Genomic DNA, 112,627 nt, shown 5'->3' with positions numbered 1-112,627 from the left:
GGAGAAGGCGCTGATCGCCCGGGCCGTGGCCCGGCTGCTGCCGAAAGGCCCATTGACGCTGGGCCTCACCGGCGGCACAACCACGCACCTGCTGGCGCGCTTGCTGGCCGACCGCGTGGATCTGACCGTGGTGACGAACGCGCTGAACATCGCGGGCGAGCTCGCACTGCGTCCCCGCTTGAAGCTCATAATGACCGGCGGCGTCTCCCGCACCCAGTCCTACGAACTCGTAGGTCCGATCGCCGACCACGCCTTGCAGGGCCTCAACATGGCCGTGGCCGTCGTAGGCGTCGATGGCATCAGCGCCCGAGGCGGCCTGACCACTCACGACGAGATCGAGGCCAACACCAACGCCACCATGATCCGCCGAGCCGGCCGCGTGATCGTCGTCGCCGACGGTTCCAAAATCGGCAAAACCTGCCTGGCCGGCATCTGCCCCATCACCGACGTATCCCTGCTCGTAACCGACACAACCGCCGACCCTTCCGGCGTAGAGGAAATCCGCCGTACCGGAGTCGAGGTCCTGGTCGCCGAGTAGCCGCGACCATTTGATCGGCCCTGATGGGGTAGGCGCTGGGGATGAGTTGGTCTCGATGATCAACCGGTGCGGGCTGCCTTGGCTTCACACCCGGATGGCCCATCACGACTGCAAACAGGACCAGCCGTAAGCCGTGGGCACCGCCGGTCGTTGATCGGCGCTGTAGCGAACCCCTCGCGGTGATCGAGCGCTCTCGTCCCAACGGATCCACGCTGCTGAGCACACTCGGCGGCCCCAGCCATCCGCGCGACCTGTGGAAGAAAAGTACGTGCGCCTCGCGCCCGACATCTGACGGCTACGTCAGCCGAAGAGTGGAAGGTCATCTCGACCTCTTGGAGCTAAAGTCCCGATGATCTGGAGCCAGGAGGTGGGGCGTTGAAAGACATCTTGGTCCTCTTGGCGTGGGTGGCGACTATCGCCGTCTTCTATCGCCTGAACCAGTGGCTCGTTCGCCGCAAGAGTCTGGATCACCGGCCGTGGTTCGTGCCCAGCCTCTGGGGTCCGCTGGGAACCTTGCTCATCGTCATGGCTCGACCGCTGGGTTGGCGCAAGTTTCCGACGTAGGCATGCGACTCGCGGCAGATCAGCGTGCAATCAGAACGTGCGTACGGGCCAAGTCGTAGTCTTGGCCGGATGGCCGAGATGAGTCCGAGACAGCTCGTGAGCTTCGTGCGGAGCCTCGCCGCCCTTGGCTTGCCGGCTGATGCGCAGGCTGCTTGGATCTCCCGGCTGTCCACCGAAACCGCTCAGCTGCTTGACGAACTGGCTCTCGACTTCGACGATGGCTTCCAGCTCGTGCCTGCCTTCGTCGAACTCGGCTGGCTGAATGCCGCTGCCCTGGCGGCACTCCGGCGTCTGGACGCTCAGCTCGATGCCATGAGCGGCGACCACAATGCCGAGCTGTGGAGCGTCGATGCGTTGGCTCGCGAAGAGTGGGACCGCGTCCGGAGCTTGGCCAGAGCGGCGCTGAGCGAGCTGAACTGATCAACGGACTGCTCCGCACGAGCGCCGACCAGATAGAAGCGCTAGGTCGCTGTGGGTCACCTTGAAGCTTCACGCCAAGAGCGCGCGGACGGCGGCAAATGGGTGAACCTGATCGTCGCGCGCTCACCGTCTTCAGAATTCTGCGGCGGAACGCACGGGACCGGTGATGTGCATGGCCGACAGAGCGCGGCCTCCGGCATGATGGCATCGATGACGTCGATGGTGGAGGCCGTGGTCGCGGCGGGCTGGCTAGCGGTCCGCGACGATGGGCGAGTGCGTCTTGATCTGCTGGAGGCGGCCCACTCAGAGCCTCGCTTGCGACGGCTCTTCCCTTGGACCGGCATGGGCGAACTGCATTTCAGCCGCTGCACCGAGTGGCCCTGGGGCTGGGACATTCCGTACATCGAGCCGGTCAAGGGCGGCGCCTACCGAGTTGCCGGTCCCAGTCGCAGCGAGATCGTGGGGCCGGCGGCTACTGCCCGAGAGGCTGTCGCGATGGTTGTTGAACGCCTTCCTCCGGGCGCCGATGCCGTCTTTCTCGGGCGATGGGACGAGCTCGTCGCCCACGAAGCGCGCGACTCACGGGTAGACGAGCAGTAGCGTCATCGGGGATGCGCGACATCGGCGGCATGAGAGTTAGCCGACATGCCGGTGCGGGAAATGAATCGCGCCTTGCCTTCCATCATTCACCAGTGGGCAGACGGGCGGGATCGACTCCGTCCACGCCGGTCCAGGACCGCACGGGGTACGCCCATTCCTTCTTGTAGAACTGGCTGGGCATTCGCCTGTTTGCTTCGTCGAACATTACGAACTCTGTCGCATAGCTCGGGTGTCCGCCCGCGGGCAGGGCGCCGGCGTAACCAAGAGCTTCGAGCAGAACTGTCCGCTCCAGCTTGCTCGACTTGAGTTTGCCGATCAGGGCTGCGTTCAGCTCCGCCAACTGTGCCGACTCGGGCAGCGACCAGATCGCATCAACGATATCCTCCAGCACCGCCCGGCCCCGGTGGACATCGTGGTCATCGTCTGCCCCGTCGAACCGCTCCACCGCCGCGCCGGCCCACGGAATACTTATCGGCCGGAACCACAGAAGCCGGACGGCGTCGTCGCTTGATCGACCGGGCGGTTTGGCGTTCTGGGCCGCCAGGCGATCGGATGATCGGCTATTCCATGTGCCACGGGCGCCCGGCAACGCCTCGCCAATTGATGGCGGGTGATAGCTTCGGGACGAAGCTGGTTGCGCATGCGCCGCGGTGGGCCGCCGGTTTGTCAGCCTTTCCCCGCGTCCTGGGAGAGATACGATGACGAACAACAACTCTCCCGACGGCGCCGCAGGTCTCGGGATCTGGGCAAATCTCGGGGTCTGGGTCGCGTTCGGCGCTCTCTTCGGCGTCCTTGCCGGCGTTTTCTTTGACAACCTCCCTCTTGGTGTCTCGCTAGGTTCAGGCCTGGGTGTGGTCGTTGGCGTCCTCTTCATCGCGCGAAGGAATGCCCGCGGCTGACTCCGCACTCCGGCGCATACCGGGCGCATGCGTTTGGCGCGAGTGTCGAATGAAGAGGCGTATCAACAGGGAAAGGGGCGGGGGCGAAGCTATTGCAACGCCTGAGAATGGCCCGACCTCTCCCTGTGAGACGCACCAACCTCGTGACCTGGAACTCGGGAACTGGCTCGGCCTACCGAGCGCGCCCGTTCGCCCGGCCATGGTGGCTGAGGGCATCCGTCAGGCACTCTGCGTCGGGTGGCAGCCGCTCGGACCAGGCCCGGCGTTCAAGGTGACGCTCGACGAAGCACCGTGACGCGCTCAGCCCATCGGTGCCACGCCTGACTGCACTTGAACAGGTCACTTCGAAGTCCTGCCGTTCAGGCCGCGGCGAGCGTTCACTCGTCGAGGTCGAAGCGCACGATCACGATCTCGTCGCCCGGTTGCAGGTCCGGGTAGTAGTCGCGCAAGCCGGGGAGGATGTCGGCGGCGCTGGTGAAGCCGTCTTCGCGGGCCTCGTCGTCGGTGATGCTCTCGATGGGCTTGGCGACGGTGGAGGTGATGCGCCCGGGCAGGCTCACCTCGTCGTCGGATGCGAACACCAACAGCGCCGGTCCGACCTGGAGGGGGTCGTTGAATCGCATCGTTATCCGTTTGCTTCCGTCGCGGACGGCGGGAAGGTGCTTGGCGCGGAACCGCAGACGCTGTACTTGCTGGTTCTCCCACTGGTAGGTGTGCGGCAGCAGAGTGGCGATCGGCTCGATCCGGGTGCCCTCGCTGGTGGGGACGACGACGTGGATACCCGGGTAATAGTCGGCGAGCACCTGGCGGTCGCGGCCGCACGGGGCCAGGACGCCGCGGCCGGCGTCGCCGACCGCAACGATCAGCCGGGGTGCTCGGGCGCCGGCAGTGCGGGCCGTTGCAAGAGCCACCAGTTCGGCACAGGGGCCACCGGTGAAGTGGTACAGGTTCAGGCCGACGTGGACGCGGTCGTCCTCGTCCAGGACGGCGGCCGCGACGGTGTGGATGTTGCCGTCGCCGCCTGTGCGCAAGGCGGAGCGAGCGGCGTTCACCAGGGCGGTCTCGGCGGCGGCATAGTCAGAGGGCGTTATGAGCACGACGGGAGCCTACGTGCGCCGACGCTATCGACCTTCGACCTGGCCCAGAAGCGGCTACGGCTGGGGGAACGTCACGATGTCGAGCTCGTTGCCCTCGGGGTCGGTCAGGGAATGGCGGCTCGGGGTGGACTCGGTGATGAGCCGGCCGCCGGCGGCGATGGCTGCCTCTACGCGCGGGGTGGCCTGGTCGTGGGGGACCAGGAGCTCGATGTGGATGCGGTTTCGGTGCTGGTGGTTTTCGGTCTGCTGGAAGAACATGACCGGGTTCAGGCGGTTCGGGTCGAAGATGTCGGTCAGGAACTGCCGGGGGTCTGGCTGGTAACTGAGCACCGCCGTCCAGAAGGCGCGCACCGCGGGGACGTCGACCGCGGCCAGGCCCAGCTGGATGAAACGTGGGCGGGTCAGGTCGGCTGTCAGTTTCAGGTCTCGGGCGGCCGACTGGATGCGGGCGGCCAGGTCGACGAAATCGCTCCTGGCGTTTCCTTCTCCGTTCTCCCATTGGTCCTTGCCGCTGTCGATGGTGACGCCGTCGGGGCGTATGTCGACCATCAGGGGCAGCCCGGCGCTGTCGGCCAAACCGGCGACAACCGACGCCAATTCTGCCGCCTTTTCGGGCGAGCCGACCGAGTAGTAGGTCATCGCGGCGAAAAGCACCTGCCAATCCGCGGTGGACGGGTCCTTTGTCAGCCTGTCTCCGGGGACCAGATCGACCACGTTTCCCTCCGTGTCGGTCAGTGCTACGCCGTACGGGCCGGTGGGCTCCTGTCCGATTGCGGCCCGGGCCGCCGAAACCGCGTCGGGTGTGCGGACCACATCGATGTGGAGGCGGTCGCTCAATGGCGTGGACGGGGTCGGGCGGAACGACAGAATGGGGTCGCCGAGCACGGTCTGCCAGAACGGCATGAGGGACGAGGGGTTCGCGCTGTCGATCACGAGCCGCATGGTCTGGAGAATGGACGGGTCGGCGGTCAGGCCCAGTTCGTGAGCGGCCGCCGAGATGGAGTTCGCCAGTTCGGCGTCAGGTTGGAGAAGATGCACGCGCAGGCCGCCGGGGCGCAGGTCGACGTCGGGCTGGGCGGTGGTGATCCGGCGGACCAGGGCCGCGCCCGCGGACATCGACGGGGCGTCGAACCAGGCGCTCGCACCGGAGCCCAGGAAGCGCCAATCGCGGGTACTGTCCATCGGATCCCCCTACGTGCGACCGGACGACCAAATGGATCCTGCCAGAGTGTGGAGGAGCCCACATGGCGGGCGAATGGACAACCGAGAGGCTCCCGTACGACGGTGGGCGGCTGGTCAGCGCCTTCGTCGGAGAGCGGAACGGCTCGCACGGTGACGCCTTCTGGAAACAAGAGTTCCCCAAAATGGTCGCGTGGGTGTTCACATGCTGACGAGGGACGTGCGGGTTCCGTTCGCCGTTCAGGTGGGGCTTTCGGCCGTCGCGGGCGTGGTGTCGTTCGTGATCGCCCGGGCGGCGGGGGAGTTCGCGGTCGGGCACATCCATGCGATTCCGTTCGCGCTCGCGCTTCTGGCGGTGGTGCTGCTGGTCGCGCGGGCGGCCGGCATTCTGTTCGCGCTCCCGGTCGGCACGGCGGCGATCCTGGCGTACGACTGGTTCTTTCTTCCGCCGTTCCGCGACCTCAACGAGGCGGCTTTCACGCTGCTCGGCACGTTTCTCGGCATGGCGGTGATCATCGGCGCGGTGACCACGGTGACCAGCCGGCGCGCGGTGGAGGCGGAACGGGCCCGGGGTGACATGGCCGAGGTTCAGGAATCTCTGCGGCGCCTCGCGTTGCTCATCGCGCGGGGAGAGGCGCCCGAGCGGGTTTTCGAGGCCGCCACCCGAGAGGTCCGGCTCCATCTCGGCAGCGACACGGCGACCCTCATCCGGTACGAATTGAACGGCTCGACGACCGAATTGGCGGGCACCGGATCGCAGCGCGCGAAAGTGCCGGATCAACTGATTTCCCGCGTACGGGAAACCGCGCAAGCAAATCGCCTGGATGCCACCGCCGTCGGGGTTCCGATCGTGGTCGACGGGCGGTTGTGGGGAATGTTCGCGGCCGGGTCGCCGGCCGGGCAGCTGCCGGACGACACCGAGGCCCGGATGAGCGACTACACCGAACTGGTCGCGACCGCCGTGGCCGACGCGCAGAGCCGGGCCGAGCTGATCAGTTCGCGGGCGCGCATCGTGGCCGCCGCCGACGAGGCCCGCCGGCGGATCGAGCGCGACCTGCACGACGGCGCCCAGCAGCGGCTCGTCGCGCTGGCGCTGAGGCTGCGCACGGCCGCGCACGATCAGGGGCACGGCGACGCGGTGGCCGAGATCGGCGCCGACCTCATGACGGTCATCGACGAACTGCGGGAGCTGTCGCGCGGCATCCACCCGGCGGTGCTGTCCGACTCGGGGCTGCGGCCGGCCTTGCGGGCCCTCGCCCGGCGGTCGCCGCTGCCGGTCGAGGTGGACGTGCGCCTCGACGCCCGGTTGCCGCAGCCGGTCGAGGTGGGCGCCTATTACGTCGTGTCCGAGGTGCTGACCAACGCGGTCAAGCACGCCGGCGCGACCGTGGTCGAGGTGTCGGCGACGGTCGAGGACGGCAGTCTGCGGCTGCGCGTGCACGACGACGGCGCGGGCGGGGCGGGCTTCGAGGGCGGCACCGGGCTGCTCGGCCTGAAGGACCGCACCGAGGCGCTGGGCGGGACCTTCGACGTGAGCAGCCCGGCCGGTGGAGGCACGACGGTCACGTGCCGGATCCCGCTACAACCAGACGGTGGCGAGCCAGGCGGCGACGGCAGCCAGAACCAGTAGGCCGATGTTGAGGCCGATCACCTTGGTCTCGCCCCGTGACACGTGCACGACGGTGCCGCCGATCTGCAGAAGTACCAGGCCGACCGCCGCGGCCAGAGCGAGTGCGGGCGCGATGCCGGTCAGCGGCGGCAGGATCAGGCCGAGCGCGCCGAGCATTTCGAGCACCCCGATGAGCCGTACGAGGGGAAGTGGGGTGTTCTCGACCCAGGCCATCATCGGCAGCAGCTGCTCACGGGAGCGGACGGCCTTGACGCCACCCGAGTAGAGGTAGAACACCGCCAGCAGACCGCCGATGATCCAGTACGCGATTTCCATGCTCAGCCCCTATGGTTACTGATCGTAAGTAGCCACATCATGCGGTACCGCCGGAGGGCTTACAAAAGGCACAAGTTTGTGCCTGACGAACAGGGAGGTGCCGTGTCGGACTACGAGCACACGTGCATGATCCGGGGTGACGGCGGCCGGACGTTGCGGGCGATCCTCGATCAGATCTGCAACAAGTGGACGCTGCTGGTGGTGGCGACGCTCGACGGTGACCGGGTGCGTTTCACCGATCTGCAGCACCAGATCCCGGGCATCTCGCAGCGGATGCTCACCCTGACCCTGCGCAACCTGGAACGCGACGGGCTGGTCTCCCGGGAGGTGCACGCCGAGGTCCCGCCGCGGGTGGAGTACGAGCTGACGCCGATGGGCCGGAGCCTGATCCCGCCCGCGCTCGCGCTCGCCGGCTGGGCGATGGAGCACGTTCCGTCGATCGAGGCCAGCCGGGCCGCGTACGGGAAAAGGGGCTAAGCAGCCATCGGAAGCCGGCGCCGGGCCATGGCCGCACGCCGGGAACGTGTCCGCGTGCGCACGCGGGTCGGCATCTCGATGACGGTTACGGTGGGCACGGGCTCGGGCTTCACGACGGCGTCGAGCACGATGGCGCCGTTGCAGAGCATGCTCCAGCCCAGCTCCTCGTGGTGGACGAGCAACGCGGCGGTGTCCCAGCCCGGCTGATCGACGGGCGGGCACTCGGGGGAGTGCGTACACATGCCTACAGCCTCGTGAAAACGGGGGAGGGGCACATCGAGGCCACCACCACCGTTCGATACCGGCTAGCCGGTAGCCGCATAATCTTGGCCCATGACGGGGCTCAGTGTGGTCGTGGCCGAGGACGACGTGCTGCTTCGCGAGGGGATCGCCAGCCTGCTCGCCAGCAAGGGGCTGGAGGTGCTGGGCCGGGCCGGTGACGCCGTCGAGCTGATGCGGCTGGTCCGCGCCACCAAGCCCGGCCTGGTGGTGGTCGACGTGCGGATGCCGCCCACGCACACCACCGAGGGTCTGCAGGCGGCCCGCGAGATCCGCGCCGAGCTGCCCGGCACGGGGGTGCTGGTGCTTTCCGCGTACGCCGATGTCGACCAGGCCATGGAGCTGCTGGCCGGTGGGCGGGCGATCGGCTATCTGCTCAAGAGCCGGATCACCGACGTGGAGGAGTTCCACGCGGCGGTCGAGCGGGTCGCCGGGGGAGGGTCGGTCATCGATCCGGGGCTGGTGTCGGAGCTGGTGTCGGCCCGGCGCCGCGACGATCCCCTCGCGGTGCTGAGCGCGCGGGAGCGGGAGGTGCTGGCGCAGATGGCCGAGGGGCAGTCCAACGCCGGGATCGCGCGGCGGCTCTGGATCACCGAGGGCACGGTCGAGAAGCACGTACGGGCTGTGCTCGCGAAGTTGAAGCTGCCCGAGACCGATGATCATCACCGGCGGGTGCTCGCGGTGCTGACGTTCCTAGAGGCGCGCTGAGAACATTTCCCGTACGGCCGGACCCGACAATTCGGTCTTGGCCAGGAACCCGATCGCCGGGCTCTCGTCGACCAGATCGGCGTAGTCGTCGCCCGAGTGGGTGGAGATCATGATCACAGGGGTCGGGACGAGGCGCCGGGCCAGGTCGAAGCCGCTCTCGCCGCCCAGGTTGACGTCGACCAGCGCCAGGTCGGGCCCGGTCTCGGCGGCACGCCCGAGGGCGCCCGCGATGTCGGAGGCGGTGCCTGCGACCTCCAGGCCCTCGCGCACGAGCAGATCGCACGCGGCGGCGAGGAAGTGGTCGTTGTCGTCGACGAGCAGGCAGCGCAAGGTCACGTATTCAAGGTTTGCAAGATTTGAAAGCGCCCGCATTCCTGCTAGCAGGAACCCTGTACCAAAGACTGGGGATTACCCCCGACCGAAGGCCGTATCTCCGGTCGCGGGTCACCTGTAGTCTCCTGACGAAGCTTTTCAGGGTGAGGTAGGGGCTCGTACCGGTGTTCAGTCGAATTGCCATCGTCAACCGTGGTGAGGCCGCGATGCGGCTCATCCATGCCGTCCGCGAGCTCTCTGCGGAGACCGCGACCCCGATCGAGACGGTGGCGTTGTTCACCGACGTCGATCGCGGATCGACGTTCGTCCGCGAGGCCGACATCGCGTACGACCTGGGTCCCGCCGCCGCCCGGCCTTATCTCGACCTCAAGCTCCTCGAGCGGGCGCTGATCGACTGCGGCGCCGACGCCGCGTGGGTCGGCTGGGGCTTCGTGGCCGAAGACCCGGCGTTCGCCGAGCTGTGCGAGCGCATCGGCATCACGTTCGTGGGGCCGAGCCCCGAGGCGATGCGCAAGCTCGGCGACAAGATCGGCGCCAAGCTGATCGCCGAGGAGGTCGGCGTCCCGGTCGCGCCGTGGAGCCGGGGCCCGGTCGAGACCCTCGACGCCGCGCTGGCCGCCGCCGAACACATCGGCTACCCCCTCATGCTCAAGGCGACCGCCGGTGGTGGCGGCCGCGGCATCCGCGTCGTGCGCGACCCCGACCAGCTGGCCGACGCCTACGAGCGCACCAGCCAGGAGGCGGCCCGCGCGTTCGGCAGCGGCATCGTGTTCCTGGAGCGCCTGGTCACCGGCGCCCGTCACGTCGAGGTGCAGGTCATCGCCGACGGCGAGGGCACGGCGTGGGCGCTGGGCGTGCGTGACTGCTCGGTGCAGCGCCGCAACCAGAAGGTCATCGAGGAGTCGGCGTCGCCGGTGCTGCCGGCCGAGCGCGCCCTCGAACTGAAGGCCTCGGCCGAGCGGCTGGCCGTCGCCGTCGGTTACCGCGGCGCCGCCACCGTCGAGTTCCTCTACCACCCGGGCGACGACCTGCTGGCCTTCCTCGAGGTCAACACCCGCCTGCAGGTGGAACACCCGATCACCGAGTCGACCACCGGGTTCGACCTGGTCAAGGCCCAGCTCCACGTCGCCTCGGGCAACCGCCTGACCGGCGAGCCGCCCCGCGAGCGCGGCCACGCCGTCGAGGCCCGGCTCAACGCCGAAGACCCCGACCGCGACTTCGCTCCGTCACCGGGGCGCATCGCCCGGCTCGATCTCCCGGCCGGCCCCGGCATCCGCGTCGACACCGGCGTGAGCGAGGGCGACACCATCCCCGGTGACTTCGACTCGATGATCGCCAAGGTGATCGCGTACGGGAAGGACCGCGACGAGGCCCTGGGGCGTCTGCGCCGGGCCATGGCCGACACGACCGTGGTGATCGAGGGCGGGGCGACCAACAAGAGCTTCGTGCTCGACCTGCTCGACCAGCCCGAGGTGATCGACGGCTCGGCCGACACGGGGTGGATCGACCGCGTACGCGGTGAGGGCCGTCTCGTCTCGCACAAGCACTCCGCTGTGGCGCTGGCCGCGGCCGCCATCGAGGCATACGAGGAGGAAGAGCTCACCGAGCGGCAGCGCCTGCTGTCCACCGCGTTCGGCGGTCGCCCCCAGGTGCGCCACGAGAGCGGCGTCCCCCTCGACCTCAAGCTGCGCGGAACCACCTACCGCGTGCGGGTCGCCCGGGTCGGCGCCCGCCGGTTCCGGGTCGGCGTCGAGGCCGGCCACGAGGTCCGCACGGCCGACGTCGAGCTGGAGCGTTTCGACAAGCACACCGGCCGCATCACGGTCAACGGCGAGCGCCACAAGATCCTCACCGGCGCGCACGGCGCGATCCTGCTGGTCGAGGTCGACAGCGTCACCCACCGCATCAGCCGTGATGAGGGCGGCGTGCTGCGCTCCCCGATGCCGGCCCTGGTCATCGCCACCCCGCTCGAGCCGGGGGCCGAGGTCGAGGCGGGCGCGCCCGTGCTCGTGCTCGAGGCCATGAAGATGGAGTCGGTGCTGCGGGCGCCGTTCAAGGCGCGCGTCAAAGAGGTGCTGGTCACGGTCGGCGCCAAGGTCGACTCGGGTGCGGCGCTGCTGCGGCTCGAACCGATCGGTGACGCCGAGGCCGAGCAGGAGGCCGCCGCCGGCGACATCGAGATCGACCTGCCCGAGGCCCCGGCCGACCCGTCGGCCGGCCGCCGCGCCGCCCGCGGCCAGGAAGACCTGCGCAGCCTGCTGCTCGGCTTCGACGTCGACCCGCTCGACGAGCGCCGGGTCCTGGCCGACTACCTGGGCGCCGCCTCCGGCGAGGCCCACCGGCCCTTGGCCGGCGAGGTCGAGCTGATCGAGGTCTTCGCCGACCTGGCCGAGCTCAGCCGCAACCGCCCGGCCGGCGACGACGGCCCGGGCGACACCCACGTGCACAGCGCGCGCGAGTTCTTCCACACCTATCTGCAGAGCCTCGACGTCGAGCGGGCCGGCCTGCCCGAGTCGTTCCAGTCCCGGCTGTCCAAGGCGCTCGGGCACTACGGCGTCAAGGAACTGGAACGCACGCCCGAGCTCGAAGCCGCGGTGTTCCGCATCTTCCTGGCCCAGCAGCGCCAGCCGGCCGACGCCGCGGTGATCTCGGCCCTGCTGCGGGCCTGGCTGCAGTCGGCCCCGCCGGACGACACGTTGCGCGAACCGGCCGGCCTCGCCCTCGAGCGGCTGATCGCGGCCACCCAGATCCGCTACCCGGCCCTGGCCGACCTCGCCCGGGGCGTGGTGTTCTCGTGGTTCGGCCAGCCGCTGCTGCTGCGCAACCGGGCCCGGGTCTACTCCGGCATCCGCAAGCACCTGCGCCACCTCGACCTCGAACCCCAGTCGGCCGACCGTGACGAGCGCGTGGCCGAGATGGTCCGCAGCACCGAACCGCTGGTGCGTCTGCTCGGCCAGCGTCTCGTGCGCGACAACCTCGACAACTCGGTCATGCTCGAGGTGCTGACCCGCCGCTACTACGGCAACAAGGGGCTCACCGGGCTGCGCACGTCGGGCCTGTTCGTCGTCGCCGAGCGCGAGGGCTCCTGGATCGTCTCGACCGCCGTCCCGTTCGACCAGCTCGGCGAGGCGCTCGACGGGCTGGCCGCGCTGGCCGGTGACGCCGCGATCGACGCCGACATCTACCTCTCGTGGGAGGGCCAGCCGGCCGACCCCGACGCGATGGCGGCCGCCCTGCACGAGGTGGTCAGCGCCCACCCGCTTCCCACCCCGGTGCGCCGGCTCACCACCACGGTCGCGGGCCGTGGCGGTGCGGTCATGCACCACCACTTCACGTTCCGTCCGTCCAGCGCCGGCATGGCCGAGGAGAGGCTGATCCGCGGCCTGCACCCGTACATCGCGCAGCGCATGCAGCTGGAGCGGCTGCGCAAGTTCGACCTGACCCGCCTGCCGTCCTCCGACGAAGAGGTCTACCTGTTCCGGGCCGTCGCCCGCGAGAACCAGGGCGACGACCGGCTGGTGGCGTTCGCGCAGGTCCGTGACCTCACCGAGCTGCGCGAGCACGACGGCCGCCTGGTGTCGCTGCCGACCGCGGAAGAGACGATCGCGACCTGCCTCGACTCGATCCGCCGGGCCCAGTCGCAGCGGCCGTCCGACAAGCGGTTCAGCACCAACCGCATCGTCATCTACGTGTGGCCGCCGATCTCCGTCACCCGCGAGGAGATGGAGATGATCGCCCGGCGCATCCTGCCGACCAGCGCGGGCGCGGGCCTCGAAGAGATCCTGTTCATCGGCCGCTACCGTGACCCGGCCTCGGGCGCGCTGACCAAGGTCGCGGTGCGCATCTCCAACGACGCGACCGGCGCCCCGGTGCTGACCGTCGGGGAGCCCACCGACGAGGTGGTCGAGCCCCTCGACAACTACCGCCTCAAGGTTCTGCGTGCGGCGGCCCGCAACACCGTCTACCCGTACGAGCTGACGTCGCTGCTCGGCGAGTTCCAGGAGCACGACCTCGACGAGTCGTACGCGCTGGTGCCGGTCGACCGGCCCAAGGGCGGCAACTCGGCGGCGCTGGTCGCCGGTGTGGTCACCACCCGCACCGAGCGGCACCCCGAGGGCATCACCCGGGTCGTGCTGCTCGGCGACCCGACCAAGGCTCTGGGTGCGCTGTCCGAGGCGGAATGCCGCCGGGTGATCGCCGGTCTCGACCTGGCCGAGCGGATGAACGTGCCGCTGGAGTGGTACGCGCTGTCGGCCGGCGCGCGGATCTCGATGTCGTCGGGCACCGAGAACATGGACTGGGTGGCGGCCGCGCTCAAGCGGATCGTCGAGTTCACCCAGGCCGGCCGTGAGATCAACATCGTGGTGGCCGGGATCAACGTGGGTGCTCAGCCCTACTGGAACGCCGAGGCCACCATGCTCATGCACACCAAGGGCATCCTGGTCATGACGCCCGACTCGGCGATGGTGCTCACCGGCAAGCAGTCGCTCGACTTCTCCGGTGGCGTCTCGGCCGAGGACAACTTCGGCATCGGTGGTTACGACCGGGTGATGGGCCCGAACGGGCAGGCGCAGTATTGGGCGCCCAACCTGGCGGCGGCGCGCGACGTGCTGATGTCGCACTACGACCACACGTACGTGGTTCCGGGTGAGATCTCGCCGCGGCGGGCGGTCACGGTCGACCCGGTCGACCGCGACATCACGCCGTTCCCGCACAACGTGGCCGGCAGCGACTTCACCACGGTCGGCGAGATCTTCTCGGCCACGGCGAACCCCGACCGCAAGAAGCAGTTCGACATCCGGACCGTCATGCGGGCCCTGGCCGACCAGGACCACGCCGTGCTCGAACGCTGGGCCGGCATGGCCGACGCCGAGACCGCCGTGGTGCAAGACGTGCACCTCGGTGGCATCCCGGTGTGCCTGCTCGGCATCGAGTCCCGCTCGGTGCCGCGGCGCGGGTTCCCGCCCACCGACGGCCCCGACACGTACACCTCGGGCACGCTGTTCCCGCGGTCGTCGAAGAAGGCAGCCCGGGCGATCAACGCGGCCTCGGGCAACCGGCCGCTGGTCGTGCTGGCCAACCTGTCCGGCTTCGACGGCTCACCCGAGTCGATGCGCAAGCTCCAGCTGGAGTACGGCGCCGAGATCGGCCGGGCCATCGTCAACTTCCAGGGACCGATCGTGTTCACGGTGATCTCCCGCTACCACGGCGGTGCGTTCGTCGTGTTCTCGAAGATGCTCAACCCGAACATGACGGTGCTGGCCCTCGAAGGCTCGTTCGCGTCCGTGCTCGGCGGCGCCCCGGCCGCGGCGGTCGTCTTCACCGGCGACGTCAACCGGCGCACCGCGGCCGACCCGCGGGTCAAGGCGGCCGAGGAGCGTCTGGCCACGGCGGCGGGCGCCGACCGGGGTGCGCTCGCGGCCGAACTGGAGGAACTGCGCAACTCGGTGCGGACCGAGAAGCTGGGCGAGGTGGCCACCGAGTTCGACAAGGTGCACAGCATCCAGCGGGCCGTCGAGGTCGGCTCGGTCGACGCGGTCATCAAGGCCACCGAGATGCGGCCGCGCATCATCGAGGCCATCGACACGGCGTTGCGTCGCCAGCAGCACTGACGCCACCGCGCCGCCCTCACCCTCTGCGGGTGTGGGCGGCGCTGGCATTTCCAGGCCGCCGGACCGAGAGGGCGCCTTCCGTCTGCAGAACCGCGACCAGCACTCTGGGCCAGCATCTGCAGTGGGACGCGAACCGGTTGTAGGTTTCGTCGGGGCCACAGCGGTACCGGCCCCATCTGGGCGGTACCGCTACTTTTTCGGCGTCGGGACATGACTTAGCGTCGTCCTAAGGAGATTCTGCGTGAGCGAGCTATCGGCGCGGGCGTCAAGCGCATCGACACGTGGCCGGAAGAGTCCTAGCGATCGCGGCCGACGCTCGCGTACCATCCGGCCTTGAATATCGCACAGTGAGGATCGGCGAGTGACCGGCGAGCGTGGTGGATTCGATGAATGGACTTACGCGCGGCTCGCCGATTTCATGCAGAAAGCGCGTGATGCCGGCCGATCCGAGGAGGAGGTCACAGGTCTTGCCTCCGGAATTCTCACCGAGGCGATCGATAAGGTGGCACCTGCCATAGTCCAGCGCTTAGTTTCTTCGAAGCGTCAGATGATTGCCTCTCACAACCGAGTCAATGCCAGGTTTGAGCGCTTGCTTCGTGTGCATTGGGCGCCTGGCCTAGACTCCCTCTACTCGGTCATCGTGGCAAGTGAAGAGCATTCTGGCGAGTTCTATCGAAGACATCGATCCACTAATGCGATTTCGATTGACTTATTCGACGCTCTCGCTGGCCTGCAGGCTCGCGCCTGTCGCGTCGCTTTCGAGATCCATGCACTGTTGTCGCGTGGCTTCGCCCTCGGCGCGTTAGCGCGCTGCCGGACTCTTTACGAGCTGGCTGTCACTTCCATTGTCCTTGGCGAATTCGGGAAGCCGGATCGGTGTTCGGACTTGGCGTCAAGGTTCCTTGAGCATGAGGCCATAGCGAACTTGAAGGATGCGCGTGACTTCCAGAACCACGCCGCTAGCCTTGGAGAGCGCCCGTTCACGGTAGCGGAAATGGCGCGTGCTCAGCGTAGGTACGATCGCGTGATTGAGAAGTACGGACGCGAGTTCCGAGAGCCGTACGGATGGGCCGTCCCGCTTTTCGCGGCAAAGCCGAATCCCAAGTTCTCCGATCTGGAGCAGCTTGCCGAGTTTGCCTTCTATCGGCCGTTCTACAAGCGATCTAGCCACGAGGTGCACTCGGGCTCTAAAGGTTTCAAAATGAACATCACGGAAGGCAAGCGTGGCAAGCGTTTGGAGACAGGTCGATCACTCGAGGGCCTTGCTGAACCAGGGAATCTAACTGCCATGCTGCTTACTCAGTGCACTTCATCCTACCTCGTTGATTCGGTCAACACGGCCAGCCCGGAGTCCATGCTGGCTTTGAAATCCATCATTTTGCTCACGGATGAATCCTCTTCACGCTTAAATATGGGCACTTCTTCACTTGAGCGTGTAGAAGTGAATCGGGGCCTCCGAAATCTTAGGATTGATGCATGGGGCAGCGGGAGGAGGCGGCATATTCGTAGGGTGTACGTACATGATTAGTCGAATAGTGCCTTCTCATTTAAATTGAATGCGAGCTGGACGACCCGGCAGGGACGCTCGAGTAGGCGCTAGCGTTTCTGCGCAGCCGGCGTCGTCGGTCGCACCGACGTCACGCCACCGCGCCGCTCCACCCTTCGCGGGTGGGGGCGGCGCTGGCGTTCCGGGCCGTCGGTGTTTCGGGGCGCTGGCGTTACAGGAGTGTCGGCGTTTTCGAAGCGCTGGAATTCGGAGCGCGGGCGTTTCCAGGGGCGTCGGCGTTTCCGGCCGCGGCCGTCTTTCCGCGCTCGGGTGTCCTCGGGGTGTCGGAAGATTTGGCCGCTCAGGGTATCCGGGTCGTGGGCGATGTTGCCGAGGCTTGCAGCCTTCTGTGTCAGCCCTGGTCGCGGTTCTGCGCCGGCATCTGGAGCGGGACGCCAAACCGGTTGTAGGCGTTCATCAGGGCCACCTGGACCACCAGCGCGCCGAGCTCCTCGTCGCTCAGGGTCTCGCGGACACCGGCCCAGATCTCGTCGCTGACGCCGTGCTCGGTCAGGGTGGTGGCCGATTCGGTGTATTCGAGGGCGGCCCGTTCGGCCGGCGTGAACAACGTCGACTCACGCCACGCGGCCAGCTGGATGAGGCGGTCCAGGGTTTCGCCCAGCTCCAACGCCTCGTGGCTGTGCAGGTCGATGCAGTGCACGCAGTGGTTGATCTGTGAGGTGCGCAGCTTGACGAGCTCGCGGACGGTCGGGTCGAGCGGCGATTCACGAACGGCCTGGTCGGCGGCGTAGAGCGCGCGGGCCGCCTTGGGCGCTGCCTTCGGCAGGTCGAGGCGGGGCCGGACGGTGTGGACGTGGGTGGTGGTCATGACGGTGGCCTCCGGCTGAATTCGGATAACTTTTGTCCGAGAGTTTATTCGGACAAGTCTTGTCCGAGTCAAGTAGGCTGCGGGGGTGAAGATGTCCGGCGGGGTCGAATGGGGGCTGCACTGCTGCGTCGTGCTCAGCGGGGCGGGTGAGCCGGTTCCGGCCGCGAAGCTTGCCGAACTGCACGACGTGTCGCCGAGTTACCTGGCGAAACAGCTGCAGTTGCTGTCCCGGGCCGGTCTTGTCCGCTCGACGCTGGGTCAGTCCGGTGGTTACGTTCTGACTCGTCCCGCGTCCGAGATCACAGTGCTGGATGTGGTCGAGGCGATCGACGGTGCCGTGCCCGCGTTCCGGTGCACGGAAGTACGCCAGCGGGGTCCCCTGGCCACGCCGGTGGAGGAGTGCACCACCCCGTGCCCGATCGCCCGCGTCATGGATTCCGCCGACAACGCCTGGCGGCAGTCACTGCGCGCGGTCACCGTCGCCGACCTCGTCTCCGAGGTGGGCCGGACGACGCCGGCCGAGACGCTCTCGCTGGCGCGGGCGTTCCTGCGCAGCTGAAGCGCTCATGGTGAGTGGCTGACGACTACGACGGGTCGGTCCCACGCGAGCAGAGCCGTCCGTCGCGTCGTCGATGCCGAAGATGGTCGGCGCCCACCCGTCAGGCGAGCCGGATCACCGACCGGCGTAGGGCGGCTACAGGCGCATTACCCGCCCTCCCAGGGGGACCCCCACCTGGGCAATTGTGGCGGAAATTGCTGATCAACGTGGGCGCCGTCGGGGTTTCGCTGTGGACAACTTCGCACTGTGGATAACCCGCGGCGCGGCCTTGCCCGACGATTGCCTGCTCAGGCGGTCGTTCGGTGGCGCTGCACGGGGCGGCCAGGATCTGCTGGGCGCTGCACGGGGCGGCCAGGATCCGCTGGGCGCTGCGCGGCGGCCGGGATTTGCTGAGTGCCGAACGGGCCGCGGGCCATGGTCTGCTGGGTGCTTAACGGGCGGCGGGCCGGGGTTTGCTTGGGTGATGCGCGGGCGGTCGAGATTTGCTGGGCGCTGCGCGGGCGACGGCCGGGATTTGCTGGAACGCTGCGCGGGCGGCCGGGATTTGCTGGGGCGCTGCACCGGCGGCCGGGATTGCCACGGTGCTGAACGGATGGGCGGGGATTGCTGGGGGCGCCGGCCTGAATGGTCGGCGCCCTGGGACCGGTCAGGGTTTTCCGGGGCGCCAACCTGACGGGTCGACGCCGCCGGGGACGGGGGCCTCCGGGCCGTACGGGTGGCGGGTGAAGACGAACGTGCCCATGTCGAGGTGGGTCACGGCGCCGGACTCGTCGCGTTCGATTCGTAGGCGTTCGCCTGCGAAGTAGCCGCTCAAGCCGATCCATGTGCCGTCGCCGGCTGGGCGTAGACGGGCGCCTCGGCTGCCGCCGCCGGAAAGGGGGCCCAGTTCTACGCAGCCGTCGGCTGCTGGGCGCAGCAGGAACGGGGAGGGGCCCCAGTACCACGGGCCGGCCAGCTCGAGGACAGCCGGGTCGACGTCGGTGAGCGGCTTCCACGGGGCGGGGATGCGCGGCTCGTGGTCGGCCATGATCTCGAGCAGGTCGGCCGTCACCGTTCCGACCGGCAGGCCCGCGGTGGTGTTGGCCAGCAGCACCGCGCCGACCCCGTCGTCGTGGCTCACCCACACCGTGGCGACAAAACCGGGTACCGAGCCCGTGTGGCCGGAGAGCAGGCGTTCACCGCGGCGCAGCAGCTGCGTTCCCAGGCCGTACGAGGCATTCCAGGCCGCCGCCTCGGGAGCCGACGACGGGAAGCGCATCTCCTCGATCGACTCCCGCCGCAGCACGCGGTCGTCGCCGTCGAGCAGGAACGCGGCGAACCGCGACAGGTCGGCCGCCGTCGACCACAACTCGCCGGCCGGGCCCATCGGTCCGTACGCCTGCATCGGCTCGGGCAGCAGCACATCGGCCCATGGGTGCACGGCCCAGCCGGTGGCGTGCGGCGCCGACGGGCTCACGGCCGTACGGGTCATGCCGAGCGGTTCCAGCACCTCGCGGGTCAGCACCTGCGTCCACGGCTCGCCGCGCAGCCGCTCGACCAGGGCGCCGAGCACCGCGAAACCGGGGTTGGAGTAGTGGAAGCGCTGGCCGGGCGGGTGCACCAGCGGGTTCTCCTGCAGCACGTCGGCGATCTCGGGCCGCAGCGAGCCCGGCGAACGCTCCCACCACGGGCCGGGCGGCTCGGCGGTCAGGCCCGCGGTGTGGGCGAGCAGGGCGCCGACCGTGGCGTCGCCGATCGTCGTGCCGGCCAGATGCTCGTCGAGCGGGTCGGACAGGGCGAGCCGGCCCTCGTCGCGCAGGCGCAGCACCAGCACCGTCACGAACGTCTTGGTGATCGAGCCGATCCGGTACTGCACGTCGCCGCCCGGGGTCGCGCCGTCAACGCTGCCCCAGCCCTCCAGCCACACCGGACGGCCGTCGCGCACGATGCCGGCGACGATGGACGGTGAGCGAGCGGCCACCTGCGCGGTCGCGAGTCGGTGACGCAGGGCGCGGTCGGTCTCCGGCAACAGATCCGGTTGGGTCGATGGCATGTCGCGAACCTACAAGGCCGGAACGGCAATGTCGTCTACCCGCGCCGAGGCCTCCGGCGACCCGGCCGGCGAGCCCGCGACGGAGCCGGCCAGGGCGACGGCGATCCGGTCGAGAACCGGAGTGACCGACGGTGACAGCTGGTTGTTGACGATCGCCGAGAAGACCAGCGTACGGTGATCGGAGCCGGTCACGTAGCCCGACAGCGCGGAGGCGCCGGTGAGCGTTCCGGTCTTCGCGTGGACGACCCCGGCGGCGGGCGTGTCGCGCATCCGGTTGCGGAGCGTGCCGCCGATCATCGGGTCCGGGGCGCCGGCCACGGGCAGGGCCGAGTGCCAGAGCGGGAACCACGGTTCGGCCCGTACGGCGACCAGGAAGCGGGCGAACGCAGCGGGCGGCACGAGGTTGCGCCGGGACAGCCCCGAGCCGTCGACCTGCCGCATCGTGGTGGTGTCGACGCCGAGGCGGGCCAGGTAGGCGGCGACCGCGTTGGTGCCGGCCGGCCACGACCCGGACCCGGCGGCGTGGCGCCCAATGGCCTTGACCAGCAGTTCCGCCATGGCGTTGTTGGACCGCTTGAGCAGCGGCGCCATCAGCTCGCGCAGTGGCCGCCCCTGGTGGCGCGCGAGAGTCACGGCGTCCGGTGGCGTTTCCTGACCCGCGACGATCTTGCCCTTCAGCCGTACGCCGTGACGCCGCAAAGCCGCCCGGAACGTGTCAGCGACCAGGGCCGTGGGGTCGCGGACCGTCACCGGCTCGGTCACCGGCGGCGTGGCCCGGACGACACGGCCGGTTACGGTGAGTGTGTCGGTGCCGTGGCCGCGTGTCACCGCGATCCCGGGTGCGTCCCGTGTGGTCACGGTGTGGTTGATAACGGTCAGTTGCCGGCTCGGCGGGTTGATCGAGACGCGGGCCGGACGGCCCTCGGCGGCAGCCGGAGTCACCTTGACGTTGACCGTTCCCGACAGGTAGTTGTCGTCGGGGGAGAGGGTCAGCGCCGAGATCGGAGCCGCCGACGAGGACGTCTCGTCGTCCCACGCCCATTCGAGGCCGAGCCGCTGCGTGTCGAAGGCGGTGTCGTCGGCGACCAGGTTCCCGGTGACCTCGCGCAGGCCGGTGGCGGCGACGTCGCAGGCGAGGGAGTCGAGGTCGGGCGGGGTGAGCGCGGGGTCGCCGTCGCCGCGCAGGTAGAGGTCGCCGGTGAGGGAGGAGTTCCGCCGTACACCGGAAGCTTCGGCCTCGGTCGCGAATCGGTGGCCGGGACCGAGGATCGCCAAGGCCGCGGCCGACGTGAACAGCTTGGTGTTGGAGGCGGGCAGCAGGCGGCGGTCGCCACCGCGATCGAGCAGGGTCGCGCCCGTCCGGGCGTCGGCGACCGTGATGCCGACCTGGGAACCCGCGAGGGTGGGGTCGCGCAGAATCTCGTCGATCGCCCGCCCGATGTCGCGCGGGGAGGCGGCGGCGCGCCCGAAGGCGGGCTGGGCGACGACGAGAGCGGGCACGGCGACGACCGCCGCGAGCAGCGACAGGACGGCGACTCGGACACGGGTCATGTCTTGATCAACGAGCGGGAACCCGATCCGTGGCTCGCGGCGTCTGCGTACGCGGGCCGCCCTTTCGCCGGAATTTCGGGGGCGGCCGCAACCATGGATGCCAACGACGACGGAGGTTTCTTTTGCGAGCGCTCCCCGCCCTGATCACAGCCCTGGCACTGGCCGCCGGCACCGCGGCCTGCAGCGCTGCCGCCGAGGACACGCCGGACGGCTCGGGCGATACGCCCGCGGCGCCGAACAGCAGCAGCGGTAGCGGTAGCGGCGCCGGCGGTGTGCAGCAGATCGCGACCGGCATCGACGTGCCGTGGGGCCTGGCGTTCCGGCCCGGCGGCGACGCGCTTGTCGCCGAACGCGACTCGGGCCGCATCCTGCGCCTGGCCCCGGGCGGGCAACCCGAGCCGGTGTACGAGGTTCCGGGTGTCGCCGCCCAGGGCGAGGGTGGGCTGCTCGGCCTGGCCGTCAACGACGACTGGGTGTACGCCTACTTCACCGCCGCCGACGACAACCGCATCGTCCGGTTCCGGCTGACCGGCAACGCCGAACCCGAGGTGATCTTCGACGGGATCGCCAAGGCCGGCAACCACAACGGCGGCCGCATCGCGTTCGGCCCCGACGGCATGCTCTACGTCGGCACCGGCGACGCCGGCGACACCGGCACCTCGCAGAACGCCTCCAGCCCGAACGGCAAGATCCTGCGCCTGACCCCCGACGGCGACCCGGCACCGGGCAACCCGACGGCCGGCTCCCCGGTCTACAGCCTCGGTCACCGCAACGTGCAGGGCCTGGCCTGGGACGACCGGGACCGCCTGTTCGCCACCGAGTTCGGCCAGAACGACCTCGACGAGATCAACCTGATCGAGCCCGGCAAGAACTACGGCTGGCCCGACGTCGAGGGCGAGGGCGACACCGACGGCGGCCGCTTCACCAACCCGCTCGTGACCTGGTCGACCAGCGAGGCCTCGCCGTCGGGACTGGCGATCTCCGGCAACACCCTGTACGCGGCGGCGCTGCGCGGCGAACGCCTCTGGACCGTCCCGATCGAGGGCGACGGCCTGGGCGAGCCGCGAGCGCTGCTCGAGGGGGAGTACGGCCGCATCCGTACGGCCGAAGTCGCCCCGGACGGCTCGCTCTGGGTGACCACGTCGAACACCGACGGCCGGGGCGACGTGCGCGACGGCGACGACCGCATCCTGCGCCTCACACCCGACGAGTAGGCGACGCTTTACCCCCTCATAAAGGTGCGGGGGCCGGATCACGGCCCCCGCACCGAGAACGGTCAGGACAGTCGCGCGGCCGCCTTGCTGCCGAGCGAACGACTCACCGACTCCGACGGGTCGGGCTTGCTGAAGATCTCGGTCAGCAGGTCACCCGTGCGCACCAGCACGATCTTCGCCCGGGAGCCGCCGCCGTGGTCGAAGACGATCAGCAGCGACTCGGCCCCGGCGAAGTCGCGGCTCACGATCCGCACCGACTGCCCGGCCGGCGGCGTGCAGGAACCAACCCGATCCCGTACGCCGTCGAGGTAGGTGCCCGCCCCACCACGGGTAAAGAGGGTGGTCTGCTGCAGGACGAACTGCTCCGGCCCCTTGCGCAGGATCCGGTCCATCCCGGCGACGGCCTCGGGTTTCGGCAGGCTCGGGCAGCCCAGAGCCCCCGCGTTGAACTCGAAGGTCCAGTCACCGTCCAGCTCGCCGTTCTCCACGGCATAGCCGGAACCCACGTCCGACGGCTGCAACATCATCTCCGCAGTGACGTCGGTCGGCGGCGGTGCCTTCGAGGTGGACGACGAAGGCGGCGGTGAGGAGGGGGAGGTCGGTGAGGTCGGCACCGGAGAGGACGGGGCCGGCGGGGGAGTGGTCACCGAGGCGGCCGGTGCCGGCTGGGGCGACGGCGAGCGGTTGTCACGGGCCAGGGCAACTCCGCCCGACACGAGACCGATGGCAACAACGGCCCCCACCATTGACGTACGGACGGCAGCCCGTCGCCGGGCCCGGTCACGCACCCGCTCCACGCTGTCCCACTGGGCGTTCTCGGTCTCGGCGAACAGGCGCCGGAAGTTCTGGTCAGGCATGGTCGTACTCCTCCTCGCCGAGCAGTCCGGCCAAGGCGCGGCGGCCACGGGCCAACCGGGTCTTGACGGTGTTGACGGGCACGCCGGTCTGCGCCGCCACGTCGGCGACGGACAGGTCCATCAGGTGGTGCAGGGTGATCGCCTGACGCTCGCCCACGTTGAGCTGCTTGAGCGCCGCGACCAGGGCCACGGTGTCCGGGTGGGGCGGCGGCGCGTCGGGTTCGGCCCCATGCCGTACGTACGCCTTGACCCGGTTCTTCGCCTTTCGCCAGTGATTCGCGCAGAGCCGGTACGCCACCGTGCGCAGCCACGCCTCCGGGTCGTCGTAGGCGCTCACCGCCGACCAGCGCTGCCACGCCCGGACGTACGCCTCCTGCGCCGCGTCCTGAGCCTCGGCCCGGTCACCCGTCATCGCGTACAGGTAAGTCACGAGTCGATGTCGGGTTCCGCCGTAGAACTCCTCGAAGCCGCCGTGGTCGGCCACCTCGCCCCCTTTCGGTGTCGTTACTCAGCAACACCCGCGAGGTGGTTCCCAGGTTTCACGAAATCTCGGCGATCACTGTCCGGAGGGGAGCGTCGGTTGCGCTCGCCAGCACCAGATCCGCCTTTCCGAACCTTTCCAGCGGCACGTACGCGTTGGGGATCGCGACACACCGCAAGCCGGCCGCCTGAGCCGCGGCGACCCCGTGCGGCGTGTCCTCGAAGGCGACCGCGCGGTCCGGCGTGATCCCGAGCCGGGCCAGGGCCAGCAGATAGACCGCCGGGTCGGGTTTGTGCGCCTCGACCTCATTGCCGAAGGCCGACACGTCGACCCGGTCGAGCAACCCGGCCCGCGCCAGGTTGGGGTGCACCCAGTGCTCGGGCGAGCTGCTGGCCACGGCGATCCGCAACCCCTGCGCCCGCGCCTCGTCGAACCAGTCGCGGATGCCCGGGGCCGGCTCCAGCCGCTCGTGCAGAACGTCACGATACGCCGTACGGCGGGAATGGCTCGCCGTCCGGTCGAAGCTCTCGCCCACCGCGGCCGCGAGCAGGGCGTACCGCTGCTCGTTGACGTCACCGCCGTGGTCGGCGAAGAAGCCCTCCACCGGCATCTCCAGGCCGTGCTGCCGCCACTCCCAGCGCCACGTCTCCAACAGGGTCGTCTCGGTGTCCATGAGCAGGCCGTCGAAGTCGAAGATCAACGCGTCGAGGGGCATCGGACCAGTATCGCCACACGGACGGGATCGGTTGTTCGGGGGAGGTGAGGGTGGACGTCGGTCCGGTAGCGTTCCGCCGTCACCGATGGGGATAGGGAGACGCATGGCTACCAGGCAGGCTCGTGTGCGCGGAGCGATCATCGCGACGACCGCGGCGGCGGCACTCGGCACCGGCATGATCGTTTTCGCCGCGCAGTCGTCGGCCGAGACCACCGGATCGTCCACGAGCCCGGCCAAGGTGAAGGTGATGACCACGGCCCCGCCGCCGGTCGGCCAAGCGGTCAAGTTCGCCGTCTTCGGGCAGGACTACGGCAAGGCGATGGTCACCTGGTCGGCCCCGGAGGCTCCGGCCGGCGTCGAGTTCACCGGCTTCCGGCTCTGGGTGATCTCCGACGACCCGGCGGGCCGCCCGCCGACCGAGACGACCACACCACCGCCGCCGGGAGCGCCCGGGATCAAAGCGGCCGTCGCTTCACCGACACCCCCGCCGACGACCGAACCGCCCAAGCCCAACGTCGTCCGGAACCTTCCCGCCGACGCCCGGGTGACCGTGGTGACCGGGCTCAGCGAGCGCTTCAACTACACGTTCCACCTGGTGGCGACCAGCGCGAAGGGCGAGACCCCGGACGCCACGGCCACCCTGCGCCGCACCACGGTGAAGCTGACCGCGGTCCCGTCGACGGCCGTCTACGGCGCGCCGGTCACGCTCACGCTCCAGGTCGTGCGGGCCGGTGACGGACCCAAGGCGGGCGAGGCCGTGACGCTCGAACGCCGGGCGGCCGGCAGCCCCGACTGGGGCCATGTCGGCAATCCGCGGACCGGTGCGAACCTCAAGTGGAGCGTCGTCACGCGGCCGCCCACCACGACGGTCTACCGGACGCACTTCACCGGCTCGAAGGGCATGTGGCCGGCCGACGACGCCTCCGCCACCGTGACCCTGCGTTACCTGGTCTCGGTCAAGGCGAGCACGGCCAAGCCCAAGGCCGGCCAGAAGGTCACCATCAGCGGCGCGGTCCGCCCGGTGAAGGCCGGTCTGAAGATCAGCCTCCAGCGCTACGCGGCCGGCAAGTGGGTCACGATCTCGGGTGGCGTCACGCGGGCCGACGGCTCGTACGCGATCGCCCGCACCTTCACCAAGGGCACGTGGCCGCTGCGGGTGATCGCTGCCGGCGGGACGACGATCGCGTACGGCACGAGCGGGCAGGTCACGCTGGTCGTGAAGTAAACAGTCCAGATCGGATGATCGGCTGAAGCGCGCGCACACGTCGGTTCGATAGCGTTCCGCCGTCAACGGCACATGAACGGGGGAACTCATGGCGCTCGGAACTACACGTGTGCGTGGCGCGCTCATCGCCACGACCGCGGCGACAGCACTCGGCATCGGCATGATCGCCTTCGCGGCGCAGTCGTCGGCCGAAACCAACGGCTCGGCCGCCGGCTCGTCCGCGAGTCCCGACCGGGTCCAGGCACTGACCACCCTCCCACCCCCGGTGGCGCCGGCGGTCAAGTTCACTGTCACCGGCGACGCCCGTGGCGTAGCGCTCGTCAAGTGGGAAGCGGCCGAGACGCCGTCCGGGGTGACCTTCACCAGCTATTCGGTCTACTTCTACGACACCACGCCGAAGGGGATGCCGCCCACATCGCCGGGCGGCTCGCCTCCGCCGACGCAGCCGCCGAGGCCGGTCGCATCACAGAACCTGCCGATCACCGCTCGGTCGGCTGAGTTCACCGGGCTCAATACAGGGGCCACTTACGAGGTCCACGTGGTGGCGTACGGCCCGCAGGGCATGACCACCGACTCTCCGAAGCTCCTGCGGACGGCCTCGGCGTTCCTGACCACGACACCCGCGATCGCGGTCTACGGCGCGCCGGTCACCCTGAGCGGCGTGACACCGCGAGCGGGCGAGATCGCCACGCTCGAACGGCTCCCGGCCGGCACCTCCACCTGGATCAGGGTCGGGGCCCTGCGAACCGGCGCCGACCGCAAGTGGACCCTCGTGACCAGGCCGGCCGAGACCACGGCCTACCGCGTCTCCAACGCCGGCTCCGAAGGCACGTGGCCGACCACGATGACCCGGACCGTCACCGTGCGCTACCTGGTCTCGGTCAAGGCCAGCAACACCCGGCCCAAGCCCCACCAGACGATCACCGTCACCGGGGCCGTCCGCCCGATCAAGGCCGGCGTCAAGGTCAGCCTCCAGCGCTACTCCGCCGGAGCCTGGGTCACGATCGCCGGAAGCACCCTGAGGGCCGACGGTTCCTACTCGATCGCGAAGGCCTTCGCCAAGGGCACGTGGCCGTTGCGCGTGGTCGCGGCCGGCGGCGGCACCCTGGCCTACGGCACGAGCAGCCAGGTCACCGTCATCGCCAAGTAAGCGCCCACGCAGGAGTTAATCGAAGGCGCTCCCGATCTTGGCCCGCTACCGTGAGCGGGCCAAGATTCCGGGAGGAGTGACTGTGATGGAGAAGATCAACGAGCGTCTGCTGAACTGGGCCAGCATGCTCGAAACCGAGACCCGGGGCCAGGCCGAGAAAGCCTCCCGCCTGCCCTTCATCTTCCCGCACATCGCCCTCATGCCCGACGCGCACCTCGGCAAGGGGGCCACGGTCGGGTCGGTGATTCCGACGATGGGGGCGATCATCCCCGCCGCCGTCGGGGTGGACATCGGGTGTGGCATGGCGGCCGTGCGGACGCAGTACCACCGGGATGAGCTCAAGCCGGGGCTGGCCGAGCTGCGTACGGCAATCGAGAACGCCGTGCCGCTCAGTGCGGGGTCGTACAACACGAGCGTCACCGACACCGCCCGCAAGCGGCTCGACACGCTGGCCGCCAAGGCCGACAAGGCGGGGTTCGAGCCGGGACGGTTCGCCGGCAACTGGGAGCTGCAGCTGGGCACGCTCGGCTCGGGCAACCACTTCATCGAGGTCACCGCCGACGAGAAGGGCCAGGTCTGGCTGTTCCTGCACTCGGGCTCGCGCGGCGTCGGCAACAAGATCGCCACGCATCACATCAAGGTGGCGCAGGAGTCGGCCAAGCGCTGGTGGATCGACCTGCCGGATCCCGACCTGGCCTACCTGGCCGAGGGCACCGACGAGTTCTGGCAGTACATCCGCCAGCTGCGCTGGGCCCAGGACTTCGCGCTGGCCAACCGCGACGAGATGATGGACCGGGTCGTGGACTGCTTCGCCGAATACGTGGGCGGCGAGGTGCGGGAGCTCGAACGGGTGCAGTGTCACCACAACTACACGGAGCAGGAGACGCACTTCGGCAAGAAGGTGTGGCTCTCGCGCAAGGGCGCCATCAACGCCGAGAAGGGCCGGCCGGGCCTGATCCCGGGGTCGATGGGTGACGCCTCGTACGTGGTGGTCGGCAAGGGCAACCCGGTCGCGCTGAACTCGTCGCCGCACGGCGCGGGGCGACAGCTGTCGCGGTCGAAGGCTCGCAAGACGTTCACCCGGGAGCAGCTGCGCGAGGCGATGAAGGGCATCGAGTACCGCGACACGGACGCGTTCCTCGACGAGATCCCGGGCGCGTACAAGCCGATCGACGTGGTCATGCAGGACGCCGACGACCTGGTCGAGGTGCGCCACACGCTGCGTCAGATCGTCAACGTGAAGGGCGACTAGGAGCTGGACCACGCTGAGCCGGCAGGACAGGCCCTAAACCACTACACGGCCCCGGCCCGAGCTCTTGGCCCGGTAGAGACGCTTGTCGGCGTCCGAGGCCAGGCCGGCGAGCTGGTCGGGGCCGCCGTGGTGCACGCCGATGCTGATCGACACGGCGAGCCCGGGCGCGATCGAGGGCCAGGCGAATTCCCGTACGGCGTCGACGACCGCCTGGGCGCGGGACTCGGTCACCTCGGGCCGCACCCCGGCCAGGATCACCACGAACTCGTCACCGCCGAGCCGGGCCGCCAGATCGGCCGGGCGCACGTGCTGCGACAGGATCCCGCCGATCGCGGCCAGCACCAGGTCGCCGACGTCGTGCCCGAACCGGTCGTTGACCTGCTTGAAGTGGTCGACGTCGATCATCATGACGGCGTAGTCGGGCGCGCTCAGGTCGCCGGCCAGATAAGCCTGGTAGCCGCGCCGGTTGGCCAGGCGGGTCAGGTCGTCGGTGAGCACGTCGCGGCGCAGCTGTTCGTGCTCGATCCGGCGCCGCTCCACCTCGATCGCGTCGCGCATCGCCGTCATCCGCTCGATCCGGTCGCTCCACCGCAGCCGGGCCAGCTCGTCGCCGTAGCGCAGGGCGGCCGCGGGGGTCCCTGGCCGGTGCGCCACCAGGCTCAACGCGAGCAGCCGGGCGCTGGCCGGGGTCATCTCGGGCAGCACCAGACCGTCGGCCAGACGCGCGGCCGTGGCGGCGTCCCCGGCCCGCGCGGCCCGGATGGCCGAGGCGAGCATGGCCACGGCCTCGTCCACGTCGACGAAGAAGAAGTCCGCGAACGGCACCCCGGCCAGAGCGGCCAGCAGCAGAACATGCCCGTGGTACTGCAACCGCCACGACGGCGGCCAGTCCGGCCCGACCACCGCGTCGGCGTCCTTCAGCAACGGCACGACCCGGTCGGCGGCGCCCGCCCAGTCGCCGATCATGGCTTGGGCGCAGCTCCAGTCGAGCACCAGGTCGACCTGGTTGATCGCGATGACGATCCGCTGCCGCCGTACGGTGGCCGGCCAGCGCTGCTCGGCCTCGGCGTCGAGGGCCTTGTCGGCGAGATCGTGGTGCTCGAGCGCGACCTCCCAGAACCCCATGAGGTGGGCGACCTGCCCGACCTCGATCTGCGCGGCCACGCGGTGCACCACCGGGCCGCCGGGCGTGTCGAGCAGACCTACCGCGCGTACGAACGGGCTGGCCGCACCCTCCGAGACGTCCAGGGCGCGGCGCGCGTCGGCCCGGCGGGCGGCGCTGGCCGCGAGGGCCAGCGAGAGCAGCACGGGGTCGCCGAGGCCGACCGCGCACCGCAGCATGTCCTGCAGATGCGACGAATGATCAACCCCGGTTTCCCGTACGGCGAGAGACCGCGCGAAGTGCAGCAGGATCTCGACGTCGGCCCAGTCGTCGCGCCCGATCTGCCGGCAGGCCGCCTCGATCTGCTCGGGGCTCATCTCGCCCTGAGCCGCCTCGATCAGCGCGTACGCGTGCTCAATGGCCTGGGCATGCTCGTCGGGCGGAGACATGCGCCTCCCTCCGATCCCCGCGTCAGCCTGATCAGGCTACGCCGAGCGGCCCGACGTATCACCGCAGAACCGGAAAAACCGTTCCCGCGATCAGGGCCCCGACCAGGGTGCCCGCGACGACCTGCGCGACCGTGTGCGCCGAGAGCACCAGCCGCGACCAGCCCACGAGCAGCGCCACCGGCACGCCGATCAGGGCGACCGGCCCATGGATCGCCACCAGCACGGCCACGGTCCCGGCGGCCACCCCGCTGTGGATCGACATCTTCCAGAAGGCGGTGACCAGCGCGAAGACGACCAGACCGGTGATGCCGGCCGCGAGCAGGGCGAGCAGTTCCCGGGGAGCGCCGAGCGCGACGAGCACGGCGGTGCCGATCGCGACCGACACCATGCCGAAGATCAGCGGCCCGCGGCGGTGCTCGCGCTCGGGGATGTGCACGCTGGTGAGCCGGCCACGGCGGACACCCCTGACCACGTACGCCATGGGAATGCCGGCGGCGAACAACGCAGCCGGCGCCCCCCACCACCGCGACACGCCCGGCTGGCTGCCCGCGTGGAAGCCGACCACCAGGAGCAGCACGGCGACCAGCACCCCCGGCGCGAGCACCTCGGTGATCACCCGGGCGAAAGTGGTCACGCGCGGGGAGGCGGTCCCGTGGGCGGAGACGATTCCGGGGGCGGAGGCGGTCGCGCGGGCGGAGGGGCTGGAGCGGTCGGTCACACCTGGGCCTTCCGGTAGGACGCCGGCGGCACGCCGACCATGGCAGTGAAGTCGCGCGTGAGGTGCGCCTGGTCGCTGTAGCCGAGGTCGGCCGCGAGCGCGCCCAGGTCGACGGGCGTGCCGGCCTGGATGCGGTCGGACGCCTCGTGCAGACGCGCCCGGCGGATGACCCACTTCGGGCTTACGCCGACGTAGTCGCCGCACAGCCGCTGCAACTGCCGGACGCCGACCGAGAACTCGCGGGCCAGGTCGTCGACCCGGGTGATGCCGGTGTCTTCGGCGGCGCGGGCCACCACGGCGGCGGCGAGCTCGGCGGCGGGGGAGGGACGGTCGGGCGCGCGGTCGGTCAGAAGCGCGTCCATCACCCGTACGGCGGCCTGGTCGTCCGCCTCCAGGATCTGCTCGGCCAGACCGTCGCCGAAAACGGTCTCGACCGGAACGTAACGGCCCGTGATCGTCGAGACGGGGGCGCCGAGGAACGGGCGGAACCCGCCGGGCCGGAAACGCACGCCGAAGACCCGTCCGGTGCCCTCGAGGGTTTCGCGGAACGGGCCCGTGACGACGCCGGCGATCCGGCAGCGGCCCGGCTTGAACGTGACGTTGACCGCGGGGTAGGGGAGAACGCGCTGCTCGTACGGCTCCTGACCGCGCAGGTCCCACGACACGATCCAGTAATGCTCGACGTACGGGGTGAGGTTCGCGGCCGCCGCGGGCGCGCTGAAGCCGAACTTCCGCCGGCCCATGCCCGGGTTGAGGATGGCCGGCACGCCCCGCAGCCTAACAAGTCGCGTTTTTTCAAGAGCCGAGGTCAGGGCCGTTCCTAGGCTGCCCGCATGGAACTTCACGACATCCTGGACCGGGCCCTCACCTCCTCGGCCGAGGTCGTCCGGAGCGTCACCCCGGAGCAGGCGGATCTTCCGACGCCGTGCCGCGAGTGGGACGTCCGTACGCTCACCAATCACCTGCTGCTGGTGGTCGACGCGCTCGCTCTGGCCGGCCGCGGGGAACCCGTCCCGGACGAGCACTGGACCGGAACCGGCAGCGGCTCGTTCGACGTCGCCGCCGCGTGGAAGGATCCCGGCGCCTGGGAGCGGACGGTGCGGATGGGCGCCATGCCGATGCCGGCCGAGATGGCGGTGTCCATGCTGCTCAGCGACGTGGTCATCCACGGCTGGGACCTCGCCCGGGCCACCGGCCAGACGTTCCCGGCCGACGACGAGGCGGCCGCGGTGGCCCTGCGGTTCCTCACCACGATGGGCGACCAGGGTCGCGCGATGGGGATCTTCGACGCCGCTGTGCCGGTGGCCGCCGACGCTCCGGCGTTCGACCGGGCCCTCGCGCTGAGCGGTCGTGACCCCTCTCACTGATCATGACCGGGTCCTCGTGGCATTCTTTGGGACCTTATGAAAGTTGTGGAGCTCGAAGACGTCACGTTCCGTCGCGACGGCAAGGAGATCCTGCACGGGATCACCCTGAGTGTGGGCGAAGGTGAGCACTGGGCGTTGCTCGGGCCGAACGGGGCGGGCAAGAGCACGATCCTCGGGTTCTGCGGCGCGCTCACCCACCCCACGTCGGGCACGGTCCGCGTGCTGGGCCACCGGCTCGGGCGGGTCGACCTGCAGGAACTGCGCCGGCGGATCGGCCACGTCAACCCGCGCCATCCGTTGCGCTCGCCGTTGACCGTACGGGAAGTGGTCCTGACCGGTCTCGACGGTTCGATCGAGACACCGCCGCGCCGCAAGTTCGAACCGGACGAGGTGGACCGGGCCGACGACCTGATCGACACGTTCGGCCTGACCGGCAAGGCCGAGGACCGCTGGCCCACCCTGTCGCAGGGGGAGCGGGGCCGGGTGCTGATCGCCCGCGCGCTGATCAGCCGCCCTCGCCTGGTGCTGCTGGACGAGCCGTCCACCGGCCTCGACGTCGCCGCCCGCGAGCAGCTTCTCGAGACCATCGACCTGCTTGACCGTACGCATCCCCGCCTGTCCTCGATCGTGGTCACGCACCACCTCGAGGAGTTGCCGGCCAGCACCACCCACGCCCTGCTGCTCAAGGAGGGCCGCGTGGTGGTCGCCGGACCCGCCCGCGACGTGCTCACCACGGCGAACGTGTCGGCCGCGTTCGACCACCCGATCAGCGTGATCTTCGACGACGGACGCTGGGCCGCGCGGGCGGGTTCGCGGGCCGCGCGGTAGGTTGGCCTCCCGTGGCTGACCGCTTGCGACCCACCGACCCGCCGTTCGTCGGCCCATACAGGTTGCTGTCCCGGCTCGGCGAGGGCGGCATGGGCTCGGTCTTCCTGGCCGAGGCGCCCGGCGGCCGGCTCGTCGCTGTCAAGGTCATCCGCGCCGAATACGCGCACGAGGAACACTTCCGGGCGCGTTTCCGCAGCGAGGTGAACCGGGCCCGGCAGGTCCCGCCGTTCTGCACGGCCGAGGTGCTCGACGCCGACCCCGACCACGAGACGCCCTATCTGGTCGTCGAGTATGTGGACGGTCCGACCCTCAACGAGGTCGTGGCCGACAACGGGCCGCTGGCCGGCGGCAGCCTGCACGGCGTCGCGGTCGGTGTGGCGACGGCGCTGGCCGCGATCCACGGCGCCGGCGTGATCCACCGCGACCTCAAACCGCGCAACGTGCTGTTCGCGCTGGGGCAGCCCAAGGTGATCGACTTCGGCATCGCCCGGCCCCTCGAACCGACCAGTTTCCACACGCGCGCCGAAGAGATGGTCGGCACCCTGGCCTACATGGCGCCGGAGCGGCTCGACCCCGAGACCGACCGTCAGCTGACACCGGCGGTGGACGTGTTCGCGTGGGGCGCCGTGGTGGCGTACGCGGGAAATGGCCGCAGCCCGTTCGGAGGCGACACGCCGGCGGTGACCGCGGCCCGGATCCTGACCCAGCCGCCGCGCGTCGACAACCTGCCGCCCTATCTGGCCGAGCTGGTGATCGCGGCCATGGACAAGGACCCGGCGAACCGGCCGACCGCGGCCGAGCTGCTCGACCGTCTGCTGGTGACGGGTGCGCCGTCACCCTCCGTGCCGCCCCTGCCGCCTCAGCTGCGCCATGACGCCGAGGCCGCGCTCACTTCGTCGTCGCCGCGTCCGCCCCGTCGCCGCCGGGGCGTGCTGATCGGAGTCGCGGCCGCGACTGTCCTGGCGGCCCTGGCCGGGGTCGGTTTCCGCTCCTTCACCGGCGAACCCGCAGCGGCCCCTTCCTCGGCGGCTCCGTCGTCGGCGGCTCCGGTGGTGGCCGGGCCCAACATCTTCGACGCCTTGCGGAAAGAGGCCTTCTTTCCCGAGAACGACAACTGCAAATACCGGAACGGCTTGCGTGTACGGGCGTCGGAGTTCTCGATGTGCCGCGTCTACTCCAGCCCGGTGTTCCCAGCCCGGCAGAGTGTCACCGTGCGGGCGGAACTGGGCAATGCTGATTCCTGCGCGGCGATCTTCTTCCGGGCCGAGAACAAGGAATTGGGCGAGGACGAGTACGCCGACCACTACCGGGCCACGGTCTGCCCCGGCGAGGTCAACCTGACCAGTTCGATCGACGGGCGCCTGACCTCGATCGCCAAGGCCAAGGTGGCGACCTCGACCGGTTCCGCCCACCAGGTGCGGGTGGTCGCCGACGATCGGACGGCGGCCGTGTTCGTGGACGGGCGGGAGGCCGTACGGGGGCCTCTGACCGAGACGTCGCTGAACAACGGGCGGGTGCTGCTGGGCGCGGTGGCCGGTCCCGGCGGCGGGGCCGAGGTGACGTTCACCGACGCCCAGCTGCGCTCCGGTGACGCCACCGACGTGCCCGCCTTCATGACCGGCGACGCCCAGCTCACCGCGGGCATGCACCTGACCTACGACCTGGGCCGGATCTCCATCCTGGAGCCGGCCGAATACGTGACCGGCGCCGAGTATTGCCGGCGGTTCGCGCTGCCGAGCACCTCGGCCTCCTGCAACCGGAAGCTGGTGCCGATCGCCAGCTCGACGTTGGTCGCGTTGCCGATCGCCGACAAGCCGCGCTACCTCGACTACCGGCATGACCCGGCCAAGTGCCTCGACCCGCGGACACATGCGGGGACATGCTCGGTGCCGTTCCGCACGTATGCGACGGTCACTTCGGAGGTGTCGCCGCGCCCGTCCCTGGTAACCATCCGCGGCGGCGAGGTGGCGGTGGTGGCCCGCATCAACCTCGACTCGTGACCGCCCTTCTTCTCGCCGTCGCGGCTCCCTCGCGGCTCGTCCGCCTCCTTTTCACCTTGCTCGCGGGTCGGGGCGTGCCTCGCTAGCGGTGGCTCCGGGTGCTTTGCTCGGGATCTTCACCTCCATGTGGATCATGTAGGCGTCGAGGCCGGACATGCCCGCCTCGGTGTTCTCGAAGATCGCGCGGTCCTGGAAGCCCACTGACCGGTAGAGCGCGTGCGCCTCGCGCATGAACGTCGCGGTCTCGAGGCGGGCGGTCGTATAACCCACCGTGGCGGCGTCGGCCAGCAGCCGTTCGAGGATCGCGCGCCCGATTCCCAGGCCACGACCCTCCGGCCGTACGTACATCCTCTTGATCTCGGCCGTTTCGGCGTCCACGGGTTTCAGAACGCCGATCCCGATGATTTCCTCGTTCTCGTCGCGATCCACCTCTTTCTTGTCGCCAGTCACGTCGCTTTTGTCGTGAGCCACTACGCTTTTGCCGCGGGCCACCAGCAGGCGGCCGCGTGGTCCCAGGAGCTGCGGCAGCTCGCGCATGAACTCCTGGTGGTGAGCCGCGACGACCGCCTCCGAGTCGTCGAACACCACCCCGAACTCCTCGGTGATCCGGTCCCCGAGCCAGGCGAGGTACTCCAGCATGAGCGGCGAGACCAGCGCCTCCGCCCGCTCGGGGTTCACTCCCTCAATGTCCACCATGGACCCGAAAACTAGTTAGCGGCCGCCGCGGAGCGCTGTCGGAGTTTCCTCACCCGGGCTGTCGCGTTTACCGCTTTCCCCGGTCTCGGCGCCCCATTCGGCGGGTATGTCGTTTGCCTCGGCCACGGTGTTGCGGGAAGGCTCTCGGCCATGGAACCACCCGAGATGATCAACGCCGGCGAGCTGGTGCTCAAGCGCTGGGAGCTGGGGTGGGCGCCCGACGCGCTCGCCGCCATTCAGGAGTCCCTGCCCGAGCTGCGGCAGTTCCTGCCCTGGGCCACCGACGCCTACAACCTCGACGATTTCGTCGACTACGTCACGCGGTCGCGGGAGGGCTGGGCCGACGGCGAACAATTCAACTATGCCCTGTTCACGGCCGTGGGTGAGCTGGTCGGCTCGATCGGGCTGATGACCCGCATGGGCCCCGGCGTGCTCGAGATCGGTTACTGGATCCGTTCCCCGTACGCCGGGCGCGGCTACATGACGGCGGCGGTCAACGCGCTGACCCGGGTCGCCCTCACCCTGCCCGGCATCGAGCGGGTGGCGATCAAGTTCGACGAGGCCAACAAGGCGTCCGCGGCCGTCGCCATCAAGGCCGGGTTCACCGAGGTCGCCCGCGAGGAGCGCGAGGTGACCGCACCCGGCGAGTCCGGCACGACGATCGTGCGGGAAAGAAGGCATTGACGCACGCCACTGACTCCAAATAACTTACGGGGAACCTCCGGAAGTTACGGTCGAGCGGAGTCCACCGATCCGCTCGTCCGTGACCCCAGTTCCCGAAGGAGTCACCCGTGAACACAACAGCCCGGGCCGTGGTGGCCGTCCTCGCCACCTCGGCCACGCTGAGTTTTGTCGTCCAGCCAGCGCAGGCGCATTCGCCCTCGTCGCTGGGTTCACCGTCCCTGTCGTCCGAGTCGTCCCATTCGGGCAAGTCGCTGCGTTCGGTAGCGCCCCGATACTTGCGGATCGGCACCGCGGTCGCCGGCGGCGGCCACCATGTCGACCAGCCGTATCCCGACCCGTTCACGTACGACAAGCCGTACCGGAAGGTGCTCGCGAAGGAATTCAACTCGGCCTCGCCCGAGAACCAGATGAAGTGGGAGTTCATCCACCCTGAGCGCAACCGGTACAACTTCGGCCCGGCCGACGCGATCGTCCGCTTCGCCCGCGAGAACGGCCAGGTCGTGCGGGGTCACACGCTGCTGTGGCACAGCCAGAACCCGGCTTGGCTCAACGAGGGCACGTTCACCAAGGCCGAGTTGCGCCAGATCCTGAAGAGTCACATCTTCACCGTGGTCGGCCGCTACAAAGGCAAGATCCAGCAGTGGGACGTCGCCAACGAGATCTTCAACGAGAACGGCGAGTACCGCCAGGAGAACATCTGGATCCGCGAGCTGGGCCCCGGCATCATCGCCGACGCGTTCCGCTGGGCCCACGAGGCCGACCCGAGGGCAAAGCTGTTCCTGAACGACTACGGCGTCGAGTGGCCCGGCGTGAAGGTCGACGCTTACGAGGCTTTGGCGAAGCAGTTGCTGGCGCAGCGGGTCCCGCTGCACGGTTTTGCTTCGCAGGCCCACTTGAGCATGCGGTACGGCGCTCCCGACCAGCTGGCCGGCGTGCTGCAGCGCTTCGACAACCTGGGCCTCGAAACCGCCATCACCGAGCTGGACGTACGCATGGACTTGCCCGAGGGCGGCGTCCCCACGGCCGAGCAGCTGACCACTCAGGCGACCTACTACAAGACCGTCCTGGACGCCTGCCTGGCCGTCGACAGTTGCCACTCGTTCACGATCTGGGGCTTCACCGACAAGTACTCCTGGGTCCCGGTCTTCTTCCCCACCGAGGGCGCCGCCACCGTGATGTGGGACGACTTCACCAGAAAGCCCGCCTACTACACCCTCCGCGACACGCTGGCCCGAGCCCTCCGCTGACCCACCACTCCACCACCCCACCCGGGTCGACGGCGCAGCCTCGTCGACCCGGGACCAAGACCGCGCAGCCACGCGCCCGACCCCGTTCAGCGCGCGTGGCAGGTCTTCGTTCTGTACGCGTGGCGGGTCTCCGTTCTGTACGCGTGGCCGGTCTCCGTTCTCAATGCGCCGCCGGTACCCCGCTCTGCATGCGCAGCCGGTGCTCGTTCTGTGCGCGTCGCCGGTCTCCGTTCTGCGCGCGTGGCCGGTCCCCGTCTCAATGCGCCGCCGGTACCCCGCTCTGCACGCGCAGCCGGTGCTCGTTCTGTGCGCGTCACCGGTCTCCGTTCTGCGCGCGTGGCCGGTGTCCGTTCTCAATGCGCTGCCGGTACCCCGTTCTGCGCGCGCGGCCGGTCTCCGTTCTCAATGCGCCGCCGGTCCTCGTTCTGTGCGCGTGGCCGGTCTCCGTTCTGCGCGCGTGGCCGGTGTCCGTTCTCAATGCGCTGCCGGTCCTCGTTCTGTGCGCGTGGCCGGTCTCCGTTCTGCGCGCGTGGCCGGTCCCCGTCTCAATGCGCCGCCGGTACCCCGCTCTGCATGCGCAGCCGGTCGTCGCTCTGCGCGCGTGGCCGGTCTCCGTTCTGCGCGCGTGGCCGGTCTCCGTTCTCAACGCGCCGCGGGTCCCCGGCTTTGCACGCGCCGCCGATCGTCGTCGACCCTGCTGCATTGCCGAGCGGTCGGCGTCTCGGATCGCCGGCCGACGCCGGCATTGCTCGCCCTCCCGGGACCCCCGATACGACCCCGGGCGGGCGTACACCTCTTCTTGCTCTTTCGGCAGCGCCGTGTTCCCGTTTCCTGACAACAAGTTCGCGCTTCCCGATTGCGGCGCTCTCGCCCGCAGCGCGTGGTGGGCGCTGCGCGGCGGTCGAGGCGCGGCGGCCGGTGCGTGGCCGAGCGCCCGGACGTGGCGGCCAGACGCTCCGACGCGTGAGATCGGTTCAGGCTTTGGCGTCGAGGACCTCCCGTAGCTTGGCCGCGAAGTTGTCCGGGTCGCCCATCTGGCCGAACTCGCCACCCAGGAAACCGCCGTGGTGGCTCGGGAACTCGACCGGCTCGACGCCGATGCCCGCGGCTACGCCCTCGCCGGCCCGGTGAGCGAGCTCGCCCTTCGACTCCGCGCCCACGCCCACGACGATGCGTGTCGAGGCGGCGCGCAGCTTGGCGAAGTCGGGCTGGTAGTGCGTACAGGAAATGAGGTTCTGGCCGAGCAGGATGTCGTCGCGGGAGCCGTCGTCTTCCGAGGACATGCCGAAATCCTCGGGGCTGGGACCCGGCTGATCGATCCACCCGGCCGGGATCTCGCCCTGGACGCTGGTGCTGAGGATGAACTTCACCATGGCCGGGCCCTGACCCGACTTCTGGTAGAGGTCGTAGATGCCCTCGACGGCGGCGAGCGCGTTCTCGCGGTCGGGCAGCACGGGCAGGGCCGGCGGCTCGTGCGCGACCAGCGTGCGCACCTTCTCGGGGTGGGCGGTCACCAGGGCGAGCCCGTTGACGGCGCCACCGCTGCTCGCGAACACGTCGACCGGGCCGTCACCGACCGCGTCGATGAGGCGGCTCAGGTCGTCAGCGTGCAGCTCGGGCGTCGACTGGGCGTGGCCGCCGATGAACTTGCTGCGGGTGATGCCGCGCGGGTCGTAGGTGACCACCTTGCGGTCGGGGAAGTGGCCGGCCAGCGTGGTGAAGCCGCTGGCGTCCATCGGTGAGCCGATCAGCAGCAGGGTGGGGCCGTCGCCCGGCCGCACGTCATAGGTGATCTCAGCGCCGTCGGTCGTCAGGGTGTGCGTCTCAGCAGTCACGTCACTAGTCACGTCAGTGCCCTTCGTCTCAAGTCTTGCTGGTAGGACCGGCCGTGCCGCTCGAACTCATCGGTGCTGCCGGGAGAAATTCTCGCTGTTTCGGAGCCGAGCCGGGACCGCCTTCGGTACTGGGTTCGAGACCGACTGAAGTACTGGTCCGGCCCGGACTTCGGTGCGTTGGCGGCACCACCGGAACCGAGAAGACTGGCGACACCACTGAGACAGGCAGAAGCCCCAAAGGCAGGAAGACACCAAGACAGACGAGGCGCCAGCAGACGAAGGCGTCGAGAGGAGGGGCGCTGGGTCGGGGAGGAGCTCGGCATCGAGACGGGAGGGCACGGAGGCGGGCGCACGCAGGGGGCGGGCGCAGGGAGGCAGGCGCACGCGGGGAGGCGGGCGCAGAGAGGCGGGCGCATGCAGGGAGGCGGGCGCACTCGCGGAGGCAAGCGCACGCACGGATGCAGGCGCGCACGGAGGCGGGCGCACGCAGGGAGGCAGGCGGAGGCATCGACAGGGGGGAGGAGGTCGGCGTGACCCAGGAGCGCGGAAAAGCAGGTGAAAAGGACGAGCCGGACACGCCCTGGCATCGGCCGAAAGTCGCAGTCGAGCTGATCTGTTTCCGGCCGGGAGCCGATGCGAGAATCCCTGCGGCTCCGGGATTCTCTTACCCGGAACCGACCACGGGAGGGTCACGATGACTATCGAGGATGACAACCGGCCGGCGCGGCAGCGGGTCGCCCTGACCGGCATCAGCTCGCGGGCCTGGGAGCATCCCGCCGACCGGGGCGCACTGACGGCGCTGCGTGAACTGCGCGGCTTCGACGATGTGGTGCGCGGCCTGTTCGGCATGTGGAACGAGCGGGGGTTCCGCCTGTCGTACCTGGCCGGGGCGATCCGCGTCGACCACCGGCAGTACCCGCGTGTGCACGGTCTGTTCGCCGAGGCGGCGGACGCGCTCGACGTTGCCGAGCGGCCCGAGCTGTACGTGAGCCAGTCGCCGATCATCAGCGGCAAGGCGATCGGCATGGACCGGCCGTTCATCGTGATCAGCACGGGGGCGGTCGAGAAGCTGGACGACGAGGAACTGCGGACGCTGCTGGGCCGCGAGATCGGCCACGTGCGCAGCGGTCACGCCGTCTACCAGACGATCATGACGATTCTGACCCGCTGGGTCACGAACATCAGCTGGGTGCCGGTGGGCGTGATCGCGATGCGGGCGATCATCGCGGCGATGTACGAGTGGTGGCGCAAGGCGGAGCTGTCGGCCGACCGGGCCGGTCTGCTCGCGGCTCAGGACCCGGCGGCCTCGTTGCGCCTGTTCATGAAGATGGCCGGCGGCGGCGACCTCTCGCAGATCGACACCGCGGCGTTCCTCGAGCAGGCGGCCGAGTACGAGGGTGGCGGCGACATCCGCGACAGCATCCACAAGATCGGCATGACCGCGTTCAGCGACCAGCCGTTCCCGGTGGCGCGGGCGGCCGAGCTGCAGAAGTGGGTCGACTCCGGCGAGTACGCCCGGATCCTCGGCGGCGACTACCCGCGTCGCGACGACGACCGGGACGCCTCGGTGACCGCCGACATCAAGGAAGCGGCGGCCAGCTACCGCGACACGCTGCGCGACACGCCCGACCCGCTGGTCACGTTCGCCCGCAAGGCGGCCGGTGGCGCGGCGGACCTGGTCGGCTCGGCCGCCCGGGGCGCCCGCGACTGGGCCCGCGGCCGCGGTGACAACAACGGCAACAACGGAAGTAACAACAACTGACGCTCGCCCGGGCAGCGTGAGGCTTCCGGTGGCGACGCGGGTATCGAGGCCGCGCCGCCACCGGAAACGCACGCCCACACCGAGGTGGCGGGCGCAGCTTTCCAGGGCGCGTGCCGATGCGAGGCCGCGTGCGGGGTGCACGCGTCTGCCGAGCGGGGAACTCCTATGCGGCGTCGTGGGTGGCCATGGTCTGTTGGCGGGTCGGCTCCTCGCGCAGGATTGCGGCGTCCAGCCACTCGTCGGGGATCGCGAACGCGTCTACCAGGGTTGGCATGTGGGGGCGCAGCTGGCGTAGCAGGTCGTTGACCATTCCGGTTACCGCCTTTGAGCGGGCGGGGCTGATGCGGCCGTGTTCCAGGTACCAACCCTTGTGCGCCTCGATGGTGGTCAAGGCGTACAGGTCGCAGACCTTCGACAGCAGGGCCCTGGCCTCGTCGTCGGCTGTGCGGTCGATGGCCGCCACGAAAGCTTCGAGCACGATGCGGTCGATGTGGGCCTGGGCCGTGGCGAGCACGTGGTCCTGCACGTCGTTGAAGATGTCGAACTGGCGCGACGGCTTCAGCGACGCATTCTTGCGCAAGCGCCGCACGGCGCCGTCCAGCAGGTGCTTCTCGCGGTCTTCGAAGAGGGCCAGGTGCCAGCCGCGGTTGGTCAGCGCCACCTCCTCGTCGCGGCCGGGGACCGCGTCGATCAAGCGCTCGATCAGGCCCCGGGCGGCCGTACGCTCGAGGACCATCGACCGCACCTGATCGGCCACGAAGGTGGCTCGGCCCCAGCCGTCGAGCGAGCCGAACGCGTCGCGGTAGCCGGTTAGCAGGCCCTTCGCCACCAGTTGGAGCAGGACCGTGTTGTCGCCCTCGAACGTGGTGAACACGTCGGTGTCCGCCTTCAGGCCGGGCAAGCGGTTCTCGGCCAGATAACCCGCACCGCCGCACGCCTCGCGCGCGGCCTGGATCGCCCGGGTGGCGTGCCACGTCTGCGCCGCCTTCAGGCCGGCCGCCCGCGACTCCAGTTGGCGCTGGCGGTGTTCGTCGACCGGGCCCTCGGCCGTCTGCACCTCGTGCAGCGCGCCGACCAGTTCGTCCTGGGCGAAGTGCAGCGCGTACGCGTTCGCCAGGTTCGTGGTGAGGATGCGCTGGTGGGCCAGGTAGTCGTTGAGCGCGATCTCGCGTTCCTCGCCTGGCGCACCGAACTGGCGGCGAGATTCCCCATACCGTACGGCGATGGTGAGCGCGCTCTTGGCAGCGTTCGCGGCCGAGCCGCCGACCACCACCCGGCCCCGCACCAGGGTGCCGAGCATCGTGAAGAAGCGGCGGACGTCGTTGTCGATCGAGCTCGAATAGGTGCCGTCGGGCGCGACCTGGCCGTAACGGTCGAGCAGCATCTCGCGCGGCACCCGGACGTGGTCGAACGAGAGGCGCCCGTTGTCGACGCCGAGCAGGCCGGCCTTGTGCCCGTCGTCGCCGATCGTCACGCCGGGCAACGGGTTGCCCTCGTCGTCGCGGATCGGGACCAGCCAGGCGTGCACGCCGTAGCGCTTGCCGCCGCTGATGAGCTGGGCGAACACCACCGCCAGGCGGCCGTCGCGGGCGGCGTTGCCGATGTAGTCCTTGCGGGCCGCCTCGTGCGGGGTGTGCAGGTCGAACGTCTCGGTGGCGGGGTCGTAGGTGCAGGTGGTGCGCAGCTGCTGCACGTCGGAGCCGTGGCCGGTCTCGGTCATCGCGAAGCAGCCGAGCAGGTCGGCCGAGATGATGTCGCGCAGGTAGAGGTCGTGGTGGTGCTTCGTGCCGAGCGCGGTGACAGCCCCGCCGAACAGGCCCCACTGCACGCCGGCCTTCACCATCAGCGACAAGTCGATCTGGGCCAGCATCTCGGCCGCGACCACCGAGCCGCCGGGGTCGGACCCGCCGCCGTATTCGATCGGGAAACCGGCCGCCACGCCCGGGTCGGCCGGCAGTTCGCGCAGCAGGCGGGTGACGCGTTCGCGGGCCTCGTCGATGGTCTCGCCCTGGACCGTGACGAACTTGTCGCCGGCCAGGGCGGTGCGTGCAGCCTTGCGGACGTGTGCCCACCGGCCGTCGAGCACGTCTTGAAGTCGCGAGCTCAGCATGTCGCCTCCACCTTGTTACTGGTGAGTAGCAACCTTACCCCGCGATGGTGGCGGCCAAGCCGTGAAGCACGCCACCGTCAGGCGAACCCGTAAAGCTCCTCGACCACAGTGCGTGCCCACCGCATGCGCGGCGCCGCGAGTTCGGGGTGGTCGCCGTATTCGCCCGCGACGTCGATCGCGCAACCCAGAACGCCACTGTGCGTGCGCACGGCGTGACGGATGGCAGCCTCGGCGGTGCCGTAGGTTGGCCTGCTGCCGGTCTCCAAATGGCTCGTGAACAGCGCTTCCGCACGCGCCACGGTCAAGGTGGTGGTCATCGTGCTCTCCTCCTCGGTCGGACACTCTCCGTAGCCTCCACGCCAAGGTAAACCCGAGGTACGACATTTTCTGCTACGCGACTGCGCGTAGTTGAAGCCAACGCGAGCGCGTGGCCATAACGTGCAGCCGGGCACGAACGTGCAGCCGCGCACGAACGTGCAGCCGAGAAACGCGTGGCCGAAGGAGGCGCGATCAGGAGGCGTACGCGAGGTGCAACATCATGCCCGCGTCCGCGTGCGGCAGGTTGTGGCAATGGTTGGCCCACATCCCGGGGTTGTCGGCGACGAACGCCACCTCCCAGACCTCACCCGGCAGCACGTCGAACGAATCCAGCCACAGCGGGCTCCCGGTAGCCGCCTTCCCGTCGCGCGACAGCACCAGCACGTGATGCCCGTGCAGGTGCCACGGATGCACCACCAGCGACCGGTTCACGATGGTGAACCGCACGACCTCGCCCCGCCGCACGACCTGCACCGGGATGTCGGGATCGGCCGCCCCGTTGACCGTGTGCGCATAGCGGGGGAGTAACCCGCGCAGGTCGAGCCCACGATCGAGCACCAAAGTGAACGACCGGTCGAACCGCGACCACGGCACGGGCGAGGGCGCGCCGTACGAGAGCGGGTCCAACACCGGCCACGAGGGCGACGGTGAAGCGGAAAGCGAAGGTGAGGACGACCACACCGCACGACCGTCGACATGGAGCGCGGCCGGCGCCACCAGGGTCACGTCGTAGCGGCCTCCGGCCGGCAGGAGCAGAGCCTTATCCCGTACGGGGGAAGGGTCGTCAAGATCCCGGCCGTCGATCGCCGCCACGCGGAAAGGGCCGCCCGTCACCGCGTACCGATGGGTCGTGCTGTCGGTGTTGATGAGCCGCAGCCGCACCGGAGTGCCCGGCGCGACCGTCCCCACCGTCGGTGACGGCAGCAGAACGTTGCCCAACGTGTGTACGGGCACGGTGACGTCGACCCCCGTGATCGACGTCGGCCGCACCACGAGCACCCCGTACAGACCCTTGCGCACACCGATGTCAGAGGCGGAATGCGTGTGATACCAGTAGGTTCCGGCTTGATCGGCGCGGAACCGGTAGACGAACTCCCCGCCCGGCATCACCGCGTCCTGGGTCACCCCCGGCACCCCGTCCTGGTCGTTCGGCACGTCGTAGCCATGCCAATGCAGCGTTACGCCTCGTGAGATGTCCTTGTTGCGCAGTGTCACCTCGAGCACGTCGCCCACCGTGACGGCCAGTTCGGGCCCCGGCACCTGCCCGTTGAAGGCCCAGGCCCCGTCCCGGGCGATCGAGGCCGTCAGCGTGAACCGCTTCGTCGGCTCGCCCACGTTCGCCGCCACCAAAGGCGCGTGCTCATGTCGCGAAGACGGACCCGGACGAGTGGCGAACCCGGCCCCGGCGACCAGCGCCACGACCGCCGCCATACTCGTCAGCCGGGAAAACTGCCGGGAAAACTGCCGGGAGAAACGCCCGGAGAGATGCTCGGAGGAGCGTCCAGAGAAACGCTCGGAGGAACGCCCGAAGAAGCGCGACGCCACCGCAGTCGCCCCCAACACCCCCGCCACCGCGAGCAGCCCCGTGCCGACCGAGGCCGGATATCCATGCAGGACGGTCACGAGAAGCCCGGCCGCAGAGGCGAACCCGGCGAACAGAAAGGCGAGGGCCCGCCGAAAAATCACGGCAACAACGGCCCCGGCCACGGACAACGGCCCGGCGATGACGACCTTCTCGGCCGCGAACCACCACCCGGCCCGCGCGAGCGCCACGGTCGTCACGACTCGTCCCACCACGGCGAGCAGAGCCAGCGCCGCCAGAGCCAGCAAAAGCCACCGGCGGCGCGCGGAAAGGCGGCGCGCGGAATGGCCGCCCGCGGAAAGGCCGCCCGCGGCCAGCCACCCGGCGGCCGCCAGCACGGCGGCCACCAGGTCGAGGGCGATCAGCGTGCCGGTGGTCATGCCGCCACCGGTTGGGCCAGCTTCCGGGCCCGCGTGGCGACGGCGACCACGACGTGCACGGCGACGATCGCGTTGACCGCGTGCAACCCGCCCACGACCAGGCTGACCGTGGTGCTGGCGCCCGCCGCGTCGGTGAAGGCCCGGGACAGCATGGCCAGCAGCGCCTGCAGGACAGTCAGGCCGAGCGGCACCAGGGACAGTCCGACCAGGTTGCCGGGCGCCTTGGCCAGCAGCGCGAACAGCGTGGTCAGCAGGCACAGGATCGGGATCAGGGCCATGCCGGTGAGGCTGTGCAACGCGTACGCGCCGTCGCCGGAGGGTTTGGTGAAGGCGCCCACCGCGGCGAACACGAACTGGAGGGCGAAGACGACCAGCAACACCGTGCTGGTGATGACGAAGGCTCTGCGCATGACGGCGTCCTAGGAACGGGCCGGGTCGAGGGCCCGGGCGACGTGGTCGGTGGCGGTGATCGCGCCGAAGGCGACGAGGCGGACAAGGTCGGCATCGGCGGGATGGGACAGCCGCCACAGCCCGGTGTCGCCCTGGCTGATGGCGGCCGGCGCGAACGCGGCCAGCAGGGCGATGCGCGCGCCGACACGGTCGGTCGCGGGCAGTTCGCGCACCAGGTCGGTGGCCCATTCGGCCGGCTGCGACGGGTGCTTGCCGTCCTCCCAGCGCACGGTGGCGACGACGGTCTCCCGGGCCGCCTCGCCCAGCAGCTCCCCGCCGCCGGCCGCAGCGTCCTTCAACGCCGCGTACGCCACGTCGGCCGGGTTCCCTCCGGGTGGGGTGGACAGCCCGAGCAGGGGCAGGCTGCGTCCCGGCTCCTTGGCCTCCCGCGTGGTGCGGGCCACCAGCCGCCCGCCCACCGACCGCACGGCCGGCAACCGTTGCAGGCCACCGGGAAGCAGGTCCGGTTCGAGCAGCGCCGACACGATCCGGTTGATGAAGTGGAACGCCAGCACGGTTCCGGTCAGCGGCGGGCCGTACTGCCGGGACCACGCCGAGGCCCTCGGGGTGCGGCTGTCCGCGGCCCAGCGGGCGATCTCGGCGTGCCGTGGCCGCAGCGGCGGATCGCCCCGTGCGACGTTCTCGGCCAGCCGGTGCTCGCCGAGCCCGTGCAGGAGGGTCACGTGGGCGTCCACACAGAACCGGCAGCGATTGGCCCGCGACACCGTGGCCGCGACGAGTTCCCGCTCGACCCGGTCGGTCTCGCCGGCCAGCAGCGATTCGCGCATCAGGGACCACGTCGCCGCCATCAACCGCGGCGCGGGGGAGAGGGCCTGGAAGGTGGGCAGCGGGCCGAGGAAGTCCTCCCGCAGCTGACGGTTGACCTCGGCGGCAAGCCCGGTGGCTCGGGCGGGAGTGAAGAATCGATAGCTCATGCCGACGATGCTCGGCCCGCCGGCGGCCGAAAACGTCCCGCCGCCGCAGGCACCTGACCCGGCCCGCGTACGACGTTCGCAGTACGTGTTTTCTACCGCGCCGGCGGGATGCCCGTCGATGCGTGGCCGTCCTAGAGTGCGAACGTGCGCTCGGACCTTCCCTACATCGCCGCCGGCGTCGCCCTGGGCGGCCTGCTGCTCGGCAACGCCGCCCTGGCCCCCGACGCCGGACCGCTGCGGGCCCTCGACATCGTGCTGATCGTCGTGATGGCGGCGGCGATCGCCGTCTGCCGCCGCTACCCGGTGCCGGCCCTGGTCGTGGTGACCGCGACCATGCTGGCCTTCAATCTGCGGGTGCACGCGGGCGTGGCGGCCGCGTTCCCGGTGCTCGGCCTGGTCTATCTCACCGTCTGGCGTGGCTACCGCGTGCCCGCCGCCCTGGCCAGTCTGGTCTTCCTGGGTGGCTTCCTGGCCCGCGACGTCTCGGCCGCGCCCGCCGGCACCGAGGGGCAGCAGCTCGTCGAGCGCACATCGCTGCTGCTCGGCTGGTTCGTCGCGGCCAACATCGCCGGTCTCATCGCGCGGCAGCACCGGGCCTATCTGGAACAGGTCGAGCAGCGGGCGGCCGAAGCGGAACGCACCCGCGAGCAGGCGGCGCTGCGCCGGGCCGGGGAGGAGCGGCTGCGCATCGCCCGCGACCTGCACGACTCGCTGACCCACAGCATCTCGGTCATCAAGGTGCAGGCCGGCATCGCCGTGCACCTGGCCCGCAAGCGCGGTGAGGAGCCGCCGGCCGCGCTGCTCGCGATCCAGGAGGCCGGCGGGGCCGCGATGCGCGAGCTGCGCGAGACCCTGGAGGTGCTGCGCTCAGCCTCCGATGTGGAGGGGGTCGGGCTCGCACTGGTGGGTGAGCTCGCCGAGCGGACCCGAGCGGCCGGGATTCCCGTACGGCTGGTCGTGTCGGGCGATCCGCCACAGCTCCCGGCCGAGGTGGATCAGGCGGGCTACCGCGTGGTGCAGGAGGCGCTGACCAACGTGGCCCGCCACGCCGGTCCCGCCTCGGCCGAGGTCCACGTGGCGTACGGGAAACAGCTCTTGACCGTCTCGGTGACCGACGACGGCCCGGCGCCGGCCGATGAGCCGGTCACGCCGGGGGTCGGGTTGATCGGCATGCGCGAGCGCGTGACGGGGCTGGGCGGCACGTTGCAGGCGAGCCGGTGCGTCGAGGGAGGATTTGCCGTACGGGCGACCTTCCCGCTCGAAGGCGTGGCGTGATCCGGGTCCTCCTCGTCGACGACCAGGCGCTCATGCGGGCCGGTTTCCGGGCGCTGCTCGACGCCGAGGACGACCTGGACGTGGTGGGCGAGGCGGCCGACGGCAGCGGCGCCGTCCAGCAGTGCCGCCTGCTGCGCCCCGACGTGGTGCTGATGGACGTGCAGATGCCCGGGCTCGACGGCATCGAGGCCACCCGGCGTATCGCCGCCGAACCCGGGCTGTCCGGCGTACGGGTGCTGATCCTGACCAACTACGGCCTGGACGCGTACGTGTTCGCCGCCCTGCGCGCGGGCGCGAGCGGTTTCCTGCTCAAGGACGCCGACCCGGCCGATCTGCTGCAGGCGGTCGCGGTGGTGGCCCGGGGTGACGCGCTGCTCGCCCCGGCCGTCACGCGCACGCTGATCAGCGAGTTCGTCACCGGCCCACCACCGCCCGACCCGTCCGCCGGGCGTGACGTGCTGACCGGCCGCGAACAGGAGATCGTCGAACTGGTGGCGCGCGGGCTGACCAACGACGAGATCGCGACCCGCATGGTGATCAGCCCGCTCACCGCCAAGACCCACGTGAACCGGGCCATGACCAAGCTGCACTGCCGCGACCGGGCCCAGCTGGTGGTGTGGGCGTACGAATCAGGGCTGATCGCGCCGCGTCGTCGCTGACACCGGCCGCGACAAAGGCCGGCTCACGGCTGATCGCGCCGCGGCGCCGCTGACACCGGCCGCGACAAAGGCCGACTCACGACTGATCGCGCCGCGCCGTCGCTGACACCGGCCGCGACAGCTTGGTGATGATGCGGTCGATCTCCTCGAGCACGTACGCGGCGAGGCGGCGCTGGGCGGCGATCGCGTCCAGGTCTTTCTCCTCCAGGTCACCCAGCACCACGATGTTCTCGTCGTTGAGGGTCGCGGCGGGCGCGGTGTAGTTGAAGCTGCCCACGATCACCAGCTGCTCGTCGATCACCATCAGCTTGTGGTGCACCTTGCGGACCCCGTTGCCGGGCGTGTTCTCGTACAGCTGGGCGCCCTTGTCGCGCAACGGAACGGTCGCCGCCCAGGCCTGGCTGCCCTGGCCGCGGTCGAGCACACCCCGTACGGGAATGCCGGCCTTGAGAAGCCAGAACATGGTGTCGTCGATGCCGGACGACTGGGCGAAGGTGAACATCGCGAAGTCGACGCGGTGCTGGGCCTTCAGCATCTGCTTCATGATCTCCATCTCGGGCCCCTGGTGCGGCGCGAAGATGGGCTTGACCCGGATACCGCCGAGGCGGAACTCGCGGGGACGGGGTTCGCGGCGTTCCCGCAACTCACCGAACGTGCCGCTGCGCAGGCGCTCGAACTCCCTCACGTACAGGCTGGTGGCCGTCTGACCACGCAGGATCAGCACGTGGTTGAGGTTGTTGCCGGCGGCGTTGGTGCCGGTGTCGGTGAGCGTGAAGTTGGTCGAGCCGGTCAGCACGGCCGCGGTGGGCGCGCCCGGGTCGCGCACGATGAACTTCTGGTGGAAGATCTTCGGGTTGAGGTCGGTGACCAGGTCGATGCCGGCCCGCAGCAGCGCCGAATGGATGACCCGGTTGTGCTCGTTGTCGCCGGCCAGGCTCCACGGGTCGGCCAGCGGCGGGCTCTCGACCAGATAGTCGCCCTCGAGAATGATCTGCACGCTGACCTTGCGCGCCTTGGCCGCGAGAATGGCCTCGGCGACGGCCCGGGAATCGATTTCCTGTACGGCGATCAGCACCGTGTCCGTGGCGCCCGCGATGAACTCACGGATCACCGCGTCGAGGTCGTCGGGCCCACCGAGGACGGTCGGCCCCGCGTAGAACTCCACACTGCCCAGGTCCACACCCATGCGGTCAGTGTGGGCTCACCCCGCCCCGGGTGGTGTCAGCAAGACGACGCGCCGGCTCAGCCCTCCCAGTCGAGCTGGTGCTCGGGGACGCCGACACTTCGGCCGTAAGCGACGGCGGCGGCATAGGTCTCGCGGTCGTCCGGGGCGTAGCGGAACACCTTGCCGGCGAAGACCACCACATGGTCGTCACCGTCGGCGAAATCGGCGTACCACCCGCCCTCGGTGTCGAGGCTCTCGGCCAGAGCCGCGGCGACCGCCCCGCCGTCGCCGGACTCGAAGTCGACGATCGTCCAGAAGCGGGGCTGGCCCGGGCCGGCCGAGTCGCCCACGTCAACCCGGACCATCTTCACGATCCGCGTGGCCGGTGGGGCGAACTCAGCACCCGGGCGCAGGCCGTCGGCGATCATCCGGCCGGTGACTGTCATGAGTGTTCCCCTCCTTCGGCGGACGCTCCCGACCGCTGGGCCGATGCGCCCGGGTGGACTCGTCACTCAAGCTATTCCTGAGGTACGACACATTCGGGTGGGAGCGGTCGACGGAAGGCCATCGGCCGCCTGCACTGGCATCGCCGCCGAGATCGTGCGGCGCGGCGGATCCGATCGCCGAACTGGTTAGAGTTCGAGGCAACGGGGAGGGTCGGATGACGATCGTGACGTCCAGCGGCATCAACGCCATCGACGAGGCATACCTGGAACGCGCCGTGGCCCTGGCCTGGGACGCGCGCAAACGCGGCGACCACCCGTTCGGGGCGCTGCTCGTCGCGGCCGACGGCACGGTGGCCGAGGCGCTGAACTCGACGGTGACGCAATCCGACCCGACCGGCCACGCCGAGACCAACCTGGTGCGCGTCGCCGGCGGCTGGGGGATGGCGGTGCTGGGCGAGAGCACGCTCTACACGAGCACCGAGCCGTGCGCGATGTGCGCCGGCGCCATCTACTGGTCGGGCATCGGGCGCATGGTGTTCGCGTTCGCGTCGGACGAGCTGAGCGCCATGGTCGACGAGGAGGAGGGTGTGCCCCCGCTGCGGCTGTCCTCCCGTGAGGTCTTCGCCCGCGGCGGCCGCCCGATCGTCGTCGACGGGCCGGCCGATCTGGCCAGCGCGGCCGACGTGCACCGTGGTTTCTGGCGCTAACCGCTGGTGCACGTCCGCGCGTAAGGCTGACCCGGAAGGTATTGACGCCACTCGCCGGGCGTCAGGTCCCGGTTCAGCAGACCGCAGAGCCGGGCGCCGGCGGCCGTCTCGTCGAAGTCGACGGGCGCCAGCCGGATCGAGGCGTCGCCGCTGGCCGAGGCGAGGGTGCGCCCGTCAGGGCTGAAGGCGACGCCGTAGACCGCGTCCCGGTGCTGGAACTCGAAGTTGGTCAGCAGCGTCTGGGTCGCCACGTCCCACGTCTTGACCTCGCCACGCACCCCGCCCGAGGCCAGCCGGCGGCCGTCGGGGCTGATCGCCAGGTCTTCGACGCGGCCCAGGTGTCCCCGCAGGATGCCGGCCGGCTCCCAGGTCGTCGTGTCCCATACCCGCAGATACCGGTCGCCGCCGGTGCTGACCAGGTGCCGGCCGTCGGGCGTGAAGAGCAGGTCGACCACCGGGCTGATGTGTCCCCGGACGACCCGCAGCGGCCGGGCCGAGGCCACGTCGAACACCCGGATCAGGTTGTCGGCGCCGCCGGTGGCGAGCAGCTTGCCGTCGGGACTGAACACCGCCCGGTAGGCGCCCTGCGGGTGCCCCTCGGCCCGCCACCGCACCTCGCGGGTGGTCAGGTCCCACACCAGCGGGTTGCCGCCCGGCCCGGAGGTGGCCAGCAACTGCCCGTCGGGGCTGAACGAGCCGAACGCCCACGCCGAGTTGCCGGTCTTCAAGATGCCCCGGGCGGCGAAGGTGGTCGCGTCCCACAACCGGACCGTGCCGTCGACCGAGGCCGTGACGAGCAGGTTGCCGCGCGGGCCGAACTCGACGTCGCCCAGTCCGGCCGTGTGCCCCCGCAGCACGTGCTCGACCCGGCCGGTGGCGACGTTCCAGATCCGGGCCGTACGGTCGCGGCTCGCGCTGGCCAGCCGCCGCCCGTCGGTGCTCCAGCTGATCCCGTTGACCGAATCGGTGTGACCGGTCAGCGCCGGGGTGCGCCACAGCCGGATCATCTGGTCGTCACCGCCGCTGAGCAGGGTGTGCCCGTCGGGCGCCCAGGCCAGGCCGAGGACGATCCCGGTGTGCCCGGTACGGCGTTCGAGCTGCCACCAGTTGGCCGCGTTCCACAGCCGTACGGTGCCGTCCCGGCTCGTCGTGGCGACCTGCGAGCCGTCCGGGCTGTAGGCGACCTGATGCACGTCCCAGGTGTGCCCGGAGACCCAGACCTTCGACGTACGCCGGACGACGTCCCACACCGTGAACACGCACGCCGCGCCGTCGCCGCTGAGCAGCGTGCGCCCGTCGGGATGGAACGACAGCGACGTGATCGTGTAGTCGGTGACCCGCCCGCACATGCCATCGGCGGGGTCCCGGCTCAGCGCGGCCAACTGCCGGCCCGTGCCCGCTTCCCAGAGGCGCAGGCGGCGACCAGGACCACCCGCGGCCACCGTACGGCCGTCAGGGCTGATCGCCACCGCAGTGAGCGGCCCGCCCGCCTGCAGGGTGCGTACGGGCTTGCGGGTGGTCAGGTCCCACAGCCGTACGGTGCCGTCGTTTCCGCTGCTCGCCAGGAGCCGACCGGCCAGCGCAAGCCCCGTCACCTCGCCGCCGTGACCGGTCAACGGGGTCGCCCGGGCGCCGTCCCAGAGGTAGACCCGGCCGTCGCGCCCGGCCGTGATCGGGCCGCCCGGGCCGGAGACCACGCTGGTCGCGCCGCCGCCGGGATGCTCCAGGGTGGCGGTCGCCCGGCGGGTGCCCAGATCCCAGACCTTGACCTGCCCGCTGCCGGCCGCCGCGACCGAGGTGCCGCCGGGCAGGTAGGCCATCGAGCGGATCTCGCCCTGCCCGGTGTCGATGCGGGCCAGCAGCTGCTGGTTGGTCGCGGCCACGGCCGACGCGCGCGCTTCGAGGGTGTCGGCGCGGCGCAGCGACTCGGCCGCCAGCAGGATCGCCAGGTCGGCGTCGACCTCGCGGACGGCGTCGGACTGCAGCGCGATCTGCCGGGACAGGTTGACGGCGGACTGCGAGCGCGCGGCGCCCCGCTGGTCGAGAGCGACGACAACCCCGGTCACGGCCGAGATCAGCAGGACCGCGAGCACGGCCGCCACCGCCTTCAACCGGCGGGTGCCGCGGGTGCGCAGGGCGATGCCGGCCCGGACGAACTCCCGCTCGGCGTCGGTGGTCTCACCCGGGTGGGTGGCCTGCCACTGCCGGGCCGATTCGAGGCGCAGGCCGCGGTAGAGCAGACCGGCGTCGCGGCCGCCGCGCCGCCACTCGCCGGCGTCCTCCTCGAGATGCTGGTGGACGAGCAGGCCGTCGCGGTCCTCGTCGATCCAGGACCGCAGCCGGGGCCACGCGGTCAGCAGCGCCTCATGGGTGATCTCGACCGTGTCCCGGTGCAGCGTGAGCAGGCGGTTGGTGGCGAAGGCCTCCAGGCCGGGGCCTTCGACGTCGGCCCGCGGCAACCGGCGCCGGGTGTCCTCCACACCGGCGCCGATCTTCACCAGCCGCAGGAACATGCTGCGGGCGGCGACCCGCTCGGTGTCGTCCAGGCGCTGGTAGACCCGCTCGGCGGTGGTCGCGACGGCGTTGGCGATGCCGCCGGTGGCCCGGTAGCCGGCGACGGTCAGGGTGTGCCCGCTCCGCTGCTGCCAGCAGGCCCGCAGCGCGTGGGCCAGAAGCGGGAGCCGGCCGGCGCGGTAGACGTCGGCCGACCCGTCGCCGCCCAGATCCTTGAGCAGCAGTTCGAGCAGGCCCGGTTCCATCTCGAGCTCGACGCCGGGGGCACGCAGCGGCAGCCGGATGGCCTCGCGCAGTTCCGGTTCGCTCATCGGGCCGAGCAGCACTTGGTCGTGCTGCAGCACGTCGCGCAGCCAGGGGTGGCTCGCCCCCTGTGTGTAGAAGTCGGATCGCATGCCGAGCACGAGCAGCACACCGCGGGGGAGCGCGGCCAGGGCGTCGAGGAACTCGTGGCGTTCCTGCTCGTCCGGGCAGAGCGTGAACAGCTCCTCGAGCTGGTCGACGATGACGACGGCCCGTTCGTGCCCGGTCACCGCCGGCAGGACGCGCATCGGGTGCGCGGTCGGGGTGAGCACGATCCGGGGCCACTCCGCCGAACCCGGCTCGGGCAGCAGCCCCTGCGCGATCGCGGGGATCAGGCCGGCGTTGAGCACCGACGACTTGCCGGCGCCGGAGGGCGCCACCACGGCGATCGGGCGGCCGTCGCGCAGGCTCTCGTCGAGCCGGGCCAGCAGACCGGCGGTGACGGCGTCGCGACCGAAGAACCACTGCGCCTGCCCGGGCCCGAACGGAGCCAGCCCGGGATAGGGACAGGGCACGCCGTCGTCGTCGGGGCGGGCCGTTCGGCGGATCTCGCGCAGGCCCTCTTCGTAATGCAGATGCAGGTCGCGGGCGGCCTGATAGATCTTTGCCTGATCGTGCGCCGTCGCGGTCAGATCGACGGACCGTTCGGGGCCGGTCATCGCTCGTTGATCGTCATATCGCCGGCCGACTGATACACGCGGCCGGAACCGAAGGCCTGCGCATTCTGGGTGACCGTCCGAATCTGTTTCTGATCAATTACCCAGCGATTCTGTGCGAGTTCGTGCAGCATCTGCGCGGCGACCGCGTCACCGTCCGAAAGCGACGCCAGGCGGGCCTGCCAGCCTGCGCGAACGTGCTGCTCGACGGCCGTGTCGTGCCGGGCCCGGGCCACCAGGACCCGCTCCCGGTCACTGACCAGTTCGGCCTCGACCGTTTCGGCCTGATCGGGGCGGAAGCGTCGCCACAGCCCGGTGACGGCGGATTTTGCCTGTTGCCAGCTGTCTTCCGCCATGGCGCCGATTAACGCCGAGGCCACAGTAAGGGTGATTTCGTCCATCGCGCCGCCCGCCCTCGCGGAAAGAATATTAATGGGCGCATCAATGGTGGCGACAAGATCACGGGAATGTCAATTGGCCGTCACGTCGGCGAAATTTCCATTCCGGAACCATTCCGCTGGTCGGTCGTCCGGTGCTGGCCGAACGGATGACCGGGTGGGGCCGGGTGTGATGATCGTCGCGTCTTTCCGGCTGTTTACCGGGGCCGCGTCGTTGTGGTCCTGTACGTAGGCTGTGTGCCGCACGCCCGCGCACGCTCCCCTCGGCCGCGAAGGAAGTTCGATGACTGCAAGCACCTCCGCGGCCCCGGTGGCCGCCGGCGCGCCCGCCGCGCCGGCGAAGTCGCGGAACCGGTACATCGACACGCTCCGTGCGGTCGCGATCATCCGGGTCGTCGTCTACCACGCGTTCGGCTGGGCCTGGCTCACCTGGGTGCTGCCCGCCATGGGCGTCATGTTCGCCATTGCCGGCTCGCTGATGGCTGCCTCGCTGGCCAAGGCCGGCGTCCGTCAGGCCGTCTGGTCGCGCATCCGGCGCCTGCTGCCCGCGCTCTGGACGTTCGCCGCGGTGGCCCTGCCCATCATGTTCTGGCACGGCTGGTCGAGCGCCGACCCCGACCACCCGCTGCACAAGCTCAACCTGCTGTTCTGGATCTTCCCGCTGGAAGACCCGCCCGGCAGCTCGTGGGGCGAGCCGTTCTGGGAGGTCCTCTGGTACCTCCGGGCCTACCTGATCTTCGTGCTGGTCTCGCCGCTGCTCTACTGGGCCTACAAGAAGATCGGCTGGGCGATGGTGGCCCTGCCGCTGGTCGCCCTGGCCGCCCTGCACCTCACCGGGTTCCGCCTGCCCGACCCGATCGACGGCATCATGTGGGACTTCGTCACGTACGCGGCCTGCTGGATCGCCGGTTTCGCCCACCGCGACGGCCGTCTGCACCGGCTGCCCGTCGCGGCCTGGGCGGCGATCTGCACGGTGATCGGCGGCATCGGCCTCTACTGGCTGTTCACGCACCCGACGGCGTGGGGCTTCGACCTCAACGAGGAGCCGATCGCGCGCACCATGTGGTCGCTCGCCTTCGTGCTGATCGTGCTGCGGTTCCGCCCGACCATGGCGTTCCTCGAGAACGTCAAGTGGCTCTCGGAGTCGGTGCGGGTGATCAACGCCCGGGCCATCACGATCTACCTGTGGCACTTCCCGCTGATCACGGTGGGGGCCGCGGTGCTCGAGCACTACCAGGTGCCGTGGGCGACCTTCCAATACATCGTCTGGATGCTCGTGCTCGAGACGGTCATGGTGGTCGGTGCGGTGCTGGTGTTCGGCTGGGTCGAAGACGTGTCGGCCAAGCGGAAGGCTTCGCTGTGGCCCCGGCAGGCGCTCGCGGGCATTCCGTCGGCCGCTCCCTCGGTTGCGGCTCCGGCTTCCGTCTCCCGTACGGAATTGAGCCCCACCCTCCGTACGGATGCGCCCCCGGCGTCGTTCCCCCAGGCCGGCGCGTCCCCGACCCCGCCCCCCGCTCCGGCCCGGGGCACGGTCTACGGTTCGCCGGCCCGTGGGGATCACGGGCCGGCTGACCACCGCTAACCCTTGATGCCGTTGACCGGTGGCACGGTGAGGGTCCGCTTCTTCGCCGTGCCGCCGAGCACGATCTTGCGCAGCGACGTGTTGTTGCCGGTCGACAGCTCGCTCAGCTTGTTCGCCGGGTTCGCCTTGACCTGGATGTAGTAGGTGCCGTTGGGCAGCGACGTGACGTCGAACGACTGCCCCGGCCGGTCCTGCGTGTAGGTGTCACCGTTGCCGATGTCGAGCACCTCCCGCACCCCCACCGACGTCTGCTGCCCGCACGAGGTCTCCAGGTCGGTGTTGGCCGGCCGCCACTTCGCGAGCGGGATCGTGTAGTCGACCGCATCGGTGTTGGCCAGGCAGAACGCCTCCTTGCCGCTGCGCGCGACCTGCTTCTGGTCGGCCTTGAGCAGGTTGTACTGCGCGAAGTCGGTGAAGTGCCAGTGGTTGTGCCCGGCCCGCGGGTCCCACTGCATCGTCCCGGCCGGCACGGCGCCGACCTGGTTGCCCTGGGCGTCGAAGAAGTACTGGTACGCGTCCATCAGGCCCTGCCCGCTGCGCCGGAACCCGTCCACCAGCAGCGGCGAGTCACCCGCGTTCCAGACCGTGGCGCCGAAGTTCACGTACCACTTGTTCTTGGCCTCCTTGCTGATCGAGATGCCCCACGCGGGCAGCGACCGCAGGTCCGGCTTCGGCCCGCTCGGCGTCGCGGCCAAGGCGGCCGGGCGCTTGGCGGCGGGCCGGTACTCCTTCAGATACTCCGAGATCTGCCGCCCGTGCTCGTGGTGCCCGTCCGCGCGGCGCGCCTCGAAGCCGTCCTCACCCTTCTTCACGGTCAGGGTGAGCGCGATGGTGGCGTCCTTCGCGGCGATCTTCAGGAGCTTCTGGTACGGGGTGTTGACCGTGACCGACACGGCGTACTTCCCGATCGGCAGGTCGAACTGCCCGCCGTGCGTGGGCATGTCGCTGGTGCTCGCGCTCCAGCCGGCCTGCACGCCCCAGACCGAGCCCAGCGTGAACGGGTTGTCGTTGCCGCAGCCGACCGGGTACGGGGTCTGCGCCGGGGCGTCGGGCCGGGTGCGCACCGACTCGTAGTCGTTGGGGCAGAACGTGGTCCAGTAGCGTTTGACGACCGCGCCCTTGGCGTTCTTGACGGTCACGGTCGTGAACTGCTTGAGCCCACCCATGTCGGTGACCAGCGCGGCCGGCAGCCGGACCTTGCCGTCACCGGTGATCAGGTCGGCGACGATCGGTTCCGCGTACGACTTGCGGGTCGCCCTGACCTCCAGCGCCTCCTGGCCGGCGATGACGTTGAGCCCGAGGTTCAGGTCGACGCCGTACTTCTTCTCACTGACCTGGAAGCGCTCGGCCGTGACGCTCTTGGCGCCGGCCACGATCCGCACCCCCGCGGGCGTCGTGGCCGCATCGGCGACCTGCATACCCGCGAAGGCCAGCGTCGCCGGCATCACCCCCGCGACCGCGGCCAGACTCCACCGCTTCCACCTAACTGCCGTCATCGATCGTTCCCCCAGGTGCACACGTACGAATGGATGTCCGCCCATGGAATCCCGACGTCTGTGAGTCCGCTGTGAGCCGGATGATGAGGTGCGTCGAATCAGCGACGTACTGTCCCCTTTCCGACCGTTGCACCGCGCCGGCCCGTCGTGGCGGCGTCGGTCTGGTGCACGCGGTGGCTTCCGGTTGTTGTCCGCGGCTGACATGATCCCGGCATGACTGGCGAGGGCGTGGCGGAATACCGGTCGTCACCCCGGCGGCTGGTGGCGGTGGCGGTCGTGGTGGGTGTGACGGCCGGCCTCGCGGCGTGGCTGATCCTCGCCGTGGTGTTCTCGGCGGTGACCGGCCGTGTGATCGTCACGCCGCTGACACCCGGCATCGTCTACACCGTCTCGTACACGTTCTTCTACACCGTGTTCTCGCTGGTGCGCGCCCGTCGCCGCCCCACCACCCTGACGTTCGGCCCCGACGGCATCGAGATGGCCGCCGCCGGCTGCGACGCGGTCATGATCCCGTACGACATCGTGGCCCGGACCCGGCTGCGCGGCCGGTGGCCGCTGACGGTGTTGCAGGTGTTCGTGGCCGACGAGCACGCCCAGCTCGTGACCGCGATCGACCGGAGTGGTCGCCGCCCACCCCGCCGGAACCGGAACGGCCGCTTGCGGTTCGACCTGCCGCTCGCAGGCCTGAACGCCTCGGGGGCGACTATCCGCGCGGAACTGAACCGCACTGCTCAGGCGCGCACCTCAGACGATGTCGCAGCCGCCGGCCCGTCGTTGTCCGCTTGAGTGAGTGCTCGCTTGCCGTTCTGAGCGTTTGCGCGTCGCCGGTTTGCGCGAGTGCGCGTTGTCGGCTTGAGCGAGTGCGCGTTCGCCGCGTCAGCGGGATCTGCGCGCGCGGCGGTACAGCGCCACGACGACGATCGCCAGGATCAGGGCGAGCGCGCCGACCGCACCGGCCACGACCTTGATGTAGTCGAACGGGGGCCCGTCTTCGTCCGGGCTTTCGGCGGCTCCGGCGGCGGGCGCGGAGGTGGTCGGCGGCACCGCGCTCGATGAAGGCGCGGACGGCGTCGCGCGGGCCACGGCCGGGCGGTCCGGCAGCGCGTACCCCAGAATCACCGGTTCCTCGCTGCCGTCGCCGGACGCCTCGGAGACCGTGAGCAACGACGTCCCGTCGGCGCTGTAGGTGACCGACTCGCCCTGCGGTTCGTTCGGCAGCGGAATCTGACGGGGCGTCCCCGAGGTGAGGGCGCCGATCACATCCCCGTCCTCGACATCAAATTCAAAGGCGTCCGCGTACGTCCGGAGCACCACGTGCCGCCCGTCGGGCGAAGTGGCCGCCCCCGTGACGACGGCCCGCCCCAGGAACGAGAACGGGTTGCTGGTGGTCGTGATCGGCAGAGTCACCTCGCCGGCCTTCTTCAGCGGCGTCGTGGAGCCGCCACGCAGCGCCGCCGTAGGCGTGTAGAGCTCCGCCGTCCCACCGCTCTTGGTGATCACGATCGGCGTGCCGTCCCCGGTCACGAGCAGCGCTTCGGCGTCGTGCGCCCCGTCCGGGTACGACATCCGCAGAAGAACCGGCTTCTTGGCCCCCGGCGCCAGCTTCCACAGCGCGATGGTGCTGCGACTGCCCCCGTTGTCCCCGATGTCCGCCACCCAGAGCGTGCCGTCCGAACCGCGCGCCAGATCCTCGGTGTCCCGGGGCCGGGAGGGATACGACACGGTCCTCGTGACCCGGCAGCCCGAGTTCAGATAGAAGATCTTCCGTCGGTCCGCGAAGTCGGACCCGTCGTTGACAACCACGAACCCCGACCCGACGGCCACCATCCCCGACAGCTCATCGAGCCGCTCATCCCGCACAGCGCAGACAGTCACTCCGGCCCGCGCCCGCAAAGCCACAGCCTCCACCCACGCCTGGGCATGCGGATGCGTGGGGCCCGGGGCGGCGACGGGCGAGGTCAGGAGGGTGGCTGCGGCGAGGAGGCTGGGGACGCGCACGATGACCGATTCAACCCCCTGCGGACGGACGACCCACCCGACTATGGCAGGGATCAACCACCCGGGGACGGCCGGGGATCATCGAGGCCACCCATCGCCCGGGTCTCCCCATCGACGCCGACCCCAGGGCGGGGCTGTTTCCGGCGGCCTCGCGGATTTAACATCCTGGACATGAGCCGCCCGACCATCTACGACGTGGCGCGCGAGGCGGGGGTGGCCGCCTCGACAGTTTCGCGGGCGTACGCACGGCCGGGCCGGGTCAACGCCGACACCGCCCAGCGGATCTTCGAAGCGGCCGAGAGGCTGGGATACCGTACGGGAACTCAGGCCCGGCGGTTGGAGGCCGGCACCGTACGGAATGCCATCGCCCTGGTCGTCGCCGACGTGACCAACCCGTTCTACGGCGACATCATCAAGGGCGCCTACGAGGCCGCTCGCGAGGCCGGCTACCAGCTGATCCTGTCGCACACGAACGAGTCGCCGAAGGTCGAGCGGCAGACCATCGAGCAGGAGTTGGCCCAGGTCGACGGCGTGGTGATCGCCAGCTCCCGGATGACCGACTCGGCCCTGCGCATGGTCGCCAAACAGAAGGCGGTCGTGCTGCTCAACCGGATCATCCCCGAGGCCAACTGCGTGCTCAACGACGCCGAACGCGGCATCCGCCGAGCCGTCGAACACCTGGCGTCGCTGGGCCACGAGCGCATCACGTACGTCGCGGGCCCCGAGACCAGCTGGTCCGACGGCGTACGGTGGCGGGCTCTGCGCCGGGCCGCCGTCGAACTGGGCCTGGAAGCGCGCCGCCTGGGCCCCAACGAGCCGACCGTGCTGGCCGGCCTGAGCGCCGCGATCCGCGTGGCCGAAACCGACTCGACCGCCGTGCAGGCCTACAACGACCAGCTGGCGATCGGCATCGTCAAGGGCCTGAGCCGCCTCGGCGTCGCCGTCCCCGAACAGGTCAGCGTCGTCGGCTTCGACAACATCATCTTCGACGAGCTGGTCGAGCCCCAGCTCACCACCATCGCGTCCCCCCTCTACCGCATGGGCTTCACCGGAATGCAGAACTGCATAGCCGTGGCCCAGGGCGCCCGAACCAGCGGCCGCCCGCTGGTCCTGCCCGTACGCCTGGTCGTCCGCAAGTCCACCGCCCCCGCCCGAACCACCACAGCCATCCCGCGCCCTCGGGCAGCCACCGCCCCGCACCCCCACTGACCCACCGCGGCCACGCCCGCCCGCGTGACCGGCCTCGCAGGCGCGCGCGATCGCGGGACCGCAGCCCCGGGGCTCAGCGCAACCGGAACAGGACCTCGCCCGCCCGCGGCACCACGAGCGTCCCCGGGTCGGCGGCGAACTCGGCCACGTCGATGGTCGCCGGGTCGCGATATCCCAGGTTCACCGACCGGCACACGTCTTCGGGAATCCCCGTAGCCAGAGTCACGTCGACCCGCAGCTTCTCCACACCGCTGGCCGGGTCGAACGTGCCCGCCCCGCGCAGGTGCGTCGAATGCGCCAGCACCCCCCAGTGGATGTGCCGGAACGCGTCCCACTGCTTCACGAAGTAGTCCCGGCAGTGGTACCCGATCTCGTGGATCTGCGGGTGGCTGGTCGCGATCTCGCGGATGTGCGGCGCGTACAGAATCACCTCACCACCGTCCGCGACCACCGGCTCCACCTTGTAGAACCCCTTGGCCCCGGTCCAGATCTCGTCGTACATCTGCGGAATCAGCGACAGCACCCGCCGCACGGGCCGGTCGAGGTACGTCACGTGGGTCGCCGCGCTGATCTCGGCGGCACTGGCCCACGACGCGATCGGATCGCCGAACGAGACCGAGTGCAGGGCGCTGCTCTTGTCACTGTCCGTGCCGTCGGGCGGCAGCTCGGCCGTGACGACACAGAACGCGTACGTCTCGGCCGGGATCATCGCCGCACCGTCGTTGATCAGAGCCCGTACGGGAGTGAGCCCGGTCGTCCCGATGATCTCGGCCGACGTGATGAGCGCGCCCAGCCAGTGCGACACGTCGATGATCTGCTGGCCGGCCACGCCCGGGAAGAAGTATTTGTTGCCACCCGACATCCCCACCACCTCGTGGGGCAGCACCGGCCCGACCACGATCGCCACGTCGTGCTCGACGACCGCCCGGTTGAGCATGACCGGCACGTCACCGCTCATCCGCCCGTCCGAAAGCTCCTCGATGCGCGCGCTCGGAATGGTCCCCAGGTTCGCGAACGTCTCCGGCTTCCACCACTCGTGGTTGATCACAGTGGTGTCCGGATAGACGCCGACCCACGCCCGCAGCGCCTCCTCCGACATCGCCCCGTGCGTCCCCAGAGCGACCAGCACCGTCAGCCGCGACACCCGCCCGTGCAGAGCCTGGTGCACCGCCGAGACGAGCAGGGGCAACGGGCACGTACGGGTCGCGTCCGGCACCAGCACACAGACACTGCGCCCGTCCACATCGAGCGCGCCTGCCTGCTCCCGTACGAAGGCCGTGACCTCGTCTTCGGTCAGCACCCCGTCGGCGCCGCCGAGCCGCGTGGCCGGCCCGGTCACCACTGAGGTCATGGCACATCCTCCACATCTGTCGTGCACTCCGCCCGTGACAAGAGCGACGGTACGCCCCTCGGCCTGCCCCAAAGTTGTCGTACCCCGCGGCTACAGTCAGGCCGCAGATTGCAGATCGACTCGATAGGATCGTGTTGGAGACTGAGGGAAAGATCGGGAAGGTTCGGCTGATCGAACCTGAGGAGTCTCGAGTCTGGATCGATTTTCAGGATGGAAAATCGGTTGGCGTGGCCCTCCAGCAGTGGCACGAGTTCGCTGTTGGTGATGTCATTTTTTGTCGGGACTATGAGGAGCCCGAAAGGGTCGCCGACGAATTATGGGGACAATCGACCCAAGTCGGGACCGTGAGGTACGTCTCGAACGATCGGGTTGTCATTGAGGTGGACGGCAGTCTAAGGGCCCATCCGCAGAGAGCCTCATCGCCGTTCAAAGTAGGCCACACTGTCGAGATTGAGAGCACCGGCCGTCCCGGCCGGCTGCTCTCTCCAGATCCGATCGACCGCCTCGGTCTCGCAGACCGTGAAGCCTTTGACATCGACGATCTCGTTTTCGAGCCGTCTGACGACATCACGTTGCAAGATTTCGGCGGATCGTCTCACATTGTCAGCCGTGCTGTCGATCTCGTAACCGTTGCCCTGGATCCTGAGAATAGGATCAAAGCCATCGGAGCCAACCCAATCAAGGGCATGCTGTTCACAGGGCCTCCGGGGACTGGAAAAACCCATTTGGCAAGGGTCCTTGCGGCCGGAAGCAGCGCGAAGTTCTACAACATTGGTGGACCGGCAATCATTGACCAGTTCGTCGGGCAGAGCGAGCGAACTTTGCGCTCGATCTTCGAGCACGCGCGCAGGAATGCTCCTGCGGTCCTGTTCTTCGACGAGATCGATAGTCTTTTCACTCAACGCGGCGCCTCGACCCACGAGCACACTAATCGCCTCGTCGGTCAGTTCCTCTCACTTCTCGACGGGTTCTCAGCGTTCGACCGCGTGCTGATCATTGCCACTACCAATCTTCATGAAAGTCTAGACAATGCACTTCTCCGGCCGGGCCGCCTCTCGCATAAGATTGAGTTTGGGATGCCTGACGCCTTGAATCGAATAGCCGTGCTCAAGGCGTCTTCGAGGCGAATCAAATTCTCCAGTCCGGTCGACATGCAGACGTTGGCCGGCATGACGGAGGGCTGGACATCTGCCGACCTCGCCGCGATCTGGACGGAAGCCGCGATCCTGGCTGCCCTCGACAGGCGCGTGAAGCTCTGTTCGGAAGACGTGCTTGAGGCAGTGAACAGGGTTCAGCGCATACACGCGCACACGGAGAAGAGCACACCGGAATGATATTTCGTCGACGAGGCCGTCAGTGGGCCAAGCAGCGCCGAGAGTTCGTTTATCTCGACGAGGTCAGTGTGACCAGTCTAATTGCATCACGTGATGGTGCAATTAAGGAGACGGTCAAGGAGACTCTGACGCGGTCGAGTGAATCTGAACGAAAGGCGAGCGCGGCCGGTCCTCTCGGGAGCTTCAAGTTCAGTGCAGAGGCGAGGGTGAAGAACACGGACACGTCCGCCAAGGAGGTCGTTCGCAAGGCCGTCATCCAAAGCACCTTCCGCGACCTTCGCACCGGTGGTGAGGAAGAGCTTCTGACTAGCGTCCATCGTAAGCGACGCAGATACGAGGTGGCCGAGTTTTCTCTCAGGACGAAGCAAGATTTACTTCGTAACTGTAAGAAGCTGAGACGTCACGGCCAATTGCTGCGGATAGGAGACGTAAAGCGCGGCGACGTGCTCGAGCTTGAGGTGATTCTCAGTGCCGATCGAACCTACCAGTTGGTGAGCGCGATCTCGTCGGTTGTTGACATCGTGAAGGGCCGAGAAGCCTTCTTCGGCGTCGATAAGACGCAATATGATCGAGTCGTGTCGATGTTGGAAGTGATTGATGGTCTGCTCGTCGGCCTTGTGCCGATCCGTGGCATCAGCAAGCAATTCGCTGCGCTCGATCTTGATGGAGAAGACTATCTGATTCATCGAGATCTAGTTACGCCGAACAGCGATCTTAGCCGCCAACTGTGTACGCTGGAAGTGGTCGGTGTGACGAGCTTCTCGTCTTATTCGCGTGACCTACGTAGGGTGCTCTTCGCCGACGAGTCTTATACGACATACGCTCGGGTGGAGTCCGCGACTCTGAACGATGCCTGGCAGCCGGTCAAGTTGGCCAACGTGTTGGAGAAGATGTCTATCAATGTAGATGAAATGGTGAACGCATTGCCGAGTGGGCTGTCTGCTGCCGCAGGCGGGAGTGTGACCGTGACGCCCTCGATCGCCGACTGGGACGACGCCGTCACCCGCTTCGGTAAGGATCTCGCTGCCGAATGTGGGGTCGCCCCCGATGCGGCGGCGCTGCGGGCCGCTGCCGCGCAGGCGGCCATCGCGTTGTCGGCGGATGAAAGCCTTGAGTCGCGTAGGGCAGCCTTCGATGTGATGGTGATGGCTGTCGAGCCACAGGCAGACCGAGAGATCGTGCGACGTATCCGAGACTCGATCTTGGAGGAAGTCGCCGCGCGGGCCGCGGCGTCGCTGACACCCCCAACCTCCACAACGCCCGGACCGGAAGAGTCGAGTCGCAAGCTGGAGGTCGAGTTCGTCGCGATCTACTGGTGATGCTGTAAGCGGTGACGGCGGGGACTCGGCGTCCAAGCGGACCAGGGGTGTTTATGCCCTGCGAGCCCCCGCATCGGACTTCCCTCGGCATACGCCCGGAAAGCCAAACGATCACTCAGTGTAGCGACCGGCCAGGACCCGCCGGGCCCAGGCGAACGACATCTCGTGCGACTCCAGCTTCGACGCCACCGACGGCTCGTCCACCTCGATCATGAAGTCGCCGTCGTACGACGCCGGGATCGCCTCCAGCACCGCCCCGAAGTCGACCACCCCCAGACCGGGCTCGGCCCACAACCTCTTCGACGCGGTGGCCTCCCGATACGACAAAGCCGACCCCGACAGGTGATCCGGGAACACGTCCTTGATGTGGATGCCCCCGAGCCGGTCCGCGTAGCGCCGGATGAACGCCGCCGGCTCGATGCCGGCCCAGCGCAGATGACCCGTGTCGGGACCGAAACCGATCACGTCGGGGCCCAGGTCGTCCAGCAGGCGGGTGATCTCCAGCTCGGTCTCGAACACCCCGCCGATGTGCGAGTGGTGCAACGGCCGCAGGCCTTCGGCGGCCAGGGCCCGGCACACCTCACCGCACATGTCGATGGCCCGGGTCAGGCGCGACTCGTCGAACGCGGCGCCGACGGCCGGCTGCTCCAGACGCGCGGGCACGGCCATCGACGACACCATCGTGCGGTCAAGGCCGAGCGCGACCTGGTCGGCCGCGAACCGTTTGGCCTTCTCGACCTCGCCGGCCGCGGTGACCGTGTCGTCGAACGGGGAGTTGAACAGGCTGAGCGACGGCGCCAGGCCGTACTTGCCGATCCACGCGCGATAGTCGGCCGCCGTCATGCCCTCGGGCACGTCCGCCTTGACCGCGGTGAAGCCGATCGCGTGGAAGTCGGCGAACGCCTCGTCGAACACCTCTTTCGTCTTGCCGGCGTTCGCCCAGTACGGGATGGGGTTGGCCGCGATCCGGTTCATGCGAGGGTCACCGGCCTTCCGGTACGGGCGGACTCGTACGCCCCGGTGATGACCGCGATGGACTGCCGGTTGGTCTCGAGGTCGACCCGCAGCGGAGCGGCCCCGGTCAGGGCGTCGAGGAAGTTCAGGTACTGCGAGCGGTGCGCGTCGGACAGCATGCCGGGGTTGCTGCTGGCTGTGGCCGGTCCGGCGGCGCTCACGGCCTGGGTCGAGCCCATCAGCTTCTCCTCGACGGCGGCACCGGCCGGAGTCGAGTGGAAGAACGCCAGCTGGTCGTTGTCGATGACCGCCGAACCACGGTCGCCGTGCACCTGCAGACGAGCGCTCAGACCGGGGTAGGCCGAGGTGGTCGCGTGCAGGACGCCCAGCGCGCCCGACTCGAACCGCACCACGCCGACGGCCACGTCCTCGACCTCGATGCGTTCGTGGGCGAGGGTCCCGGCGTACGCGAAAACCTCGACCGGCTTGCCGAGCGCGGCCACCAGCAGGTCGACCGTGTGCACGCCCTGGTTCATCAGCGCGCCGCCGCCGTCGAGTTCCCAGGTGCCGCGCCAGTCGCCGGAGTCGTAGTAGCTCTGCCCGCGCCACCAGTCGATGGCCGCGATGCCCGAGCTGACCCGCCCGAGCTCGCCGGCCGCGATCGCCGCCAGGGTCTGCTCGGTGGACGGGTCGAACCGGTGCTGCGAGATGACCGTGACCAGGGTGCCGGCCTTGTCGCGGGCCTCGATGATCTCGTCGGTGCGGGCCACCGTCGTCTCGGCCGGCTTCTCGATGATGACGTGTTTGCCGGCGCCCAGGGCCTCGATGGCGATCGGACCGTGCAGACCGGTCGGCGTGCAGACGACCACGACGTCGATCTGTTCGGCGGCGAGGGCGTCGGTGAGGTTTCCGTACGGCCGTCCGCCGCGCTCGTCGGTGAGCGAACGCGCACGATCGAGCACCGTGTCGGCCACCGCGACCAGTTCGAGCCGATCGCTCAGTTCGCTCATCACCCGGCCGTGGTGTTTCCCGATCACGCCCGCGCCGACCAGTGCAAACCTGGGAACACTCATGCGTACTCGATCTCCTCGGTGTCGAGCAGGCCGGTGAAAGCCCGCCAGGCGGTCGTGAACAGCTCCGGCCCGGAGAAACCCCCGGTGGCGTGTCCGCCGGCGAGGTGCGGTTCGAGCGAGAAGAACCCGTCGAACCCGTCGTGCCGCAGCGCGCGCATCGTCGCCGCCACCTCGCCGTCGCCCTGCCCGGCCGGCACGACCGTGTTGTCGGCGAACAGCGCGTCCTTGATCTGCACGTATTCGATGTGCGGTCGCAGTTGTGCGTACCCGTCCGTGTAGGGGCGCACGCCGACCTGCACGAAGTTGGCCGGATCCCAGGCGAGCCGCAGATAGGGCGAACCGACCGAGCGGATCAGGTCGAGGCACCGGCTGGGCACGTCACCGTAGATCTCCTTCTCGTTCTCGTGCAGCAGCACCAGGTCGGCTTCCTCGGCCACGCGCGTCAGTGCGCGCATCCGTTCGATCACTTCCGCGCGGTGGGTGGCCGGGTCGTCGCCGGCGGGCATGAAGAACGAGAAGATCCGGATGTACGGGGCCTCGAGCAGCCGGGCGACCTCAGCCGCGTGCTTCATGCGTTCCAGGTGCGGCTCGAAGTCCTCGGTGACGGGAATCTTCCCGATCGGGGAGCCGATCGAGGACACCCTCAGCCCGTACGTGGAAAGGGTCTTCTTGATCGTGTCGAGCTGGTCGGGGGACAGGTCGAGGATGTTGACGTCCCAGGCGCTGCGTACCTCGACGTACTTCATGCCGAGGCCGGAGACGACCTCGCACTGCTCGGTGAAGTCGGGGGAGATCTCGTCGGAGAATCCGGAGAGAGTCCACATCGGCGGTGCCCTTCCTAAGCGGTGTAGATCTCGTCGATCAGATGCTGGGCCTTCAGCGCCTCCTGGGGCCCGATCCAGAACGGCGACGGGTCGCTGAGCGAACGGTAGAAATCGGCGATGAGCAGCTCGTGCGAGGCGCCCCAGTAGGAGCGGCCGCCCCCGTCCGGCGACAGCTCGGCGATGCTTTCGACCCGGCCGTCGGCGTACGCCACCGTCAGGTCACCCCGGATGAGCAGCGCGCCCCGCTCGGCGACGATCTCGATCGTGACCGGCGAGTCGGTGGCGTTGGTGGTGGTGGCGAAGAAGACGCTGCGCGCGCCGCCCGCATGGTCGAGCACCATGTGCGCGGTGTCCTCGACGTCACCGGACACCCCGCCGTACTGACCGGAGTGCCCGCGCACGGTGACGACCTCGCCGAGCAGCCACTGCAGCAGGTCGAGCGTGTGGATGGCCTGGTTGATCAGCACGCCGCCGCCGGAGCGTTCGCGCACACCCCGCCACGGCCGCGCGGCGTAGTAGGCGGCGTCGCGATGCCACAACACCGACGCCGACCCGCCGCGGACCGCGCCCAGCTCGCCCGAGGTGAGCATCTCGAACGCGGCCTGTGACGTCAGGTTGTACCGGTTCTGCAGGCACACACCTACCTTGAGCGTGGGATGGTCCTTGGCCGCCGCCACGAGCCGGTCGGCCTGCTCGATCGTGTTCGCGACCGGCTTCTCGAGCAGAACGTGCACGCCCCGCTCGAGAGCGGCCAGCGCCACCGGCACATGTTGGTCGTGCGGAGTGCACACATGGACAACATCCGGACGTACTTCGTCCAGAAGCGCGCAATAATCGCCGCGCGAGTCGCACACCCCGACGAGCGTGGCGCCCAGCTTCTCGATGGCGGCCAGGTGCACGACGGACACGTCACCCAGCCCGACCACCGCCACCCGGGGGCCAGTCACTTGACGCCGCCCGCGGTCAGGCCACCCACCAGGTAGCGCTGGAAGGCCAGATAGAGGATGACGACCGGGGCCGCGCAGATGAGCGAGGCGGCCATGATCTGGGAGTAGACCGGCAACGCGCCGCCCTCCTGCGACGAACCGACGATCTGCAGGGCCACCGCGGCGGTGTGCGTTTCCGGCCGGGTGAGCACCGAAGCGAACAGCACGTCGTTCCATCCGAGCAGAAACGCGAAGATACCGCTCACCACGATCGCCGGCAGGCTGAGCGGGAAGATGATCCGCCACAGGATGACCATCGTGGACGCGCCGTCGGTGCGCGCAGCCTCTTCCAGTTCGCGGGGCAGCCCGCGCAGATACGTGACCATCACCCACGTCGAGAACGGCAGGGCGAACGTCAGGTAGGCGATGAACAGCCCCCACCGGGTGCCGATGACGGTCACGCCCAGATAGTTGCCGGCCGACGAGAACAGCACGAACACCGGCAGCAGCATGAGCGTTCCCGGGATGCTCTGCAGACCGACCAGACCGCGCAGGATGGTCAGCCGGCCGAAGAACGTGTACCGCACGAGCACGTACGCGGTCATCGTCCCGAGGACGGCCGACGCGACCGCGGTGAACGCGCAGACGATCAGGCTGTTCAGGATGCCGGTGGACAGGTCGGCCGTGGTCCAGATGCGGGTGTAGCTGTCCAGGCTCCACGAGCTGGGCCAGAACTCGCCCGACGCCACGCCCACGTCGCTGTTGAGCGAGGCGAGCAGGATGTACAGCACCGGGACGAGCACGAGCGCGACGAGCACCGCCGTGAGCGTGGCGAGCATCCATCGGGGCAGAAGCCGGGTGGCTTCCGAAGAGGCGGTAGTGCTCATTTGCGGCCTCCCTCGTCATGGACGTCCAGCCGCACCGCGCGCAGGTAGATGAACAGCGGGATCGCGATCAGGATCAGCGACAGCACCGCCATCGCCGCGCTGAGCCCGAAGCGCAGGCTCTGGAAGCTGGTGACGTAGACGATCATCGGCATCACGTTGACGTCCTCCGGCGCGGGGGCCCCGAACAGCACGAACGGCAACGTGAAGTTGTTGATGTGGTTGAGCGTCGCGAGCAGGCAGGCCAGCAGCACCGGCCCGCGCAGATAGGGCAGGATCACCCGGCGCAGCTTGGGCCACCAGGTCGCCCCGTCGACCGCCGACGCCTCGTGCACCTCGTGGTCGACCGACTGCAGGGCCGCGAGCGCCATCAGATAGATGAACGGCCAGGCCGCCCAGATCTCGACCAGGATCAGGGTCCAGTACGACCGGGGACCGCTGAGCCACAGCCCGCCGTCGATGCCCACTTTCGACAGCCACGCGTTCACGATCCCGTCCGGCTGCAGCATGGTGCGCCACACCGAGGCGACGACGAACGACGGCAACACGTACGGGATGAGGAACACCGCCCGGACCAGGCCGCGGCCCCGGTACTTGTTCTGGGTGACCAGAGCCGCGGCGATACCGATCGGAACGGTCGCGACCGTCGAGATGACCGCGAACGACACGCTGATCCAGATCGAGTTCAGAAGTCCCGAACTGAACGACTCGACGTAGTTGTTCAGGCCGATGAACGGCGCCTCCACCCACCGGCGCAACGTGTACTGGTCGAGATCGATCAGCGAGATCCACAGGGCGAGGATCAGCGGGAGAACGATGACCACCGTCATCAGCAACCCACCGGGGGTGAGCAGCCAGAGCGGACGCTGCTGCTCGGTCACCCCTTTCCGCCGTACGGGCCGGGGTGGCGCTTTCTGCTCGGGAGGCGCGAGGGTGGCCATTTACTTGGCCCTGTCCAGCGAGGATTGCGCCGATTTCTGGGCCTCGGCGATGCGCGAGTCCAGCTGTCCGGTGTTGAGCGGTCCCTTGGTCAGTTCGGGCAGGGTCTGCACGGCCACATTGGTCAGCGCCAGCTGAATGTCCGCCCACGCGCCGGTGAACGGGGTCGCGACCGACTTCTTGGCCGCCTCGGTGACCGGTTCCAGCTGCTCGTCCGACGCCAGGGTCTGCAGCGCGGCCGCGTTCGCCGGCAGGTTGCCGAACTTCTTGTAGTAGTCGAGCTGCGCCTCCTGGTCGGTGACCAGTTTGACGTACTCGAAAGCGAGGTCCTTGTTCTTCGAATAGTCGGCGACGAGCAGGTTGTCACCGGAGAGGATGCTGGCGGCCTCGACGCCGTTCGCGGGGCGGCTGGTCGCGCCGGGCGGAACGGTCGGCAGCAGCGCGAACTTCCACTTGCCCTTCACCGCGCCCTGTTCCAGCGAATTGTTCGCGGTCGTGGTGGTGAGCAGGAAGTAACCGGTCTTGCCCTCGGCGAACGCGGCCAGGGCCTGCGGGTTCGTCCAGCCGATGGCGGCCGGATCGACCACCTTGTCGTTGGCCAGCCAGCCGAAATAGGTCTGGTACGCCTTCTGCACGGCCGGGTCGGTCAGTTTCGCGGTCTTGCCGTCGACCAGCGGGTTGCCGGCCTGGGTGGACATGCCCCAGACGAACTTCCACGGGTCGAAGTTGTCCTTGTAGGCGATCGCCAAACCGTACTGGTCGCCCTTGGTGAGCTGTTTCGCCTGCGCGGTCAGTTCGTCCCAGGTGGTGGCCGGCTTGTCGATTCCGGCCGCCTTCAGAAGCTCGGTGTTGTACGCCATGACGAACGGCCGGCTCACCCACGGAATGCCGACCTGGTTCTGCTCGTCGGGTCCCGAGATGCCGAGCGTGGCCGGGTTGAATTTCTCCTTGCCGCCGATCTTCGACCATTCCTCGTCGCCCATCTTCACGAAGGCGCCGGTGGAATAGGCGGTGGGCGTGAACGTCGTGCCGACCGCGTAGACGTCCGGCCCGGAACCGGACACGACCGACGTCTGGATCTTGGTGAGTTCGTCGTTGGCGCTGGCAAAAGTCTCGAACTTCACCTCGGCCCCGGTCGCCGCTTTAAACTTCGTGCTGATGTCCTTCTGCCACGCCTGGAACTCGTCGGGATACTGCGTGTTGGCCCCGATCAGCACGTTGAGCGTCTTACCGGCGCCGCCCTCGCCACCCTCATCGTCGCCGCCACAAGCGGCCACACCCAGCGCCAGGGCCGTCACCGCGGCCAGCGCCGTAATACGTTTCGCATTCATGGAAGTCGTCTCCTCTGAGCCGCTTGCGGTAGGGAGTGATCGGGGTCACTGTGTGGCCCCCGTTAACCTCCGCGCAATCAGTTGCCAGTTGTTGCCGTGGGGTTCAGGCAACAAACGGCAACTCATTGCTTCCGGTGAATGCGGGCGAACAGGCTCGGGCGCATGGCTGCCCTGACGTTGCACCCCGACCGGCTGCTGCCCGCCGAGCCGGGAGTCCGGTCGATCGCCCGCCGCCTCTACGAGCAGGTGCGAGGGCTGCCGATCATCAGCCCGCACGGCCACGTCGACCCCCGGCTGATCCTCGACGACGAACCGTTCACCGACCCGGCGTCGCTGTTCATTCAGCCCGACCACTACGTGACCCGGCTGTTGCACGCGAACGGGGTGTCGCTGACGGCGCTGGGCGTGGGGGAGGGCCCGCTCTCGGAGGAGCGGGCGCGCGAAGCCTGGCGACTGTTCTGCGCGAACTGGCACGTGTTGCGCGGAACCCCGGTGCGTTTCTGGTTCGAATCGTCGTTCGCGGACGTCTTCGGCATCACCGAGCGACCGTCGGCGGACAACGCGAACAGTCTGTACGACCTGATCGCCGCGCAGCTGGGCCAGGACAGCCACCGGCCGCGCGCCCTGCTGTCCCGGTTCGGCATCGACTTCCTGGCCACCACCGACGACCCGGCCGACGACCTGGCCGCGCACAAGGCCCTGCGCGACGACCCCGCGGTGACGACCCGGATCGCGCCCACGTTCCGGCCCGACCGCTACCTCGAGCTCGGCCGCCCCGGCTGGCCCGAACTGATCAAGGAGCTGCCGGGCGACGTCGGTTCGTACGCGGGCTACATCGCGGCCCTCGAGGAGCGGCGGCGCTACTTCATCGCGCAGGGTGCGGTCTCGGCCGACCACGGTCACTTCGACGCCGGCACCCGACCGCTCGACCTGTCCGAGGCCGAGCGCATCTACCGGTCCGCCCTCGACGGAACGGTCACCAAGGCCGAGGCGACCGCGTTCCGGCGCCACATGACGTTCGAGATGGCGCGCATGTCGTGCGACGACGGCCTCGTCATGACCCTGCACCCCGGCATCTGGCGCAACCACCACCCCGACACCCACGCGAGCTTCGGGCCCGACACCGGGCACGACATCCCCGTACAGCTGGAACTGACCGCTGCCCTGCAGCCGCTGCTCGACCGCTTCGGCACCCACCCCAACCTGCACCTCGTGCTGTTCACGGTCGACCCCGACGTCTACAGCCGCGAGATCGCGCCGCTGGCCGGGTTCTATCCCGCCGTGTACGCCGGGGCGCCGTGGTGGTTCCTCGACAACCCGAGCGAGATCCGCCGCTACCAGCGGGCCGTCACCGAGATCGCCGGGTTCAGCCGCATGTCCGGATTCATCGACGACACCCGCGCGTTCTGCTCGATCCCCGCCCGGCACGACATGTCGCGCCGCCTCGACGCCGGTTTCCTGGCCGAACTGGTCGCCACCCACCGGCTCGACGAGGACGAGGCGCTCGAAACGCTCACCGCGCTCGTCGCCACCCAGCCGCGCGAGGTGTTCAAGCTGTGAGGCCCGTACGCATCGTCCACCTCGGCCTCGGCGGCTTCTTCCGCGCGCACCAGGCCTGGTACACCGGCGCCAGCACCGACGAGTGGGGGATCGCCGCGTTCACCGGCCGTTCGGCCACGCTCGCCGACGCGCTGACCGCGCAGGACTGCCGCTACACGCTCGTGGTGCGCGGACCGTCCGCCGACTCGTTCCAGGTGCAGGAATCGCTCGTCGCCGCCCACCCCGGAAGCGACTCGGCGACGTGGCGCTCTCTCGTCGCGCTGCCCTCAGTGGCGGTGGTGACGGTGACGATGACCGAGGCCGCCTACGCCCCGTCCGGTGTGGTCGCCGACCGTCTCGTCTCCGGCCTGGCCGCGCGGCGCCTGGCCGGTTCCGGCCCCGTAGCCGTCGTGTCGTGCGACAACCTGCCCGGCAACGGCGAGGTCACGTCGCGGGTGGTGCGCGACCTGGCGTCCCGGCTCGACCCCGCCCTCGACGAGTGGATCGGCGCCAACGTCTCCTTCGTGACCACGATGGTCGACCGCATCACCCCCAAGACAACCGCTTCCGACGTACGGGAGGTGGAGTCGACCGGTGGGTGGGCCGACGCCGCGCCGGTGGTGACCGAGCCGTTCACCGAATGGGTCCTGAGCGGTGACTTCCCCGCCGGGCGACCGCCGTGGGAGAAGGCCGGCGCCCGCTTCGTCGACGACGTCGTGCCCCACGAGACACGCAAGCTGCTGCTGCTCAACGGCGGACATTCCCTGCTCGCGTACGCCGGAAGCGCGCGCGGCCACGACACGGTGGCCGAGGCCGTGGCCGACCCGGTGTGCCGCGGCTGGCTCGACGATTGGTGGGACGAGGCATGCCGGCACGTCCCGCTGCCCGCCGGGGAGCTGACCACCTATCGGGCGGCGTTGCTGGAGCGTTTCGCCAACCCGCGCATCCGCCACACCCTCGCGCAGATCGCCTCCGACGGTTCCCAGAAGATCCCCATCCGCGTCGTCCCCGTGCTGCGCGGCGAACGCGCAGCGGGCCGCACACCGACCGGCGCCGCACGCATCCTGGCCGCGTGGATCGACCACCTGCGCGGGGCCGGCGCTCCGATCTCGGACGCGGGCGCCCAGCCGTACATCGAACGTGCGGGCTCGCCACGCGACGTGCTGGCGCTGCTCGGCCCCGAGCTGGCCGAGGACAACGAGTTGCTGAAAGCCGTGGAGTCGTCCCTGCGCGCCGGCTGACCTTTGCTCAACGGGCCCCCGGCGTTGCCGGCGTCAGCGGCGGCGGGTGGTTCTGGCTCGTGGACGGGGCTGGTCTCCGGAAGCTCCGGAAACGGTTGCCCGGTCGAAGGACCGGCACACCGCACTCACGGCGTCGATCAGCGCTGTCCGGTGGTCCTCGCGGCGTGACTTCGGCGCCTTGCCCGTGGCCGCGCGCAACGCGGCCGGCATGGTGGCCCACGTCATGCTCATCGCGATCACGATCTCGAGGACGTCGGTGGCCCGGGTCTCGTCCGGCAGGCCCAGCGCCTTCTGGACCTCCCGGGCCTTGTCACGGTGCGACTCGACCTCGCCCGGGGTGGCGTCGCCGCGCTCGAGGCGGTTCCATTGGGTCAACCGCAACACACCCGGGGCGTCACCCAGCGCGTCGAACAGCGCGACGGCATACCCGACCAGGTCATCCGGGGTGAAGGGCGCCTCGTCGGCCAGCACACCGAGGCGGGCCGCGAGCACGGCGTCGAAGAGTCCGTCCTTCGACCCGAAGTACGCGTAGATGGCCTGTTTATTGGCCCTGGCCGCGGCCGCGATGCGGTCGACCCGCGCGCCGGCCAGCCCACGCTCCACGAACTCGTCGAACGCGGCGTCGATCAGGCGCGCGCGGGTAGCGGCGGAGTCATAGGCCATGACCCCGAGCGTATGCAACCAACTGGATGGTTGCAATCAGCGGCGGCGACTACTGGTCGGCGGCACTGTGGGCCTTCAGCTCGGCCAGCAGGCCGTCGCGGTCGGACAGGACCGCGCCCAGGATGCGGCGGCCCGCGGCCAGCAGGTCGGCCACGTCGGGGGTGCTCAGGGCGTACATGACCAGGCCGCCGTCGCGGAACGAGACGACCACGCCGGTGCGGCGCAGGACCGCCAGCTGCTGGGAGAGGTTGGACGGCTCGACGTCGATCTCGGAGAGCAGGTCTCGCACGGGGCGGGGGCCGGCCTGCAGCAGCTCGAGGACCCGGATGCGGACGGGATGGCCGAGCGTCCGGAACATCTCGGCCTTCGCCTGATAGAGCGGCACTGACATCGACGTCTCCCCACCTCACAAACGTGCGGCAATCCTACGGAATTCACCGGGCCGGGAAACTGCCGGGCACGACCGCGACGATCCGAAATTGGTGATCTGCCGAATTGCAGAAGTCTTCAATTCGTGTTCCGCACATCACAACCTTGATGCGCCCGTACGGCGTCACGACGGACCCGCTGTCCGATCGACATCCGCCGCTGCGGGCCATGCTGGGCCTCACGCCGTACGGAAGGAGCACCTGATCAATGGCCGAGATGGACGTGGCACTCAAGGACGCGCTGCAGGTCGAGGGCGCGATCGCGGTGGCGATCGTGGACTGGACCAGCGGCATGGCGCTCGGGACGGCGGGCGGCGGTTTCGGCTTCGACGTGTCCGTCGCGGCCGCCACGAATACCGAGGTGTTGCGCGCGAAACTGCGTACGCTGGAAATGCTCGGAATGAACGAGAAGGTCGAGGACATTCTCCTGACGCTGGACACGCAATATCACCTGCTCCGGCCGGTCACCTCGCCGGACGGTCGCGGCCTCTTCATTTATCTCGCGCTGCACCGCGACCGCGCCAATCTGGCCATGGCCCGGCATCGCCTGCGCGTCATCGAGCAGCAGTTGGAGATCTGACGATCCGAGGCCGGGCGCGCGGGGTGGGACCGGGCGCGCGGGGTGGGACCGGGCGCGCGGGGTGGGACCGGGCGCGCGGGGTGGGACCGGGCGCGCGGGGTGGGACCGGGCGCGCGGGGTGGGACCGGGCGCGCGGGGTCGGACCGGGCTCGCGGGGTCGGACCGGGCTCGCGGGGTGGGACCGGAAACTTAGCAGCCGCTCACGATCGGCCGCCCATGCAAAGCAGCCGGGATGAGGCCGGCTGCAACACTCTCACGCGCAACCGACCGGCCCACGCCGGGCACACGGGAGTGAGACCGGCGGCCCACGCCAAGCGGGCGCGAGTGAAAACGGCCGGGCCACGCCGGGCACGCGGGAGTGAGACCGGCGGCGCCTCGGGATCGGGCGGCCGCTACAGCATGGCCAGCCACTCGTCGATCGGGGCGGCCACCTCGGCCGGCATGCGGCGGGCCCAAGTGAAGTGGTTGACCCGGACGCCGTCGGCCGAGTTCACCCGCATCCGCTCGGCCTTGGCCGCCCGCTTGGCCAGCAGCGCCACCGCCCGCGGGTTGATCAGGTCGTCGCCCTCGATGTCGAGCATCAGCCGTGGCGTCTTCAGTTCGGACAGCGCGGACTCGTAGTCGAAGGCGTCACCGTGCAGGCGGAAACGGCCGTGGCTGGCCTCGTACGCCCAATCACGCATGACGGTGCTCGGCTGGCGCCCGCCGAAACCCAGGCGGTGGCCGGGCCAGTAGCCGAGCGTGCGCGTGACGGTCCGGACGACCCGGATACCGGCGTAGCGCTGCACGCGTCGCCGGGCCCCGAACTCGGCGCTGCACCAGCTGGTTCCGGTGGCGATGGTGACCACGGCGTCCGGCGCGACCGTGCCCGCCGCCGTCGACAGCAACGCCAGGGCGCCGCCCATGCTGTGACCGATGAGCACCACACGCTCGGAATCGCTCACTTCGGGCAGGGCGAACACGGCCGGGAGGTCCGTACGGATGATGTCGCTGTAGCCGAAGCGTCCGCGCCGGATCCCGGCGATCGGGCTCATCGGCTGGCCGCGATGCTCGACCCCGACGACCCGGCGCCCGGCCGCGGCCCAGACGTCGAACAAACGCGCGTAATACGACAGCGGCACGCCGAGCGCGGGCAGGAACACAACCGTGGTGGCCCCGTCGGTGTCCCCCGACGGCGGACGGACCTGATAGCCGATCGTGTGACCGTCAGCGGCCCGGACGACGCTGTTCATCATGATCGGGAGCGTACTGCGCGAACGCGAGCTGACCTACTGCGCGAGCATGAGCAAGCCGACTGCGCGAGCATGAGCGAACTGACCGCGCGAGCATGAGCGGGCCGACTGCGCGAGCATGAGCGGGCCGACTGCGCGAGCATGAGCGGGCCGACTGCGCGAGCATGAGCGGGCCGACTGCGCGAGCATGAGCGGGCCGACTGCGCGAGCATGAGCGAGCCGACTGCGCGAGCGCGAGCAGACCTACCGCACGAGCACGAGCGGGCCGACTGCGCGAGCATGAGCGAACTGACTGCGCGAACGCGAGCAGACCTACCGCACGAGCACGAGCGAGCCGACTGCGCGAGCATGAGCGAACTGACCGCCGAACGTGAGCGGGCCTACTGCGCGAGCATGACCGAACCGACCGAACGAACGCGAGCGAACCGACCGCGCGAGCATGAGCGAGCCGACTGCGCGAGCATGAGCGAACTGACTGCGCGAGCATGAGCGAACCGACTGCACGAACGCGAGTGGGCCTACTGCGCGGGACGGAGGTTGTCGGGCAGGGCGGCTCCCACGATCAGGCCGGCCCCGCTGGCGGCGGCGAGGGCGTCCTGCAGCACAAGCCGTTCTGGGCGGTCCTGGCGGCGGGCCAGCGCGGCCACGTCCTCGAACTCGGGCATCACCTGCAGCACGACACCGTCCCGATGCGCGACCTTGACCGGGATGCGCGTGTCGTGCACGGTCACGTCGGCAAACGAGCGTTCCAGGGCGACCTTTCCGCGCGGACTGTGCCGGACACCGAGCGTGCTGGTGTCACGGAAGATCTGATCGCGCAACGGGCCGGCCAGACCGGACGGACAGAGAACGCTCAACGTGTGCGCGGGCCGGCCCTTCTTCATCACGATCGGCACCAGCCACGCGTCCGAGGCGCCGGCGGTGAGCAAGCTGTTCAGGATGCCCGGCCACAACCGCGGGTCGAGGTCGTCGACGTTGGCTTCGAGGAGCACGGCCCGGTCGTCGGGTTCATCCCTCTCCACGATCTGCGCCGCCGGCGCGGCCTCGGCGCTGCTGATCATCACGCGTACGACGTTGGCGTGGCCCTCGGGGTCACGGGTGCCGGCTCCGATGCCGACCGCGTCCAGCGTCATCGGTGGCAGGGGTTCGCAGGCCCGGGCCAGGCTGCGCAGCAGGGCCAGCCCGGTCGGCGTGGCCAGTTCGCCGTCGCCGCCGGCCGACACCTGCCAGCCCTTGGCCAGCTCGGCCACGGCCGGCGCCGGCACCGGCAGGCGGCCGTGCCGGGTGCGCACGCTGCCCGAACCCAGCGCGACCGGCCCGGCCGAGACCGTGCTGACCCCGAGGTCGGCCAGGGCCGCGCAACACCCGACCACGTCGGCGATCGCGTCGAGCGCGCCGACCTCGTGAAAGTGCACGTCGTCTGGTTTGGTGCCGTGCACGCGCGCTTCCGCCTCGGCCAGGCACCGGAACACGGCGACCGCGGTGTCGGTGGACGATCCTGCGCGTTCGAGCATGTCGCGCACATCCCGCCAGGTCCGGTGCGGCGGGTCGTCGACCAGCGGCTCGACGTCCGCTTTGAGCGCACGCATTCCGCCGCGGGTCACTTCCCGTGCGCGAATCTGCACGGTTCCGCCCGACACGGCGTCCACCGCGGACTGTACGACCGTGAGCGAAGCGCCGGCATCGAGCAGCGCGCCCAGCAGCATGTCCCCGGCGATCCCGGCCGACGCGTCGACCCAGGCGTGACGTCTCACGGCCGGCCCGGGTCGACGCGGCCGGCAATCGCCGTGCTCAAGCTCGGATCGGCGACCGGGATGGAGGCCGCCGACGGCGGGGCGGTGGTCGGGGCGGCCGTGCCCGGCGGGGCGGTGGTCGGGGCGGCCCTGCCCGGCAGGGCGGTGATCGGAGCGGCCGGGCCCGGCGGGGCAGTGATCTGGGCGGCCAGGTGCCCGGCGCCGTAGCCGTTGTCGATGTTCACCACGGCCACTCCCGGCGCGCAGGCGTTCAGCATGGTCAGCAGCGCGGCCAGGCCCTCGAAGGCGGCGCCGTAGCCGACCGAGGTGGGCACCGCGACGACCGGGGCCGGGATCAGGCCGGCCACGACACCGGGCAGGGCGCCGTCCATCCCGGCCACGACCACGACCGCGCGGGCCCGGCGCAGCAGGTCGACGTGGCCGAGGATCCGGTGCAGGCCGGCCACACCGACGTCGACGATCAGGTCGGTGGCGCGGCCGAGGTACTGGGCGGTCAGGGTGGCCTCGCGCGCCACCGGCAGGTCGGAGGTTCCGGCGGCCACCACGACGACCCGGTCGCCGGTGGGCTCGGGCGGCTCCGGCGGCCACGCGAGCAGACCGGCCACCGGGTCGTGGAACGCGTCGGGCAGGGTGGCCAGCACCGCCTCGGCGTGCTCGGCGCCGGCGCGGGTGAAGAGCGTGACGCCCTCCGCCCGGTCACGCAGGGCGGTCGCGATGCCGGCCACCTGCTCGGGTGTCTTGCCCGCGCAGTAGACGGCCTCGGGATAACCACGCCGCCGGGTCCGATCCAGATCCAGTTCCGCGTACGACGTGAGATCGCCGCTCATCGGCCGGTCCCGAGCTCGGCCGAGGCCGTCGCACAGCTCGCGCAGAGGCCGGTCCCACGCTCGGCCGCCGTCGCCTGTCCACGCGCGCTCGGTGCGGCGAGCTGTCCATTTCCGCTCGGTGCGGCGAGCTGTCCATTCCCGCTCGGTGCGGCGAGCTGTCCATTCCCGCTCGGTGCGGCGAGCTGTCCATTCCCGCTCGGTGCGGCGAGCTGTTCGTTCGTGCTCGGTGTGGCGAGCTGTTCGTTCGTGCTCGGCGTGGCCAGGGAACTGCCCGAGGAAGCGGTGTATGCGCCGGTGAAAGCGCCCGACTGGATGCCGGCCAGGTCGACCGTCACGAACCGGAAGCCGGCGCCCGTCACGGCCTCGTGGATCTGCTCGCGCGTCGGCGAGGTGACGGCCCGCACCAGGTCGTCGGCGCTCAACTCGACCCGGGCGATGTCCCCGTGGTGGCGTACGCGAAGGTCGTCGAAACCCAGTCTCCGCAGCGCCGCCTCGGCCTGTTCGACCTGGCTCAGCTTGCGGGGACTGACGATCTCGTAGTGCGGGATTCTCGAGGCCAGGCACGGCGCGGCCGGCTTGTCGGCACACGGCAGGGCCAGGGCGCGCGCGACACGGCGTACGGAAAGCTTGTCGAGACCCGCATCGGCCAGCGGCGCCAGCACATGGTGGGCGGCGGCGGCCCGGGCACCGGGGCGGTCGTGACGGCGTACGTCGTCGGCGTTCTCCCCGTACGCCACGGCGTCGAGCCCGTACGCGGAAACGATCTCCGCCCCGATCCGCGTGAACAGCTCGTCCTTGCAGTGGAAGCAGCGGTCCGGGCCGTTGGCACGGTAGGCCTCGCGGGAACCCTCGTCGGTCTCGATCTCGACCACCGGCACGCCGATGTGCCGCGCCACGCCATGGGCCGCGGCCCGCTCGTCGGCGGCCAGGCTGGGCGACACGCCGAGGATCGCCAGCACCCGTCCGGCACCGAGCGCGCGGGCGGCCAGCGCCAGCAGCACCGACGAGTCCACACCGCCCGAGAACGCCACGCCCAGCCGCTCGACCCCGCGCAGACGCGCCGCGACGAGATCCGTCGCGCGTGCGAGATCCGTCACGCGGCCGGGATCCGTCACGCGGCCGGGATCCGTCACGCGGCCGGGATCCGTCACGCGGCCGGGATCCGTCACGCGGCCGGGATCCGTCACGCGGCCGGGATCCGTCGCACGGCCGGGATCCGTCGCACGGCCGGGATCCGTCGCACGGCCGGGATCCGTCGCACGGCTGGGATCCGTCGCGCGGGCGAGATCGGGAGCTTCCGGAATTGTCACGCTGTCATTGCACGCTGCCGACCCCGGGGGCTGGCAAGCGGTTGCCATTTGTTGCGGTTGCGAGGTGGCCGATCGGCCACGCTCAGCTAAATCGGTTGATGATGCCGGGCCGGAACGTGCACTCTGCGGCACTATGTCCTCCGACGTGGTCGCCCTGTTCGATCGTCTCGCGAGCTCGTACGACTCGGTGCTGCCGTTCTTCGCCTCGTTCGGCCGGCTGACGGCCGACCGTCTCCCGGCGCCGGCCCCGGGAGATCGCCTGCTCGACGTCGGTGCCGGTCGCGGCGCCGTCGCGTTCGCCGCCCGGTCGCGGGGTTACACGGTCACGGCCACCGACGCCGCGCCGGCCATGGTCGCGCTGCTCCGGCCCGAGCTGGACGCCCATGTGATGTACGCGGCGTCGCTGGACTTTCCCGACGGCACTTTCGACGTGGTCACCGCCGGTCTGGTTGTGCACCTTCTGGACGATCCGGCCGCGATGGTCAGCGAGGTGCGGCGGGTTCTCAAGCCCGGTGGCCTGTTCGCGTTCACCGTACCCGGGCGGGTGCCCGAGGGTTTCGAGTTCGCCGACGGCGCCAACGAACTGTTCGCGGCGTTCTCGGTGCATCTTCCGCCCGGCGGCGGCATGGGCGCGCCGTTCGACGAGCTCGAGGCCCTGGCCGGCTTCACCGACGTGACCGAGACCGACCTGCGGGTCGAGCTGCCGGTCGGCGACGCCGGAACCCTGTGGGAGTGGTTCCAGACGCACGGCTCCCGCAAGTTCTTCGACGACCTTCCGCCCGTACGCCGCGACGAGTTCCGCCGGCGCCTCCTCGACGACCTGAACCGCCGCGACCGCATCGTCCTGCGTCGTTACGCGTGGCTCTACACGGGTCGATCAAGCCCATTGACAAACGTTATGCCAACCGGAGTTGATCGCAACTAAAGCGGCCGGTGGCCCAGTTCCTCGAGTTCGAACTCGTCACCGCGGACCCCGGTCAGGAACGCTGCCCACTCTGACCGGGTGAACGCCAGCACCGGGCCGAACGGGTCTTTCGAATCGCGGACCCCGATGAACCCGTCAACCAGGGCCACCTCGACGCAGTTCGTCTCGGAACTGCTGATGGACTTGCGCCACCGGGCCGAACGGAAATCGGGCCGATGCATGACTCTCCACCTCCATGGATCAGTTCGGGTTCACCCCAAGCCCATCGTATGGAGTAAACGGAGTAGCGCTATGTCCAGCGACTGTCCGGAAGCCGACTGTCAATTAATCGCAGTCAATCACTTGTATTTCCCAGCAAAGTGCGCGCGGCGGCCCGCCGGAGCTTGCCCGAGGGCGTCTTGGGCAGCGAACCGGGCGGCAGCACGACCACCCGCGCCGGGCGGGCGTCGATCTCGGCGACCACGCGGGCGGTGACCTCACGGGCGATCTGCTGGGCGGCGCCCTCGTCGCCGGCCTGGCGTGACTCGGCCAGCACCGCGAACGACTCGCGGGTCACGCCCTCCCCGGCGAGCAGACGGACGGCGGCGACATTTCCCTCCCGTACGCCGGGAACCGCCCCGGCCGCCCGCTCGATGTCGGTCGGATAGATGTTGCGGCCGCCCATGATGATCACGTCTTTGCGCCGCCCGCACACCACGATCTGACCGTCGGCCAGGTACCCCTCGTCACCGATGTCGAGCCAGCCCTCGTCGTCGAGCGCCGATTCGTATCCGCCGGGCGTGATGTAGCCGTCGGTCACGGACTCACCCCGCAGCTGGATCCGGCCGACCTGGCGCTCGCTCAGAACCTTGCCCTCGTCGTCGACGACCCGCACCTCGACGCTCGGGTAGGGCCGCCCCAGCATCGGGATCTCGCGCCGGCCCGGTTTGGCGACGCGGTCGCGTTCGAGGGCCACCGGGTCGACCGCGTCGAGCGTCATCGGCTCGTTCACCTCGGACAGCGAGATCGCGAGGGTGCTCTCGGCGGCGCCGTAACAGCAGTTCACCGCGCCCGCGTCGAAGCCGAAGGGCACCGCGGCAGCGATGAAGGCACGCATGGTGGCCGGGTCGATCGGCTCGGCCCCGTTGCACGCGACACGCAACGTGGACAGGTCGAGGGTGCCCGGTTCGACCCGGGCCAGCTGGCGGGCCAGCACCGCCCACGCGAAGTTGGGCGCGGTCGTGATCGTGCCGCCGTACCGGCTGATCAGCTCGGCCCACAGCAGCGGACGGCCCAGGAAGTCGGCCGGCGTGACGCTGACCAGCTCGAGGCCGCTGAGCATGGGCAGCGCGAGGCAACCGATCATGCCCATGTCGTGGAACATCGGCAGCCACGAGACCATGACGCCGTCCTCGCCGCAGCTCAGATGCCGGCTGGAGTCGGTCAGGTTCGCATAGAGGTTGCCGTGCGTGATGCGGACGGCCTTGGGTTCGGCCGTCGAGCCGCTGGTGAGCTGCAGCAATGCCGGGCTGTCCTCGCCGGTGACGACCGGCACCGCGATCCCGCCGCCGGTTTGCGCGGTCGCCAGATCAGAGGGGCCGACATTCCTGATCCCGTACGCATCGAGGATCGGAGCCATCTGTTCGAAGGGCGCGCCGACCACGACCAGCTGCGCGTCGATCATGCGCAGGACCCGCAAGGTGTCGTCACGCCAGACGTTGAGATCGGTGCGTGGGGTGGGCTGGTGCAGCATCGTCATGCTGCCGCCGGCCAGCCAGATGCCCTGCGCCACGGGTGCGATCTCGGCCGGCTGGCCCGCCAGCACCGCGACCGCCTGCCCGGGCCGCAGCCCCGCCGCGATCAGCCCACCCGCGATGCGCCGGGCGTGCTGGTGCACCTCGGACCACGTCTGCCGGCTGGCCTCGCCGGGTTCCCCGGTGACCATGCCGGTGCGCGCCCGGCCGGCGTTCGCGATCACACCTTCGACGAAGCGACTCACGCGGCCTCCCACGCTGGACGGACCCGATCCGCCCTCACGCTACGCGGCCAGTCCCATGATCGTGTCTTGGCGCGGGGCGGTGGTCTGTGCCGCCAGCAATAAAACCAACCGGATGGTTGACTCGGGCTCGCGATTCGCCCTACGGTCTTTCCAACCAGCTAGTTGGTTTTATTGCGGCCGGCTGACGGCGATCACCACGAACACACGTTGAGGAAGACAGAGCGATGAAACTGACCGATTACCGCACGCTTGGGCGCACTGGACTTCGCGTCAGCCCGCTCGCCCTGGGGACCATGACGTTCGGGGATTCCTCGTGGGGCGCGGACGACGAGACCTCGACCGCGATCCTCGAGCGCTACCTCGAAGCGGGCGGGAACTTCGTCGACACCGCCAACGCCTACATGGGCGGGCGCTCCGAGGAGGTGCTGGGGGCGTACCTCGGCAAGAACCGCCACATGCGCGACCGGTTGGTCGTCGCCAGCAAGGTCGCGCTCAGCATGGACCCGACGGACCCGAACAACGGCGGCACGGGGCGCAAGGCCGTGCGGCGGCACATCGAGGACTCGCTGCGGCGTCTGGGCACCGACTATCTCGACCTCTACTGGCAGCACAACTGGGATCGGCACACGCCGCTCGAAGAGACCATGTCCACGCTTGACGATCTGGTGCGCGAGGGAAAGGTCCGCTACGTCGGGCTGTCCGACACGCCGGCCTGGGCAGTGGCGCGCATGGCCACCCTGGCCGAGTGGCGGGGCTGGACCACCGTCGCCGCCATTCAGGTCGAATACAACCTGCTGGAACGTACGTCGGAAGGGGAGCTCTTCGGCGTTGCGCCGGAACTCGGCCTTGGCGTCATGCCGTGGAGTCCGCTGGCCAACGGCGTGCTCACCGGCAAGTACACCCGCGACGACTCGAACCCGGACGGCGCCGGGCGGAGCATGTTCGTCGGCCGGCACCTGAACGAACGCACGTACTCGCTCATCGACGCGTTGCGCGAAATCGCCACAACGCGCAACACGACGGTCGCCGCGGTCGCGCTGGCCTGGGTCCGGCAGCAGCCCCTGGTCACCTCGACGGTGATCGGTGCGCGCACAATCGCTCAACTGGACGCCAACCTCGCATCCCTGGACGTCGAACTGAGCGAGGATGAGCGAAACGACCTGAGCGCGCGCACCACGCCCGACCTCAACTTCCCGGCCGGCTTTCTGCGGGCGTTCGGCGTTCCCGCCCAGCAGGGCACCACATCGATCAACGGAATCACCGCCGCTGCCCGGTAAGGCGTTTTGAGGAGAGCAGGAGGAGAGTGGTGTGGCGCTGTGAGGTGGTTCGGCGAACGCGGCGCCGCCCAGGACCGCGGCCCGGTGAAGCGGCACGCCACCAAGCCGCCCGATAGCATGCGTCGATGGATCGCACCGCGCTGGTCACCGGCGCCACCTCCGGCATCGGCCTGGCCACGGCCGCCGCGCTTGTGGCCAAGGGCTACCGGGTCCTGGGCACGAGCCGCCACCCGGAGAAGGTCGAGCAGCCCGTGGCGGGCGTCGAATATCTGCCGCTCGACCTCACCGATCCGGCGTCGATCGAGGCGCTGGCCGGGCCCCTGAAGACGGTCGACATCCTCGTCAACAACGCCGGCGAGAGCCAGTCAGGGCCGTTCGAGGAGTTGCCGGGTGAGGCGCTGAGCCGCCTTTTCCAGGTCAACGTCCTCGGTCCCGTACGGGCGGCGCAGTTGGCTCTTCCGGGGATGCGCGAGCGTGGCTACGGGCGGGTGGTGATGGTCGGCTCGATGCTCGCGTCGTTCCCGCTGTCCTACCGTTCGTCCTACGTCGCCACCAAGGCGGCCATCAAGGGGTTCGCCAACGGGGCGCGACACGAGTTTTCCCCGTACGGCGTCTGGCTGACCACTGTGGAACCGGGCGCGATCGCCACCGGCATCAGCCAGCGCCGCACCAGCTACATCGAGCCGGGATCGCCGCACCGCGCGGAGTACGAGCGCATGCTGGCCGCCCTCAACCGCAACGAGGCGGCCGGCGTCTCGGCCGAACGGGTCGCCGCCACCATCGTCACCGCGATCGAGGCCAAGCGGCCCCGCCAGCGCTACGCCGTGGGCAGCAACGCCGCCGTGGTCTTCCCGCTGCGGCGCCTGGCGCCCACGGCCCTGGTCGAGAAGCTCACCCACCGCCGCCACGACTTGTCCCGCTGACGATCGACGGCTGGTCGTCGGTGAATCCGGGGGTGGGCACGGGTTTGCCGAAGTAGTAGCCCTGGCCGTACTGATAGCCGAGACTTCGCAGGTAGGCCGCCTGCTCCGCGGTCTCCACGCCCTCGGCCACCGCGCGCAGGCCCAGGCCGTTGCTCACGTGGATGAGCGCGTCGACGATCACCGCCCGGCCGGGGGACTCGCTGATCTCGTCGACGAACGACTTGTCGACCTTCAGGACGTCGACCGGCACCGTGCGCAGCAGGCCCAGCGACGAGTGGCCGGTGCCGAAGTCGTCCAGGGCGATCAGCACCCCGGCCTCGTGCAGGGCCTCGACCGCCTCGATGGCCACGCCGCCGCCGAAGATGGCCGTCTCGGTGACCTCGACCAGCAGTGAGCGCGGTTCCAGGCCGTTCTCGGCCAGGATGCCGGTCACCACCGGGGCGAAGCCGGGTTCGCTGAGCTGGCGGGCCGACACGTTCACGCTGATGTAGCCGGGCGCGGCCGGGCCCAGGTCGCGCCGCCAGGCGGCCAGCTGGTGGCAGGCCGTGCGCATGACCCATTCGCCCAGCTCGACGATGAGGCCGTTGTCCTCGGCGACCGGGATGAACGCGACCGGGCTGACAAAACCACGGACCGGGTGGTTCCAGCGGACCAGGGCTTCGAAGGCCACCGTACGGGTGTCGCTCAGCCGGACGATGGGCTGGTAGACCACGTGGAAGTCGCCGTCCTCCAGGCTGTGCCGCAGGTCGGCCCCGAGCCGCTCGGCCGCCTCGGCCTGCTCGTCCAGTCCGGCGCTGTAGACGACCACGTGCCCGCCCGCCGCCTTGGCCGCGTACCGGGCGGTGTCGGCGCGCCGGACGAGCTCGGCCGCCGGCACGCCGGTGCCCGAGGAGACGCCGACCCGGGCGCTCAGCAGCAGTTCGTGCTCGCCCGCGTGCACCGGCCGGCGCACCAGGTCGGCCAGCCGGGCCGCGACCGCGTCGGCCTCGCCCGGGCGGGTGTCGCGCACCAGCACGGCGAACTCGTCGGCGCCCATCCGCGCCACCAGGTCGCCGTCGCGGACGGCGTCGCGCAGCAGCCCGGCCACCGCCACCAGGGCCTGGTCGCCGGTGGCGCGACCGAGCCGGTCGTTGATGTGCTTGAAGCCGGCCAGGTCGAGCATCATCACCTGGCCCGGCTCGACCGCCACGGCCGCGGTGGCCCGGCGCTCGAACTCGCGCCGGTTGGGCAGGCCGGTCAGGTCGTCGTGGGTGGCCTGGTCGCGCAGCTGGCGGGCCTGCTTGTCGACCCGGCCGATGTAACCGGACAGGCGGGTCGCGACCAGCACGAACAGGGCCATCGAGCCGACGGCGACGGCGAACCAGCTGCTCTGCACCTCGCCGCGCTCGCCCTGCACGATCAGCAGCGCCGGCACGAGCAGCATCGACCCGGTCAGCACGACCAGGCGGCTGCGGCCCAGGCGGTCACCCTCGGCGGCGACGGTCGTGACCGGGGAGGGGTGGGCGGCCGCGGCGGCCCAGAGCGCGTAAGCGAGCAGGTAACCGGAGTAGAGGAACGGCATGAGCTGCGCCGGCACCCCGGGCACGAGCGTCCAGACGACGTTCAGGGCAAGGGTGATGCCACTGCCGGCGGTCAGCATCCACAGGCTCGCCGTGCGGTGCCCGTGCCGCAGCAGGATGGGCACGATGACCGCGCACAGCAGCACGCCGACGGTCGGGGAGCCGGCCGTGGCGAGCCGGGCCGGCAGCGGAGTGGCCTCGTCGGAGAGGATCGGTTCGATCACCAGCGCCCAGTAGACGATGCCCACGGCGACGGCGATGATCGCGGAGTCGACGAGCGTGCCCGACCAGAGGGAGCCACGCTCGCGGGTGAGGCGGAACAGGGCGACGGCCATGACCGGCACGGCCGCGAGATAGCAGTAGTCGGACAGTGCCGGATACGCCGTGGCGCCGCTCATGCTCTGCCGGGCATAGGCGACGTCGCCCACGATCCAGACAATCAGCCCGGCGGCGAACAGGTACCACGCCGCCGCCGTACGGCTGCGCCGGGCGAAGACCACGATGGTGGCGGCCGACCCGGTCGAGATCAGGCCGGACAGCACCACCGGCGCCCAGCCGAAGGGCAGCAGGGGATAGGCGACCGTCGCCACGACCCCGCACGCGAGCCACACGGCCCACCACCGGGCGGGCAGCACATTCGGCACAGCAACACATTCGGCCGTCGGCCCGAAAAACTGAGTGACGCCGGGCCTCAGCGCAGGGCGTCGAGCATGCGGACGACCTCGGCCTCGTCGGTCGTCTCGCGGCCGCCGTCGGCCGTGCCCAGCGATGCCCCGCCGGTCTCGGGCAGCGTGCGCTTGGCCGAGGCGTGCACGGCCGGCACCCCGGTCCGCACGATCGCGCCCACGACCTCGGGCCGCACCCCGCCGCCGGCCATGATCTCGATGCGGCCGGCGGCCTCGGTGACCAGCCGCGACAGCGCGGGCAGGGCGTCGGCCACCCGGTCGGCCCCGGCCGAGGTCAGGATGCGGCGCACGCCGAGCTTGACCAGGTCGTCGATGGCCTCGGCGGGGTCGGGCAGGGTGTCGAACGCGCGGTGGAAGGTGACGTCGGCGCCCGTCTCGACGATCCGGCTCACCAGGTCGGCGTCGACCCTTCCCTCCCGTACGGCCCCGATCACCACCCCGGACGCACCGGCGGCCACCGCATGACGTACGTCGGACAGGGTCGTCGCCACCTCGTCGGGGGAGTAGTCGAAGCCGCCCGGCCGCGGCCGCACCAGAACGTGCACCGGCGGGATGCCCGGGGTCGCCACGGCCGCCTCGATGAACCCGATCGACGGCGTGACCCCGCCCAGCGGCAGCGCCGAGCACAGCTCGATGCGATCGACCCCGGGACGCGCGGCCACGGCCAGGCCGTGAGCGTCCTGAACAGCCAACTCGAAGGCAACCATCAGGGCGCGGTCTCCAGTTGTTCTCAGGGGCGGGCACGAACGGCGATCATTATCTCAGACCGCCCTGTTCCTGGCGGACCGCCTTCGCCAGCAGTTCGTCGGTGGCCTCCCACAGGCGCCGCTCGCGGTCGCGGTCGACGGCCTCGGGCTTGACCTGGGACAGCCGGTCGCGCACGACGAAGGCGCCGTCGCGCAGCTGGGACCACTTGGCGTCCAGGGCCATCGACGCCAGTTGAGGTCCCGAGCTCTTCGGGGTGGCGACGCCGGGGATGCGGGCCAGGGCCCGGGCGACGCGCTGGGCCGCCTCGGGGGCGTCGCGGCCGAGCGAGGTGCCGGGCATCCAGCCGGGCTCGAAGACCGAGACGTTGATGCCGTCGCCGACCTGGCGCTGCAGTTCGTGGGCGTAGTAGAGGATCGCCAGCTTCGCGTTGGAGTAGGCGACGCCCGAGGCGGTCATGCCGGGGCTGGTGTCGCCGGTGGCCGGGCGGGCGATGTCGAGCGGGTCGGACCACTCGGCCGCGGGCACGCCGAGCATCCGGCGCCAGATGTTGGCGTGGTAGGTGTTCGAGCCGAGCAGCACGATGCGCGCGGGCCGCGCGAACACGTCGCGCAGGTCGGCGATGAGCTGGGCGTGCGCGAGGTAGTTGACCGCGAACGTCAGCTCGTACCCGTCGGCCGAGGCGTTGCGGGTGTCGCTGTTCATCGCACCCGCGTTGGCGACCAGGGCGTGCAACGGGCGGACGGCGCCGGACCCGAGCAGATTCCGTACGGTCGTGGCCGCGGCCCGCACGTCGGCCAGCCGGGACAGGTCGGCGCCGATCTCGTGGACCGTCGCGCCCAGCCGGCGGGCCTCCTCCGCGATGTCGGTCAGCGCCGGCCCGGGACGGCCCACGAGCAGCAGGTCGGGGCGGGTGGCCTTCGGGCGGCCCGCCATGGCGAGAGTGGTGGCGCGGCCCAGGCCGCGGGTCGGGCCGGTGATCAGCACGGTTGTCATGTCCTCAGCCTGAGCCGGTCGCCGGCGCTCAGGCAGGCGTTCGGTTTTCGTAGGACTGCCAGGGCCAGGACAACCGCCGGGCCGGGCGCGCAGACTCGGAGGCATGGAGTCGTGGGAGTTCGGCCGGATGCTGCGCCGCTGGCGTGACCGCGTGACACCCGAGGCGGTCGGGGTGCCGGTGGGCCGTCGCCGCCGGGCCAGCGGGCTGCGGCGCGAGGAACTGGCCGGGCTGGCCGGCATCTCGGCCGACTATCTGACCCGCCTCGAGCAGGGCCGCGCGACCGCGCCCTCGGCCCAGGTGGTGGAGGCCCTGGCCCGGGCCCTGCGGCTGTCCGATCCCGAGCGTGACCTGGCCTACCAGCTGGCCGGGCACGCCGCGCCCGGCCTCGACGTGGTGTCGTCGCGGGTCACGCCGAGCGTGCAGCGGCTGCTCGACCGGCTCGCGCACACCCCGGTCGTGGTCTACGACGCCACGTGGACGCTGGTGCTGGCCAACGCGCCGTACGACGCCCTGATGGGTGACACGACGACGTGGAGCGGCCTGGAACGCAACGCGATCTGGCGCAACCTGCTGGCCCCCAACCCGCGGGTCGTGCACACGCCCGAGGAGCAGGCCGAACACGTGCAGCGGCTGATCGCCGACCTGCGCCTGACCGCGTCGCGCTACCCGGCCGACCGGGCGCTGCGCCGGCTCGTCGGCGATCTGGCCGCCGCCAGCCCCCGCTTCGCCGAGCTGTGGGACTCCGACGTCCCGCCCCCGTCCCCCGACACGTCCAAGCGCAAGGTGATCGACCACCCGGCCACCGGTCGCCTCACGCTCGACTGCGACACCCTGGTCGTCGCCCTGGACGACCTGCGCATCACCGTCTACACGGCCGAGCCGGGCACCGAGGACGCCGACCGGCTCGCGCTGGCCGTCGTCCTCGGAACCCAGGCGCTCACCGCGGGTTGAGTTGCCACCGACTGCCATCTGTGGTGCGGTCGAGCGATGTGGGAACCGGTGGTTGACGTCAACCTGCTCGTGCGCCGGTCGGCCGACGAGGCGTACGAGGCCTTCGCCGACCCGTCCCGGATCAGCCGGTTCTGGCTGGCCAGTTCGTCCGGCCGGCTGGAGACCGGCGCGAAGGTCCACTGGATCTTCAAGATCGCCGGCGCCGAGACCGGCGTCGAGGTGGTCGCGGCCGAACCGGGCAAGCAGCTCGACCTGCGCTGGGACGGCGGCCAGCCGGTGACGCTGACCTTTGAGGCGCGCGGTGAGCACTGCCTCGTCGGCGTGCGGGTGACCGACTTCGGCGACGACGAGCCGGCTGCGGTCGCCGTCGAGACCATGTCGGGCTTCACGCTCGTGCTCGCCTCGCTCAAGGAGTATCTGGAGCACGGCATCGAGGGCGACCTGATGTACGACAAGTTCCCCGACGCCGAATACTCCGACCGCTGACGTCTATTCGTTGCGGGCCACCTCCGGGCCGGTGATCTGGCGCAGCAGGGGCAACGTCAGGCTGATGACGCCCAGCGACGCGGCCAGGCCGGCCAGCACGGTCGCGTAGAAGGCGAAACCGGGCGGCTGCAGAGACATGTCCATCTGGGCCCGCAGGAACAGATGGGCGGCCAGCAGGCCCGCGCCCAGCGCCACGGCCGAGGCGGCCAGCAACGGCGTCACGCTTTCGAGGGCGACCACCCGGCGCAGCGTGGCCAGGGGGACGCCGGCCAGGCGCAGCATGCTGAACGGGCGCCGGCGTTCGCTCAGGCCGCCCGCGATGCTCACGGCCAGGCTGCACCCGGCGATGGCCAGGCTGGCCAGCACCACCACCTCGGCCAGGCGTTTCCAGCCGTTGAACACCTTGGCGTCCTCGGCCCGGCCCTCGACCTCGGTGTAGGGCGGGATGAAAGCGGGTTGGGACTTCTCCAGCGTCGTCCTCGCGCGGGCCACGGAGGCGGGAGTGCCGTCGGTGAGCGTGATGATGGACTGCGCGCGCAGGTCGGAGAGCTCGGCCGCGGTGATGTCGGCCGTCGTCCACGTGCCGGTCCAGCCGGCCGGGCCGCGCACGTCGTGCCACGTCCACGCCACGTCGGCGCCCGGCGCGCACCGGCTGTCGGTGGGCAGGCGTGCGATGTCGGCGCACGCGGCGAGCGTGGTCGGCCAGCCCCACTCACCGATCGGCACCTCGGGCGCCTTCAAGGAGCCGGGCGGTATGCGGGTCACCACGATGTCCCGTACGCCGGAAGTGGTCTTCAGATCGGCCGGAACCGGGTCGCCGGCGGGGGCGTGCTCGTCGTCGCGGAAGAACGTGATGAGCATCGAGCGGTCGGCCTCGGTGGCGTCCGGGCTGCGGTCGGCCGAGATGCTGCCCATGATGCCGACCGCGACCGTCGTCACGAACAGCGCGATCACCAGCCCGCTCACCGAACGGAAGCCGGCCCGCGGGTTCGCGGCGAGGCGGCGGGCCGCGATCAGCGACGCCGTCCCGCCCGCGCGGCCCGCGACCAGGCGGGCACCGGCCATGGTGAGCCACGGCCCGGCCACGAGCAGTCCGATCATCGTGACGAAGATGCCCGTGAGGTAGGCGGCGACCTGCTGGTTGGTGGTGTCGGGGCGCCGGCCGATGAAGTACGCGAGCTCGGCCAGCCCGAGAACCAGCGGGACGACGCGCCAGGCCCGGGGCGGGCGCGGCCGGACCCGGCGGGTGACACCGAGCGGCGAGATCCGCACCCGCCGCAGGGTCACCAGCGCGGCCACGACAGCCAGGGCGGGGACGCCGAGGGCGACGGTGAGCACGACCGGGACGGTCAGCGCCAGGTCGCCCGGGAACATGGGCGCGCCTGTCAGCGGGATCGTCGCCACGGCGTCGCGGGCCGCGAGGAAGACCAGGAAGCCGCCCAGGGTGCCCGCGACGGCCGACACCGTGGCCTCGACCGCGGCCACCAGCGCGACCTGGCGGGGTGTGCCGCCGACCAGGCGCATCGCGGCGAACCGCTGCTCGCGGCGGGTGGCCGACAAGCGGGTGGTGGTGGCGATGAGGATGAACAGCGGGAAGATGAGCGCGGCGGCCACCACCGACAGGATCAGCTTGACCCCGTTCGGGTCGACACCGCGGAAGCAGCTGCCGGAACAGGACGACTGGTTCCCGGTCGCCAGGGCGCCGACCCGGGCCACGCCGGTCCGCCGGGAGAGCTCGGCCGGGGAATAGCCGGCGACCGCGATCAGGGAGTCGGGCGCGGGCAGGGCCTCCGGGCCGAGCAGACCGGCGAGCCGGCCCGGGAAACGGTCGCCCAGTTCGTCAGCAGGGGTGGTCCGCAGCTTCTCGGCCAGCGCGGGGGAGGCGAAATATTCGCCGGCGGCGGGCAACCGGTCGAGGCCCGGCGGGATCGGCGACTGCGGGCCGGAGGCGGCGAGGTCGACCCGTCCCAGCACCTCACCCTGCACGATGTCGGTGCGCAGCTGCCACCACAGGGGATCGGGCCCGTCGGCGGCGTTCGCGGCGGTGGCCGAGTTCATCCAGCCGTAGCGGTCGGCCTGGGCGGTCACGCCGCCGAGACCGGTCAGCGCGGCCAGCAGCATGCCCACGCCGAGCGCCATGGCGACCGAGATGACGACGAGCCGTACGGCCGCCTCCCGGCCCCCGGCCAGGGTGAGGCGCAGCCCGAAGCGGATCATCCGACGGCCTCGGCGGTGAGGGCGAGCACCTTTCCGTCGCGCACGATGACTTCCCGGTCCGCGTACGCCGCGACGCGCGGTTCATGCGTGACGAGCACGACCGTGGTGCCCTCGTCGCGGGCCGAGCCCACCATCAGGTCCATCACCTGTTCGCCGGTGAGCGAGTCGAGCGCGCCGGTCGGCTCGTCGGCGAACAGCACCCGCGGCCGGGCGACCAGGCCCCGCGCGAGCGCGACCCGCTGGGCCTGGCCGCCGGACAGCTCGCCCGACGTGCGGGCGCCCAGCCCGTCGAGACCGAGCCGCCCCAGCCAGGCGCGGGCCTCGGTGAGGGCCTTCGACCGGCGTACGCCCGCCAGCAGCAGGGGAAGCGCGACGTTTTCCTCGGCGCTCAGCTCGGGCACGAGCTGTCCGAACTGGAACACGAAGCCGAACCGGTCGCGGCGCAGGCTGCTGCGCTCGGTCTCGCTCATGGTGTCGACCCGCCGCCCGTCGAAGTGGATCTCGCCCTGGCCGGGCACGAGGATGCCGGCCAGGCAGTGCAGCAGGGTCGACTTGCCGGAGCCGCTGGGCCCCATCACGGCCAGGATCTCGCCCTCGCGCACGGTGATGTCGGCGCCGCGCAGGGCGGGGGTGGAGCCGAACGAGAGGTGCAGGTCATGGGCCTCGAGCAGTGTCATTGTGATCTGACCTCCTGGGCGAGCGCGTCGAGCCGGGCGGCGGTGAGGTCGATCCAGCGCAGGTCGGCCTCGATGTGGAACAGGGCGTGGTCGGCCAGCAGCGAGTCGACCAGGCTGCCGCTGCGCTTCACCGCGGTCAGTTCGCGCATGCGCTGCATGTGGGCCGCCCGCTGGGTGTCCAGATAGTGCTCGGCGGGCCGGTCGAGCAGCAGCGCCAGCGTCACCTTGGCGAAAAGCACCGTCTGCAGGTGGGGCTCGGGCGCGACCGGTTCGGTGAGCCAGGTGTCTACCTCGGTGGCGCCGCGGTCGGTGATGACGTAGCGCTTGCGGTCGGGGCCGGCACCCGCCTCGAGGTCGCTGATCACGACCTTGCCGTCGCGGGCGAGGCGGCTCAGCGTCGAATAGACCTGGCCGAACGACAGGGGCTTGTCGCGGCCGAAGAACGCGTCGTAGTCGCGCTTGAGGTCGTAGCCGTGGCGCGGCTCGCGTTCGAGGAGCCCGAGAAGGGTGAGCGGCACTGTCATGCCGCCCACTATACGCCGAGAGTATACGCTGAGAGTAGACCCGTTCTTCAGAGCTTGAACGTCAGCACGAGCGGGTCGGGTGCGCCGAGGCTGCCCCGGGCGTACCGGATGGCGGTGTCGTCGGCCCAGGCCAGACCGGAGAGCGTCTCGCCCTTCATCTCGGGGGTCTCGAAGGTCTTCGTCGTCTCGCCGGTCCGCGCGTCGAGGACGACCACGCGCTGGCTGCGCTTGTCGCCGGCGCGGGTGGTGACCAGGGCGGCGACGTGATCACCGCCGGGGGCGAGGGCGTAGTAGACGTCGGAGCAACCCTCGATGGCCGGGCGGAACTTGTGGAGGCGCTCGCCGGTGATGTCGAGGATCTCGAACGAGCAGGTCTGCCCGAACTCGGCCGGCCACTCGACGATGCGCGCCGTGGTCGCCTGCATCCCGAAGTACGGCACCTCCCAGCCCTCCATCGCGGTGCTCGGCGTGCCCTCCTCCAGCCCCCCGGTGGCGATGTCGTAGCGCGCGAACACCGGCCGTACGGAATTGTTCTCCTCCTTGAAGTGCCACCAGAACAGCGTGGTGCGGTTGCCGGTCATCGGCACCGAGCGGCTGGCGTAGGAACCCGACTCGGGGAGGGGATGGTCGCTGGTCACGCGGCCGTCGGCGTCGACCACGACAACGCGCCGGTCCTTGTCGCCGTAGCCGATGGTGGCCAGCCCGCCGCCCGGCAACGGGGCCGGGCCGAGGTAGGTGCCCTTGTCGAGGCCGGGCGCGGTCTCGGGTGCGGCGACCACGGCCGGGCGCCCGTCGACCGTCCGCAGCTGGGCGGTGATCTCGCCGCTCGACCCGGGCACGTGCGTCCCCGAGGGCAGCCCCTGGGTGGTCGGGGGAGCCTCGCGGTCGAGCCACAACCCGATCGGTCCGCCGCCGAACGGGTCGCCGACGATGTAGTCGCGGCGGGGGATCAGTTGCGGCACCACCGCGGCGAGGGCGGCCACCGTGACGACGGCGGCCGCGGCGGTGAGGATCGTGCGGCGGCGCCGGATGCGGCGGGCCCGGCGCAGCACGGCCGTCACGTCGTGGGGCCCCGGCGGGAGGCGGTCGGCGGTGGTCAGCACGGCGCGGTCGAGGTTGTTCATCACTTCTCCTCCAGGCTGACACGCAGCGCCGCCATCGCCCGGGACAGACGACTGCGGACGGTGCCCTCGGCGATCTCCAGCACGGCCGCGGTGTCCGCCGTGGACATCCCGAAGATGACCCGGCAGACGACCACGGCCCGGGTCGGGATCGGCAGCTCGGCGAGCGCGGCCACCGCCTCCCCGTCGCCGTCGGGCAGGGCCGCCTCGAAGACTGGCAGGCCGTGCTCGGTGTCGGGGAACGCGCGCTCGCGTCTCAGTTTGCGCCGCCACGAGGTGGCCCAGTTGAGCCCGACCCGGAACACCCAGCCGGCCGGGTTGTCGGCGACGGACACCTGCCGCCATCGCACGTAGGCCCGGGCCATCGCCTCGTCGGTCGCCTCGCGCGCCAGGTGCACGTCGCCGAGCGCGACCGCCAGCGCGCGGTAGACGCGGTCGGCCGTGGACGCGTAGAAGGTCTCGAACGAGCCGCCGGCCCGTCGCCCCTCGCGCGGCTCCGACACGATGTCAGTGTCCATGCCCCTAGACGCGCGAGGGACCCCGTACGCTCCCTCGCCGGTCAGAAATCTGTGCCGCGCGAGACTTTCTCCCAGACGTCCAGTTCGGCCCGTACGGCATCGAGGTGCGTGACGATGCCGTCGACCGCGTCACCCCCGAGCGGCAGTCGCAGCGGCGTGACCTCGGCGTCGAGGGCGGTCAGGATCGCGGCGGCCGCCTTGGCCGGGTCGCCGGGCTGGGAACCGTCGACCCCCTTGATCATGGTGCGGGTCGGGCCGACCGTGGATTCGTACGCGGGAAGGCTTTGGCTCTCGACCAGGCTGCCGCCCGAGAAACTGGTGCGGAAGGCGCCCGGCTCGACGACCAGCACCCGGATCCCGAGCGGGCCCACTTCGGCCGCGAGCGCCTCGGAATAGCCCTCGAGCGCGAACTTGGTGGCGCAGTAGGCGGAGAAGCCCGGGTAGGCCAGCTGCCCGCCCATGGACGACATCTGCACGATGGCACCCGACCCGCGCTTGCGCATGCCGGGCAGCACCGCGCGCACCAGCGCGGCCGGGCCGAAGACGTGCACCTCGAAGATCGACCGCAGCTCGTCGTCGGTGGTCTCCTCGGCGGCGCCGACCTGACCGCGGCCGGCGTTGTTGACCAGCACGTCGATCCGGCCGTAGCGGCGCTCGACATCGGCCACCACCGCGGCCACGGAATCGGCGTCGGTCACGTCGAGGCGTACCGGATCGATCTGGTCGGGGTGGTTCGCGGCCAGCTGGGTCAGGGTTTCGGGGCGGCGGGCGGTGGCCACGACGACGTCCCCGGCGGCGACGGCGGCCTCGGTGATCGCGCGGCCGAAGCCGCTGCTCGCGCCGGTGACGAGCCAGACTCGTTGTTCAGACATGCGTCCAGCCTGTCGCCATGGGCGGATCGCCGTCCAAGACCTTCTGTGATAACCGTTGGGCATGGACGCGCATCTGCGGGATCTGCGGTACTTCCTGGCGGTCGCCGAGCACCTGCACTTCACCCGCGCGGCCGAGGCGCTGTTCGTGAGCCAGCCGGCCCTGTCCAAACAGATCCGCGCGCTCGAGAAACAGTTGCGCGTCAGCCTTTTCGAGCGGGACCATCGCGACGTACGGCTGACGACCGCCGGCGCCGCACTGGTGCCGCACGCGCGGGCGGTGCTGGAGGCGTGGCAGTCGGCCGAGCGGGCCCTGGTGGCCGCGGCCTCGACGTTGGTCGTGGGCATGAGCACCGCACCGGGGCGGGGGCTGCTTCCGGCCGTACGGGCCCGGCTCGGTTCCGGGGTTTCCCTACATCTGCGGCAGATCCCATGGTCCGACCCGACCGGTGGCCTGGCCGGTGACGAGGCCGACGCCGCGTTCGTGTGGTTGCCGCTGCCGTCGCCCAGCCGCTACCGCTGGCTCCCGGTGGCGACCGAACCGCGGCTGGTGGCGCTCCCGGCCGCGCACCGGCTGGCCGGCCGGGAACGGGTCGACCTCGCCGATCTGGCCGACGAGCCGTTCCTGACCCTGCCGGCCGCCGCCGGGCCGCTGCGGGACTTCTGGCTGGCGCTGGACGAACGGGCGGGACGGCCGGTGGTTGTGGGGGCCGAGATCGCCAACACCGAGGAGGCGGTCGAGGCCGTCGCCGCCGGGCTGGGCGTCTGCCTGATCGCGGCCGGCAACACCTCACTGGTCGCGCGGGACGGCGTGGTCGTGCGGCCGGTCGACGGTCTGGCGCCGAGCCGGCTGGTGCTGGCCTGGCGCCGCGACGACCGCCGGCCGTTGCTGGCCACGCTTGTGGAGGCCGTACGAGGTTTGGTCAGGGCCGGAGCGTCAGGACCTGAGGGCCGGTCGGGGTGATGGCGACGGTGTGCTCGGAGTGGGCGGTGCGCGAGCCGTCGGCCGAGCGGATCGTCCAGCCGTCCTGGTCATACTTGATCTTGTCGGTGGTGGCGCACAGCCAGGGCTCGATGGCGACCGTCAGACCGGGGTCGAGGCGCATGCCGCGGCGGGCCCGGCCGTCGTTGGAGATGTGCGGGGCCTCGTGCATGGTGCGGCCGATGCCGTGCCCGCCGAACTCGTGGTTCACGCCGTAGCCGTAGTCGCGGGCCACCGCGCCGATGGCGGCCGAGATGTCGCCGATCCGGCCGCCGGGCTGGGCCGCCTTGATCGCCGCGTCGAGGGCGACCTCGGTGGCCTCGATCAGCTTGAGGTCGGCCGGGTCGGGCGTGCCGACCACGAACGAGAGGGCCGAGTCGGCGTTCCAGCCGTCGATGCCCAGCGCCATGTCGATGCTGAGCAGGTCGCCGTCGCGCAGCACGTAGTCGTGGGGCAGACCGTGCAGCACGGCGTCGTTGACCGACAGGCAGAGCACGTTGCGGAACGGGCCGCGGCCGAAGGAGGGGGCGTAGTCCCAGTAGCAGGACTCGGCGCCCCGCTCCTTGATGCGCCCGCGGGCGTGCCGCTCGATGTCCATCAGGTTGACCCCGACCGCGGCGACCCCGCGCAGCTCGGCCAGCAGTTCGCCGACGAACTGCCCGGCGACCGCCATCTTGGCGATCTCCTCGGCACTCTTGAGCTCGATCACAGGGGTCCTCCTCGGTGCGTTCGGTATTTTTATACCAGGTATTTTTATACCACGCGCTTCGGGGGTAACCTGCTGGCATGGTTCGTCAGCCACTCACCGCCGAACAGATCGCCGCTGGTCAGCGTCTCGGGGCCGCCCTGCGCGCGGCCCGGGGCGACCGCAGCCTCGTCGAGGTGGCGCTGGCGGCCGGCATCTCACCCGAGACGCTCCGCAAGATCGAGGCCGGCCGCCTGCCCGCGCCCGCGTTCGGCACGGTGGTGTGCGTGAGTCAGGCCCTCGGCGTCCCGCTCGGCGACCTGGCCGAGGTCTGGCTGGCCGACATGCCGGTGCGTCAGGCCTCCTGACCCGTTCTCACATGTACTTCTCTCCCATGTGCTTCTCGAACCAGGCCAGCATGGGGCTCGAGTCCTTCGCGAAGCGCAGATAGCCGTCCCAGCGGCGGGTCGAGCCCTCGATCCAGAGCAGTTCCTTGTCGGCGATCGGGATGTTGTCGTACATGCCCTGGACGTCGCTGGGCCGGGTCAGGATGTCGTCGCGCACCTGGTAGAGGAAGGTCGGGACGCGCACCGACCGGGCCGTCTCGACCGGGGCGAAGTCGTCGAGCGGAATGCTGGTGTGGCGGCGGATCAGCTCGCCCAGCGTCTCGATGTGATCGGCCGCCGTGAGCCCGGCCAGCTCCAGGGAGCGTTCCAGCGTGACCCGCACCGTGAGCGGCTGTGGGGCGACCATGCAGCGCACATCGTCGAACGCCTCAGGGGCGAGCTGCATGGCGGCCATGGTCGCGTTGGCGCCCATGCAGCGGCTGAACAGGCCGATGGCCGCGCCTTCCAGATCGGGGCGGGAGCGCGCGTACGCCAGGGAGCCGAGCACGTCGCGGGCCACGTATCGCGCCGCGGTCACTCCGCCGTTGGCGGCGCCGCTGTGGCCGAAGTTGCGCATGTCGTAGGCGAGCACGTGGTAGCCGGCGTTGTGCAGGATCTTGTAGTCGGGGATGAAGTTGACCTCGACGTCGTTGCCGGAGGGCGCCCAGATCGAACGCCACGGCTCGAGGTGCGAGGGCAGCCCGGCCCGGGTGAAGCCGAGCGGGTGGTTGGCGATGACGACCCGGGTCGCGCCGGGCGCCGGGATGAACCAGCCCTCCAGCGGCACGCCGTCGAGGGACGGGAACGTGACGTCTTCGTAGGCCAGGCCGGCCTCGGCCGGCGTGTGCAGGATCGGCGAACGCTCGGAGAGCGTGCCGAACCCGTCGGCCATCTGCTGCACGATGGTGTCGGTTTCCATGCCGACGACGTTCGCAGCGCGCATCGGGTTCACCGAGGCAAGGACGTTCATAGGTGTACGACTCCTACCCTGCGCGCCGCGGTTGTCACTAGCGTGAGCGAATGAGCATCAACGCACTCGGCGACTTCCTGCGCGCCCGGCGGGCCGGGATGCGGCCCTCCGACTTCGGCATGCCCGCGGGCGGGCGGCGGCGGGTGCCGGGGTTGCGGCGCGACGAGGTGGCGGTGCTCGCGGGCGTCAGCACGGACTATTACGTACGGCTGGAGCAGGGCCGCGAACGCAACCCGTCGGACGAGGTGCTCGGCGCGCTGGGCCGGGTGTTCGGGCTCGACGACGACGGCATGGCCCATCTGCGGCGGCTCGTGGGGTCGCGTGCACGGCCGGGGGAGTCGGCCGAGCGGGTCGCACCCGGGATGCTGCGCTTGCTCGAACTGTGGCCGAACACCCCGGCGCTCGTGCAGAACCGCTACGGCGATGTGCTCGCCTGGAACCGTCTGGCCGGCGCCATCCACCCGGCACTGGCGCGCGACCGCAACCTCTTGCGCGCCTTCTTCCTCGACCCCGACGAGCGTTTGCTGTTTCCCGAGTGGGAGCAGTCGGCCCGTACGGCGGTGGCGTGGCTACGCGCCGAGGCCGACCCGGACAGCGCGCGGCTGGCGTCGCTCGTCGGGGAGCTCACGCTGAAGAGCCGTGAGTTCGCCCGGCTGTGGGCGCGGCACGACGTGCGGGCCAAGTCGACCGGGCACAAGCGGTTCCGGCACCCGGTCGTGGGCGACTTCGGCGTCGACTACGAGACGTTCCGCCTGGAGGACGGCAGCGGGCAGACCCTGACCGTCTATCACGCCGCGCCCGGTAGCCCCGACGCCGACGCGCTAGCCCTGCTGGCCAGTCATGCTGTCACCGGTGTCGAGCGGCAGCCAGACCCGCATCGTTGACGGGCCCCGCGAGGCCCAGTCGTGGTAGGGGCGCAGGGTGAGGTCGGTCTTCTCGCCGGCCGGATCAAAGGCTTGCGTCCCGTACGGCCACCCGTCGTACCGCGCCGGCAGGATGCGGCCGGTGGCGGTGACCGTGCCGGGTTCGCCGGCGAGCGGGACCGACGGGTCGAGCCGCACGGCGTCGACCTCGGTGCCGGGCGGCAGGTCGACCGACTCCAGGCAGTAGACAACCGGGCCGCGCTCGACGGCGACACAGCCGCGGACGGCGTCGATGCGCGGGTCGGGATAGGTGAGGCGCGGCTCCACGGGCAGGTCGAGGCGGACGGTCTCGCCGGCCCTGAACTGTCGCCGGATCCGCAGCCAGCCCGGTGCGGCCGGTTCCAGCCGCGCGGTTGTTGCCGGTCGCGCGGCTGCTTCGGTCTGCGCGTTTGTTTCGGTCTGCGCGGCGTCGATTGCGTACGACGCTCCGGCTGCCCATGCGGGAACGCGCAACGTCAGCGTCCACGGCGTGGACAGCGTGCGGCGGATGTGGACGGCGATGCGGCCGCTGACGGGATAGTCGGTCTCGATGTCCAGCGCGATGTCACCGGTGTCGATCCGGGCCGCCGCGTACTGGTGGATCTGGACACCCGTGGCGTCAGTAGTGGCCAGATACGCGGCCAGGCTGGCGAACGTGCGGGACAGGTTGGTCGGGCAGCACGACACCGTGAACCAGGGCGCGCGCAGGTTCGAGGTCGCGCGCGGCACGATCTCGTCGTCCGGCGGCTCCACGCCGAGTGAGCGCTGGTGCAACGTGTTCGTATAGAAGAAGCGTTTTCCGTCGTCCGACGGCGATGTCGCGATGACGTTGAAGAGTGTGCGTTCGATCAGATCCGCGCACCGGACATCGCCCGAAGCGAGCAGAAGACGCCAGGCGAGCATGACCGAACCGACACTCGCGCAGGTTTCCGAATATGCGCGGTCGGGCGGCAGCACGAAGTCGTCACCGAACGCCTCGTCCTGGTGCCGCGCGCCGATCCCGCCGGTCAGGTAGACGCGCCGGGCGACCGTGGTGCGCCATTGCCGCGCGACCGCGTCGAGCAGTTCCTGATCGCCGGTCTCCACCGCGACGTCGACCGCGCCCGAGGACAGATACATCGCGCGTACGGCGTGACCGCGCAACACCGGCGCCGAACGCACCGGCACGTCGTCCTGGAAGTAGGACCGGCCGAACTCGATGTCGGACAGCACCTGATGTCCGCGCCGCTCGACGAACAACCGGGCCTGTTCGAGATAGCGCGTGTCACCGGTGACCCGATAGAGCTCGACCAGCGCCGGCTCGATCTCCGGGTGCCCGCACACCGACTCGATGCCACCCGGACCGAACACCTCGCACACGTGGTCGGCCGCTCGGATGGCCACCTCGACGAACTCGTCGCGGCCGACCGTGCGGGCGCGGGCCACGGCGGCCTGGATCAGATGCCCGTACGAATAAAGCTCGTGCCCCCACTCGAGATCGGTGTAGCGCGGCCGCTGACCGGGCCGGCCGAAGTTGGTGTTCAGATAGCCGTCCGGTTCCTGGGCCGTGGCCACCTGATGGGCGATCGCTCGGAACCGCGCGTCGATCGCCGGCTCCCCGGTGCGGCCGTACTCCCAGGCGAGCGCTTCCAGGTACTTGTAGATCTCGGTGTCGGAGAACTCCCGGCCGCGCCGCGAACCGGCGTCGGCCCCGGGCGAGAAGTTGCCGAGCCAGCCCGAACTGGTCAGCCAGTGCTCGACGTGGTCGAGGGTGGCCGAGCGGTTCACGCGCTGGCGGTCACCCCAGAAACCGGACCGGAACGAGACTTCGCCCAGCCCGAGCGGCCGCAACCGGCCGGACGAGGGCACAACGGGAGAGACGGCGGTGTCGGAAACAGTCACGGAGGCATCAACCCTTGAGAGCGCCGGACATGAAACCACGGACGTAATGCCGTTGCAGGGCCAGGAAAAACACGATGCAGGGCAGGGCCAGCACCACCACGCCGGCCTCGGTCGCGCCGTAGTCGACGATGCCCATCACCTGGCCGCGCAGGTTGGCCACGGCGAGCGGCAGCGGCACCTTGTCGGAGTCGCTGATCAGCACGAGCGGCGTGATGAAGTCGTTCCAGGCGGCCAGAAAGGCGAACAGGCCGACCGTGATGAGACCGGGCTTGGCGGCCGGGATCAGCACCCGTTGCAGGGCCCGCAACGACCCGCACCCGTCGATGAGCGCGGCCTCGCGCAGTTCGCCGGGAACGGCCTCGAACGAGATGCGCATCATGAACGTGGCGAACGGCAACTGGAACATGGACAGCACGAGCGCCAGCCCGATGAGCGAGTTCTGCAACCCCAGGCTGTTGAGCAGAACGTAGAGCGGGATGAGCAGGGTCGCGTACGGGACCATCAGGATGGCCAGGGTGAGCAGGAACAAAGCGTTGCGCCCGGGGAACCGGAACATCGCGAACGCATATCCGCCGGTGACCGAGGCGAACAGAGTGAACAGCACGGTCATGAGCGAGATGGCGAACGAGTTGAACAGGTACTGCGCGATTCCGGCCTGATAGTGCGCGAGTGTGTCGTAGTTGGCGAAGCCCCAGCCGTCGGTCTGCTGGGTGCCCGCGTGCGGGGCGACCGACGCCAGCGAGGCCCAGACGAGCGGGAACAGGAAGATGAGAGCCAGCCCGCCGGTGAGCACGTGCTGCGGGGTGCGGAGCAGAAGACGGGACATCACCGCTCCCTTCCGCGCAGGCCCCGGAACTGCACGATGTTCACCACGAGCAGGGCGGCCAGCACGAGGATGGACAGCGCGGCGGCCCGTCCCAGGTTGTTCTGGCCCTGGAACGCCATGTTGTAGATGAGCTGCACGATGGTGACCGTGCTGTTGTCCGGTCCGCCCTTGGTCAGGATGTAGAACTGGTCGAACGCCAGCAGCGACCCGGTGACGCACAGAATCGTGCACAGAGCGAGCGAGGGCCGCAGCAGCGGCAACGTCACGTGCCGGAACGTCTGCCACCGTCCGGCCCCGTCCAGACGCGCGGCTTCGTACACGTCGCCGGGAATGCTCTGCAGCCCGACCAGCAGCAGGAGCATGTAGAAACCGGCGAAGCGCCACACGATCAGCGCCACCGTCGACCAGAGCGCCGACCACGGGGTGCCGAGGAACGAGATCTGGCCGGGGATCGGGCTCGCCTGCGGTGAGTAGAGCGCGTAGAACAACAGCGACGCCGACGCGAGCCCGAGCGCGGAGGGCACGAGGAACGACGTACGGAGAATGCCGTTCCACCGCGACGACTCCTGCACGAGCAAGGCCAGACCTAGCGCGAGCACCAGCAGGATCACCGTGGTGAGCACCGTGTACTTCACGGTGAACCAGACCGCCGGCCAGAACAGGCGGTCGCTCACGGCGTCGGTGAAGTTCTCGGGCGCGTTCCAGCCGCGGTTGCCCGCGAACAGGCCCCAGTCCGAGACCGACATGCGACCGACCAGGCCGATCGGGGCGACGAAGAAGATGACAACGAACAGGGCGGTCGGCGCGGCGTACGCCCAACCGGTCAGCGCTGTGCGGGAGCGGCGCGCCGACCGGCTGGGCGATGACACCACCGCCGTTTTACTGGGCGAGAGAGTCAGTGAGCGCGGCATTGTCCTTGCCCAGGGTCGAGGGATCGCCGTAGACCTGATCGCGCACCAGAGTCATCCAGGGGCTGCCGGGTGCGTTGAAGGCCTGCTGGAAGTTGACGGCCACCGGCGTCTTGCTCTGCGGCGAGGCGGCCACCTTGTTCACCGTGACGACCCGCGGGTCCTTCTGCGAATACTTGTTGTCGGCCAGGTCCGTACGGGAAACCGAACTGTCGTTGGCCGCGAGCACGTCGACCTGGGCCGCCTCGGAGGTCATCCAGGACAGGAAGTTCCAGGCCTGCTCGCTCTTCTTCGAGTCCTTCGAGATGCCGATGCCGTCGCCGCCCACGAACGTCGAGGCGCCCCCGTTGACGCCCGGGATCGGAACGACGCCGACATCGACCGTCTTGGCCGCGGTCGAGAGCAGCGTGGCCGGGTACGGCATCACGCCGACCTTGCCCTGCTGGAACGCGGCCACCCAGGTCGCCCCGGTCTCGTCCTTGGCGCCGGGCGCGATCGCCCCGGCCTCCTGCAGCTCACGCCACGTCGCGTACACCTTCTGCGCGGCCGTGCCGTCGAGCCGGGACTGGGTGCCCTCGGGGTTCATGACCTCTTCGCCGCTGGCCCAGATCATCGGGAACCACGTGAACACGTTGCAGCCACCGCAGTTGCCGCCGAAGTAGGTGCCGAAGACGCCCGGCTTCTTGAGTTTCTGGATGGCGAGCGCCTGCTCCTTGAACTCGTCGATCGTGGTCGGCCCCTTCTCGGGGTCGAGCCCGGCCTCCTTGTAGAGCTTCTTGTTGTAGAAGATCACCGAGAGGTCGAGGACGAACGGGAGCACGTACTCCTTGTCCTCGAACGTGCCGGCCTGCAGATGCCCCTGGTTGATCTTGTCGGCGTACGGGAGCAGCTTGATCCGGTCGGTCAGGTCGGCGAACAGGCCGGCCTTGGTCCAGTTCGGAACGTAGACGATGTCGGCCGCGAACAGGTCGGGCAGATCGCCGCTGCCGGCCGCCGCACCCACCTTCGCGACATAGTCGTCGTTCGGGACGATGGTCAGTTTCACCTGGTTCTTGTGGCTCTTGTTGTACGCCTCGACGAGCGCTTTGGCCTGCAGCTCCAACGGTGCGCGCGTCCACAGTGCGAGTTCGGTGCCGTCGTCGGCGCCCTCGGCCGTGATGTTCCCGCCGCCGCTGCCGCCGTTGTCGTCGTCTCCGCCGCACGCCGCGACCGAGGCGAGCAGGCTCGCGATCGCGGTGACGGCCAGAATTCTGCGCATGCTCAAGGTGATCCTCCGGTTTCGTCGGATGAACCACGGGGAGTATGGTGACAGCTCATTTCGCCAGCTAGACCCGTTTCCTAGTCCGGGTGCCGGCTCGCCGAAAAGGTTTTCAGGAACGTAATCCGCCGGGTATTTTGCTGTCAAGCTCTGCGGGGAGGGGATCGAACTTGGTACGCGCGACCCTGCGCGATGTTGCGCGTCTGGCCGGGGTGTCGGTGGCCACGGCGTCCAAAGCGCTCAATGGACAGCCGCAGGTGCGCGCCTCGACGCGCGAACGGGTCATGCTGGCGGCGTCGCAACTCGACTTCTCGCCCAACGCGCTCGCGCAGGGGCTGATCACCCAGCGCACCGGCACGGTCGGGCTGCTCACGTCCGACCTGGAGGGCCGTTTCTCGATCCCGATCCTGATGGGCGCCGAGGACGCGTTCGGCACCGACCAGACATCGGTGTTCCTGTGCGACGCGCGCGGCGACGGCATCCGCGAACGCCATCACCTGCGCGCGCTGCTGTCCCGGCGGGTCGACGGGCTGATCGTGGTCGGCGCGCGCCCCGACAGCCGGCCCTCGCTCGGCCGGGATCTTCCGGTTCCGGTCATTTACGCGTACGCCCCCTCGGAGGACCCGCGTGACCTCTCGCTCGTGAGTGACAACGAGGGCGGCGGCCGTCTCGCGGTCGACCACCTCATCCGCTGCGGCCGCCGCAAGATCGCGCACATCACCGGTGACGCCTCCTACGGCGCCGCGCAGGACCGGGCGCGCGGCGCGCTGGCCCGCCTGACCGAGGAGGGCCTGGAGGTGGCGGGCGGCGAGGTGTGGTTCGGCATGTGGTCCGAGGCATGGGGCCGCGGCGCCACCCGCATGCTGCTGGAACGATGCCCCGACGTCGACGCCGTGTTCGCCGGCTCCGACGAGATCGCCCGCGGCGTGCTCGACGTGCTGCACGAGGAACGCCTCGACGTTCCGGGGCGGGTGGCCGTGGTCGGCTACGACAACTGGAACATCCTGGTCGCCAACGCCCGCCCGCCCCTGACCACCGTGGACATGAACCTCGAACAGCTGGGTCGGGTGGCCGCGCAGCGCTTGTTCGCGGCCATCGGAGGCACACTGGGTTCCGGAGTCGAGAAGTTCCCCGGCAAGCTCGTCACCCGCGAGTCCACCGCCCCGCTCCGCTGACCCACCGCCGTCTCTTCCCGGTTCAAGGGCGGTCGTGGAGGAACCAGGCATTGCTCCGGGCCAGGGAAAGGGCCAGCGCCCCGCGATCCGCCTAAAGGCTGCCGCCAACCGCCGACAGCTGGCCGGCGAGCTCCCAGGCCTCGTCGCCCGGGGCCGGTGGCCGGGACACGACGAACTGGAGCATGGTGCCCCACCAGGCGACCAGTTCGGCGCCGTAACGCTGGTTCCACTGCCACAGCGCGGCGGTCAGAGCCGTCCATCGGGTGGGGTCGCCGGCACCGTAGTAACGCAGCCACCCCGGAGCCAACCAGGGCCGGGGAGTGGGCAGCAACGCCAGGTGGACGGCGTTCGGGACGAACCATTGGCGCGTGCCGGTGAAGTCGCCCAGCATCGTTGTCACATGGGCCGCCAGCACCGGGTCTCCCAGCGCAGCGTCGTAGTCGTGGCGATCGGCCACCGGCGGATGGAACACCGACCACGGGTCCATCGTTGTGGCCGCCGTTTCGAGGGTGGCCACCTCTTCCGGAGACGGATCGCCGTGGATCTCCTCGGGGACGATCATCACCGGCCAGCGGCCGGTCTCCGGAACCAGGGACCGGGCGGCCTGCCAGGAAGGCAGGATCAGGCCGCTGTCGATGTCTTGGACAACGAGCGCGCCACCCACATCTTCCTCGACCGGCAGTCCGTCGAGCACGGTGCCCCGCAACAGGGCGGCGACGTCGGTCATCAGCGCAACTCCTCGGACCTCCGGCGGCTTGCCGTCCGATTATTCACGGGTTACCAGCACCACGGTGTCGAGGATCCGGTGCCAGTCAAGTTCGGTCAGGGGACGGCCGGTCAGCGTGCTCATCGCGGCCATGGCGTGCAGAAGCCGTTGCCGCACGAGGGTTTCCGTCTCGCCGCTGGTCCGCGCGAGGTGGTCGCTCTCGTCAGCGAACCGGGATGTGCGTGCGAGCCGGGCACTCTCGTCGGCGAACCGGGCCGTGCGCGCGAACTGCACGAGCGAATCGGGCAGCGCCGGTGGCTCCGGTGGTTCGTTCAGAGACAGCCGCACCCCCAGAACCTCCGCGAGCCGGTTGACGGCGGCCAGCGTGGGGTTGCCGCGGCCGTTCTCCAGATTGGCGATGTAGGGCACGGAAAGCCCGGCTTCGGCCGCCACCGAGGCGATGGTGCGGCCGCTCGCCACCCGCCGGTGCCGCAGGTGAGCCCCCAGCTCCTCTATCTCCACAGAACACATCTTGCCATGAGTTCTTTCTGTAGAATAGCTTCGGCCGGTGGACTTCCGGCGGCTGTGGCTCGCCACCACGATCGACTCGTTCGGATCGTGGCTGCTCGTCATGGCCGTGCCGTTGCAGGTCTTCGCGCTCACCGGCTCAGCCATGTCGACCGGGCTGGCGCTGGCCGTGCAGGCCGCCCCGGCCGTGCTGATCGGTCCCTGGGCCGGCGCCGCCGTCGACCGCTGGCCGCGTCGCACGATCGTCGTGACGGCCAACCTGGCGAGCGCAGGCGCGGTGCTGCTCATGCTGCCCGCGCATGCCGGCTTCGTGTTCGCCGGCCTGCTCGCCGAGAGCGTCGCGGTGTGTTTCCTGCGGCCGGCGCTGCGGGCGTTGACCCCGGGTGTCACCGATGACCTGGCCCGGGCGAACTCGCTCATGGCGTTCAGTGACAGCGCCCTGCGGATGGCCGGCCCGCTGGTCGGGACGTTCCTGACCGCCCGCGGCTGGTTCGAGGCCGTCGTGGTCACCGACGCGCTGTCCTATGTGGTCGCCGCTGCGATCGTCGCGACCATCACCGTACGGACGTCACCGGTGACATCACCCGACCGACCTCAGCTGCGCCGGGTCCTGAGCGCGCCGCTGCTGCGGGGCATGCTGGCCACCAGTTGGGTTTACTGGGCCGGGAACGCCGCCCTGACCGCGCTTCTGGTCCCGTTCACCGTCACCCGCCTGCACGGTTCGGGCGAGGCGCTGGGTTGGCTCATCGCCGGGCTCGGGGTCGGTTACCTCGCCGGTTCCGCGGTTTCCCGGCGCCTGCTCACCCGATTCGGCACCCGCGCCATCCTGACCGTCGCCTACACGACGGTCGGCCTGTGCTTCCTCGTCATGGTGAACGCCACCTCTGTGCCGGTCGCGGTCGTGGCGGCCACGGCCGCGGGCGTGCCCGGGGTCGTCGCCTCGATCGCCATCACCTACCGCGTCCAGGTCGACACCCCCGACGCCGCGCTGGGCCGGGTCGCTGCCACCTTCTACATCAGCGATTCCGTCGCCGCCGTCGCGGGTGCCCTGCTCGCCGCGGCGGTTGTCGCGCTCACCACGCTTCCGGTCGCCCTGAACGCCTTCAGCTTCCTGGTTCTGTCGACCGGCCTCCTGGCGTGGACCGCTCCGGGGGTCACTGCTGCCTCCAGGCGGAGACCAGGCCCGCGTACGGCCCGGGGGCGTTGACGAGGTCAGGGTGCTCGCCGGACTGGACGATGCGGCCGTTGTCGAAGACCAGCACCCGGTCGGCGGCGGCCGCGGCGTTGAGGCGGTGCGCGATCGAGATCGTGGTGCGGCCCTTGGTGAGCACGGCCAGGGCGCGCTGCACGACCATGTCGGTGGCGGGATCGATGCCCGAGGTGGCCTCGTCCAGCACGACGAGGTCGGGGTCGGCCAGCGCGGTCCGGGCCAGGGCGACCAGTTGCCGTTCGCCGGCCGAGAGCCGTTCGCCGCGCAGGCCGACCCGGGTGTCGAGGCCGTCGGGGAGCGTGGCCAGCCAGCCCCGCAGTCCGAGGTCGTCGAAGACGCGCTCGACATCGCCGTCGGGGGCGCCCAGCCGTACGTTGTGGGAAATGGTGCCGTCGAACAGGAACGGGTCCTGCGGCACGATGACCACCCGCCCGGCCGTGGTGAGGCGGTCGAGCGGGATGCCGCTGAGGGTGATGACGCCGGCCGACGGTTCCAGGCGGCGGGTGAGCAGCTTGGCGAACGTGGACTTGCCGGAACCGGTGGGCCCGACGATAGCCACGTGCTCGCCCGGCTCGATCCGCACGCTCACGTCGTGCAGCACGAGCGGGCCGTCGCCGTAGCGGGCCGACACCCGGTCGGCGCACACCTCCACCGGGCCCGGCGGCAGCTCGAGGTCGTCCGGGCGCACCGCGCTGGGCGTGGTCGCCAGCTCATGGGCCCGTCGCCAGCCGGTGAGCGCGTTCTGCGCCTCGCCCAGGCTCTGCACCAGGAACTGCAGCGGCCGGACAAAGAACGTCACCAGGAACACCATCGCCACGACCTGACCCGCGGACAGGCCGCCGATCCCGTACGCGCCGCCGAGCAGCACCGCCACGGTCATCGTCGAGATGGCCACCTCGCCCAGGGAGGCGTTGGCGTGCAACGGCGGCAGCGTCCGCAGCAGGCTGTCGCGGGCGCGGTCGACTGCGGTGTCGAGCTTGGCCCGGGCCCGTTCCCCGGTGCCGGTCGACCGGATCACCGGCGCGCCCAGTACCGACTCGGTGACCGCGCTCTGCATCCGTGACAGGTCACGCCGGGCCACGCCGAAACGCCGCGCGATCACCCGTTGCAGCACCAGCATGGCGACCAGGGTCAGAGCGGCCAGCACGAGCACGGGCAGGCCGAGTTGCCAGCTGTAGACGCACATGATGACGGTGGCGATCAGCAGCTGGGCCGCGTTGGTGACGAACTGGATGCCGCCGCCCTGCAGGAACGTCGTCACCTGGTCGACGTCGCTGGTCAGCCGCGCCACCAGGTCGGCGCTGGGCGTGCGGTCGAACCGGCTCGCCGCCATGTCGTGCGCCCGCCGCAGCCCGTCGCGTCGCAGCCGGGCCAGTGCGGTCTCCACCTGGTCCTGCAGTCTGCGGTTCAACAGCATCGACGCCGTACCGGCTACCACCACCGCGCCCGCACCGACCGCGACCGCCGGCCCGACCGTGCGCGGCGCGAACCCGGAGTCGACCACGTGCTGAACCGTCAGCGGAGCGATGATCCGTCCGGCCCCGGCCAGCAGAGCCAGCAGAGCCGTGGTTGTCCTATTCAGCAACGGCGTAGGCGTTGACGAGCCGCGCGTACTCCGCGCGCCCGAGCAACTCCTCATGGGTTCCCACGGCCGCGATCCGGCCCGCGTCGAGCAGCACCACCCGGTCGGCGATCTCGACCGCGGCCGGCCGGTTCGTCGTCACCAGCACGGTCGCCTCCACACCCGCGATCCCCTGCAGCACTTGACGTTCGATCTGCGCGTCGAGGGCGGAGGTGGCGTCGTCGAGCACCAGCAGCCGCGGCCGGCGCAGCACCGCTCGCGCCAGGCAGACCCGCTGCCGCTGCCCGCCCGAGAGGGTCGCCCCACGCTCGCCGACCACCGTGTCCAGCCCGTCCGGCAGGTCGCGCACGACGTCGTCGACGGCCGCCACCCGCAGGGCGTTCCACAGGTCGGTTTCCCCGTACGGGCTCCCGAGCGACAGATTCTCCCGGATCGACTCGGTGAACAGGAACGGCCCCTGCGTCACCACGGCTACGCTCGACGGCACCTCGTCGCCGGCCAGATCGCGTACGTCCGTACCGTCGAATGTCACGACGCCGGCGGAGGGAGCGAGCCCCGCCGCGAGGTCGAGCAACGTGGTCTTGCCCGATCCCACCGCGCCCACCACCACCGTGACGGTCCCCGGTTCGAGCGTCAGCGTGGCGCCGTCGAGGATGCGGCGGCCGTCCCGCGTGACGTTCGCGTCCCTCAACTCCACCCGCAGCGGACCGTCCCCGGCCAGACGCCGCGAACCGGACCGCCGGATCTCCCTGCTACGCAACACTTCCTGAACC

At 70.1% G+C, this 112,627-nt stretch carries 104 protein-coding genes (2 of these 104 running past the window's edge); 41 read left to right on the top strand and 63 right to left on the bottom strand.

All coding sequences use genetic code 11. The features are described 5' to 3' along the window. The 3 genes from JIG36_RS02320 to JIG36_RS02310 form a co-directional block, all read left to right on the top strand. Nucleotides 1-538, top strand: the 3' portion of a protein-coding gene (locus tag JIG36_RS02320) for a DeoR/GlpR family DNA-binding transcription regulator (RefSeq protein WP_203374287.1). It extends 236 nt beyond the left edge of the window; only the last 538 of its 774 coding nucleotides appear in the window; its start codon lies beyond the left edge, outside the window; it ends in the stop codon at nt 536-538. Nucleotides 539-1,171: 633 nt separating this feature from the next. Continuing rightward, on the top strand, nt 1,172-1,522 hold the full coding sequence (locus JIG36_RS02315; RefSeq protein ID WP_203374286.1) for a hypothetical protein: 351 nt from the start codon (nt 1,172-1,174) through the stop codon (nt 1,520-1,522). A gap of 102 nt (nt 1,523-1,624) precedes the next feature. After that, nucleotides 1,625-2,122: a DUF6193 family natural product biosynthesis protein gene (locus JIG36_RS02310; protein ID WP_203374285.1), complete on the top strand. Its 498-nt coding sequence runs from the start codon at nt 1,625-1,627 to the stop codon at nt 2,120-2,122. Nucleotides 2,123-2,204: 82 nt separating this feature from the next. On the opposite strand, the gene JIG36_RS51500 is transcribed toward JIG36_RS02310, so the two are convergent. After that, entirely contained in the window at nt 2,205-2,831 is a 627-nt protein-coding gene (locus tag JIG36_RS51500) for a hypothetical protein (protein WP_236045486.1), read from the bottom strand. Between JIG36_RS51500 and JIG36_RS02300 the strand changes: the two genes are divergently transcribed. Beyond that, a complete protein-coding gene (locus JIG36_RS02300) occupies nt 2,821-3,021 on the top strand; it encodes a glycine zipper domain-containing protein (protein WP_203374283.1) in 201 nt (66 codons plus the stop codon). The two genes, JIG36_RS51500 and JIG36_RS02300, sit on opposite strands and share 11 nt — an antisense overlap. Nucleotides 3,022-3,398: 377 nt before the next feature. Here the strand turns inward: JIG36_RS02300 and JIG36_RS02295 are convergent, their stop codons facing one another. Both JIG36_RS02295 and JIG36_RS02290 read right to left on the bottom strand, forming a co-directional pair. Then, nucleotides 3,399-4,118 carry an ASCH domain-containing protein gene (locus JIG36_RS02295; RefSeq protein WP_307872533.1) on the bottom strand — a complete coding sequence of 240 codons (720 nt, stop codon included), beginning with the start codon at nt 4,116-4,118 and terminating at the stop codon, nt 3,399-3,401. A 54-nt stretch (nt 4,119-4,172) separates the two neighbouring features. Continuing rightward, nucleotides 4,173-5,300 (bottom strand): VOC family protein, encoded by a 1,128-nt coding sequence (locus tag JIG36_RS02290; protein ID WP_203374282.1) that lies wholly within the window; start codon nt 5,298-5,300, stop codon nt 4,173-4,175. 202 nt (nt 5,301-5,502) lie between these two features. On the opposite strand from JIG36_RS02290, the gene JIG36_RS02285 reads away from it, so the two are divergent. Then, nucleotides 5,503-6,927: an ATP-binding protein gene (locus JIG36_RS02285; RefSeq protein ID WP_203374281.1), complete on the top strand. Its 1,425-nt coding sequence runs from the start codon at nt 5,503-5,505 to the stop codon at nt 6,925-6,927. On the opposite strand, the gene JIG36_RS02280 is transcribed toward JIG36_RS02285, so the two are convergent. Then, the gene (locus JIG36_RS02280) at nt 6,877-7,242 is read right to left on the bottom strand and encodes a DoxX family protein (protein ID WP_203374280.1); all 366 of its coding nucleotides are present in this window, start codon (nt 7,240-7,242) and stop codon (nt 6,877-6,879) included. The genes JIG36_RS02285 and JIG36_RS02280 overlap by 51 nt on opposite strands. Nucleotides 7,243-7,344: 102 nt before the next feature. Here JIG36_RS02280 and JIG36_RS02275 point away from each other — a divergent pair, with 102 nt between their 5' ends. Then, nucleotides 7,345-7,719 (top strand): winged helix-turn-helix transcriptional regulator, encoded by a 375-nt coding sequence (locus JIG36_RS02275; RefSeq protein ID WP_203374279.1) that lies wholly within the window; start codon nt 7,345-7,347, stop codon nt 7,717-7,719. Here the strand turns inward: JIG36_RS02275 and JIG36_RS02270 are convergent. Beyond that, nucleotides 7,716-7,961, bottom strand: a complete 246-nt coding sequence (locus JIG36_RS02270; RefSeq protein WP_203374278.1) for a DUF5999 family protein — start codon at nt 7,959-7,961, stop codon at nt 7,716-7,718. The two genes, JIG36_RS02275 and JIG36_RS02270, sit on opposite strands and share 4 nt — an antisense overlap. A gap of 91 nt (nt 7,962-8,052) precedes the next feature. Between JIG36_RS02270 and JIG36_RS02265 the strand changes: the two genes are divergently transcribed. Next, nucleotides 8,053-8,706 carry a response regulator transcription factor gene (locus tag JIG36_RS02265; RefSeq protein ID WP_203374277.1) on the top strand — a complete coding sequence of 218 codons (654 nt, stop codon included), beginning with the start codon at nt 8,053-8,055 and terminating at the stop codon, nt 8,704-8,706. Here JIG36_RS02265 and JIG36_RS02260 read toward each other — a convergent pair. Next, entirely contained in the window at nt 8,692-9,042 is a 351-nt protein-coding gene (locus JIG36_RS02260) for a response regulator (RefSeq protein WP_307872532.1), read from the bottom strand. The two genes, JIG36_RS02265 and JIG36_RS02260, sit on opposite strands and share 15 nt — an antisense overlap. 161 nt (nt 9,043-9,203) lie before the next feature. Here JIG36_RS02260 and JIG36_RS02255 point away from each other — a divergent pair, with 161 nt between their 5' ends. Beyond that, nucleotides 9,204-14,651: an ATP-binding protein gene (locus tag JIG36_RS02255; protein WP_203374275.1), complete on the top strand. Its 5,448-nt coding sequence runs from the start codon at nt 9,204-9,206 to the stop codon at nt 14,649-14,651. Between the two features lie 361 nt (nt 14,652-15,012). Continuing rightward, nucleotides 15,013-16,179 carry a DUF5677 domain-containing protein gene (locus JIG36_RS02250; protein WP_203374274.1) on the top strand — a complete coding sequence of 389 codons (1,167 nt, stop codon included), beginning with the start codon at nt 15,013-15,015 and terminating at the stop codon, nt 16,177-16,179. A gap of 370 nt (nt 16,180-16,549) precedes the next feature. Here the strand turns inward: JIG36_RS02250 and JIG36_RS02245 are convergent, their stop codons facing one another. Continuing rightward, a complete protein-coding gene (locus JIG36_RS02245) occupies nt 16,550-17,026 on the bottom strand; it encodes a carboxymuconolactone decarboxylase family protein (protein ID WP_203374273.1) in 477 nt (158 codons plus the stop codon). Nucleotides 17,027-17,117: 91 nt separating this feature from the next. Between JIG36_RS02245 and JIG36_RS02240 the strand changes: the two genes are divergently transcribed. Then, complete coding sequence (locus JIG36_RS02240; protein ID WP_203374980.1) at nt 17,118-17,585, top strand: RrF2 family transcriptional regulator; 468 nt, start codon at nt 17,118-17,120, stop codon at nt 17,583-17,585. Between the two features lie 646 nt (nt 17,586-18,231). Here JIG36_RS02240 and JIG36_RS02235 read toward each other — a convergent pair. Both JIG36_RS02235 and dacB read right to left on the bottom strand, forming a co-directional pair. Then, nucleotides 18,232-19,617 carry a serine hydrolase domain-containing protein gene (locus tag JIG36_RS02235; protein WP_203374272.1) on the bottom strand — a complete coding sequence of 462 codons (1,386 nt, stop codon included), beginning with the start codon at nt 19,615-19,617 and terminating at the stop codon, nt 18,232-18,234. Between the two features lie 9 nt (nt 19,618-19,626). Continuing rightward, complete coding sequence (gene dacB, locus JIG36_RS02230) at nt 19,627-21,168, bottom strand: D-alanyl-D-alanine carboxypeptidase/D-alanyl-D-alanine endopeptidase (RefSeq protein WP_203374271.1); 1,542 nt, start codon at nt 21,166-21,168, stop codon at nt 19,627-19,629. 122 nt (nt 21,169-21,290) lie between these two features. Between dacB and JIG36_RS02225 the strand changes: the two genes are divergently transcribed. After that, entirely contained in the window at nt 21,291-22,382 is a 1,092-nt protein-coding gene (locus JIG36_RS02225) for a PQQ-dependent sugar dehydrogenase (RefSeq protein WP_203374270.1), read from the top strand. 62 nt (nt 22,383-22,444) lie between these two features. Here JIG36_RS02225 and JIG36_RS02220 read toward each other — a convergent pair whose 3' ends face one another. The 3 genes from JIG36_RS02220 to JIG36_RS02210 are packed head-to-tail and all read right to left on the bottom strand — an operon-like array spanning nt 22,445 to nt 24,435. Next, nucleotides 22,445-23,239 (bottom strand): hypothetical protein, encoded by a 795-nt coding sequence (locus JIG36_RS02220; RefSeq protein WP_203374269.1) that lies wholly within the window; start codon nt 23,237-23,239, stop codon nt 22,445-22,447. Then, a complete protein-coding gene (locus JIG36_RS02215) occupies nt 23,232-23,723 on the bottom strand; it encodes a sigma-70 family RNA polymerase sigma factor (RefSeq protein ID WP_203374268.1) in 492 nt (163 codons plus the stop codon). The genes JIG36_RS02220 and JIG36_RS02215 overlap by 8 nt, the downstream gene beginning before the upstream one ends. Before the next feature lie 55 nt (nt 23,724-23,778). Further along, a complete protein-coding gene (locus tag JIG36_RS02210) occupies nt 23,779-24,435 on the bottom strand; it encodes an HAD family hydrolase (RefSeq protein ID WP_203374267.1) in 657 nt (218 codons plus the stop codon). 103 nt (nt 24,436-24,538) lie between these two features. Between JIG36_RS02210 and JIG36_RS02205 the strand changes: the two genes are divergently transcribed. From JIG36_RS02205 to JIG36_RS02195, 3 genes are all read left to right on the top strand, one after another. After that, nucleotides 24,539-25,660, top strand: coding sequence for a hypothetical protein (locus tag JIG36_RS02205; RefSeq protein ID WP_203374266.1), 1,122 nt, complete (start codon nt 24,539-24,541; stop codon nt 25,658-25,660). Nucleotides 25,661-25,748: 88 nt separating this feature from the next. Next, on the top strand, nt 25,749-26,810 hold the full coding sequence (locus JIG36_RS02200; RefSeq protein WP_203374265.1) for a fibronectin type III domain-containing protein: 1,062 nt from the start codon (nt 25,749-25,751) through the stop codon (nt 26,808-26,810). 85 nt (nt 26,811-26,895) lie between these two features. After that, a complete protein-coding gene (locus JIG36_RS02195) occupies nt 26,896-28,062 on the top strand; it encodes an RtcB family protein (RefSeq protein WP_236045485.1) in 1,167 nt (388 codons plus the stop codon). Between the two features lie 33 nt (nt 28,063-28,095). Here JIG36_RS02195 and JIG36_RS02190 read toward each other — a convergent pair whose 3' ends face one another. The 3 genes from JIG36_RS02190 to JIG36_RS02180 all read right to left on the bottom strand — a co-directional run bounded on the left by JIG36_RS02190 (nt 28,096) and on the right by JIG36_RS02180 (nt 31,098). Continuing rightward, on the bottom strand, nt 28,096-29,613 hold the full coding sequence (locus JIG36_RS02190; RefSeq protein WP_203374263.1) for a GGDEF domain-containing protein: 1,518 nt from the start codon (nt 29,611-29,613) through the stop codon (nt 28,096-28,098). Nucleotides 29,614-29,671: 58 nt separating this feature from the next. Continuing rightward, a complete protein-coding gene (locus tag JIG36_RS02185; protein WP_203374262.1) occupies nt 29,672-30,247 on the bottom strand; it encodes a phosphatase PAP2 family protein in 576 nt (191 codons plus the stop codon). Nucleotides 30,248-30,327: 80 nt separating this feature from the next. Beyond that, complete coding sequence (locus JIG36_RS02180; RefSeq protein ID WP_307872531.1) at nt 30,328-31,098, bottom strand: AraC family transcriptional regulator; 771 nt, start codon at nt 31,096-31,098, stop codon at nt 30,328-30,330. A gap of 66 nt (nt 31,099-31,164) precedes the next feature. On the opposite strand from JIG36_RS02180, the gene JIG36_RS02175 reads away from it, so the two are divergent. The 3 genes from JIG36_RS02175 to JIG36_RS02165 are packed head-to-tail and all read left to right on the top strand — an operon-like array spanning nt 31,165 to nt 34,526. Next, nucleotides 31,165-31,698, top strand: a complete 534-nt coding sequence (locus JIG36_RS02175; RefSeq protein WP_203374261.1) for a TIGR03086 family metal-binding protein — start codon at nt 31,165-31,167, stop codon at nt 31,696-31,698. 36 nt (nt 31,699-31,734) lie between these two features. Next, nucleotides 31,735-32,526 (top strand): ABC transporter ATP-binding protein, encoded by a 792-nt coding sequence (locus JIG36_RS02170; RefSeq protein WP_203374260.1) that lies wholly within the window; start codon nt 31,735-31,737, stop codon nt 32,524-32,526. Nucleotides 32,527-32,537: 11 nt separating this feature from the next. Then, nucleotides 32,538-34,526 carry a serine/threonine-protein kinase gene (locus JIG36_RS02165; RefSeq protein ID WP_203374259.1) on the top strand — a complete coding sequence of 663 codons (1,989 nt, stop codon included), beginning with the start codon at nt 32,538-32,540 and terminating at the stop codon, nt 34,524-34,526. Nucleotides 34,527-34,577: 51 nt separating this feature from the next. Here the strand turns inward: JIG36_RS02165 and JIG36_RS02160 are convergent, their stop codons facing one another. Beyond that, nucleotides 34,578-35,204, bottom strand: a complete 627-nt coding sequence (locus JIG36_RS02160) for a GNAT family N-acetyltransferase (RefSeq protein WP_203374258.1) — start codon at nt 35,202-35,204, stop codon at nt 34,578-34,580. Nucleotides 35,205-35,372: 168 nt separating this feature from the next. Between JIG36_RS02160 and JIG36_RS02155 the strand changes: the two genes are divergently transcribed. Further along, nucleotides 35,373-35,906: a GNAT family N-acetyltransferase gene (locus JIG36_RS02155; protein WP_203374257.1), complete on the top strand. Its 534-nt coding sequence runs from the start codon at nt 35,373-35,375 to the stop codon at nt 35,904-35,906. Between the two features lie 107 nt (nt 35,907-36,013). After that, entirely contained in the window at nt 36,014-37,153 is a 1,140-nt protein-coding gene (locus tag JIG36_RS02150) for an endo-1,4-beta-xylanase (RefSeq protein ID WP_307872530.1), read from the top strand. A gap of 974 nt (nt 37,154-38,127) precedes the next feature. Here JIG36_RS02150 and JIG36_RS02145 read toward each other — a convergent pair. Beyond that, the gene (locus JIG36_RS02145; RefSeq protein WP_307872529.1) at nt 38,128-38,988 is read right to left on the bottom strand and encodes an alpha/beta fold hydrolase; all 861 of its coding nucleotides are present in this window, start codon (nt 38,986-38,988) and stop codon (nt 38,128-38,130) included. A gap of 694 nt (nt 38,989-39,682) precedes the next feature. On the opposite strand from JIG36_RS02145, the gene JIG36_RS02140 reads away from it, so the two are divergent. After that, nucleotides 39,683-40,750: a M48 family metallopeptidase gene (locus JIG36_RS02140; RefSeq protein ID WP_203374256.1), complete on the top strand. Its 1,068-nt coding sequence runs from the start codon at nt 39,683-39,685 to the stop codon at nt 40,748-40,750. A 163-nt stretch (nt 40,751-40,913) separates the two neighbouring features. Here JIG36_RS02140 and JIG36_RS02135 read toward each other — a convergent pair whose 3' ends face one another. The 5 genes from JIG36_RS02135 to JIG36_RS02115 all read right to left on the bottom strand — a co-directional run bounded on the left by JIG36_RS02135 (nt 40,914) and on the right by JIG36_RS02115 (nt 46,525). After that, nucleotides 40,914-42,860 (bottom strand): acyl-CoA dehydrogenase family protein, encoded by a 1,947-nt coding sequence (locus JIG36_RS02135; protein WP_203374255.1) that lies wholly within the window; start codon nt 42,858-42,860, stop codon nt 40,914-40,916. A 77-nt stretch (nt 42,861-42,937) separates the two neighbouring features. Continuing rightward, a complete protein-coding gene (locus JIG36_RS02130; protein ID WP_203374254.1) occupies nt 42,938-43,177 on the bottom strand; it encodes a hypothetical protein in 240 nt (79 codons plus the stop codon). 193 nt (nt 43,178-43,370) lie between these two features. Next, nucleotides 43,371-45,140: a multicopper oxidase family protein gene (locus JIG36_RS02125; protein WP_203374253.1), complete on the bottom strand. Its 1,770-nt coding sequence runs from the start codon at nt 45,138-45,140 to the stop codon at nt 43,371-43,373. Beyond that, a complete protein-coding gene (locus JIG36_RS02120; RefSeq protein ID WP_203374252.1) occupies nt 45,137-45,550 on the bottom strand; it encodes a DUF6220 domain-containing protein in 414 nt (137 codons plus the stop codon). Before JIG36_RS02120 ends, JIG36_RS02125 begins: the two co-directional genes overlap by 4 nt. Nucleotides 45,551-45,559: 9 nt before the next feature. Then, complete coding sequence (locus tag JIG36_RS02115) at nt 45,560-46,525, bottom strand: carboxymuconolactone decarboxylase family protein (protein ID WP_203374251.1); 966 nt, start codon at nt 46,523-46,525, stop codon at nt 45,560-45,562. Between the two features lie 144 nt (nt 46,526-46,669). Between JIG36_RS02115 and JIG36_RS02110 the strand changes: the two genes are divergently transcribed. Next, the gene (locus JIG36_RS02110; RefSeq protein WP_203374250.1) at nt 46,670-47,800 is read left to right on the top strand and encodes a sensor histidine kinase; all 1,131 of its coding nucleotides are present in this window, start codon (nt 46,670-46,672) and stop codon (nt 47,798-47,800) included. After that, entirely contained in the window at nt 47,797-48,459 is a 663-nt protein-coding gene (locus JIG36_RS02105; protein WP_203374249.1) for a response regulator, read from the top strand. The genes JIG36_RS02110 and JIG36_RS02105 overlap by 4 nt, the downstream gene beginning before the upstream one ends. Nucleotides 48,460-48,535: 76 nt before the next feature. Here JIG36_RS02105 and JIG36_RS02100 read toward each other — a convergent pair whose 3' ends face one another. Then, entirely contained in the window at nt 48,536-49,645 is a 1,110-nt protein-coding gene (locus tag JIG36_RS02100; RefSeq protein WP_203374248.1) for a phospholipase D-like domain-containing protein, read from the bottom strand. Nucleotides 49,646-49,701: 56 nt separating this feature from the next. Then, entirely contained in the window at nt 49,702-50,070 is a 369-nt protein-coding gene (locus JIG36_RS02095; RefSeq protein WP_203374247.1) for a hypothetical protein, read from the bottom strand. Nucleotides 50,071-50,285: 215 nt separating this feature from the next. Here JIG36_RS02095 and JIG36_RS02090 point away from each other — a divergent pair, with 215 nt between their 5' ends. Further along, nucleotides 50,286-50,777, top strand: coding sequence for a nucleoside deaminase (locus JIG36_RS02090; protein ID WP_203374246.1), 492 nt, complete (start codon nt 50,286-50,288; stop codon nt 50,775-50,777). On the opposite strand, the gene JIG36_RS02085 is transcribed toward JIG36_RS02090, so the two are convergent. Together JIG36_RS02085 and JIG36_RS02080 are read right to left on the bottom strand one after the other, a co-directional pair. Next, a complete protein-coding gene (locus tag JIG36_RS02085; protein ID WP_203374245.1) occupies nt 50,774-54,253 on the bottom strand; it encodes an nSTAND1 domain-containing NTPase in 3,480 nt (1,159 codons plus the stop codon). The genes JIG36_RS02090 and JIG36_RS02085 overlap by 4 nt on opposite strands. Further along, entirely contained in the window at nt 54,250-54,651 is a 402-nt protein-coding gene (locus JIG36_RS02080) for a hypothetical protein (RefSeq protein WP_203374244.1), read from the bottom strand. Before JIG36_RS02080 ends, JIG36_RS02085 begins: the two co-directional genes overlap by 4 nt. A gap of 280 nt (nt 54,652-54,931) precedes the next feature. Between JIG36_RS02080 and JIG36_RS02075 the strand changes: the two genes are divergently transcribed. Next, on the top strand, nt 54,932-56,230 hold the full coding sequence (locus JIG36_RS02075; RefSeq protein WP_203374243.1) for an acyltransferase family protein: 1,299 nt from the start codon (nt 54,932-54,934) through the stop codon (nt 56,228-56,230). Here the strand turns inward: JIG36_RS02075 and JIG36_RS02070 are convergent. Beyond that, a complete protein-coding gene (locus JIG36_RS02070; RefSeq protein WP_203374242.1) occupies nt 56,227-57,726 on the bottom strand; it encodes a lysyl oxidase family protein in 1,500 nt (499 codons plus the stop codon). The genes JIG36_RS02075 and JIG36_RS02070 overlap by 4 nt on opposite strands. Before the next feature lie 213 nt (nt 57,727-57,939). Here JIG36_RS02070 and JIG36_RS02065 point away from each other — a divergent pair, with 213 nt between their 5' ends. Next, nucleotides 57,940-58,512, top strand: a complete 573-nt coding sequence (locus JIG36_RS02065) for a hypothetical protein (RefSeq protein WP_203374241.1) — start codon at nt 57,940-57,942, stop codon at nt 58,510-58,512. A gap of 90 nt (nt 58,513-58,602) precedes the next feature. Here JIG36_RS02065 and JIG36_RS02060 read toward each other — a convergent pair whose 3' ends face one another. After that, nucleotides 58,603-59,586: a hypothetical protein gene (locus tag JIG36_RS02060; protein ID WP_203374240.1), complete on the bottom strand. Its 984-nt coding sequence runs from the start codon at nt 59,584-59,586 to the stop codon at nt 58,603-58,605. Between the two features lie 309 nt (nt 59,587-59,895). On the opposite strand from JIG36_RS02060, the gene JIG36_RS02055 reads away from it, so the two are divergent. Beyond that, the gene (locus tag JIG36_RS02055; protein WP_203374239.1) at nt 59,896-60,933 is read left to right on the top strand and encodes a LacI family DNA-binding transcriptional regulator; all 1,038 of its coding nucleotides are present in this window, start codon (nt 59,896-59,898) and stop codon (nt 60,931-60,933) included. Between the two features lie 73 nt (nt 60,934-61,006). Here JIG36_RS02055 and JIG36_RS02050 read toward each other — a convergent pair whose 3' ends face one another. Then, nucleotides 61,007-62,284 (bottom strand): lactate racemase domain-containing protein, encoded by a 1,278-nt coding sequence (locus JIG36_RS02050; RefSeq protein ID WP_203374238.1) that lies wholly within the window; start codon nt 62,282-62,284, stop codon nt 61,007-61,009. A 131-nt stretch (nt 62,285-62,415) separates the two neighbouring features. Between JIG36_RS02050 and JIG36_RS02045 the strand changes: the two genes are divergently transcribed. Both JIG36_RS02045 and JIG36_RS02040 read left to right on the top strand, forming a co-directional pair. Continuing rightward, a complete protein-coding gene (locus tag JIG36_RS02045) occupies nt 62,416-63,618 on the top strand; it encodes an ATP-binding protein (RefSeq protein WP_203374237.1) in 1,203 nt (400 codons plus the stop codon). Next, nucleotides 63,615-64,937, top strand: a complete 1,323-nt coding sequence (locus JIG36_RS02040; protein WP_438870691.1) for a DUF6414 family protein — start codon at nt 63,615-63,617, stop codon at nt 64,935-64,937. The genes JIG36_RS02045 and JIG36_RS02040 overlap by 4 nt, the downstream gene beginning before the upstream one ends. Nucleotides 64,938-65,048: 111 nt before the next feature. On the opposite strand, the gene JIG36_RS02035 is transcribed toward JIG36_RS02040, so the two are convergent. Genes JIG36_RS02035 through JIG36_RS02005 form a run of 7 tightly spaced genes read right to left on the bottom strand, consistent with a single transcriptional unit; the run spans nt 65,049 to nt 71,868 of the window. Then, the gene (locus JIG36_RS02035) at nt 65,049-65,912 is read right to left on the bottom strand and encodes a sugar phosphate isomerase/epimerase family protein (RefSeq protein ID WP_203374235.1); all 864 of its coding nucleotides are present in this window, start codon (nt 65,910-65,912) and stop codon (nt 65,049-65,051) included. Next, on the bottom strand, nt 65,909-66,964 hold the full coding sequence (locus JIG36_RS02030) for a Gfo/Idh/MocA family protein (protein WP_203374234.1): 1,056 nt from the start codon (nt 66,962-66,964) through the stop codon (nt 65,909-65,911). The genes JIG36_RS02035 and JIG36_RS02030 overlap by 4 nt, the downstream gene beginning before the upstream one ends. Beyond that, nucleotides 66,961-67,788 carry a sugar phosphate isomerase/epimerase family protein gene (locus JIG36_RS02025; protein ID WP_203374233.1) on the bottom strand — a complete coding sequence of 276 codons (828 nt, stop codon included), beginning with the start codon at nt 67,786-67,788 and terminating at the stop codon, nt 66,961-66,963. The genes JIG36_RS02030 and JIG36_RS02025 overlap by 4 nt, the downstream gene beginning before the upstream one ends. Nucleotides 67,789-67,802: 14 nt before the next feature. Next, nucleotides 67,803-68,735 (bottom strand): Gfo/Idh/MocA family protein, encoded by a 933-nt coding sequence (locus tag JIG36_RS02020; RefSeq protein WP_307872528.1) that lies wholly within the window; start codon nt 68,733-68,735, stop codon nt 67,803-67,805. Continuing rightward, complete coding sequence (locus tag JIG36_RS02015; protein ID WP_203374232.1) at nt 68,732-69,601, bottom strand: carbohydrate ABC transporter permease; 870 nt, start codon at nt 69,599-69,601, stop codon at nt 68,732-68,734. The genes JIG36_RS02020 and JIG36_RS02015 overlap by 4 nt, the downstream gene beginning before the upstream one ends. Further along, complete coding sequence (locus tag JIG36_RS02010) at nt 69,598-70,539, bottom strand: carbohydrate ABC transporter permease (protein WP_203374231.1); 942 nt, start codon at nt 70,537-70,539, stop codon at nt 69,598-69,600. The genes JIG36_RS02015 and JIG36_RS02010 overlap by 4 nt, the downstream gene beginning before the upstream one ends. Further along, complete coding sequence (locus tag JIG36_RS02005) at nt 70,540-71,868, bottom strand: ABC transporter substrate-binding protein (protein ID WP_203374230.1); 1,329 nt, start codon at nt 71,866-71,868, stop codon at nt 70,540-70,542. A gap of 162 nt (nt 71,869-72,030) precedes the next feature. Between JIG36_RS02005 and uxaC the strand changes: the two genes are divergently transcribed. Both uxaC and JIG36_RS51490 read left to right on the top strand, forming a co-directional pair. Further along, nucleotides 72,031-73,428 (top strand): glucuronate isomerase, encoded by a 1,398-nt coding sequence (uxaC, locus tag JIG36_RS02000; protein WP_203374229.1) that lies wholly within the window; start codon nt 72,031-72,033, stop codon nt 73,426-73,428. Beyond that, nucleotides 73,425-74,648 carry a mannitol dehydrogenase family protein gene (locus JIG36_RS51490; protein ID WP_203374228.1) on the top strand — a complete coding sequence of 408 codons (1,224 nt, stop codon included), beginning with the start codon at nt 73,425-73,427 and terminating at the stop codon, nt 74,646-74,648. Before uxaC ends, JIG36_RS51490 begins: the two co-directional genes overlap by 4 nt. 33 nt (nt 74,649-74,681) lie before the next feature. Here JIG36_RS51490 and JIG36_RS01990 read toward each other — a convergent pair whose 3' ends face one another. After that, nucleotides 74,682-75,311 (bottom strand): TetR/AcrR family transcriptional regulator, encoded by a 630-nt coding sequence (locus JIG36_RS01990; RefSeq protein ID WP_203374227.1) that lies wholly within the window; start codon nt 75,309-75,311, stop codon nt 74,682-74,684. Nucleotides 75,312-75,360: 49 nt separating this feature from the next. Next, nucleotides 75,361-75,702 (bottom strand): ArsR/SmtB family transcription factor, encoded by a 342-nt coding sequence (locus JIG36_RS01985; RefSeq protein WP_203374226.1) that lies wholly within the window; start codon nt 75,700-75,702, stop codon nt 75,361-75,363. Nucleotides 75,703-75,947: 245 nt separating this feature from the next. Here JIG36_RS01985 and JIG36_RS01980 point away from each other — a divergent pair, with 245 nt between their 5' ends. Beyond that, on the top strand, nt 75,948-76,319 hold the full coding sequence (locus JIG36_RS01980) for a hypothetical protein (protein ID WP_203374225.1): 372 nt from the start codon (nt 75,948-75,950) through the stop codon (nt 76,317-76,319). 392 nt (nt 76,320-76,711) lie between these two features. On the opposite strand, the gene JIG36_RS01975 is transcribed toward JIG36_RS01980, so the two are convergent. From JIG36_RS01975 to larE, 4 genes are all read right to left on the bottom strand, one after another. Next, entirely contained in the window at nt 76,712-77,554 is an 843-nt protein-coding gene (locus JIG36_RS01975; RefSeq protein ID WP_203374224.1) for an alpha/beta fold hydrolase, read from the bottom strand. Nucleotides 77,555-78,069: 515 nt separating this feature from the next. Then, nucleotides 78,070-79,305 (bottom strand): nickel pincer cofactor biosynthesis protein LarC, encoded by a 1,236-nt coding sequence (gene larC, locus JIG36_RS01970; RefSeq protein ID WP_307872527.1) that lies wholly within the window; start codon nt 79,303-79,305, stop codon nt 78,070-78,072. Beyond that, on the bottom strand, nt 79,302-80,132 hold the full coding sequence (gene larB, locus JIG36_RS01965) for a nickel pincer cofactor biosynthesis protein LarB (RefSeq protein ID WP_203374223.1): 831 nt from the start codon (nt 80,130-80,132) through the stop codon (nt 79,302-79,304). The genes larC and larB overlap by 4 nt, the downstream gene beginning before the upstream one ends. Further along, nucleotides 80,129-81,229, bottom strand: a complete 1,101-nt coding sequence (larE, locus tag JIG36_RS01960) for an ATP-dependent sacrificial sulfur transferase LarE (RefSeq protein WP_307872526.1) — start codon at nt 81,227-81,229, stop codon at nt 80,129-80,131. The genes larB and larE overlap by 4 nt, the downstream gene beginning before the upstream one ends. Nucleotides 81,230-81,575: 346 nt before the next feature. On the opposite strand from larE, the gene JIG36_RS01955 reads away from it, so the two are divergent. Beyond that, nucleotides 81,576-82,367: a class I SAM-dependent methyltransferase gene (locus JIG36_RS01955; protein ID WP_203374221.1), complete on the top strand. Its 792-nt coding sequence runs from the start codon at nt 81,576-81,578 to the stop codon at nt 82,365-82,367. Here the strand turns inward: JIG36_RS01955 and JIG36_RS01950 are convergent. Further along, nucleotides 82,364-82,588, bottom strand: coding sequence for a DUF397 domain-containing protein (locus tag JIG36_RS01950; protein WP_203374220.1), 225 nt, complete (start codon nt 82,586-82,588; stop codon nt 82,364-82,366). The genes JIG36_RS01955 and JIG36_RS01950 overlap by 4 nt on opposite strands. 113 nt (nt 82,589-82,701) lie before the next feature. Beyond that, nucleotides 82,702-84,345, bottom strand: a complete 1,644-nt coding sequence (locus JIG36_RS01945) for a fatty acyl-AMP ligase (RefSeq protein WP_203374219.1) — start codon at nt 84,343-84,345, stop codon at nt 82,702-82,704. A 224-nt stretch (nt 84,346-84,569) separates the two neighbouring features. Between JIG36_RS01945 and JIG36_RS01940 the strand changes: the two genes are divergently transcribed. Together JIG36_RS01940 and JIG36_RS01935 are read left to right on the top strand one after the other, a co-directional pair. Continuing rightward, a complete protein-coding gene (locus JIG36_RS01940; RefSeq protein WP_236045484.1) occupies nt 84,570-85,622 on the top strand; it encodes an aldo/keto reductase in 1,053 nt (350 codons plus the stop codon). Nucleotides 85,623-85,747: 125 nt separating this feature from the next. After that, the gene (locus JIG36_RS01935; RefSeq protein ID WP_203374217.1) at nt 85,748-86,545 is read left to right on the top strand and encodes an SDR family oxidoreductase; all 798 of its coding nucleotides are present in this window, start codon (nt 85,748-85,750) and stop codon (nt 86,543-86,545) included. Here the strand turns inward: JIG36_RS01935 and JIG36_RS01930 are convergent. Genes JIG36_RS01930 through JIG36_RS01920 form a run of 3 tightly spaced genes read right to left on the bottom strand, consistent with a single transcriptional unit; the run spans nt 86,514 to nt 90,491 of the window. Then, nucleotides 86,514-88,748 (bottom strand): putative bifunctional diguanylate cyclase/phosphodiesterase, encoded by a 2,235-nt coding sequence (locus JIG36_RS01930; RefSeq protein WP_307872525.1) that lies wholly within the window; start codon nt 88,746-88,748, stop codon nt 86,514-86,516. The genes JIG36_RS01935 and JIG36_RS01930 overlap by 32 nt on opposite strands. A 47-nt stretch (nt 88,749-88,795) precedes the next feature. Beyond that, the gene (locus JIG36_RS01925; protein WP_203374216.1) at nt 88,796-89,497 is read right to left on the bottom strand and encodes a copper homeostasis protein CutC; all 702 of its coding nucleotides are present in this window, start codon (nt 89,495-89,497) and stop codon (nt 88,796-88,798) included. Between the two features lie 49 nt (nt 89,498-89,546). Continuing rightward, the gene (locus JIG36_RS01920; protein WP_203374215.1) at nt 89,547-90,491 is read right to left on the bottom strand and encodes an SDR family NAD(P)-dependent oxidoreductase; all 945 of its coding nucleotides are present in this window, start codon (nt 90,489-90,491) and stop codon (nt 89,547-89,549) included. A 103-nt stretch (nt 90,492-90,594) separates the two neighbouring features. Here JIG36_RS01920 and JIG36_RS01915 point away from each other — a divergent pair, with 103 nt between their 5' ends. Together JIG36_RS01915 and JIG36_RS01910 are read left to right on the top strand one after the other, a co-directional pair. Beyond that, on the top strand, nt 90,595-91,443 hold the full coding sequence (locus JIG36_RS01915; RefSeq protein WP_203374214.1) for a helix-turn-helix transcriptional regulator: 849 nt from the start codon (nt 90,595-90,597) through the stop codon (nt 91,441-91,443). A 48-nt stretch (nt 91,444-91,491) separates the two neighbouring features. Then, nucleotides 91,492-91,929 carry an SRPBCC domain-containing protein gene (locus JIG36_RS01910; protein WP_203374213.1) on the top strand — a complete coding sequence of 146 codons (438 nt, stop codon included), beginning with the start codon at nt 91,492-91,494 and terminating at the stop codon, nt 91,927-91,929. A gap of 3 nt (nt 91,930-91,932) precedes the next feature. Here JIG36_RS01910 and JIG36_RS01905 read toward each other — a convergent pair whose 3' ends face one another. From JIG36_RS01905 to JIG36_RS01880, 6 genes are read right to left on the bottom strand one after another with little or no spacing between them, the layout of a single operon-like run. Further along, nucleotides 91,933-94,146, bottom strand: coding sequence for an FtsX-like permease family protein (locus tag JIG36_RS01905; protein ID WP_203374212.1), 2,214 nt, complete (start codon nt 94,144-94,146; stop codon nt 91,933-91,935). Then, complete coding sequence (locus JIG36_RS01900) at nt 94,143-94,823, bottom strand: ABC transporter ATP-binding protein (RefSeq protein ID WP_203374211.1); 681 nt, start codon at nt 94,821-94,823, stop codon at nt 94,143-94,145. Before JIG36_RS01900 ends, JIG36_RS01905 begins: the two co-directional genes overlap by 4 nt. Continuing rightward, complete coding sequence (locus tag JIG36_RS01895) at nt 94,820-95,347, bottom strand: PadR family transcriptional regulator (RefSeq protein ID WP_203374210.1); 528 nt, start codon at nt 95,345-95,347, stop codon at nt 94,820-94,822. The genes JIG36_RS01900 and JIG36_RS01895 overlap by 4 nt, the downstream gene beginning before the upstream one ends. Before the next feature lie 47 nt (nt 95,348-95,394). Further along, on the bottom strand, nt 95,395-96,471 hold the full coding sequence (locus JIG36_RS01890) for a hypothetical protein (RefSeq protein ID WP_203374209.1): 1,077 nt from the start codon (nt 96,469-96,471) through the stop codon (nt 95,395-95,397). Then, complete coding sequence (locus tag JIG36_RS53105) at nt 96,471-96,986, bottom strand: RNA polymerase sigma factor (RefSeq protein ID WP_203374208.1); 516 nt, start codon at nt 96,984-96,986, stop codon at nt 96,471-96,473. The genes JIG36_RS01890 and JIG36_RS53105 overlap by 1 nt, the downstream gene beginning before the upstream one ends. A 41-nt stretch (nt 96,987-97,027) precedes the next feature. Next, nucleotides 97,028-97,858 carry an oxidoreductase gene (locus JIG36_RS01880; protein ID WP_203374207.1) on the bottom strand — a complete coding sequence of 277 codons (831 nt, stop codon included), beginning with the start codon at nt 97,856-97,858 and terminating at the stop codon, nt 97,028-97,030. 61 nt (nt 97,859-97,919) lie between these two features. Here JIG36_RS01880 and JIG36_RS01875 point away from each other — a divergent pair, with 61 nt between their 5' ends. Beyond that, nucleotides 97,920-98,819, top strand: coding sequence for a LysR family transcriptional regulator (locus tag JIG36_RS01875; protein ID WP_203374206.1), 900 nt, complete (start codon nt 97,920-97,922; stop codon nt 98,817-98,819). Here JIG36_RS01875 and map read toward each other — a convergent pair. Continuing rightward, on the bottom strand, nt 98,779-99,546 hold the full coding sequence (gene map / locus JIG36_RS01870; RefSeq protein ID WP_203374205.1) for a type I methionyl aminopeptidase: 768 nt from the start codon (nt 99,544-99,546) through the stop codon (nt 98,779-98,781). The two genes, JIG36_RS01875 and map, sit on opposite strands and share 41 nt — an antisense overlap. 77 nt (nt 99,547-99,623) lie before the next feature. Between map and JIG36_RS01865 the strand changes: the two genes are divergently transcribed. After that, a complete protein-coding gene (locus JIG36_RS01865) occupies nt 99,624-99,890 on the top strand; it encodes a helix-turn-helix domain-containing protein (RefSeq protein WP_203374204.1) in 267 nt (88 codons plus the stop codon). Nucleotides 99,891-99,897: 7 nt separating this feature from the next. Here the strand turns inward: JIG36_RS01865 and JIG36_RS01860 are convergent, their stop codons facing one another. Next, nucleotides 99,898-100,827, bottom strand: coding sequence for an alpha/beta hydrolase family protein (locus JIG36_RS01860; protein ID WP_236045482.1), 930 nt, complete (start codon nt 100,825-100,827; stop codon nt 99,898-99,900). Nucleotides 100,828-100,928: 101 nt separating this feature from the next. On the opposite strand from JIG36_RS01860, the gene JIG36_RS01855 reads away from it, so the two are divergent. Beyond that, complete coding sequence (locus JIG36_RS01855) at nt 100,929-101,762, top strand: helix-turn-helix domain-containing protein (protein ID WP_203374203.1); 834 nt, start codon at nt 100,929-100,931, stop codon at nt 101,760-101,762. Here the strand turns inward: JIG36_RS01855 and JIG36_RS01850 are convergent. Genes JIG36_RS01850 through JIG36_RS01835 form a run of 4 tightly spaced genes read right to left on the bottom strand, consistent with a single transcriptional unit; the run spans nt 101,700 to nt 106,653 of the window. Continuing rightward, nucleotides 101,700-103,661: a glycoside hydrolase family 127 protein gene (locus tag JIG36_RS01850; protein ID WP_203374202.1), complete on the bottom strand. Its 1,962-nt coding sequence runs from the start codon at nt 103,659-103,661 to the stop codon at nt 101,700-101,702. The two genes, JIG36_RS01855 and JIG36_RS01850, sit on opposite strands and share 63 nt — an antisense overlap. A 7-nt stretch (nt 103,662-103,668) precedes the next feature. Continuing rightward, the gene (locus JIG36_RS01845; RefSeq protein WP_203374201.1) at nt 103,669-104,487 is read right to left on the bottom strand and encodes a carbohydrate ABC transporter permease; all 819 of its coding nucleotides are present in this window, start codon (nt 104,485-104,487) and stop codon (nt 103,669-103,671) included. After that, a complete protein-coding gene (locus tag JIG36_RS01840; protein ID WP_307872524.1) occupies nt 104,487-105,356 on the bottom strand; it encodes a carbohydrate ABC transporter permease in 870 nt (289 codons plus the stop codon). The genes JIG36_RS01845 and JIG36_RS01840 overlap by 1 nt, the downstream gene beginning before the upstream one ends. A gap of 10 nt (nt 105,357-105,366) precedes the next feature. Next, a complete protein-coding gene (locus JIG36_RS01835) occupies nt 105,367-106,653 on the bottom strand; it encodes an ABC transporter substrate-binding protein (RefSeq protein WP_203374199.1) in 1,287 nt (428 codons plus the stop codon). 170 nt (nt 106,654-106,823) lie between these two features. Here JIG36_RS01835 and JIG36_RS01830 point away from each other — a divergent pair, with 170 nt between their 5' ends. Next, nucleotides 106,824-107,828 carry a LacI family DNA-binding transcriptional regulator gene (locus tag JIG36_RS01830; protein WP_203374198.1) on the top strand — a complete coding sequence of 335 codons (1,005 nt, stop codon included), beginning with the start codon at nt 106,824-106,826 and terminating at the stop codon, nt 107,826-107,828. A gap of 91 nt (nt 107,829-107,919) precedes the next feature. Here JIG36_RS01830 and JIG36_RS01825 read toward each other — a convergent pair whose 3' ends face one another. Next, nucleotides 107,920-108,555 (bottom strand): DUF4253 domain-containing protein, encoded by a 636-nt coding sequence (locus tag JIG36_RS01825; protein ID WP_203374197.1) that lies wholly within the window; start codon nt 108,553-108,555, stop codon nt 107,920-107,922. Between the two features lie 39 nt (nt 108,556-108,594). Next, nucleotides 108,595-109,056, bottom strand: a complete 462-nt coding sequence (locus JIG36_RS01820) for a helix-turn-helix domain-containing protein (protein WP_203374196.1) — start codon at nt 109,054-109,056, stop codon at nt 108,595-108,597. Between the two features lie 46 nt (nt 109,057-109,102). On the opposite strand from JIG36_RS01820, the gene JIG36_RS01815 reads away from it, so the two are divergent. Continuing rightward, nucleotides 109,103-110,269, top strand: a complete 1,167-nt coding sequence (locus tag JIG36_RS01815) for an MFS transporter (RefSeq protein WP_203374195.1) — start codon at nt 109,103-109,105, stop codon at nt 110,267-110,269. On the opposite strand, the gene JIG36_RS01810 is transcribed toward JIG36_RS01815, so the two are convergent. After that, the gene (locus JIG36_RS01810; protein WP_203374194.1) at nt 110,217-111,857 is read right to left on the bottom strand and encodes an ABC transporter ATP-binding protein; all 1,641 of its coding nucleotides are present in this window, start codon (nt 111,855-111,857) and stop codon (nt 110,217-110,219) included. The two genes, JIG36_RS01815 and JIG36_RS01810, sit on opposite strands and share 53 nt — an antisense overlap. After that, nucleotides 111,847-112,627: the 3' portion of an ABC transporter ATP-binding protein gene (locus JIG36_RS01805; RefSeq protein WP_203374193.1), read on the bottom strand. It continues 935 nt past the right edge of the window; the window shows 781 of its 1,716 coding nt (coding positions 936-1,716); its start codon lies off the right edge, out of view; its stop codon occupies nt 111,847-111,849. Before JIG36_RS01805 ends, JIG36_RS01810 begins: the two co-directional genes overlap by 11 nt.

It is taken from the genome of Paractinoplanes ovalisporus (assembly GCF_016834655.1).
Classification (GTDB): domain Bacteria; phylum Actinomycetota; class Actinomycetes; order Mycobacteriales; family Micromonosporaceae; genus Actinoplanes; species Actinoplanes ovalisporus.
The sequence above is the reverse complement of the archived record's forward strand: the minus strand, read 5'-3'. Positions and strand labels throughout refer to the sequence as shown.

Excerpts from the sequence above, each read along its gene's own strand:
- JIG36_RS02315 (WP_203374286.1), top strand. The coding sequence starts at position 1,172 with ATGGCCGAGATGAGTCCGAGACAGCTCGTGAGCTTCGTGCGGAGCCTC.
- JIG36_RS02300 (WP_203374283.1), top strand. The coding sequence starts at position 2,821 with ATGACGAACAACAACTCTCCCGACGGCGCCGCAGGTCTCGGGATCTGG.
- JIG36_RS02290 (WP_203374282.1), bottom strand. The coding sequence starts at position 5,300 with ATGGACAGTACCCGCGATTGGCGCTTCCTGGGCTCCGGTGCGAGCGCC.
- JIG36_RS02285 (WP_203374281.1), top strand. The coding sequence starts at position 5,503 with ATGCTGACGAGGGACGTGCGGGTTCCGTTCGCCGTTCAGGTGGGGCTT.
- JIG36_RS02280 (WP_203374280.1), bottom strand. The coding sequence starts at position 7,242 with ATGGAAATCGCGTACTGGATCATCGGCGGTCTGCTGGCGGTGTTCTAC.
- JIG36_RS02270 (WP_203374278.1), bottom strand. The coding sequence starts at position 7,961 with ATGTGTACGCACTCCCCCGAGTGCCCGCCCGTCGATCAGCCGGGCTGG.
- JIG36_RS02265 (WP_203374277.1), top strand. The coding sequence starts at position 8,053 with ATGACGGGGCTCAGTGTGGTCGTGGCCGAGGACGACGTGCTGCTTCGC.
- JIG36_RS02245 (WP_203374273.1), bottom strand. The coding sequence starts at position 17,026 with ATGACCACCACCCACGTCCACACCGTCCGGCCCCGCCTCGACCTGCCG.
- JIG36_RS02240 (WP_203374980.1), top strand. The coding sequence starts at position 17,118 with ATGTCCGGCGGGGTCGAATGGGGGCTGCACTGCTGCGTCGTGCTCAGC.
- JIG36_RS02235 (WP_203374272.1), bottom strand. The coding sequence starts at position 19,617 with ATGCCATCGACCCAACCGGATCTGTTGCCGGAGACCGACCGCGCCCTG.
- dacB (WP_203374271.1), bottom strand. The coding sequence starts at position 21,168 with ATGACCCGTGTCCGAGTCGCCGTCCTGTCGCTGCTCGCGGCGGTCGTC.
- JIG36_RS02220 (WP_203374269.1), bottom strand. The coding sequence starts at position 23,239 with ATGCCTGACCAGAACTTCCGGCGCCTGTTCGCCGAGACCGAGAACGCC.
- JIG36_RS02210 (WP_203374267.1), bottom strand. The coding sequence starts at position 24,435 with ATGCCCCTCGACGCGTTGATCTTCGACTTCGACGGCCTGCTCATGGAC.
- JIG36_RS02205 (WP_203374266.1), top strand. The coding sequence starts at position 24,539 with ATGGCTACCAGGCAGGCTCGTGTGCGCGGAGCGATCATCGCGACGACC.
- JIG36_RS02200 (WP_203374265.1), top strand. The coding sequence starts at position 25,749 with ATGGCGCTCGGAACTACACGTGTGCGTGGCGCGCTCATCGCCACGACC.
- JIG36_RS02195 (WP_236045485.1), top strand. The coding sequence starts at position 26,896 with ATGGAGAAGATCAACGAGCGTCTGCTGAACTGGGCCAGCATGCTCGAA.
- JIG36_RS02190 (WP_203374263.1), bottom strand. The coding sequence starts at position 29,613 with ATGTCTCCGCCCGACGAGCATGCCCAGGCCATTGAGCACGCGTACGCG.
- JIG36_RS02175 (WP_203374261.1), top strand. The coding sequence starts at position 31,165 with ATGGAACTTCACGACATCCTGGACCGGGCCCTCACCTCCTCGGCCGAG.
- JIG36_RS02170 (WP_203374260.1), top strand. The coding sequence starts at position 31,735 with ATGAAAGTTGTGGAGCTCGAAGACGTCACGTTCCGTCGCGACGGCAAG.
- JIG36_RS02155 (WP_203374257.1), top strand. The coding sequence starts at position 35,373 with ATGGAACCACCCGAGATGATCAACGCCGGCGAGCTGGTGCTCAAGCGC.
- JIG36_RS02140 (WP_203374256.1), top strand. The coding sequence starts at position 39,683 with ATGACTATCGAGGATGACAACCGGCCGGCGCGGCAGCGGGTCGCCCTG.
- JIG36_RS02135 (WP_203374255.1), bottom strand. The coding sequence starts at position 42,860 with ATGCTGAGCTCGCGACTTCAAGACGTGCTCGACGGCCGGTGGGCACAC.
- JIG36_RS02130 (WP_203374254.1), bottom strand. The coding sequence starts at position 43,177 with ATGACCACCACCTTGACCGTGGCGCGTGCGGAAGCGCTGTTCACGAGC.
- JIG36_RS02125 (WP_203374253.1), bottom strand. The coding sequence starts at position 45,140 with ATGACCACCGGCACGCTGATCGCCCTCGACCTGGTGGCCGCCGTGCTG.
- JIG36_RS02120 (WP_203374252.1), bottom strand. The coding sequence starts at position 45,550 with ATGCGCAGAGCCTTCGTCATCACCAGCACGGTGTTGCTGGTCGTCTTC.
- JIG36_RS02115 (WP_203374251.1), bottom strand. The coding sequence starts at position 46,525 with ATGAGCTATCGATTCTTCACTCCCGCCCGAGCCACCGGGCTTGCCGCC.
- JIG36_RS02100 (WP_203374248.1), bottom strand. The coding sequence starts at position 49,645 with ATGGGTGTGGACCTGGGCAGTGTGGAGTTCTACGCGGGGCCGACCGTC.
- JIG36_RS02095 (WP_203374247.1), bottom strand. The coding sequence starts at position 50,070 with ATGACAGTCACCGGCCGGATGATCGCCGACGGCCTGCGCCCGGGTGCT.
- JIG36_RS02090 (WP_203374246.1), top strand. The coding sequence starts at position 50,286 with ATGACGATCGTGACGTCCAGCGGCATCAACGCCATCGACGAGGCATAC.
- JIG36_RS02085 (WP_203374245.1), bottom strand. The coding sequence starts at position 54,253 with ATGACCGGCCCCGAACGGTCCGTCGATCTGACCGCGACGGCGCACGAT.
- JIG36_RS02080 (WP_203374244.1), bottom strand. The coding sequence starts at position 54,651 with ATGGACGAAATCACCCTTACTGTGGCCTCGGCGTTAATCGGCGCCATG.
- JIG36_RS02075 (WP_203374243.1), top strand. The coding sequence starts at position 54,932 with ATGACTGCAAGCACCTCCGCGGCCCCGGTGGCCGCCGGCGCGCCCGCC.
- JIG36_RS02070 (WP_203374242.1), bottom strand. The coding sequence starts at position 57,726 with ATGACGGCAGTTAGGTGGAAGCGGTGGAGTCTGGCCGCGGTCGCGGGG.
- JIG36_RS02065 (WP_203374241.1), top strand. The coding sequence starts at position 57,940 with ATGACTGGCGAGGGCGTGGCGGAATACCGGTCGTCACCCCGGCGGCTG.
- JIG36_RS02055 (WP_203374239.1), top strand. The coding sequence starts at position 59,896 with ATGAGCCGCCCGACCATCTACGACGTGGCGCGCGAGGCGGGGGTGGCC.
- JIG36_RS02050 (WP_203374238.1), bottom strand. The coding sequence starts at position 62,284 with ATGACCTCAGTGGTGACCGGGCCGGCCACGCGGCTCGGCGGCGCCGAC.
- JIG36_RS02040 (WP_438870691.1), top strand. The coding sequence starts at position 63,615 with ATGATATTTCGTCGACGAGGCCGTCAGTGGGCCAAGCAGCGCCGAGAG.
- JIG36_RS02035 (WP_203374235.1), bottom strand. The coding sequence starts at position 65,912 with ATGAACCGGATCGCGGCCAACCCCATCCCGTACTGGGCGAACGCCGGC.
- JIG36_RS02030 (WP_203374234.1), bottom strand. The coding sequence starts at position 66,964 with ATGAGTGTTCCCAGGTTTGCACTGGTCGGCGCGGGCGTGATCGGGAAA.
- JIG36_RS02025 (WP_203374233.1), bottom strand. The coding sequence starts at position 67,788 with ATGTGGACTCTCTCCGGATTCTCCGACGAGATCTCCCCCGACTTCACC.
- JIG36_RS02015 (WP_203374232.1), bottom strand. The coding sequence starts at position 69,601 with ATGAGCACTACCGCCTCTTCGGAAGCCACCCGGCTTCTGCCCCGATGG.
- JIG36_RS02010 (WP_203374231.1), bottom strand. The coding sequence starts at position 70,539 with ATGGCCACCCTCGCGCCTCCCGAGCAGAAAGCGCCACCCCGGCCCGTA.
- JIG36_RS02005 (WP_203374230.1), bottom strand. The coding sequence starts at position 71,868 with ATGAATGCGAAACGTATTACGGCGCTGGCCGCGGTGACGGCCCTGGCG.
- uxaC (WP_203374229.1), top strand. The coding sequence starts at position 72,031 with ATGGCTGCCCTGACGTTGCACCCCGACCGGCTGCTGCCCGCCGAGCCG.
- JIG36_RS01990 (WP_203374227.1), bottom strand. The coding sequence starts at position 75,311 with ATGGCCTATGACTCCGCCGCTACCCGCGCGCGCCTGATCGACGCCGCG.
- JIG36_RS01985 (WP_203374226.1), bottom strand. The coding sequence starts at position 75,702 with ATGTCAGTGCCGCTCTATCAGGCGAAGGCCGAGATGTTCCGGACGCTC.
- JIG36_RS01980 (WP_203374225.1), top strand. The coding sequence starts at position 75,948 with ATGGCCGAGATGGACGTGGCACTCAAGGACGCGCTGCAGGTCGAGGGC.
- JIG36_RS01975 (WP_203374224.1), bottom strand. The coding sequence starts at position 77,554 with ATGATGAACAGCGTCGTCCGGGCCGCTGACGGTCACACGATCGGCTAT.
- larB (WP_203374223.1), bottom strand. The coding sequence starts at position 80,132 with ATGAGCGGCGATCTCACGTCGTACGCGGAACTGGATCTGGATCGGACC.
- JIG36_RS01955 (WP_203374221.1), top strand. The coding sequence starts at position 81,576 with ATGTCCTCCGACGTGGTCGCCCTGTTCGATCGTCTCGCGAGCTCGTAC.
- JIG36_RS01950 (WP_203374220.1), bottom strand. The coding sequence starts at position 82,588 with ATGCATCGGCCCGATTTCCGTTCGGCCCGGTGGCGCAAGTCCATCAGC.
- JIG36_RS01940 (WP_236045484.1), top strand. The coding sequence starts at position 84,570 with ATGAAACTGACCGATTACCGCACGCTTGGGCGCACTGGACTTCGCGTC.
- JIG36_RS01935 (WP_203374217.1), top strand. The coding sequence starts at position 85,748 with ATGGATCGCACCGCGCTGGTCACCGGCGCCACCTCCGGCATCGGCCTG.
- JIG36_RS01925 (WP_203374216.1), bottom strand. The coding sequence starts at position 89,497 with ATGGTTGCCTTCGAGTTGGCTGTTCAGGACGCTCACGGCCTGGCCGTG.
- JIG36_RS01920 (WP_203374215.1), bottom strand. The coding sequence starts at position 90,491 with ATGACAACCGTGCTGATCACCGGCCCGACCCGCGGCCTGGGCCGCGCC.
- JIG36_RS01915 (WP_203374214.1), top strand. The coding sequence starts at position 90,595 with ATGGAGTCGTGGGAGTTCGGCCGGATGCTGCGCCGCTGGCGTGACCGC.
- JIG36_RS01905 (WP_203374212.1), bottom strand. The coding sequence starts at position 94,146 with ATGATCCGCTTCGGGCTGCGCCTCACCCTGGCCGGGGGCCGGGAGGCG.
- JIG36_RS01900 (WP_203374211.1), bottom strand. The coding sequence starts at position 94,823 with ATGACACTGCTCGAGGCCCATGACCTGCACCTCTCGTTCGGCTCCACC.
- JIG36_RS01895 (WP_203374210.1), bottom strand. The coding sequence starts at position 95,347 with ATGACAGTGCCGCTCACCCTTCTCGGGCTCCTCGAACGCGAGCCGCGC.
- JIG36_RS01890 (WP_203374209.1), bottom strand. The coding sequence starts at position 96,471 with ATGAACAACCTCGACCGCGCCGTGCTGACCACCGCCGACCGCCTCCCG.
- JIG36_RS53105 (WP_203374208.1), bottom strand. The coding sequence starts at position 96,986 with ATGGACACTGACATCGTGTCGGAGCCGCGCGAGGGGCGACGGGCCGGC.
- JIG36_RS01880 (WP_203374207.1), bottom strand. The coding sequence starts at position 97,858 with ATGTCTGAACAACGAGTCTGGCTCGTCACCGGCGCGAGCAGCGGCTTC.
- JIG36_RS01875 (WP_203374206.1), top strand. The coding sequence starts at position 97,920 with ATGGACGCGCATCTGCGGGATCTGCGGTACTTCCTGGCGGTCGCCGAG.
- JIG36_RS01865 (WP_203374204.1), top strand. The coding sequence starts at position 99,624 with ATGGTTCGTCAGCCACTCACCGCCGAACAGATCGCCGCTGGTCAGCGT.
- JIG36_RS01860 (WP_236045482.1), bottom strand. The coding sequence starts at position 100,827 with ATGGAAACCGACACCATCGTGCAGCAGATGGCCGACGGGTTCGGCACG.
- JIG36_RS01855 (WP_203374203.1), top strand. The coding sequence starts at position 100,929 with ATGAGCATCAACGCACTCGGCGACTTCCTGCGCGCCCGGCGGGCCGGG.
- JIG36_RS01845 (WP_203374201.1), bottom strand. The coding sequence starts at position 104,487 with ATGTCCCGTCTTCTGCTCCGCACCCCGCAGCACGTGCTCACCGGCGGG.
- JIG36_RS01835 (WP_203374199.1), bottom strand. The coding sequence starts at position 106,653 with ATGCGCAGAATTCTGGCCGTCACCGCGATCGCGAGCCTGCTCGCCTCG.
- JIG36_RS01825 (WP_203374197.1), bottom strand. The coding sequence starts at position 108,555 with ATGACCGACGTCGCCGCCCTGTTGCGGGGCACCGTGCTCGACGGACTG.